This window comes from Rhodanobacter sp. B04 (assembly GCF_002001125.1).
GTDB lineage: Bacteria > Pseudomonadota > Gammaproteobacteria > Xanthomonadales > Rhodanobacteraceae > Rhodanobacter.
Genome location: NZ_MUNV01000026.1, coordinates 54768 through 167388 on the forward strand (window position 1 = coordinate 54768; position 112621 = coordinate 167388).

A 112621-nucleotide genomic window follows, 5' to 3' on the forward strand; every position below is an offset into this window, starting at 1 on the left:
GGCATCCACTGCTGGCGTGCCTACGATCAGGATCTGCCCGAGTACGCCGCGGCGATCGATGTCTACGGCGCCACGAATGGCGACGATCACCTGCATGTCCAGGAATACCGCGCGCCGGCCGATGTGCCTGCCGACATCGCGCGGCTGCGGCTGCGCGAGATCGCCCGCGTCGCCGGTGAAGTGCTCGGTGTTCCGCGCGAGCGCATCGCGATCAAGACGCGCGAGCGCGGCAAGGGTGGCTCCAAGTACGGCCAGCTCGACCAGCGCAACGAGTTCATCGAGGTGGACGAGGGCGGCCTGAAGTTCCTGGTCAACCTCACCGATTATCTCGACACGGGGCTGTTCCTCGATCACCGGCTGGTGCGCGCTAAAGTGCGCGAACTGGCGGACGGAAAGTGCTTCCTCAACCTGTTCGCCTATACCGCCACCGCCAGCGTGCACGCGGCAGCCGGCGGCGCACTGGAAACCACCAGTGTGGACCTGTCGGCCACGTACCTGGAATGGGCCTCGCGCAATCTTGCATTGAACGGCTTCAGCGGTTCGAGCCACCGGCTGATGCAGTTCGATGCACTGGAATTCCTGCAGCGCGACCGCGGCCATTACGGGCTGATCTTTGTCGATCCACCGACGTTCTCCAACTCCAAGCGCGCCGACGATTTCGACGTGCAACGCGACCACGTGAAGCTGCTCGATGCCTGCAACGAGCGGCTGACCCGCGATGGCGTGATCGTGTTCTCCAACAACTTCCGCCGCTTCAAGCTCGATCGCGCGGGACTGGAGCAGCGCTTCGAGATCGAGGACTGGACCGTGCCCAGCATCCCGTTTGATTTTGCCCGTCGCGCCGATATCCACGGCTGCTGGCTGCTGCGCCGGCGCAAACCTGACGCCGGGATTAATCCGTGGGAGACGGCCCGGATCAAAAAGTAAACGCTTCAGTCCACATTAAGCACGCCAGGCCGAGCATAGGCACCGTATCAACGGAGAAGTGTCATGACCAAACGTTTCAGTGGTGCAGGCAAGATGTTGGCCTTGGGCCTTGCTGTTGCGGCGACCGTGGCGATGCCACTGAGTGCGTCCGCGCGTGGTTGGGGCGGTCATGGCTACGGCTACCGTGGGGGTTATCACGGCTACTACCATGGCGGCGGTTACTGGAGTGGCGGTCGCTGGATTGCCGGTGCGCTTGTTACCGGCGCCGTAGTCGGGCTGGTGGCCAATGCCTTGGCTCCGCCCCCGGTGTATTACAGCCAGCCGACGGTGGTCTACGCGCAGCCGAACGTGGTTTACGCGCAGCCGCAGGTGGTCTACACCCAGCCGGGTGTGGTCTACAGCAATACCCCGCCGCCGACGCGCTACATCCGCGACGACGGTTACAGCAACTGATCGGACTGATCAGGCCATTGGCATCAAGAAGCCCGGCATCCAGCCGGGCTTCTTGTTTTCGGCGTGATGATTTCCCTTCCGCCCGCCATGGAATTGCCATCGGGGTATCACGGGAATTGAACGGTAGGCAGGGCATGCTGTCGCGCATGTTTCGGCTCGACCCATCCATCATCATCCTTGCAGCGGCATCCTCATGGATGGCTGGGCCGGGGTGTCCGTAGTGGCAAGTCGGCCCCTGATCGTCCTGGAGTCGATGGCCGCCCGATTCCGGCAGGTGCGCCAGCAGACGCTGGCGTTGTGCGCCGGGCTCAGTGCCGAAGACCTGCTAGTGCAGTCGATGCCGGACGCCAGTCCTGGCAAGTGGCATCTGGCGCATACCAGCTGGTTCTTCGAGCAGTTCGTGCTCGGGCGTGATGCCGCTTATCGGCCGCGCGATACGGCGTGGCATTACCTGTTCAATTCCTACTATCAGTCGATCGGGCCCATGCATGCACGGCCGCAGCGCGGCCTGCTGTCACGCCCCACGCTGGATGAAGTGCACGACTACCGGCGCCATATCGACGATGCGGTAGGCGAACTGCTTGAGCGTAACGGGGACGCCGAGTTGGCGACGCTGGTCGAGCTTGGCCTGCAACATGAACAGCAGCATCAGGAATTGCTGCTCACCGACATCAAGCATGCGTTCTGGAGCAATCCGCTGCGGCCGTCATACCGATCGGTAGCGCTCACACCTCGGTCGGCTGCGACAGTGTCGCTGCGCTTTCTCGATGGCCGCGAGGGCATTGTCGACATCGGTCATCGCGGCGAAGGGTTTGCGTTCGACAACGAGACCCCGCGCCATCACACGCTGCTGCAGCCGCATGCGCTGGCCAACCGGCTGGTGACCAATGCCGAATACCTGGCGTTCGTGCGTGAGGGCGGTTATCGCGAACCAGGCCTGTGGCTGGCCGACGGCTGGTCCATGGTGCAGCGCGAGGGCTGGGAGCGTCCGCTCTACTGGCAGCCCGATCTGGACAGCGAGTTCACCCTTGCCGGCGTGCGTGCGCTGGATCCCCACGAGCCGGTATGCCACCTGAGCTATTTCGAGGCCGAGGCGTTTGCACGCTGGGCGGGTGCCCGATTGCCGACCGAGGCCGAATGGGAGTCGGCCGCGCAGGGCATCGCCATCAACGGCAACCTGCAGGACGAACAGCGCTTCCATCCATGTGCGGCAACGGCTGGCGAAGGCCTGTTGCAGCTGTACGGCGATGTGTGGGAATGGACCGCCTCGCCATACGTCAGCTATCCGGGCTTTCGCCCGCTGCCCGGTTCGCTGGGCGAATACAACGGCAAGTTCATGTGCGGCCAGTGGGTGTTGCGTGGCGGTTCCTGCGTCACCCCGCGCGATCACCTTCGCGCCAGTTACCGCAATTTCTTTCCACCCCAAGCCCGCTGGCAGTTTGCCGGGCTGCGACTGGGACAGGACCGATGAGCAGTGTGCAACCCTGTGGCGTCAGCGACGACGAACGTCGCCCGCCGACAAACGATTTGCTGGAAATCGCGCAGCGCGGACTCGCGCTCAAACCCAAGCGGTTGCCATCGTGGCTGTTTTACGACGAGCGCGGCTCGGCCCTGTTCGAGCGGATCTGCGAGCAGCCGGAGTACTATCTCTGCCGCTGCGAAATTGCCTTGATGGCGGAGCATGCACAGAGCGTTGCCGATACTCTCGGCAGCGAAGTGCGGCTGGTCGAATACGGCAGCGGCAACGCACACAAGACCAGCATGTTGCTGCAGCATCTGCAGTCGCCCGTGGCTTATGTGCCGGTGGAGATTTCGCCGGAGCCGTTGCGGCAAAGTGTGGAGCGGCTGGCGGTGGAATTTGCGTCGCTGCCGCTGCAGCCGCTGTGCGCCGATTTCAGCAAGCCGCTGCGCCTGCCGATCCCGCCGCGTGCGCCACGTCGCACGGTACTGTATTTCCCTGGCTCGACCATCGGCAATTTCGAGAACCGCGAGGCGGCGACGCTGCTGCGCAAGATGCGCAACGAGATGGGCGATGCCGGCGGCATCCTGATCGGCGTGGACCTGAAGAAAGACCCTGCGGTGATCGAGGCAGCCTACAACGATCGCGCCCGTGTCACCGCAGCATTCACCCTCAACATGCTGACGCGGTTGAACCGCGAGATCGGCAGCAATTTCGAGCTGTCGGGATTTGCCCACCGTGCGCACTACAACCCGATGGCCGGGCGCATCGAGACGTATATCGTCAGTCGCCGCGAGCAACAGGTAAAAGTCGGGCGGGTGAACGTGCCGTTCCACGAAGACGAGGCCATGCAGGTCGAATACAGCTGCAAGTATTCGCTGGCCGATTTTGCCGCGCTGGCTGCCCGTGCCGGACTGGCCGTGCAGCAGGTGTGGACCGATCCGGAGAAGATGTTCAGCCTGCAATATCTGGTGCGCGCCGGCACCCGCATCCATTGAATCCCTGCGCCGGCTGATCGGAGGCGCAAGCCGGGGCGTAGATGGCACGCCCCGGCAGGATGAACTACTTCACGCCGTACAGCGCCCGCACATCGCTGGTCAGTGCGGCCTGGCTGTCCTGGCGGCTATAGAACATGTGGCCGCCGGCGTACTCCTTGACCTGCACGCGGGTCGGGTCGCCCATCGCCGGCATTTGGTCGACGATCAGCACCGAGGCCATGAACGGACAGGACAGATCGTCCCAGCCGTGCGCGATCAGCACGCGCAGTCCCGGATCGTTGGCGACCGCTTCGCGCAACTGCGACACCGATCCCTGGTTGGCGTCGTCGTCCTCATGCCACAGCTTGTTAACCTCGTAGCTCAGCGCGTTGTAGCGGCCATCGTATTTCCAGCCCACCATCTGCGTGACGAAGTTGACCATCGCGCTGGTGGTCGGCGCGATGATGCCGTTGAGGATCGGATCGCCGGTGCGCTGGTGCGGCGCGTACGGGAACGGGTCCCAGGCGGTGACGTTGGAATCGTAGCGGCTGCCCAGCTTGCCTTCGGCGCGGTACACCTCGCGCAGATAGGCCTGGGTTTCCAGTCGCCCGCCGGAACGTTTCACGAACAGCGGATCGAGTCCGGTCATTGCCGTCACCTTGCTTACCACGCGGTCGGTGGCCTGCGGATCGGCGCGGCCACGCATCAGGTCGCTGGCATATTCGCCGCGGGTGTATTCGATGATCGGTGCCATCGCCTCGGCGGTGAGTTTGTGTTCGCGTTCGAGATGGGCGGCGGCGATCGACGGCAGGGTGAGCATCCACGGCAGCGGCGAGACGTTTTCGTCGTTCGATGCAGCCGGGTCGAGATACGGCGACAGCAGTACCACGCCGTTCATCGCCACGCCGAGCTGGGTCTGCAGGTAGTCGGTGATGCGCGGGCCGCGGAAGCCGCCGTAGCTCTCGCCGACCAGGTACTTGCGAGAGGTCATGCGGGCGTTCTTCACCAGCCAGTCGTAGACGATGCGCGAGAGGTACTTGATGTCGCTGTCGGTGCTGTAGAACTGCTTGGTGGCTTCCTTGTCGTCCACCAGCGCGCGGCTGAAGCCGGTGCCGACCGGATCGATGAACACCAGGTCGGTGAAGCCGAGCCAGGTGCCGGGATTGTCGTGCAGCGTCGCCGGGTCGGACGGGTTGTCGCCCTCGACGCCGAAGTTCACTTTCTTCGGGCCGATCGCGCCGAGGTTCAGATACACCGATGAGGCGCCCGGGCCACCATTGAGCGCGAACGTCACCGGCCGGTCCTTGCCGGCCATGGTGTAGGCGGTGAACACCACCTCGCCGGTGATGTCGCCTTTTTCGTCGCGTACCGGCAGCGAACCCACCGTGACGGTGTACTTCAGCGTCTTGCCGTCCACGCTAGTGGACTGGGTCACGTGTGCATCGGCCGGAAACGGTGGCAGATGGAAACCGTTGCTGCTGGCGGCATCTTGCGTCGCTGCTGGCTTGTGGGTATCTGCAGCCGGCACCGATGTCGTGAATCCAGCGGTGATCAGGGCCACCAGCAGGGCGGTTTGCAAGGACTTGCGCACGGATCGTTCCTCATCGGGGAAAGATCCAAGCCTAACCGCCTGCGGCGCGGTCGGACTGTGCACAAAGGCATGGGTCGTGACAGTTCAGGCCTGTGCAAGCGCCGCCTGGACGAACTGCTGCAACTGCGCTGCGCTGAGCGCGCCGGATTGCCGCGCGACTTCACGGCGTTGCCGGAACAGGATCAGCGTGGGGATGCTGCGGATATGGAAGCGCTGCGCCAGCTGCGGCTGCGCCTCGGTATCGAGCTTGGCCAACCGCAGACGCGGCTCCAGCTGGCCCGCGGCCTGCACGAACACCGGCGCAAAGCCGACACACGGCCCGCACCAGGGCGCCCAGAAATCCACCAGCACCGGCAGGTCGCCACGGCCGGCGACCGCGTCGAAATTCGCGGCGGTCAGCTCCACGGGATGCCCGTCGAACAGCGCCTTCTTGCAGCGGCCACAAGCCGGCTGCTCGCCCAGGCGTTCGGCTGGCACACGGTTGAGTGCGCCGCAGTGCGGGCAGGGAATGCTCAAGGACGTACTCATGGCAGACTCCGGCAAGGGCGGCGCACCGCGCCATGCGTGGCTAGATGGCGGCGCCGGGCCGCAAACCCAAGCTGGCCGCAGAGGGGACGCCGTTGAACATGCAAAAACATTGCCCTGGTGCCAGGTCATCCTTGCCGCGTCCCTTGCTGCATGGCGCGATTGCACTCGGCATGTGCTGGACCTTGCCGAACACCATGCTCGGTATGCTCGCAGCTTGCGTCGGCTTCAGGTTCGGCGCACGCGCATGCGCTGGCGGCGGCGCCGCGAACTGGCTCTGGTGATACGCGGCTGGCCGTGGGGAGGAGGCGCGCTCACGCTTGGCAACGTGATCGCGCACACCGGTGAGCGGCTGGATGCGACATGCCTCACGTACGCGCAGCGTGTCGGTCGCGGTGCCGAACTGCCCGTGTCACCGGCTGACCATGAGCGCGCGCACGTGTATCAATACCTGCTGCTGGGCCCGTTGTTACTGTCCTTGTACTAATGCTGCGTGGCGGCATCCGGGCGCGCAATCCTTTCGAGCATGCGGCGGATCGCTACGCGCAAACCGGCTGCGGCTGGTGGCCGTGGGCAGGCCGCGATTGATCCGGTGGTGTGGATCCTGCCAGGCCATGCTGGGGTTCCAGTTGCAAGGACGCCGCGGCCTGGCCGCGGCGTCTTGCGAGGACAACGCCTCAGTGGCCGTTGTTGTTCTTGTCGTCAGATGCTGGTCGGGCCTGCGGCTTGGGTCGATTGCCCTGGCCTTGCGCTGGACGATTGCCGGGGCTGTTGCCCTGGCTGGGCGGTGGTCGGTTAGCTTGCTGGCCATCCGGCGGCGGACGATTCCCTTGTGCGGGAGGCGGACGATTCCCTTGCCCTGGCGTGGGACGGCTGCCTTGACCCGGTGAGGGACGATTGCCCTGGCTCGGTGGCGGCCGATTGCCCTGGCCCGGCGATGGGCGGTTGCCATGGCCTGGATTGCCGATGCCGGGGCGCGGCGGCGGCCTGTTTCCGTTGCCCGGCTGCGGGCGCGGTGGCGGGCGATGGATGGGCCGTGGCGGTGGCCGGCTGATGATCGGCCGGCGGTACCAGTCATTGCGCTGGCGATAGAACGGGCGGTTGCTGTAGTAGTTGCCCCAGTAGCTGGCGATCACGAAGCTGATGATCGGAATGCCGATGTTCGCGCCGTACTCCTGCACCACCACCGGCTGGTTTTGATACTGGTACTGGATGAACGTGCCGGCGACCCAGCCGCGTGCGCCCATGGTGATCACGTCGCACCATTCCCAGCCGGTAGTGCAGCCCTGGATATCGACCGGGGTGCCGGCAGGAATCGTGAGGATGAGCGGATATGCCGAGTCGGGTCCGGCGCGCAGGTTGACGTTGCCAGTGACGAAGCCATCGGCGGCACGGCCCAGGGTGGGTACAGCCAGTGCAAGTGAAGAAACAACCAACCATGCAAGACGTTTCATCGTTGACATCTCCTGAGTTGCTGTCCGCTAAAGAGCATCCCCAACATGCGTGGTGTCGCGATGTATGCCTGTCCACTCTGGTCCTGTTGGGGTTGCCGCGCAAGCCCGGCTGGCAACAGCGCGCCGCCACGGATCACCGCCCAGCCTGTGCAGGCTTGCCGGCCTGTACGGTGCCAGCACCCCGACGGCAGGAGCACGCCGGAACCGATCATGCTGCCGACCGTCGCCGCAATCAGCCGCCGCAGCCCAAGCCGGGCGTGTGTCGGGACTCATGCGTGTTCGCGATAGGCGCGGCGCAGCAGTTCGTGGAAGTGGTGCACCGCGTTCTCGCGCAGCGGATTGAGCCGGCCGGCCTCATAGGAGCCGGAGGCGAGGCCGCGCTGCACGTCCTCGCAGATCGTCACGTCCTCGTCCTGCACCTCGTCGCTGAAGGCGATGTCCCTGGCGCGGCGCGCCAGCGCTTCGGGCGTGATCGCCGGCGCGTAGTAGAAGTCGAACTCGACGCGGCAGCGGTCCACGCCCAGCGGCAGCACGCGGTTGGTCTGCAAGCGGCCGGGCAGGATGTTGAGCATCGCGTTCGGATACAGGAAGTAGTACAACGCCTCGCCGCTGCCGTAGAGGTCGTCGCCGCTCTCCAGCGGGCTGAACTGGAACGAATACCACGCGGCCGTCTCGGTGATGTAGCTGCGGTAGTCGAGCACGCTGTTGAGGCCTGGGTGGATGTGCGGCACGTGGTAACCCTCCAGGTAGTTGTCCACGTAGACCTTCCAGTTGCACGCCACCTCCCAGCTGGCGCGATGATGGAATTCGAAGCCGGCCAGCGAGCGCTCCGGCCCCAGTCGTGCATCGATGCCGGCGACAAAATCCCCGAAAGGCGGCGCCTCGCCCGTGGCGACGAACACCAGCCCTTGCCACACCTGCACGCGCACCTCGGGCAGGCGGATCTCGGCCGGGTTGAAGTCGGGCGTGCGGCCCATCTCCGGGGCTCCGCGCAGCACGCCGTCGAGTCCGTAGGTCCAGCCGTGGTAACGACAGCGCAGTGCAGTCGCGCCACGGCCGTCGCAGCTGGCAATCGGTCCGGCACGATGCCGGCACACGTTGTGGAACGCACGGATCGTGGATTCGTCGCTGCGCACGATCAGCAGGGGCAGGCCGGCGATCGCGGTCACCACATGGTCGCCGACGCCGCTCAGCTGCGACTGGTGGCACACCAGCTGCCAGCTCTGCGCAAACACTGCGGCGCCATCCAGCAGCGGCATGCGTGGGTCGATGTAATAGCGCGCCGGCAGCGCCAGCGCGTGATCGAGCGGCTGCGGGGCGAGCACGTCGGGCGAAAACAGCTCGGTCATGGCAATACCTGACAGTGGCGATGCCGGAGTATTGACCGCGGAACGATCCGCGGGAAGAGGCCGCGGCAAGAGGGAGGCTAGTGCACGCCGACCAGTTCGATATCGAATACCAGCGACGCGTTGGGTGGCACCGCATTGCCGACGCGGCGGCCACCGTAGCCGAATTTCGGCGGGATCAGCAGGGTGCGCTTGCCGCCCACGCGCATGCCCTTGATGCCCTTGTCCCAGCCGGGAATGACCTTGCCTTCCCCGAGGGTGAAGCTGATGGTCTGGGCGCGGTCGTACGAGCTGTCGACTTTCGCGCCGTGGTGGTCTTTCGCGTTCTCGTCATACAGCCAGCCGATGTAGTTGAGTTCGACTACGGCACCGTTGCGCGCGACCGCGCCCGTGCCGACCTGGCGATCGATGACGTCGAGCCGGGAGAGATCCGTGGCGGCACAGACGGATGGAGCGATCGCAGCGACTGCAAGCAGCAGTGCGGCAGTCAGCAGCGACGGTCGGTACATTTGGAAATACCGGGTGCAGGGCGGGCGACCAGTGTAACCGGCCAACGGGGCGATCCTTGGTTCGCCCCGCTGGCCGTCATGGCGTGATCTGAAGATCAGTGGTTGTCGTGATCGTCTTTGTGCTCTGGCGGCTTGGGCCTTTCATTGCTGGGCCGTGCCGGCTGGCCATGATTGGGGGCTGGTTGATGGTTGCCGTACTGCGGCGGGCGCCCTTCCTGCAACGGTTGTACGGCATGCGCGGGGCCGACCGGCCCCAGATGGCCAGGTTGCGACGGCCGATATGTCGGATCGGGGTGGTAACCGGGGCCAGGTTCGCCGCGCACCGGCCCATGGTAACGGTACGGGTCACGGACCGGCGGAGGTGGCGGGCGGATGTCGATGCGGCGGCGATACCAGTCATCGCGATCACGATAGAACGGCCGGCCGCGATAATAATTGTCCCAATACGCACCGATCACGAAGCTGACGATAGGTATGCCGATCTGCGCACCGTATTCGGGCAGCAGCACGGGCTGGTCCTGGTATTGGTAACCGATGAAATTGCCGGCTACCCAGCCACGGTTGTTGTCCTCGGCGATCACATCGCACCATTCCCAGCCATTGGTGCAGCCTTGCACGCTGACGCCGGTGCCGGCCGGGAGCTGGTCGATCAGCGGGTAGCTCGGGTCGGGGCCGGCACGCATGTTGACGTTGCCGGTGACATAGGCGTCCTGTGCGAGCGCAGGGAGAGCCAGTACGAGCGACGCCAGGGACAGTGATGCAAGGGCAAAACGGGTCAGGCGTTTCATGCGGACGATCTCCAGCGGGTGGAAGACGCCTGCAGTATATGCGCGTGCCGGCTTGGCGATATCAACAGCGATGTTCAGGCAGGTCATCTGCCATACATCGCCGGTATATCGCCGGTACAGCTCAGCTGGTCGTCCGCGCCACGAAGCGCAGTGCCACCGAATTCATGCAGTAACGCAGGCCGGTCGGCTGCGGGCCGTCGTCGAACACGTGGCCGAGGTGGCTGTCGCAGCCGGCACAGCTGATCGCCGTGCGATCCATGCCGAAGCTGTTGTCGCTGTGCTGCAGCACATTGCGAGCCGCGATCGGCTGCCAGAAGCTCGGCCAGCCGGTACCGGAGTCGAATTCGGTCGCCGCGTCGTAGAGCGCGGTGGCGCAGGCCGCGCAGCGGAACAGGCCGATACCGGGTTTTTCGTGCGGACCGCTGAAGGCCATTTCGGTGCCGTCGCGGCGCATCACGTCGAACGCCGGCGGCGACAGCCGCTGCCGCCATTGCGCATCGCTCAGCACCAGCTTGGGCACCTGGCGCGGGCCAAGGTCGCGGCCGTTGTCGGCAAAGATCTCCAGCAGCACGTTGCCGGGCTTGCCGACCGGCGCGCTGTCGGCCGCGAACAGGCGCGGGATGACCAGGCCACCGCCGGCCACCAGCAGCGCACCGCCGGTGAGCGCCGCGCGCAGGAAGCGGCGGCGATCCATGGCGAGGGTTTCATCTAGACGTGACATGGCAACCTCCGTGGAGATAGCTGTGGATGAAAGGATCAGCCGAAGGTGAAGGCGTATGCCTGCACACCGGGATCGAGGAAGGTGATCTGGAACAGCCGCTCGCCGCTGCCGTTGGCCTGTCGCACCAGCTGGTACAGGCGCTGCGCGCTGACCGTGCCGTTGCCGTCGGCATCGGTATCCATGCCGTGGTCGGTGCCAGGTGCCTTGCCGTCGATGGTGACGCGGAAGCGGACCGGCTTGCCGTCGCTGGCGGGGCCGAGCACCAGGTGCAGGTCGCGGCCGCGGAAACGGTAGACGATGGCGCCACCGGCCTGATCCAGCTGGGCGCTTTCGCCGTGTACGTTCCAGTGGCCATCCAGCGCCCATTGATCCGCGGCGAGCGAGCCGGGCGCGCGGTAGTTCGCGCTGTCGTCATGTGTCACCTTGCCGCCGACGAAGTTCTGCGCACGGGCATAGCCGACATAGGTTTCCGGCGAGCGGGCAGGGTCGTTCGATGCGGCCGCTTCGACGCCGTGATGGTCGTCGCTGACATAGCCGCCGGGCAGATCCTTCTGGCCGGCCGCGGTCAGCAGCTGGCGGATCACGTCCTCGCTTTCCCGGTAGCCACCCTCGCCGAAGTGGTGATGGCGGATCTGACCCTGTGCATCGATGAAGTAATGCGCCGGCCAGTATTCGTTGTGGAAGCCCTGCCAGATCGCGTAGTCGTTATCCAGCGCGACCGGGTAATCGACACCCAAATCCCTGACCGCCTTGGTCACGTTGGCCGGATCCTTCTCGAACGCGAACTCCGGCGCATGCACGCCGATCACCACCAGGCCGTGATCCTTGTACTTGTCGGCCCAGCCGCGCACATACGGCAGCGAGCGGATGCAGTTGATGCAGGAGTAGGTCCAGAAGTCGACCAGCACCACCTTGCCGCGCAGCGATTCGGTGGTCAGCGGCGGGCTGTTGAGCCATTGCGTGGCGCCGGCCAGCGACGGCATGTCGCCTTCCACCGGCAGCGGCGCGCCGGCTTTCAGCACGGGTTCGGGCGCCGGTGCCGGGCGCACCGCGTTGATCAGCTTCTGCTCGATGCCGCCGGTGCTGGCCAGCGAGACGCGGGTGAGCAGGCCGGTATCGAGTCCCAGCGCGATGCAGGCCACGCCGGCGAGCACCAGTACACCGAGCACGCGGCGCACCCATTCGCCCGCGCCGAGCGAGCGCTTCATCAGCGCGAATACCTTGCCGCCGATCAGCAGTGCCAGGCCCAGCGAGGTCGCCGCGCCACCCGCATAAGTCAGCAGCAGCAAGGTGGTCTGCACGCTGGCACCGTTCAGCGCGGCACCAGTCAGCAGCAGGCCGAGGATCGGTCCGGCACACGGTGCCCACAGCAAGCCGGTGGCCACGCCCAGGCCGGCGGCACCCCAGATCGAGTCGCCATCGCTGGCGGAGCGCTGCGATAACCGGTTGCCGAGCGCCACGAACGGGCGGCTGATCCATTCCGCCAGATGGGTCGACAGCAAGGTCAGGCCGAGGAAGGCCAGAACGACCATTGCCACGTAGCGGCCGTACTGGTTCGCATGCACCGCCCAGCCGCCGCCGAGGGCAGCCAGCGTGGCTACCGCCGAGAACGTGATCGCCATGCCCAGCAACATCGGCAACCCGTTGCGCATGAACGGGCGGTCGGAGCGGGCGAACACGAACGGCAGCACCGGCAGGATGCACGGGCTGAGGATGGTCAGTACGCCGCCGAGGTAGGCGAGGATCAACACGAGCATGGAAGCGTCATCCGTGGGAGGTTGTCTGGTTATTCGCCGGCAGTCTCGCAGCGGTTACCTGCAGGTACGAGGTAACGCCGGCCATAGATGCAGCGAAGACCTGATAGACGTTCCATCGTAGGCTGAGCATGTCGCAAACCTTGACCGCCACCGGCTTCATGGGTCTAGATAGTGGACTTTTCCGTGGGATGAGTCTCGTCCGGCCCGTGCCAGTCGAATCCGCCGCCGCCAGCACCAGCGAAACGCCCGACCAGCGTCGGGCGGCGTGGATGGCTGCCGCGCAGTCGGGCGATCGGCGTGCCTACGAGAAGCTCTTGGCCGATTCGGTGGCGTTGATCCGTGCGGCGGCACGGCGCCAGGGCGTGGCGCCGGATCATCTGGATGACGTGGTGCAGGAAACCCTGATCACCGTGCACCGTGCGCGTCATACTTACGATCCGACCCGTTCGTACGATGCATGGCTCACCGCGATCGCCAACCGTCGTGCGATCGATGCGCTGCGCAGCCGCGGTCGCCGCGACAGTCGCGAGTTGCACGACGAATTCGCGCTCGACAGCCACCCCGACATCGACGATGCCAGTGCGGCCACCGAAAGCCAGCAGCGTGCGCAGCGCCTGCGCGCGGCAATCGCCGAACTGCCGCCGGGCCAGCGCGAGGCGGTGGAGCAACTGGGCCTGCACGAACGCTCGTTGAGCGAGGCGGCCGAACTCACCGGGCGCAACACCGGTGCGTTGAAAGTGAACCTGCATCGCGCACTGAAGGCGCTGCGCGAACGTTTCCATGGAGAGTCCTGAAACCATGTCCGACCCGCGACCCTATGAGGCACTGATCGACCGCCTTGGTACCGAACTGGTGCCGGTGCGTCGTTTGTTGCCGCCATGGCTGCGCACCGCAGGTTGGATGCTGGTGGTGGCGGCGATCGCGGTCGTGCTGCTGATGCATTACGGCGCGGAGCCGATGTTGCGGCGCTGGGCCGGCACGCCGGATCTCCGCTGGGCCGGCGTGGGTGCGGTGATCACCGCGATCACCGCGGCGTGGGCCGCGTTTGCGCTGGGCGTGCCGGGACGGCGCGCGTCCTGGGCATGGCTGCCGTTGCCGGGCGCCTTGCTGTGGATCGGCGCCAGCGGCCTGGGTTGCCTGCGCACGTGGATCGCTCCGGGCACCCAGGTCGCCAGCATGCATCAGTCGGCCGATTGCCTGGTCTTCATCATCGGCTTCTCGATCCCGCTGTCCGCGCTGCTGATCGTGCTGCTGCGTCGTGCCTGCCCGTTGCGGCCGATACTTGCCGCGGTGCTGATCGGGCTGGCCAGCGCGGCGGCTTCGGCGAGCCTGCTGGAAATCTGCCATGCCTACGATGCTGCCGCCACCGACCTGCTGACGCATGCGCTGGCGGTAGCCGTGGTGGTGGCTGTCAATGCCGCGATGGGCGGGCGGCTGCTGTCGAGAGCTTGATGTTCGAGGGCTGACGGCTTAATCGCGGAAGTTGTCGAACTGCAGCGGCAGCTCGACCTCTGCCTTGCGCAATACCGCCATCGCATCCTGCAGGTCATCGCGCTTCTTGCCGCTGACGCGCAGCTTGTCGCCGTTGATCTGCGCCTCGACCTTGAGCTTGGCGGCCTTCAACGAGGCCACCAGCTTCTTCGCGACCGGCTGCTTGATGCCCTGCTTCACGGTGATCTTCTGCCGCGAGCCGCCCAGGTTGGTTTCCGGGTCGCCGACGTCGAGCGCGCGGATGTCGATCTTTCGCGCCACCAGCCGGGCGCGCAGGATGTCCAGCATCTGCTGCAGTTGGAATTCGCTGGGCGCGCTCTGGGTGATCACGAATTCATCCAGCACGTACTTCGCATCCACGCCCTTGAAGTCGAAGCGCGTGGTCAGCTCGCGGTTGGCCTGGTCGAGCGCGTTGGTCAGCTCGTGCTTGTCGACTTCGGAGATCACGTCAAAGGAGGGCATGGCGGCGGCTCGCTGGAAACAGGCGCAAAGTGTAAGCGATGCGACTGGGCGATAATGCGCGAATTCCCTCTTCGTCATCCCGGCGCAGGCCGGAATCCGGTGCAACATTGGCGGCAAGGGCCGCGGATCCCGGCTTGCGCAGGGATGACGAGCAAATGCAACGCGGCGCAACCATGGTGAATTCTTGAAAACGGATGTGCTGATCATCGGCGCCGGTGCCGCGGGACTGATGTGCGCGATTGCCGCCGGTCAGCGCGGTCGTCATGTACTGGTAGTCGATCACGCCAACAAGGTCGGCAAGAAGATCCTGATGTCCGGCGGTGGCCGCTGCAATTTCACCAATACCGGCGCGACCCCGGCGAACTATCTCTCGGCGAACCCGCATTTCGCCAAGTCGGCGCTGGCGCGCTACACCCCGGCCGATTTCATCGGGCTGGTCGAGAAACACCGCATCGCCTACCACGAGAAGGAGCTCGGCCAGCTGTTCTGCGACGACTCGTCCAAGCAGATCGTGCGCATGCTGCTGGACGAATGCGCCGCCGCCGGCGTCACGGTGGAGGCGAGCTGCGGCGTGCAGCGGGTGCGCAAGACGCCGCAAGGTTTCAGCGTGCTCACCGCGCGTGGCGAGGTGCATGCCGAATCGCTGGTGGTGGCCAGCGGCGGCCTGTCGATTCCCAGCATGGGCGCCAGCGGTTTCGGTTACGAACTGGCCCGCCAGTTCGGCCATGCCGTGCTGCCCACCCGCGCCGGGCTGGTGCCGCTGACCTTGAGTGGCAAGCATCAGGAGCATTACCAGGATCTGGCCGGGGTGGCGCTGCCTGCAGTGGAAGCGAAGGTCGGCAGGCAAGGTTTTCGCGCCGGCCTGCTGTTCACCCATCGCGGGATCAGCGGTCCGGCGATCCTGCAGATTTCCTCGTACTGGAAACCCGCCGACGATCTGCGCATCGACCTGTTGCCGGACATGGAGGCCGGCCCGCACCTGCTTGAGCAGCGCACGGCCCGGCCATTGGCGGAACTGAAAACCGTACTCGGCGAGGTGCTGCCGAAACGGCTGGCGCAGCGGCTGTGCGAGCAATGGTTCGAAAGCCGGCCGATGCGCCAGTACCGCGAAGCCGAGCTGGCGCAGATCGGCGCGCAGCTCAATGCGTGGCCGATCACCGCCAGCGGCACCGAAGGCTATCGCACCGCCGAGGTGACGCTGGGCGGCGTCGACACCGACGGCCTGTCCTCCAGCACGATGCAGTCGAAACGGGTGCCGGGGCTGTATTTCATCGGCGAGGTGGTCGACGTCACCGGCTGGCTTGGCGGCTACAACTTCCAGTGGGCGTGGGCCTCGGGACAGGCGGCGGGCGAGGTGGCTTGAGGTGGATCTTCGACTCGCGATGCGCAGAAAATTTCGCGCGGGCTGAATGTGGCGCATGTTCCACTATATGCCGGATCAGCATGAGGAAACCTGCATGAAAGTCGGATTTATCGGGCTCGGCGCGATGGGCAGCGCGATGGCCGGCAACCTGCTGGCTGCCGGGCACACGCTGACGGTATGGAATCGTTCCGAGGCTGCGGCCGAAGCCCTTGCCTCGCTCGGCGCCAAGGTGGTGCGCACCGCCGATCGCGCCGCGCAGGGCGAGGTGCTGTGCAGCATGCTGGCGAACGATCAGGCCGTGCGCGAAGTGTTTCTCGACGGCGGCCTGCTCGATGCGATGGATCACGGCATGGTGCATGTGAATCACGCCACCATCTCGGTGGCACTGGCGAAACAGCTGGCCGAGGAACATGCGGAGCGCGGGCTGGCGTATGTCGCGGCGCCGGTGTTTGGACGTCCTGACATGGCGGCCGCGGCGAAGCTGAATATTCTCGTTGCCGGCCGATCCGCGGCGATCGAACGCGTGCGGCCGCTGCTGGAGGCAATGGGCAGCAAGCTGTGGCCGCTGGGCGATGCGCCGGAGCGCGCGAACGTGGCGAAGATCGCCGGCAACTTCATGCTGGCCGCGGCGATCGAGAGCATGGCCGAAGCGACTGCGCTGACCCGGGCGCATGGCGTCAGTGCGGCGGATTTCCTCGATGTGATGACAAATACCTTGTTCGCCGCACCGGCCTATCAGGGCTACGGCAAGCTGATCGCCGAGCAGCGCTTCAAGCCGGCCGGCTTCAAGCTGCCGCTGGGTCTCAAGGATGTCGAGTTGGCGCTGGGCGCAGGTTCGGCAGCGCGCGTGCCGCTGCCGTTTGCAGGTGTGCTGCGTGACAGCCTGCTGGAAGCGCTGGCCATGGGTGATGCAGAGCTGGACTGGTCGGCGCTGGCGCTGGTCGCCGCCCGCCGCGCCCATCTGGATGAACGCGGCTAGGTTTCCATTGGGTCATCCGGCCAGACGCGGGTCCCAGTCCAGTGTGCCATCGACTACGGTATGGCTGTGCCCGCCCACCCAGATCGAGCTGCCAACGATCTGCACGACCAAGCGTGCATCATGGCCGATCTCGCGCCCCTGGCTGACGCGGTAACCGCGGGCCAGCGTGCCCTGCGGCTCGGCATGGGCGAGGTAGGCGGCGATCAGGCCGTTGGCGGCGCCGGAGGCCGGATCCTCGACGATGCCGACGCCTGCCGGGAATGCCCGCACGACCAGCTGATATGCGCCACCTGCGCTGCGCGCGAACGCACACAGGCCCATGCTGTCGCTGGCTTGTGCCAGCGCGCCAATCGCGGCGTGATCAGGCTGCCAGGCGCGCAGGCTGGTTTCATCTGCAACCTCGGCCAGCCACCAGCGCCGACCGCCGTCGACCAGTGCCGGCGGCAGCGCGCCGGGTTCGATGCCGGCCAGTGCCGACGGCAGTAAGGGATGCGCCTCGCGGCCGGTATCCAGCACGCGTTCACCGGGCGACTGCAACAGCAGTTCGCGGCTGGCGCCATGGCCTTCCACCCGGATCGGCAGCACGCCGGCGCCGCATTCCTGCCACAGCAGGCCATCGCGTGGTTCGGCCATGCCGCACTGGAGCGCGGCGTGCGCGCTGCCGATGCTGGGATGGCCGGCAAACGGGATTTCCTTGTGCGGCGTGAAGATGCGCACGCGGTAGCTGGCTTTCGGAGCGGTCGGCGGCAGCACGAAGGTGGTCTCGACCAGTGCCGTCCAGCGCGCGAAACGCTGCATCTCCGCCACGGTCCAGTTGTCCGCGCCGAGCACCACGCCAAGATGGTTGCCGCCGCCGAGCGTGGCGGCGAAGACGTCCAGGTGCAGGTAACGAAGCAAGGTCATGATTCCGTGCCGCGACAAGAGGTCGCGTAAAACCGCGAATGATAGCCGTGCATCACCGGTCCGTGCAGTGATCTTTCGGAATATCCGCGCGGAAACGAGGCATGAGCGCTCACCCATGCCAGGCGCGGCACCGGCGGAAAGTCGACAAGAACCGGCCAGGACGCCAAGATGCGCGTTTTGCGACCGACAGCGGAACCGTTCATGCCGATCACCCTGCTCATCATTGCCATCACCTGCATCGTCTCGTTCATGGCGTTCAAGAACAGCCGGCTGATGGACGACCTGATCCTGTGGCCGCCGGCGATCAGCCGCCAGCGCGAATACCACCGGCTGGTGACCTACGGGCTGGTGCATGCGGATTTCAACCACCTGCTGTTCAACATGATCACGCTGTTTTTCTTCGGTCGGCAGATGGAAGGGCTGTTCACCGCGCGACTGGGCATGCTCGGTTTCGCGCTGTTCTATATCGGTGGCCTGGTGGTATCGATCCTGCCGACCTACCTGAAGAATCGAGGCAATCCGGGCTACCGCAGCCTGGGGGCATCCGGCGCGGTGTCGGCGGTGCTGTTTGCCTACATTCTGCTGGCACCATGGTCGCGGATCATCGTGTTGGTGATACCGATGCCGGCGATCGTCTATGCCGTGCTGTACACCGGCTATTCGATCTACATGGATCGACGCGGGCAGGGCAACACCAATCACAGTGCGCACCTGTGGGGCGCGGTTTATGGTGTGGCCGTCACCCTGCTGGTCGATCCGCGGGTGCTGCCCCATTTCCTCGATGCGCTGCAGCGCCCGAGCTTCTGATCCGATTGGAAGGAGCCCGCCGGCTTTGACGTTTCGGCATGGTGCTCACCCAGCCGGTTGCATCCGTGCGATGGCACATGGCTGGCGGATGAATGCCGATCGAAACGGTGCGGAAACTTAGCACGCGTTCAAGCGTTGCGGCGCATGATGAGGCTGTCACTCCAGCAGGAGACAGGTCATGAAACGCCTCTTTGCGAGCCTTGCGCTGGTCGTCGCGGCGGCGACCCTGTCGGGCTGCTATTACGATCCGGGTTATGTACGCAGTACCGGCTATGGCGGCGCCTACTACAGCCAGGTGGCGCCGGTTTACGGTGGCGGTTATTACGCAGCGCCAGGCTACTACGACTATTACGGCTACTACGGTTGCTGCTACGCGCCGGGTGTGGGGATCTGGTACGGCGGCGGCCCTTATTACCGTGGTGGTTACGGTTATCGCGGTTACCGCGGGCCGGGCGGTCACTGGCAGGGTGCACACGGCAGTGTCCAGCATGGGCATGTCGGCGGGTACAACCATCACCACTAGGCAAGCCTGACGCTTCAGGCACAATCGCGGCATGCCCCCAACCCGATGCATGTCAGGACCGATTCGCTTTTCAAGGCTCATCACCGTCGTGGCGATGGGCCTTGTGCTTTGTGCCTGCAGCAGCCTGCGCTACTACGCACAGGCTGCACATGGCCAGGGCGAGCTGGTGGTCCATCGACGTGCGGTCAGTGCCGTGGTGGCCGATCCGGCCACCGATGCGCGACTCGCCGCGCGCCTGCGCCTGGCGCAGCAGGCACGCCGGTTCGCCTCGCGGCATCTGGGGCTGCCGGACAACCGCAGCTACACCAGTTATGTCGAGCTGCATCGGCCATACGTGGTGTGGAACGTGTTTGCCACGCCGCGCTTCTCGGTGGAGGCGTTGCCGCAGTGTTTTCCGGTCAGCGGCTGCGTCGCCTATCGCGGCTGGTTCAAGGAGGCTGCCGCCAAGGCCGATGCGGCGCAGCTGAAGGCGCGTGGCGACGATGTCTGGATAGGTGGCGTGCCGGCGTATTCCACGCTTGGCTGGTTTGCCGATCCTATCCTCAGCAGCATGTTGAGTTGGGATGACGACGAACTCGACAGCACGATCTTCCACGAACTGGCGCATCAGCTGATCTATGTGAAGGACGATACGGCGTTCAACGAGTCCTTCGCCACCTTCGTGCAGAACCAGGGCCTGCGCGAATGGCGACAGTCACGCGGCCTGCCGCCGCAGGACGGTCGTGCCCAGGCGATGGATGACGGGTTCACCCGGCTCGTGCTGGATCTGCGTGAGCGCCTGAAGGCCTTGTATGCCAGCGGCGTGGGCGAAACAGCGATGTCCGTGGGCAAGCAACGCGAGATCGAGGCGTTCCGCAAGCGCTACGCGCGATGGCGCGACCGCGACTGGCCGGGCGAGCATGGTTACGATGCCTGGGTCGCTGCGCCAATCAACAATGCGCGGCTGCTGCCGTTCGGCCTGTATGACCAGTGGACGCCTGCATTTGGGGTGCTGTTCCGGCGTGCCGGCAAGCAGTGGCCCGCGTTTTACGCGAACGTGCGCAAATTGGCGGGTCTGCCGCAGGCACGGCGCGAGCAAGAGCTGCAGTTACTGCTGCACGACGCGCCGTGAGCGGCGTGGTCAACCGTCACTCACGGCGCTGGCGGGGCCGCGGAGTTGCGTGGACGCCGCACTCCAGCCCCCAGTGTTCCTATCAGCAACAGGGTGAGCACGATCTCGGCCAGGGCCAGCCAGCGTTCGCTGGACGAGCTCCAGCCTTCGGCGATGCCGTGGCAGAAATAGAACAGGCTGAGGATGCCGATCCACAGCAGGGCGCGGCGCGGATTGCGGATCGCCAGCAATGGCAGCAGCAGCGGAATCACGGTGATCGCCAGCACCAGCCATGTCGGCATGGTCTGCGCGGGGAACAGCCACGCATGCCAGATCAGTTGCAGCAGGACCAGTGCGGCCCAGCCGAGCAGGCCCAGCCGTTGTTCCGTCGGCAGGGCGATGCGAGTGCTCATGCGCCGTCCGCCAGCTTGCGCGCGGTGTCGGCGAGTCGGCGGCCGAGGGCGCGCGCCAGTTCGCGTTCGTGCTCGCTGATCGGGTTGTCGCCCTTGGCGCCGGCGACGTGGCTGGCACCGTACGGCGTGCCGCCACTCTGCGTGGCGGTCAGTGCCGGCTCGGTATAGGGCACGCCGAGCAGCAGCATGCCGTGATGCAGCAGCGGCAGCGCCATCGTCAGCAGGGTGGACTCCTGGCCGCCATGCATGGTGCTGGTCGACGTGAACAGCGCTGCCGGTTTGCCGACCAGCGCACCGCTGGCCCATTCGGCACCGGTGGAATCGAGAAAATATTTCAGTGGCGCGGCCATGTTGCCGAAGCGGGTAGGGCTGCCCATGGCCAGGCCGACGCAGTCGAGCAGGTCCTGCTTTTGCACATACGGCGCACCGTCCTCGGGCTCCGGCGGTTGCGCCACTTCGGTCACCGGCGCCACCGGCGGCACCTGGCGCAAACGGGCACGCATGCCGTGGATTTCCTCGATGCCGCGGGCGATCAATCGCGCCATCTGGGCGGTGTGGCCGCTGCGGCTGTAGTACAGAACGAGGATGTCCATGCATTTGGGACGTTCAGTGGCGATGCGCTAGTGTAACGAGTGATGCCGCCGATGTTGCCGTCGCGCCTGTGGCGGGGTGGCAATCCACGAAGGGATATCCATGGCCTTGCGTTACGACCGCGACCGCACCTCGAGTTTCAGCCGCTTCCTCTGGCAGCGCTTCGTCGACGACAAGTGTTTCGAGACGGCCGGAGCGTTGTCCTACACCACACTGGTGTCGCTGGTGCCGTTGATGGTGGCGGCGCTGGCGATGTTCTCGGTGTTTCCGGTGTTCGCGGAGGCACGCGATACCTTGCTCGATTTCGTGTTCCGCAATTTCGTGCCGGCCGCCGGCCATCATGTGCAGGAGGCGTTGCAGGTGTTCGCCAGCAATGCCAGCGGGCTGACCGGCATCAGTATCCTGGTGATGCTGTTCAGCGCGATCTCGATGATGGTCAGCATCGAGGACCGGTTGAACCGGATCTGGCGGGTGCAGCGGCCACGCGGATGGGTCTCGCGCCTGCTGCTGTACTGGGCGGCGCTGACGCTGGGGCCGATCCTGGTGGTCGGCGGCCTCGCGGTGAGTTCGTACATCACGGCGTTGCCCCTGCTGCAGGGCACGGCCGTGCAGCTCGGGCTGGGTGGCCGGCTGCTGCGCGCGCTGCCGTTCGTGGTCACCTTCATCACGCTGTGGCTGTTGTACGTGGTGGTGCCGAATCGGCACGTGGCGAAACGCGATGCGACGATCGGCGCGTTGCTCGGCGCGCTGTTGTTCGAGTTTGCGCGATGGGGTTTCCGCTGGTTCGTGCACGGCGCGCATACCTACCAGCAGATCTATGGTGCGCTGGCGGCGCTGCCGATCTTCCTGCTGTGGATCTATCTGTCCTGGATCATCGTGATCCTTGGTGCGTCGATTGCCGCGTCGATCTCATCCTTCGAATACCAGGCACCGGACAAAAGCCTGCCGGAAGGGTCGGAGTTCCTCGGCCTGATGGTGGTGCTGCGGCACTTCATCGAGGCGCAGCGCGCGGGTAACTGTGTGGATCCGGCGGCTGTGCGACTGCGCGAGCCGTATCTGCGCAGTGGATTGATTGCCGCCTATTTCGACGATCTGCGACGCGCCGAGTTGATCCGGCAGGGCGAGACGGGCGGCTGGCTGCTCTGTCGCAGTCTCGACAGTACCGACCTGCTGCGGATCTACAGCCATACCGGTTATCGTCTGCCGTTGAGGCCCGCCGAGGAAGCGGCACAGCTTGGCCTGGAATTGCCTGCCGAACTGATCGGCGTGCTCGCCAGGGTGGCCGTGGCGCTGGACATCCAGTTGGGTACGCGGCTGCACCAGGTGTTCCCGGCGCCGGCATCCATCGAATCCGAGGAAACTGCATGACACTGTTCAAATCGTTTGCTGTGTTGGCCTTCGCATGCGGGTGCATCGCGCCCGCGCATGCGGCAATGCCGGCGCAGCCCACGCTCAAGGTCACTACGCTGGACGGCAAGACCTTCGATCTTGCGGCACAGCGCGGCAAATGGGTGATCGTCAATTTCTGGGCGACCTGGTGTGTGCCATGCATCAAGGAAATGCCGGATATTTCGCGGTTCGTCGCCACGCACAAGAACGTCGTCGCGATCGGGCTGGCTTACGACGACAGCGATCCGGCCGACATCAAGGCCTTCGTCGCCAAGCATCCGGTGGTATATCCGATCGCCCAGGTTACGCTGGACAAACCCTTGAAGGATTTCGACGAGCCGCGTGGTTTGCCGACCACGTACCTGATCAGCCCGGACGGGAAGGTGGCCAAGCCGTTCGTCGGCCCGGTCACCGCCGCTTCGCTGGGTGCGGCCATCGACGGCAAGTGATGCCGGCGGCGAAATTCATCGTCAGTGGGCGGGTGCAGGGCGTGTTCTATCGTGCCAGTACCCGTGATCAGGCATTGCGTCTGGGGCTGACCGGTCACGCGAAGAACCTGCCGGATGGTCGGGTCGAAGTGCTGGCCAGCGGTACGGCGGAAGCGCTCGATGCGCTGGAGCGATGGCTGCGCCAGGGACCGCCGGCAGCGAAGGTGGATGCGGTCAGCCGGGCAGAGATGCCCGCGCAGGAGCTGCGCGGATTTCATACGGGCTGAGGCTCAGAACGTATCGGGTACCCACACGGCCTTGTCGGTAACGTGCTCGCGTTTCGGCTTGCCCTTCAGCGCGGGCAGTTTCACGTCGGCGATCGGTGCGTCATGCCATGGCACTTGTTGCAGCAGGTGCCGGATCAGGTTGATGCGGCCACGTTTCTGATCGTTGAAGTCGACCACGAACCAGGGAGCGTTGGTCGTGTGCGTGCGTTCGATCATGGTGTCGCGCAGTTTGCCCATTGCGGCATATTTCCTGCGTGCGGCCAGATCCACCGGTGAAAGTTTCCAGCGCTTGAGCGGGTCGTTGGCGCGCTCGGCCAGGCGCGGCTCCTGCTCGGCCTGATCCACCGCCAGCCAGTACTTGAGCAGGATGATGCCATCGTCGGTCAACAGCTTTTCGAAGGTCGGCGTCGCTTTGAGAAATGCCGAGTACTGCGCCTTGCTGCAGAAGCCCATGGCCGGCTCCACCACGGCGCGGTTGTACCAGCTGCGGTCGAACAGCACCAATTCGCCGGCGCTGGGCAGATGCTCGACGTAACGCTGGAAATACCACTGCGTCGATTCACGCTCGTTCGGCTTGGGCAGTGCGACGATGCGGTAGCCGCGGTTATCCATGCTCTCGGTGATGCGTTTGATCACGCCGCCCTTGCCGGCGGCGTCGCGGCCTTCGAGAATCACCAGGAGGCGCTTGCCGCTCACGTGCAATTCGTGCTGCAGACGGATCAGATTGTGCTGCAGCTTTTCCAGCTCTTTGCTGTAATGCCCGGCGTGCTCACCCATTGCGGCACCTGATGGTTTTTAGTGGATATCAATATCGGCAGCCGGGCGGCCGATCCGTCGCCTGGCGACCATCGCCTGCACCGCACGTCGGAAATCGGAACTGTAGCCGGCCATGTCGAACAGGCTGCCGCCGATCCGTTGCTGCTCCAGATGATGCCGTAACAACTGCAAGGCTTGGTGATTGCCGCCCAGGCTGACCGCCAGGGCCACGAAAGCGGCCTCATCCTCAGTCACCAGTTCGGGCAGACCCGCATGCTGGAGCAGGCTGGCGGCCACCCGGCCGGCAAACGTTTCGCCGGCACAGGTCAGTACCGGACAACCTGCCCACAGTGCATCGGAAGCCGTGGTATGGGCGTTGTAGGGCAGGGTGTCGAGAAACAGATCGACATGCTGGTAGCGGGACAGGTATTCGGCATGCGGCAGTTTGGGCATGAAGATCAGGCGTTCCGCCGCGATGCCGGCCAGCAGGGCCTGGTCGCGCAGCCGATGGTTGGCATCTTCAGGTCCGCTCAGCAGCCACAGTACGCTGTCCCGGGTTTGCGCGAGGATATCCATGAAGCGGGTGAAGGACGCTGGATTGATCTTGTAACTCGCATTGAAGCAGGCGAACACGATGCCTCGTGCAGGCAGGCCGCAGTCTTCGCGCCCCGGCGCCGGCGCGATGGCCCGGCTGGTGTCGCTGGGTTGAAAACAGCGCGGCAGCCGCACCAGCTTTTCACTGATGGTGGCGCGCAGATGATCGGGCTGTACGACTGCATCCGCCAGCATGTAGTCCAGCCAGGGTGCGCCGGAGCTGCCCGGGTAGCCCAGCCAGTTGACCTGCAACGGGGCCGGACGCAGGGCAAACAACTTGGCATTGGAGCCTTCGCAATAAACACTCAGGTCGATCAAGACCTCGATGCTGTCGGCCTGGATGCGCTGCGCCTGTGCCGCAAGGTGCATATCGGCGATGTCGTGCACGTGGCAGACGGCTTCAAGGCGTTGGCGGATCGCGCCGCCGTCACTGGGAGCAGTGGCGTAGAGGTGAATCTCCAGGTCGCTGGATTTGAGCGCTTCGAGCATCGCCACGATGAGCAACCCGGTTGCGTGTTCGCCGAATCCATTGGAGACGAAGCCAATCCGGATCGGGGTGTCGGCGGCGGGCATCGGATGAATGAAGGCCAGTTGCCGGCGCAACGGTGCCATTTGGGTTTCGATGGTGGCCGCAAATGTCTCGGCGCAATGGCGCTGTTCCTCGGCCGAGGCGTCCTCGGCGAGAAAGCTGAAGGGAGTGACGCCGCGCATGCCGCCGGCAACCGCCACCCGCAAGCGTGCGCTCAACAGGTCAAGCTCACTCCACTGGCAGAGCCGGCGCAGTGTGTAGATGCGCTGGCTGAGTGCGGCGCCATGGTTGCCATTCAGCTGTAGCGCGCGCGCATAGGCTGCCTGGGCGTCGTCCAGCCGGCCCAGGTCATCCAGCATGAGTGCGGCATGGTAAGGATGCTCGCTCTCTGCCGGCTCCAGTTGTTCGGCGCGCAAGAAAGCTTGTGCCGCTTCGGCGGCCTGGCCGCGCAAGCGATGGGCCTGGCCCAGCATGGCATGGGCGCTGCCCATGCGTGGTGCAATCTGCAGTGCCTCACTGGCGTGGACGGAGCATTGCTCGGGATGACCAAGTTCCAGTTCGGCTGCTGCCAGGTTGACCCTCAGGCCTGGATGAGCCGGCATGCCGTGGGTCGCCATCGCATAGGACTCGCGTGCCTGCGCATAACGCGCCGCAGCCATCAGCGCATTGCCGAGAATCAGCAGGATCGTCGGATTGCCGGGCGCCTTGCGCAGTGCGGCGCGCATGCGTTCGATCGCGTCATCGGCACGGTTGTCGGCAATTTCCACGCTGGCCAGGTTGCATTGCACGGGCAGGCTGTCGGGGCTGAGCTGCTCGGCCTGCTGCAACAGTCGCAACGCATCCTCGCGACGATCAAGCTGCAGCGCGGCAATCGCATGGAGACGCAGCAGTTCGGCGGAGTCCGGAAAGCGTGGCAGCGCCTCTTCGGCCAGCTGCGCCGCTTCGGCGCAGGCGGCGGTTTCGATCAGCTGGGCCAGACGCTCCAACAGGGCATCGAGTTCGGGGGATTGGAAAGCATTCATCCGACAACGCTAACGTATGCCTGCATCGTCGCCAAGCGCGATCTTCAACCGGACGTCAGCGTTCTCAATTCATCGGCCTGATGTTCGCGGGTGAGCGTGTCGATCAATTCGCGCAGGTCGCCCTGCATGACTTCGGGCAGGCGATACAGGGTGAGATTGATGCGGTGGTCGGTGATCCGGCCCTGCGGATAGTTGTAGGTACGGATGCGCTGGCTGCGGTCGCCCGAGCCTACCTGCAGGCGGCGCGATTCGGCCTGTGCGGCGCTCTGTTTGCCCTGCGCCTCATCGAGTAGGCGCGCTTTGAGCAGGCTCATCGCGCGGGCACGATTCTTGTGCTGGCTGCGTTCTTCCTGGCACTCCACTACGGTGCCGGTGGGCAGGTGGGTGATGCGGATCGCCGAGTCGGTCTTGTTGACGTGCTGGCCGCCGGCGCCCGATGCGCGGAAGGTGTCGGTTTTCAGGTCGGCCGGGTTGATCTCGATCTCGTCGATCTCGTCCAGTTCCGGCAGGATCGCCACAGTGGCGGCCGAAGTGTGGATGCGTCCCTGCGATTCGGTTTCCGGCACACGCTGAACGCGGTGGGTGCCGGATTCGAATTTCAGTTGCGAGTAGGCGCCCTTGCCCTCGACACGGGCGACGATTTCCTTGTAGCCGCCGTGTTCGCCGGCGTGCTCGCTGAGCACCTCGACGTGCCAGCGCCGGTTTTCGGCGTAGCGCAGGTACATGCGGAAAAGGTCGCCGGCGAATATCGCCGCCTCGTCGCCGCCGGTGCCGGCGCGCACTTCCAGGTAGAGGTTCGCCTCGTCGCGCGGATCCTTCGGCAACAGCAGCAATTGCAGTTCGCCATCGAGATCGAGCAGGCGCCGCTCCAGCCGGGAAATGTCGTCGGCCGCCATCTCGCGCAGTTCGGGATCGTCCAGCATCGCGCGCGTCTCGGCCAGTTCGCGTTCGGCCTGGTCATGCTCGCGCAATGAGCCGGCGATCGGTTCGAGCTGGGCATACTCCTGCGACAGCTCGCGGAAGCGGGTGTTGTCGGCGAGCACGTCCGGCTGCGACAGCAGCAGGCCGATTTCCTCGTGGCGCTCGGCGAGTGCTTCGAGCTTGCGGCGGATCGATGGGGTCATGGCTGAGGAGTGAGTGAAGAGAAGTGAGAAAAGAGTAAAGGCGGCGGAGGTGCTTGCTCCAATTGCTCGCTACTCTTCACTCACTTCTTGATCCCGTCCGTACAGTCGCTCCGCCGCCTGCAGCAGGTCCAGGTCGCCGCTCAGTGCCGCCTCGCGCAGGCGCGCGCTGGGGTGGTGCAGCAGCTTGTTGGTCAGCGTGTTGGCGAGAAAGGCCAGCGCCTCGTCGGCCGGCTTGCCGCGCGCGAGCATGGCGCGGGCCTTGTCCAGCACTTCGTCGCGGTAGACCTCCGCATGCTGGCGCATGTCCAGTGCGGGATTGCGCAGCGTGAGCGCGCGACGCCAGGCCATGTAGCGATCCACCTGCAGGTCGATGATCGCCTCGGCCTCCTGGGCGGCGGCCTCGCGCGAGCGGCGGTTGTCGTCGATCACCTGGCGCAGGTCATCGATCCCGTACAGGTACACATCGGGCAAATCGCCGACCGTCGCTTCGATATCGCGCGGCACCGCAATGTCGACCATGAACATCGGTTTGCGCCGGCGTGTCGCCATCGCCTGTTCGACCATGCCGCGGGTCACCACCGGCTGCCGTGCGGCGGTGGAGGAGATCACGATGTCGGCCTCGGCCAGGTGCTGTGGCAGGTCGGCCAGGGCGATCGCGTAGCCGCCGTAGCGGCCGGCCAGTTCCTGCGCGGTTTCCAGCGTGCGGTTGGCGACGATCAGCCGGCGTGCCTGTTTCTCGGCGAGATGGCGCGCGGCCAGCTCGATGGTCTCGCCGGCGCCGATCAGCAGCACGCAGGCCTGCTGCAGGTCGGTGAATACCTGTTCGGCCAGCCGTACCGCGGTGTACGCGACCGATACGGTGTGCGCGCCGATGCGGGTGTCGGTGCGTACGCGCTTGGCCACCGCAAACGTGTGCTGCAGCAGGCGGTCCAGCGGCGCTTTCAGGGCCTGCGCCTCGCGTGCCTGCTGGTAGGCGTCCTTGACCTGGCCGAGGATCTGCGGTTCGCCGAGGACCATCGAGTCCAGTCCGGTGGCGACGCGGAACATGTGGCGCACGGCGTCCTGCTCGTCGTGCCGGTACAGGAACTCGCCCAGCTTGCCGGGGGTCAGATGATGATGGCGGCTGAGCCATGCCTGCGGGATGTCCTCGGCACCGGTGCTCACCCCGACGTACAGCTCGGTGCGGTTGCAGGTGGAAAGGATCATCGCCTCCTCCACACCAGGCTCGCGGGTCAGTTCGAGCAGCGCCTCGCCGGCGGCGTCCGCATCGAACGCCACCTGCTCGCGCAGGCTGACCGGCGCGGTGAGGTGATTGAGCCCGAGGGCGATCAGCGGCATGGTGTGAGGAACATCCCGGCGGCAGGTGTCGGCGGCGTAGGCTAAGCTTGATCAGGCGCCCGATGTGATGGTCGGTACCGCCGAAACAGACGAATTGACGGAGAGTAGTGTGCGGAGCAGGGCGGCCAAGTTCAAGCAACTGCGGCATTTTACGGCAGCGATGGCGCTGGCGCTCAGCCTTGTGGCGTGTGCCAGCGGGCCTTCGCGGCAGGCGCAGTCCGCAGTCTCGGTTCAGCCGTTGTCGCGACTGGTGGTGACCACGCCTGATGCCGACCACGACGTGCTGGCGCAGCTGCTGGCCGGCGAGATGGCGCTGGGTCGCACGGACCTGAAGGCGGCATCCGGCTATTACGACAAGGCGATGGCACTCAGCAACGATCCGCAGGTGGCCGAACGCGCGGCCCGGCTGGCGATCGCCGTGCATGACAGCGGTGCCGCCCAGCGTGCGCTGGATCGCTGGCAGGCGTTGGGTGCGAAACCGGTGGCGATGGCCGAGGCGCGCGCCGAACTGGCGCTGGATCGCGGCGATGGCGACGAGGCGCGTCGCCAGCTGGAGTTGTTGATCGGCAGCGGCGACAAGGATGCATGGCGCCAGTTTGGCCGCGTGCTGGTGGGCGCCCGCGACCAGGCCCAGGCGGCCCGGCTGCTGGAGGCACTGGCGACCCCACAGCGGCTGCCCGCCGATCCGCAGGCGTGGCTGGCGATGAGCGAGCTGGGCGACAAGTTCGGCCGGCATGCGTATGCCGTGCAGATCGCCGAGGCCGCCATGCAGCGCTTCAAGAACGTCGAGACCTACGTCTGGGCGGCACAGATGAAGTTCCGGGACGGCGATCGCGCCGGCGCGCGGACGCTGCTGCACAAGGCGCTCGACAAGGCGCCGCAGAATGTCCAGCTGCGCGTGGCCTACGCCAGCATGCTGAGTCAGGATGGCGATTATGCCGGCGCGGCCAAGGTGCTTGAGCATGGCACGCAGAACGGCGACACCTATTCCCTGCGTGCGGCGCTGGCCGCGCGAAACAACGACGACAAGACGCTGGCGGCGCTGTACCAGCAACTGCAGCAGGCGCCGGAGGATGTGCGCGAGCAGAGCGCCTACCTGCTTGGCCAGCTCGCCGAGATGCAGCATCGCGATGCCGAGGCGCTGACCTGGTATGGCCAGGTCGGTGACAACGATACGCATGCGTTCGACGCGGATCTGCGCAGCGCGCTGATCCTGCATGCGCAGGGCAAGGTGGCCGAGGCGCACCAGCTGCTCGATCAGCTGCAGGCGGATTACCTCGATCAGCCCGAACAGTTGCAACAGGCTTATCAGGTCGATGCCGAACTGTATCTGCGCGAACTGAAATATGCGCAGGCCGAACAGGCATTCAGCCGTGCACTGCAGGTGGCGCCGGACGATCCGGCCTTGCTCTACAGCCGCGGCCTGGCCTATGCCGAGGCAGGCCAGATCGATCAGGCGGTGCAGGATTTCCAGCATCTGCTGAAGCTCAAGCCGGGCGATGTCGATGCCAGCAACGCGTTGGGCTATACCCTCGCCGATGCCGACCGTGACCTGCCCGAGGCAGAGAAGCTGTTGCAGGCGGCGCGCAAGGCCAAGCCGGACGATCCGGCGATCGCCGACTCCTGGGGCTGGCTGCAATACCGGCTGGGTCACCTGGACCTGGCAGCGCAGACCCTGCGAGGTGCATGGCTGGCGCACAAGGACGCCGATGTGGGCGTGCATCTGGGCGAGGTGCTGTGGAAACAGGGCCGTCGACAGGATGCACAGCAGATCTTCGACGAGGTGCGCAAGCTCGATCCGCGCAGCGCCAGCCTGCAGGAAACCCTGAAGCGACTGCATCCATGAAACGAAGCCTACGGATTCTCGCGGCCATCCTGCCGCTGTTGCTTGCTGCCTGCGTGCCGGCCGTGCGCGTCAAGGGCGATGCCGGCCTGCTCGCCGCGCAGGCCTCACGCGAACAGGCGCTGGCGCATGCCGATCACTGGACGCTGGAAGGCCGGCTCGGTGTTTCCGATGGCAAATCGGGTGGCAGCGGCAGTTTCAGCTGGACGCAAAACGGCGACCAGTATGAGTTCGTGCTGCGTGGACCGGCGATCTCCGGCATGAATTTCCGTCTCAGCGGCGGTCTGGATGGCGCCCTGCTCGAAGGGCTGGACGGCGGCCCGTTGCACGGACCGGATGCCGAGCTCCTGATGCACAAGGCACTGGGCTGGGAAGTGCCGTTGCGCGACCTGCGCGCATGGGTGCTCGGCCTGCGTGCCGACAGCGGGGAGGCCGAACTGAGCTTCGGCAGCAACCGGCTGCCTTCGCTGCTGCAGCAGGACGGCTGGAGCGTCGACTACCGCAAGTGGGACGAGTCGCGTCAGCCGCCACTGCCGGTCGTGGTGTTCGCCGGGAAGTCGCCCTACAAGGTGCGGCTTTCGATCGAGTCGTGGCATTTCAACTGATCCCGCGCATGACGTTTTCCATTGAACGCGCCAACCCGGCCCAGGCCGATGCGCTGTGCGCGATCGAGCGCGCGGCGGTGCAGATGTTCCGCGGCCATCCGGCGTGGGCATCCTATGCGGCCGTGTCGATCCCGCCGGAGCTGCTGCAGCGGGCGATCGGTTGCGGGCTGGTCTGGGTGGCGCTGGATGCGGCGGCGGTACCGGTCGGCTTCGTCTGGCTGGATACCGATCTCGGCAGCGGCGGCATCGGCATCGCCGAACTCGACGTGCTGCCGCAGCATGGCCGGCGCGGCATCGGTGCGGCTCTGCTGGAGCATGCCTGCGAATGGGCGCGCGCGGCGGGTTACCGCCGCGTCGATCTGGGCACCCTGGCCGACGTGCCGTGGAATGCGCCGTTCTACGCGCAACATGGTTTTGCGGTGGTCGACAAGAACGAGCCGATGTTTGCCTTTGCACGCCAGCGTGATCGGGAGAATGGCTTTCCCGACCATCTGCGGGTGTTCATGAGCCGTCCGCTGTTGCCGCTGTCGCGGGGCGAATGGAGGGTGTGGCCGGCGCCGGCGAAGCTTAACCTGTTCCTGCGCATCACCGGGCGGCGGCCGGACGGCTACCACGAGCTGCAGACCGTATTCCGCCTGCTCGACTGGGGCGACGAGATCCGTCTGCGCGTGCGCGACGACGGCGCGATCAGGCGCACGCGCGAGGTGCCTGGTGTGCCGGAGGCGACCGACCTGGTGGTCCGGGCGGCGCGGCTGCTGCAGGCGCATGCGGGCGTCGCAGCCGGCGCCGAGATCGAGGTGGAGAAGCGCATCCCGATGGGCGGTGGCCTGGGCGGCGGCAGCTCCGACGCGGCGACCGTGCTGGTGGCATTGAACTGGCTGTGGCGGCTGGATCTGGACGTGGACGTGCTGGCCGAACTCGGTCGCCAGCTGGGCGCCGACGTGCCGGTGTTCGTGCGCGGTCGTTCGGCCTGGGCCGAAGGCATCGGCGAGAAACTCACCCCGATCAGCCTGCCGCGGCGCCATTACGTGGTGCTTGACCCGCACGAGGCGGTGCCGACCGCAGCGCTTTTTCAAGCCGCTGAATTGACACGAAATGCCCCGCGGGCGACAATTTCATCCTTTGCTTCCGGCGAAACGAAGGAAAATGCCTTCGCGCCAGTGGTGCGCGCGCGGCATCCGCGGGTCGCTGCGGCGCTGGACTGGCTGGGCCGGTTCGGTGAGGCGCGGCTTTCCGGCAGTGGCGGCTGTGTGTTTCTGGAGGCGAAATCATTCGATCGGGTCGTGGCGGTAGCCGCACAGTGCCCGACGGCATTCACGGCTTGGATGGCCTCAGGTGTCGAGGTTTCACCCTTGCAGGATGCGTTGTCGCGTCATCGCGGCATGAACTGAACAATGCGACAAGCCGACGTCTGCCAAGGGGCATGGCGGCGGTCGACGGGTACAGATACGAGCGAACACAAATTCTGGGGCGTCGCCAAGCTGGTTAAGGCACGGGATTTTGATTCCCGCATTCGCAGGTTCGAATCCTGCCGCCCCAGCCACTCATGTTGGTCGTTGGTTTCGAGGAAACAACCGTGGACACGTCCACCCCGATGATGCTGTTTACCGGTAACGCCCATCGTGCCCTGGCCGAGGACGTCGCCCACCGCCTGGGCGTGCCGCTCGGCAAGGCGCTGGTCGGCAAGTTCAGCGATGGCGAGGTACAGATCGAGATCGAGGAGAACGTCCGCCGCCAGGAAGTGTTCGTCATTCAGCCGACGGGCGCGCCGAGCGCGGAAAACCTGTTCGAGCTGATGACTCTGGTCGATGCGCTCAAGCGTGCCTCGGCCGCCAGTGTCACCGCGGTGATGCCGTATTTCGGCTATGCCCGCCAGGATCGCCGCCCGCGTTCCGCGCGCGTGCCGATCACGGCGAAGATGGTGGCCAAGCTGATCGGCACGGTGGGCGTGGATCGGGTGTTGACGGTCGACCTGCACGCCGACCAGATCCAGGGTTTCTTCGACATTCCGGTGGACAACGTCTATGCCTCGCCGATCCTGTTGGCGGACATCTGGCGCAACCACAGCATGGACGACCTGATCGTGGTCAGTCCGGACGTCGGCGGTGTGGTTCGCGCGCGCGCCATCGCCAAGCGGCTGGACGATGCCGATCTGGCGATCATCGACAAGCGCCGGCCAAGGGCGAACGTGTCCACCGTGATGAACATCATCGGTGACGTCGACGGCAAGACCTGCGTGATGGTCGACGACATCGTCGATACCGCCGGCACGCTGTGCGCGGCGGCTGCGGCGCTGAAGGAGCGCGGCGCCCGCAAGGTGGTCGCCTACTGCGTGCATCCGGTGCTGTCCGGCGCGGCGATCAGCAATATCGAGGGCTCCCAGCTCGACCAGCTGGTGGTCACCAACACCTTGCCGTTGCGCGCCGAGGCGCAGGCATGCAGCAAGATCCGCCAGCTCTCGGTCGCCGAACTGCTGGCAGAAACCATTCGCCGCATCGCCTTTGGCGAGTCGGTGAGTTCGTTGTACGTGGATTAATCGTCACGGCGACCTGGTCGCCATGACACACCGACTTTTCTGGTCGCGGAAAAGTCAAACGGCCGCCGCGAGGCGGTTCATCTACCCAAGGCAGTACTGAAATGATCAAGACTCATGAAATCAAGGCACAGAGCCGCAAGGACGAGGGGAAAGGTGCGAGCCGCCGCCTGCGTCACGCGAGCTTCGTGCCGGCCGTCGTCTACGGCGCCGGTCAGGCTCCGCAGAGCATCCAGATCGAGCACAACACCATCCTGCTCGCCGCCAAGCACGAGTGGTTCTTCTCCTCGGTGCTCGACCTGAACGTCGACGGCAACGTGCAGAAGGTGCTGGTGCGCGACTGGCAGAAGCACCCGTTCAAGCAGCTGATGATGCACATGGACTTCCTGCGCGTGAACGAGAACGAGGCGATCCGCGTCAGCGTGCCGCTGCACTTCCTCAACCAGGAGAAGTCGGCCGCCGGCAAGACCTCGGGCGTGGTGATCTCGCACAACCTCACCGAAGTGGAAATCTCCTGCCTGCCGAAGAACCTGCCGGAGTTCATCGAGCTCGACCTGGCCGACCTGAAGCCGGGCGACATCGTGCACCTGTCGCAGCTGAAGCTGCCGGCCGGCGTCGAAGTTCCCGCCCTGCACCTGGGCGTGAGCCACGATATCGCGGTGGTCACGGCCAACACCGTGCAGGAAGAGGTCGAGGAAGCTCCGGCCGACGCCGCTGCGGCTCCGGCCGCTGCACCGGCCAAGAAGGACGACAAGAAGTAAGCCGCGTCGCCCCGCGCTCCATCGGAGCGTGGGGCGTCACTGCTGCCTGTCTGCATGGCTGGTTTGCGACTCATCGTCGGACTGGGCAACCCCGGTGCCGAATACCTCCGAACCCGGCACAACGCCGGGTTCTGGCTTGTGGACGCCTTGGCGGCCGGGCAGGGCGAGCGTTTCAGCTTCGACGGCAAGCTGCACGGCGAGGCCTGCCGGGTGCGCCTCGGCGGCGAGCCGGTCTGGCTGCTGAAGCCGGCCACCTTCATGAACAAGAGCGGCATCGCCATGGTTTCGGCGCTGCGCTATTACAAGATCGAGCCCGAGCAGTGCCTGGTCGCGCACGACGACCTGGATTTGCCGGCCGGCACCGTGCGCATGAAGTTCGACGGTGGCCACGGTGGCCAGAACGGCCTGCGCGACATCATGGCGCATCTCGGTCACGGCAAATTCCATCGGCTGCGCGTGGGCATCGGTCATCCAGGCCATCGCGACCAGGTCACGCCGTGGGTGCTGGGCCGGCCGTCGGCGCAGGACGAGAATGCGATCACCGACGGCATCGCGCGTGCGCTGGACGTGCTGCCGCTGGCGGTGGATGGCCAGTTCGACAAGGCGATGCAGCAGTTGCACACACCCGAAGATCTCAAACGCAAGTAACACCTCAACTACAGCGGCAGACGTCAGTCGCAAGCCTGTCCAACGATCGGTTTGCGTCTGGCGTTTCCCCACCGGAAAACCCCCATGGGCATCAAATGCGGCATCGTCGGCCTGCCTAACGTCGGCAAGTCCACCCTCTTCAACGCGCTGACCAAGGCGGGCATCGCTGCGGCCAACTTCCCGTTCTGCACCATCGAGCCGAACGTCGGCGTGGTGCCGGTGCCCGATCCGCGCCTGAACGCGCTGTCCGGCATCGTCAATCCGCAGAAGGTGATCCCGACCGCCGTCGAGTTCGTCGACATCGCCGGGCTGGTCGCCGGTGCATCGAAGGGCGAGGGTCTGGGCAACAAGTTCCTGGCGCACATCCGCGAGGTGGACGCGATTGCCCATGTGGTGCGCTGCTTCGAGGGCGATGTGATCCACGTCGCCGGCAAGGTCGATCCGATCGCCGACATCGAGACCATCGATACCGAGCTGGCGCTGGCCGACCTGGAGTCGGTGGACAAGGCGCTGAACCGCGCCGAGCGCGCGGCCAAGGCGAACGACAAGGAAGCGCTGGCGCGGAAGCCGGTGTTGCAGAAGCTCTCGGCCGGCCTCAATGAAGGCCGGTCGGCGCGCAGCCTGGGCCTGGACGAAGAGGAGAAGGCGCTGGTGCGCGACCTGTTCCTGCTCACCCTGAAGCCGCTGATGTATATCGCCAACGTCACCGACGATGGCTTCGAAAACAATCCCCTGCTCGATGCCCTACGCGCCCGCGCCGCCATCGAAGGCGCCGAAGTGGTACCGGTTTGCGCGGCCATCGAGGAAGAGATGGCGCAGCTGGACGATGCCGACCGCGACGAATTCCTGAAGGACATGGGGCTGGACGAGCCTGGCCTGAACCGGGTGATCCGCGCCGGCTACCGGCTGCTCGACCTGCAGACCTACTTCACTGCAGGCGTGAAGGAAGTGCGCGCCTGGACGATCAAGCGCGGCTTCACCGCGCCGCAGGCCGCGGGCGTGATCCATACCGACTTCGAGCGCGGCTTCATCCGCGCCGAGACGATGAGCTACGACGACTTCATCCAGTACAAGGGCGAGGCTGGCGCCGCTGCGGCCGGGCGGCTGCGCAAGGAAGGCAAGGATTACATCGTCAAGGACGGCGACGTGCTGCACTTCCTGTTCAACGTCTGAGTTTCCTGCACGGCACATATGGGCTCGATCGAGCTGGATGGATCGAGTCGTGCATGCGTTTCGCCGCTGCAATGGGCAGTACATCGCACGGCGCGGGGCCACGCGATGTGATGCGAGAACGTCACTGGCCTGCGCTGCCGCCAAAACGATAGCTGGCTTCAATGAAGTAGGCGCGGCCGATCGGGTTGAACCAGCTCCTGGAGTAATACGGGTAGCTGGTCCAGGTGCTGTCCGGTGCCGGCTTCTTGTCGAACAGGTTGTCCACCACGAAGGTCAACGTGGCGCGCGGTGTGAAGCGGTAGTTGAATGACGCGTTGTACACGAAGGTGGGGCCGAGCCGCTGCGTGCCGTCGTAATTGGGCAGGCCGCCCAGGCGTGAGCCATGCACGGTGGTGGTGAACCTGCCCAGCGTCCAGGCCACCGAGTAGCCAGCCTTGCTGCGCGGGATCACATAGTCGTACAGGTCGGTGAGCTCGTTTACCGTGGGGTCGCCCTTGAACAGCTGCACCTTGTGGGTGGCGACATAGGTGAGGCCGAGGTTGAAATCGAACGTGCCCGCGTGCTGCGTTTCAAGCAGGTAGTGCGTGTTGAAGTCCACGCCGGAAGTGCGGTCGACCGCGGCATTGATCGGCAGCACGAGTACCGATGTGATGCCTTCCGGATTGCTGGGGGCGCTGGCGGAATTGCGTACAACCTGACTTAACACTTGCTGGCATAGCCCGGAGTTGATGTCGACCGGCACGCCGGCGGCCGTCTGTCCCAGCCGGCAGTCGGCCTCCTCGCGCAGGATGGTGTCGCTGCTCTGGTACTCCACTTCGTTGTTCAATTTGATGATGTAGTAGTCCGCGCTGATGTCCAGGTTGCGGACCGGCGAGTAGACGAAGCCATAGGTGAACGACTTGCTGGTTTCGTCCTTCAGCGTGGTGCTGCCATGGCTGCGGCCGTTGAATCCCACGTCACCATTGCTGCAATCATCGTAGTAGTCGGGGCCGGACCCGGGTTCGTCGCGGCGGCACAGGTAGTAGTCGGTGCCGTCCGAACTCGAGCCGCTGAGTCCGGCATACAGGTAGGAAAGATCGGGGGCGCGGAAGCCGGTACCGGCCGAGCCGCGCAACAGCAGGCTGTCGAACGGACGATATTCGACGCCCAGCGAATAGGTGAACTTGCCCGCGGTGGTCGGGCCGTACTCGTAGCGGTCGTAGCGGCCCGCGGCGGTGAGGGTCAGCGTCGACAGCACTGGCGCACTGAATTCCACGCCCATGCCGGCATGATTGCGCGAGCCCACCGCGCCGGTGTTGTGCAGGCCGAAGTAGGTGCCGTCCAGCGACAACGGATCGGGTTTCAGTCCGTAATACTGGTTGCCGTATTCGGCGACACCGGCGAAGCCGGCCGAGCCGCCCGGCAGGTCGAACAGGTCGGTATTCGTCATCGTCAGGCTGAAATTTTCTGCGCGGCTTTTGTCGTGATCGATCGAGTCCTGGGTGATCGAACGGAACTCGGCGACGGTGAGCGGGGTGTACAACCGGCTGATCGGCGCGTTGTAGATGTCATAGCCGCTGTCCGGGTCGATGCCCAGCGACGGGCCCAGGTACAGCGCCTGCGCCTTGGCCGAGATCAATGCCGGTTCCTTGCTCTCCAGTTCGTTCTGCGAATGTCCGAACAGCGCCTCGTAGGTCCAGCTGGTATCGGGGATGCTGCCCTTGATGCCGGTATTCAGCGACAACGTGTTGTTGATGTTCCTGATCAGGCCGGGGCCAAAGCCGCCGTTCTCCTCGATGGTGAAATACTTGCGCTGCCATTGCTCGACCTGGCCGGTGGCCTGGTTGTAGAACGGGATCGGCGTGGAATCGCCATTGAGCTGGTAGCTGTTCTGCCATTGCAGCGGCGTGTTGTAGCTGTCCTGGTGCGAAGTGGCCGCCTGCACATCGAGGAAGGCCTCCATGTTGTCGGTCAGGCGGTAGCTGGCGGTGCCATAGAAATTGACCGCCTTGCGTCCGTTCTCCATGGTGCCGTAGCCCACATCCTTGTAACTGCCGCAGTAGTAACCGTAATTCCGGCGATAGGCGTAGACGATCGAGCCGTGGTCAAGCGCGGACAATGCGTCGCAGGTGGCCTTGCCCGGATCGATGTAGTCGCCGTCCTCGTCGATACGCGTGAAGACCGGGCTGGCGGAAATCCGGGAAGGATCTCCGGGAGCATCCAGGCGCGAATCGGTGAAACTGCGCTGGTAGCCCCACAGTGGCTGCTGATGGACGAACTCCACGCCGAAGACCGAGTCGAACTTGCCGCTGGAAAAACCGCTGGAGATCTGCAGGCGCTGCGAACTGCCGCCGCCGTGCTGCGTATCGCCCACGCGGAAATCCACGGTGGTGCCATCGGCCTTCTTCTTCAGGATGAAGTTGATCACGCCGGATATGGCGTCCGAACCGTAGATCGCCGAAGCGCTGCCGCTGAGGATTTCCACGCGATCGATCAGCGAGGTGGGCAGGTTCGAGATATCCGTGAAATTGCTGTTGCCGCCGTACGATTGCGGGTAGTCGGCAATGCGCCGCCCATTCACCAGCACCAGCGTGTGGTTCGGGCCCAGCCCACGCAGGTCGACCGCCTGCGCGCCCGGCGAGAAGCCATTGGTGTTCTGGTTGTTGTCCAGCGCGCCGAGATTCTGGGTCAGCGAGGTCATCATGTCCGCGACGGTGGCGAAACCGTTGTTGGTGATGTCCCGCGCGGTGATGGTGGTGACTGGCGCTGGCCCCTCGATCTGGGCGCGAGGGATGCGTGAGCCGGTGACCTGGACCGCTTCGAGCTTGGTGGCGGTCTGCGGGTCGGCTGCGGCGGCAGCTGAAGGGTGGGTGGGGGTCGATCGCGGTGGCGGGGTATGCGGGTCGTTTGTCTTGAGGATCACCACGGCTCCGGAAGGATCGCGATGAACGGTGAAGCCCGTGCCGTCCAGCAGGCGTTTCAGTGCATCGTCCGTCGACAGCGCGCCATTCACGCCTTGCGTATGCAGTCCCTTGAGCTGGTCCGCCTGATAGATGAATTGTGCGCCGGACTGCGCGGCCAGGCTGTCGAGCGCGGCGACCAGATCGCCTGGCGGAATCCGGATCTGTCTGACGGTGTCGGCTTGTGCGTAAGCCGCGACGGATGCCGAGCAGGCCAGGGCCAGCAGCGTGGTGCGGAACGGACGGATCATGGTCACCCTCTCCCCAGGGTGGCGCGCCTGATGGCGCCATCGATTAGCGTGACGTATGGATGTCGCAAATCCCGCATGCCATGTTTGCGTCGGGCATCCCCGGGCACGCCGGGTCCGGATGGTGCATTGCTTCTTGCGGGTGGTTGGCTCGGGTGAGAATTCGCGACGCGGCGTTACCGGCGCTTCAGGACGATGGTCTTGTCACTGCGCACGGCTTGCACCGGGAAGCCCAGTTCGAGCAACCGCACGAAGCTGTCGGCATTGGACCAGCGGAAATTTCCGCCCACGCGAATGGCGCCGACCGAGGCGTCGCCGATGACGATCTTGCGGGTGTTGTAACGGTTGAATTCCGCGGCGGCGGCGGCCAGCGGCGTGTCGTGGAAGGAAATGAAGCCATTACGCCAGTTCAGGAGCTCTTCGGCCTGCTGCATCGAGCCGGATTGCACCACGACCCCGGTGTCGCTTGCCAATGCGATGCTGCCGGCTGGAAGCAGGGTGGTTGGCTGGCGATGTCCATCCGGCCCGTTGTCCGACTCCAGCCGCACCACGCCCTGGGTCACGATCACGCGCAGGTCCGCCGCATCGCGGCGCACGTCATAACGCGTGCCGACGGCAATCGCGCGGCGCTCGCCGGCGCTGACCACGAACGGCCGGTCGGGATCCTTGGCCACCTTGAAGAACGCCTCGCCCTGCTGCAGATCGATGCGGCGCTCGCCACGGGAAAGCGTGACAAGCATGCGGCTGTCACTGCTCAGGGTCACGACGGAACCATCGGCCAGCGGCACATCCTGCAGGCCGCCAACGGCTGTGCGATAAAGCGCCTGATCCACCGCCGAGTAACGTCGCCAACCCAGGGCGAGTGACACGATCATCACCAGGGCGACGGCACCGACGGCATAGCGAAGCAGGCGACGGCGGTTCTCCTTCGGTGGGCCGCTCATGAACCTTGCCGGGTTACTGCCAGTCGGCGCGTCGTGTTGCGACCGATCGAGCTGTGCCTCAACCGTACCGTGCACTTCACGCGGGCCGTGAGACGGAAGCACGCCCCAGGTTCCGCGCGCAGGCACCACGCCGGCCGGCACGCCTGCACCCAAGGCCTTCAGGCGGTCGCTCTGCCGCCAGGCTGCATCGAGGCGCAGAAAAGCCACGCGATGGGCAACCGAGGCAGCCAGCCATGCATCCAGCTGGCTCTGGTCGTGCGCGGACCACGCGCCCGCGTCGCGCTTGGCCAGCCACGCGGAGGCAGTGAGTTCAATCTGCCTGCTGCTGGTCATGAGCGCCTCCATGTTCGATGCCGGCTGCAGCGTGACGTGGCGCGTGCTGCGCTTGGCCGCCGCCAAAAAAATAGTCGGCGATCAAGCGCATGCCCTTGGCGAGCTGTTTTTCCACGGTCTTCTCACCGATGCCCATGCGCATCGCCACTTCCTTTTGCGGCAGCTCCTCGACCCGGCGCAGCCAGACCGCCTCGCGACATCGGTCGGGCAGGCTGTCGAACGCTTCGGTCAGGCGCTTCAGTTCCTGGCGGGCGCTCAACCGGCGTTCCGGCGATATCTCATCTATCAGGACGTTCAGCGCATCCAGATCACCCACGGCATCGATCGAGACGACCCGCCCGCGGCGCAGACGATCGGTCATCAGGTGGCGAGCGGTGGTGAACATGAAGGACTTCGGCATCGCCGGCCGTGCTTTCGCCGCGGCCTCGTAGACGCGTATGTAGATTTCCTGGCGCAGGTCATGGATCTCGTCGCGGCGATACCAGCTGCGCAGCAGATAGCGCATCAGCGCGCTCTCGTGCACCAGGATTTCGCGTATGAACCAGTTGTCGAGAGTGTCTTCCACGACGGCGACAGTAACGCCAATCCGTCAGCGAAAGACAGCTGCGCGGCGCAGATGAGCCCGTGGCAGCGAATGTGCGCGACGGCGTGGGGGATCTGGCGTGTCCGTTCGTCCCGACCCAGATGAACTCCATGCAGTGACGTGCTGCGTGCACCCGAAAAATCACCATGCATCCCTTCGACGGAATATCGACTGATGATTTCGCTCAGCTATTTATCCGGTTCAGTTCGCGCCAGCTTTTCAGCCCTGCTGGCGTTGTGCCTGGTACTGGTCTGCATGGATGCCAGCGCGGCCTCGAAGAACCCGGCCGCCACGCGCAACGGTTACGAGTACTACCAGATCGGCGACCTGAACGCGCCAAGGCCTGGCCATACCGAGGCGGCTCTGATGCTGATGGGCGGCGGCAAGTGGCCGAACAAGGCCTTCGCCTGGTTTGCGGCCAAGGGCGGTCACGGCCACGTCGTGATACTGCGTGCCTCCGGCGCCGATGAGATGCAGAAAGAGCTTTACACCGATATCGGCGGGGTGGCGTCGGTGCAGACGCTGGTGTTCCACAGTCGTGCGGCGGCCAGCGATCCGCAGGTGCTGGACATCGTGCGGCATGCCGACGGCATCTTCATTGCCGGCGGTGACCAGTCCAACTACGTGCGGTTCTGGAAAGGCACGCCGCTGAACGTCGCCCTGAATCAGCATGTTGCACATGGGAAGCCGATCGGCGGCACCAGCGCCGGCCTGGCCATCCTCGGTGGTTACGCCTATGGCGCGCTCGATGGCGGCAGCATGGAGTCGCAGGATGCGCTGCGCCATCCGCTCGGCAAGGGCATGACCCTGGTCGATGATTTCATGCACCTGCCCTATCTGCAGCAGGTGATAACCGATACCCACTTCAATGCGCGCGGGCGGCTCGGACGGCTGATCGGCTTCGTCGCCAAGCTGCGGTACGAGGGGCATTCCGGCGTTGTCGGTCTCGGAGTGGATCAGGACGCGGCGCTCTGCGTCGACGGCAACGGCATCGGTCGCTTGTTCACGATCAACAACGGCTTTGCGTGGCTGGTGCGACCGGACGGCAAGCCGGTACGGATCGAGGGCGGCAAACCGCTGGACTATCCCGGTACGCGGGTGACCGGTATCGGCACGCAGAGCACGATCGACCTGCGCGACCTGAGCGTGCACCGGCCGGTATTCGAGGCGCTCGCCGATGCACGTGACGGTGAATTGAACGTGCATGGCGAACATGCACCGGTGCTGGTGATCCACGGCGGCGCCGGCGTGGAGCGTGCTGGGATGACGCCGCAGATCGAGGCGAAGGCGCGCGCCGCGCTGGAGCTGGCGCTGCGCAACGGCTATGCGCAGCTGAAGTCGGGCAAGTCGGCCGTGGATGCGGTGACTGCCGCGATCACCGTGCTGGAGGATGATCCGTTGTTCAATGCCGGCAAGGGCGCGGTGTTCACGCATGACGGGAAAAACGAGCTCGATGCCTCAATCATGGACGGCTCGACGCTGGCGGCAGGCGCAGTGGCGGGAGTGCATCAGGTCAGGAATCCGATCCTGCTGGCGCGTGCGGTGATGGAGCACTCGCCGCACGTGATGATGGTCGGCAACGGCGCGGAAACCTTCGCCACGGAGCAGGGATTCAAGCTGGTCGATCCGTCGTATTTCCGCACCGACCGGCGTTGGCAGGAGTTGCAGCACGCGCTGAAGGACGATGCGGCCGGCGTGCCGCTGACCGAACGGCTGCTGGCGCTCAAGCACTTCGGCACCGTCGGCGCGCTCGCCCGCGACAGCCAGGGCCGACTTGCTGCCGGCACCTCGACCGGCGGCATGACCGACAAGCGATACGGTCGCGTGGGCGATTCGCCGATCGTCGGCGCGGGTAACTACGCCAACGTTGCTTGCGCGGTATCCGGCACGGGCTGGGGCGAGTACTACATCCGCGTTTCGGCCGCGCGCGAGATCTGCCTGCGCATGACCGAGTTGAACGAATCCGCCGAGCAGGCCGGCAAGGCGGTGATCAACGAAGAGATACCGCAGATGGGTGGCGATGGCGGCGCGATTATTTTGGGCGCCGACGGCAGCGTGTCGATGCCGTTCAACACCGAGGGCATGTACCGCGGCTGGATCGGTGCCGACGGCGTCCCGCATGTGGCGATCTACGGCAGTGATCCGCTGGTGTTGCCTTCGGCGTCACGCTGACGGCTGAAGCTGCGCTGCTCACGCGTCGCTGTCGCCCTCGATGATCCGGCGCTGCATGCGATCCAGGTAGGCGTCGAGTTCCTGCGTACTGGTGAAAACCTCGTTCACCGGAACCGCCTTGACGATCTCGAACACCTTGCGCACCTGCGGCTGCGGGTTCAGCAGCAAGGTGTATCCGCCGCGGGCACGCATGCGCTTGCGGATCTGGGCGAAACTGCGCAGCCCGGCACTGCTGACGTATTCGAGTCCGGCCAGGTCGATCACCACGGTGCCGCCATCGTCGAGTTGCCGAAGGAGGGCCAGCATAGCCTCGTCGAGTTCGCCGAAGGTCATCGCGTCAAGACGACCGCCAACTTGCACGATGACACGATCGGGTGCCGGGAATTCACTGTGCAGACTGAGCGTCATGATGAAGTTCCGTCCTGGTTCGGGTGAATGAATCGGAGCAGCAGATGATTGCCATGGGCATGCCGTGTATAGCGCATTTCGCTGGTCATGGTGCGTGCGAGGTGAATGCCGAGACCGCCGATCTGCTCGCGGTCGGCAAGGTCGCCGGGGAGGCTTGGATCGGGCGGGTGCATGGGATCGAAGGCAATGCCGTCATCGATCAACTCGACCATGACGGCATCCGGTCCGGGATGCAGCAGGACGCGGATCTGGCCAGAACGACCGTCGGGATAGCCGTACTCGACCGTGTTGACCAGGAGTTCTTCCAGCACGAGGCGTACGTCGCTACGCAACGAGGGCGCCACGCCGGCTTCCTGCAGCAGGTGCTCGCAGCGATCCAGTCCGACGAATACATCCTCCAGCTGGCCGGCGATGCATACCTCGGTGTGCGATTGCGCGGCACCATGCCAGGCCAGTGCCAGCAGGGTGATGTCATCGGCCTGCACGGCATCGGCCACGAAGCGATCGACATCACCCAGCAGCCGTTCGATATAGCCCGCGGTGGAGGCGGTCGCGGGCATCTGTGCAAGGCATTCCACGGTGCGTTCGATGCCATACATATGCTGATGATCGTCGCTCGCCTCGGTAATGCCATCGGTATACATCAGCAGGGTCTCGCCCTGGTGCAGACGCAGGTGGTGTTCCGGATAGTCTGAATCCTCATACAGCCCGAGCACGGCGCCCGTGGCGAAATTCAGCAGCTTCGGTGTGCCTTGGCCACACAGAATGGGTGGTTCATGCCCGGCGCTGGCCAGCACCAGGTTGCCGCTATTCGTGTCGAGCAAACCGCACAACAGGGTGACGAACATGCAGCTGTCGTTGCCTCGGCAAAGTTCGAGATTGAGCAGCCGCAGGAGATTCTGCGGAGTCTGTGCGCGAGGCGCCAGCGCCTTGGCCAGGGTGATGGTCTGTGCCATGAACAAGGCGGCCGGAATGCCCTTGTCGGAGACGTCGCCGACCATCACGAAGAAGCGTTCAGGATCGAGCATGAAATAGCTGTAGAGGTCGCCGCCGACCGCCCGTGCCGGGCGCAGCGCCGCATGCAGTTCGAAGTGTGCGCAGACGGCGTCGAGGTAGTGCTCGCTCGGCAGCAGGCCGATCTGGATCTGGTGAGCGATTTCAAGTTCACTGGCCAGCCGCTGCTTTTCCCGTGCGACCCGCGCGAGGTCCTGCAGATGCAGCGCGAGTTCGTGGCGCATCTGATCGAACGACAGGGTAAGACGTCCCACTTCGTCATGGCGACTGGTTGGCGGCAGTTCGAAATCCAGTTCGCCGCGGGCGACATGCTCGGCTCGGTCGGCCAGCACGCCCAGCGGCGCCATCGTGCGGCGGATGGTCAACAACGTGATCAGGGCCACGCCAAGCAGGGCGAGCATGCCAAGCAGCAGACCCCACAGGAAGATCCGCCGCACGCCGGCATAGATCCGGATCTCCGGCACCACCAGGCCGAGTCGCCAATGGGTGCCTTCGATCGGCGCGGAATAGACCCACACGGCACCATGCACCTGCGGGTTCTGTGCGACCGGCAGGCGCACGGACTCGGCCTGGTCGCTGGCCACCGCGTTGAGCAGCTCCGGCGTGCCGCGCTTGCCCACCAGTACGGGATTGTCGTGCGCCAGGTAGTCGCCATCGCTGTCGATCACGAAGACATAGGCGCCTTCCGGCTTGTCCAGATGTCCCAGGACCTGATGCAACCAATCGAGCGTGACATCGGCATTGATGATGCCGATGGGGTGTCCTGCACGGCTGATGGCGACCGAATAGTTGATCAGCTGCCGCTGCCGTGACAGTGACAGGAACGGGCGCTGCCAGCAGCCAGCCGAACAACTCAGTCCGCCCAGGAACCAGTTGCTGTTCCAGTAAGGCCTGGCATCACTGGACAGGTCCCGACTGGCCAACGCGCCATGGTCCAGGCGGCTCACGAAGGGCGAGTAGGGGCGGGCGTCGACCGGGTCCGATGACGGTTTGAAGGCGGCAGCCAGTCCGTCGATGTCGCGATTGGCCTGCAAGGTGTCGCGCAACAGCGGTTCGGCACTGTCCTGCCGCGTGGCGATGATGGTCGCGAGCATCTGCGTCGAAATGGCGACGCGGTCGATTCGCGCCTGGATCTCACTGCCGGCGCTGGCGGCCAGGGCGGCGGCTTCGTGATGGGTGAGCTGCAGGATCTGCGCGCGGGTGAGGCTGAGCAGCAAAGTGCCGATGGCAGCTAACACCAGGGTCGAGCCGGCGAGAACCCATAGCGCCATTCGCGATGCGATGCTTCGCAAGACCATGCGGTGCCCCCCCCCGTCCTGTTCTGCATCTAGCCATGAAGCGATGTCGGCTGCAAGGCGGTGTGTGGCAACTGGGGTATGGCTGCCAGGGATGGCCTGAATGGGCCTTTGCCTGTCATTCCAGCGAACCCCGAACTGGGGGCAAGAGCTGGAAACCAGCGTATTCAGCGACCTGCAACGGCCCTGGATCCCAGCTCTTGCCCCCAGTTCGGGGTTCACTGGGGTGACGAATTATTCAGACCATCCCTAGTCGGGGCATAATCATGCTCCCGGATCTTGCCCCCAGACAGCAGACTGATGCCAGGACAACAGCACGAAGTGACGTTCCGTTTTCTCGCCGAACCCACCGATGTCAATTTCGGCGGCAAGGTGCACGGCGGCATGGTGATGAAATGGATCGACCAGGCCGGCTATGCCTGCGCCGTGGGCTGGAGCGGGGCGTATTGCGTTACCGCCTCGGTCAGCGGGATCCAGTTTGTCGCACCGATCCTGATCGGCGACATGGTCACGGTACGGGCCCGGCTGATCCATACCGGAACCTCCAGCATGCATTTCGCCGTGGATGTGCTGGCACGGGATCTGCGCAAGGGCGAGCACCGGCTGGCGACCAGCTGCGTGATGGTGTTCGTGGCGTTGGACCGCCCGGACGGTAAGCCGACCCCGGTGCCGCACTGGGAGCCGCACGACGACAGCGAGCGCCAGTTGCAGGCGCAGGCGAAGCAGCTGCTGGAGCTGTCCAAGGGAATGGAGAAGCTGGTCGATCTGCGTGCCGCATCCGTGGGTTGAGCGGGGTCGGATTTTTGTCGGGAATTCACTTCGACAAGCGGATTTGGCCTCACAAGGTGTTGACAGTTTGAGGCTCGATCCACACAATACGCGTTCTTTGTTGGAGGGATACCCAAGCGGCCAACGGGGGCAGACTGTAAATCTGCTGGCTTACGCCTTCGGTGGTTCGAATCCACCTCCCTCCACCAGCAAGAGTTCCGCGCAGGGCGGGAGTAGTTCAATGGTAGAACATCAGTTTTCCAAACTGATTACGCGGGTTCGATTCCCGCCTTCCGCTCCATTGGCTCTCGCGTTGCGTTCAGTGCTCATGTAGCTCAGTCGGTAGAGCACTTCCTTGGTAAGGAAGAGGTCACAGGTTCGATTCCTGTTATGAGCACCATTCATTCGGCCATTACGGTCAGCCCCGCAAGGGCAGGTTCCTTCCAACTCATTGACTCCATCGGGGTTTAGCGCGCATGGCAAAGGGTAAATTCGAACGCACCAAGCCGCACGTCAACGTCGGCACGATTGGTCACGTGGATCACGGCAAGACGACGCTGACGGCAGCGCTGACGAAGGTCGGTGCGGAGCGTTTTGGTGGCGAGTTCAAGGATTACAGCGCGATCGACGCGGCGCCGGAAGAGAAGGCGCGCGGCATCACGATCTCGACCGCCCACGTGGAATACGAGTCGCCGGTGCGCCATTACGCGCACGTGGACTGCCCGGGCCATGCCGACTATGTGAAGAACATGATCACGGGTGCGGCGCAGATGGACGGCGCGATCCTGGTGTGCTCGGCCGCGGACGGCCCGATGCCGCAGACGCGCGAGCACATCCTGCTGAGCCGTCAGGTGGGCGTGCCGTACATCGTGGTGTACCTGAACAAGGCGGACCTGGTGGACGACGCCGAGCTGCTCGAGCTGGTCGAGATGGAAGTGCGCGAGCTGCTGTCCAAGTACGACTTCCCGGGCGACGACACCCCGATGATCCACGGTTCGGCCCGCCTGGCGCTGGAAGGCGACCAGAGCGAGATCGGCGTGCCGTCGATCATCAAGCTGGTCGATGCGCTGGACAGCTACATCCCGGAGCCGGTGCGCACGATCGACAAGCCGTTCCTGATGCCGGTGGAAGACGTGTTCTCGATCTCGGGCCGCGGCACCGTGGTGACCGGTCGTATCGAGCGCGGCATCATCAAGGTCGGCGACGAAATCGAAGTGGTCGGCATCCGCGACACGCAGAAGACCACGGTCACCGGCGTGGAAATGTTCCGCAAGCTGCTGGACCAGGGTCAGGCGGGCGACAACGCCGGTCTGCTGCTGCGCGGCCTGAAGCGTGACGACGTGGAGCGTGGGCAGGTGCTGGCCAAGCCGGGCACGATCACCCCGCATACCGACTTCGAGGCTGAGGTGTATGTGCTGTCGAAGGACGAGGGTGGCCGTCATACGCCGTTCTTCAAGGGTTACCGTCCGCAGTTCTACTTCCGCACGACGGACGTGACGGGTGCCTGCACGCTGCCGGAAGGCGTGGAGATGGTGATGCCGGGCGACAACGTGAAGATGGTGGTGAGCCTGATCCACCCGATCGCGATGGACGAAGGCCTGCGTTTCGCCATTCGCGAAGGCGGCCGTACCGTCGGCGCCGGTGTCGTGGCCAAGGTCATCAAGTAAGATAGGGCGTCGCGCTTCGGTGCGAGGTTCAAAGCTCACGGGGCGAGCGGACTCAAGGCCGCTCGCCATCGTGTTTAAAGTTCAAGCCATGTACGCCAGTAGCTCAATTGGCAGAGCAGCGGTCTCCAAAACCGCAGGTTGGGGGTTCAAGTCCCTCCTGGCGTGCCACTTCCCCGAGGATCGAGACGGGTGACGATGGCAAGGCCGACCGCGAGGTTCGGCGTGCTGCTGGCATCCGATCACTAGTGCATGAATACCAAGGCAGAACAGCCCAAGGGCACGAACGCCGCCGACATCGGCAAGCTGGTACTGGCGGGGCTGGTGCTGATTGCCGGTATCGTCGCCTATTCCTGGTTCGGGCGGGACGGCAGCATTTCCTCGTCGGTGCGCCTGCTCGGCGTGCTGGCTGCGCTGGTGATCGCCCTGGCGATTGCGGCGTTCACCGCATTGGGGCGTCGCGTCCGGAACTTCATCGGCGAGTCGCAGTTCGAAATGCGCAAGGTGGTCTGGCCGACGCGCGACGAGACGATCAAGACGACCGGCATCATCATCGTGGTGGTGATCGTGCTGTCATTGCTGCTCGGCCTGATTGACCTGATCCTGAAGTCGGTCATTCTCGACTGGCTGCTGAAATTGGGTGCCTGAGGTGAGCATGAGCAAGCGCTGGTATGTGGTGCACGCCTATTCGGGTTTCGAGAATCAGGTGAAGCGTTCCCTCGACGAGCGTATCAAGCGCGCCGGGATGGAAGAGAAGTTCGGTGAAGTGCTGGTGCCGACCGAGGAAGTGATCGAGATGCGTGGCGGCCAGAAGCGCCGCAGCGATCGCAAGTTCTTCCCGGGTTACGTGCTGGTGCAGATCGAGACGAATACCGAGGGCAAGTCGCCGCGGATCGACGACGAGTGCTGGCATCTGATCAAGGAAACCCCGAAGGTGATGGGTTTCATCGGTGGCACCGCCGATCGTCCGCTGCCGATCAAGGACAGCGAGGCCGACGCCATCCTCAGTCGCGTGCGCGAAGGTGTCGAGAAGCCCAAGCCCAAGGTGCTGTTCGAGCCGGGCGAGATGGTGCGCGTCACCGAAGGCCCGTTCAACGATTTCAACGGCGTGGTCGAGGAAGTCAACTACGAGAAGAGCCGCCTGCGCGTCGCCGTGCTGATCTTCGGTCGTTCGACCCCGGTCGAGTTGGAATTCGGTCAGGTCGAGAAGGCCTGATCCGGACTGCTTCGCCATCTTGGCACGGGGCTTGCTGAAAGCCTGACCAATCTCTATACTGCGCGGTTCACGCTGGATCTTTTTCGATCCGGCGTGCCCGTGTTTCAGGATCCGCATGAGGCGGATCCGTTCCTTCCATCCACGGACCGGTGCACAGCGAGGAGCCGCAAGGCGCCTGGACTCGCGAGGAAAATCCAATGGCAAAGAAAGTTACTGGTTACATCAAGCTGCAGGTCAAGGCCGGTCAGGCCAACCCGTCGCCGCCGGTGGGCCCCGCCCTCGGTCAGCGCGGCCTGAACATCATGGAATTCTGCAAGGCGTTCAATGCCGCCACGCAGAAGATGGAGCCGGGTCTGCCGATTCCGGTGATCATCACCGCGTACTCCGATCGCAGCTTCACCTTCATCACCAAGACCCCGCCCGCCACGATCCTGCTGAAGAAGATCACCGGCGTGGCCAAGGGTTCGCCGAAGCCGAATACCGACAAGGTCGGCAAGGTCACCCGCGCTCAGCTTGAGAATGTGGCCAAGCAGAAAGAGCCGGATCTGACGGCGGCGGATCTGGACGCGGCGGTGCGCACCATTGCGGGTAGCGCGCGCAGCATGGGCCTGGTAGTGGAGGGTTAAGACATGGCAAAGCTCACGAAGCGTATGAAGTCGGCTCAGGCCGCAGTGCAGCCGGGCAAGTTCTATGGCCTGGAAGAGGCGCTGAAGATCGTCAAGGACAACGCCACGGCGAAGTTCGCCGAGTCGGTGGACGTGGCCGTGCGCCTTGGCATCGACGCGAAGAAGTCCGACCAGGGTGTGCGTGGTTCCTCGCTGCTGCCGCACGGTACCGGCAAGACTGTCAAGGTCGCCGTGTTCTGCCCGCCGGGCGAGAAGGCCGAGGCCGCCAAGGCCGCCGGTGCCGACGCGGTCGGCATGGACGACCTGGCCGAGCGCATGCAGGCCGGTGATCTCGACTTCGGTCGCGTGATCGCCACGCCGGACGCGATGCGCGTGGTCGGCAAGCTCGGCCAGCTGCTTGGCCCGCGCGGCCTGATGCCGAACCCGAAGGACGGCTCGGTCACCGCCGACGTCGCCACCGCGGTGAAGAATGCCAAGGCCGGCCAGGTGAAGTTCCGCAACGACAAGGCGGGCATCATCCACGCCACCATCGGCAAGGCCAGCTTCGAGGCGTCCCAGCTCGCGGACAACCTCAACACGCTGATCGCCGACCTGCTGAAGGCCAAGCCGTCCACGGCGAAGGGTCAGTTCCTGCAGAAGGTTGCCCTGTCCAGCACGATGGGCGTCGGCGTTGCCGTCGATACCTCGTCGCTGAACACCGCAGCCAAGTAAGACTCAAGTCCCGCAGCGGCGGTTTCGCCGATGCGGGCAAGTTTTTGAAGGCAGCCCCGGCCGCGCAGGCCGGAGCAGCCGTCAAAGACCGCAGGCGCGATCAGCGCGCGATGACGACGGGCAGGACGCTCGCACTGGCATGGAATCGCCGTCGTCGCCAGCGGGACCGCTTAATCGGGTTACTTGTGAATCCGGCCTGCGCAGATGGTGCTGCCCGATCTGGAATTGTTCGATCTGTTCTGGAAAGGCCAACACCCGGGGCACCTCGTGTCCTCGACGTCAAGGAGGGCGTCGCCCAGGACCGCAAGCGGCAGGAGCCGTAAGCGGAGTTCATTTGGAGGAGTGCAATGGCTCTAAATCTGTCTCAGAAGCATGAAGTAGTCGCCGAACTGGCAGAAGTTGCCGCGAAGGCTCACTCCTTGATTGCTGTCGAGTACGCGGGCACCACGGTCGAGCAGATGACCGCGATGCGCAAGAAGGCCCGTGAAACCAATGTGTACTTGCGAGTCGTCAAGAACACGCTGGCGTCGCGCGCCGTGGCCGGTACCGAGTTCGAGGTCGTCAAGGACGCCCTGGTCGGTCCGCTGCTGTACGCATTCTCGATGGAAGAGCCCGGCGCTGCCGGGCGTCTGATCAAGGAATTCGCCAAGGGCAACGACAAGCTGAAGGCGAAAATCGTCTCGGTGGAAGGCAAGTTGCTGCCGGCTGCGCACGTCGACGTGCTGGCCTCGCTGCCGACCCGCGAACAGGCGCTGGCCATGCTGGCCCGTCTGCTGGCCGAACCGGCATCGATGTTTGCCCGCGCCGTCAAGGCCGTGGCCGACAAGCAGGGTGGTGGCGAAGTCGCCGCCGAAGCCCCGGCCGAAGTCGAGCCCGCCTAAGTTCGCCGTCTACTTACTAAATCGAATCAACCCCAGAGGTAAATCAAATGTCCCTGTCCAACGAACAAATCGTTGAAGCCGTAGCCGCCAAGTCGCTGATGGAAGTGATGGATCTGGTCAAGGCCATCGAAGAGAAGTTTGGCGTGTCCGCCGCCGCTCCGGTCGCCGTCGCTGGTCCGGCGGCGGCGGCCCCGGTTGCCGAAGCGCAGACCGAGTTCGACGTGATCCTGAAGAACGCCGGCGCCAAGAAGGTCGACGTGATCAAGGCTGTCCGCGCCATCACCGGCCTGGGCCTGAAGGAAGCCAAGGACCTCACCGAGGCCGGCGGCGTCCTGAAGGAAGCCGTGTCGAAGGAAGACGCCGACAAGTTCAAGAAGGAACTCGAAGCTGCCGGCGCCACGGTCGAACTGAAGTAATTGGCGCCTTGCGCGTCGTCAGTTTGATCTAGCGTCAAGCAAGCCTGGGGGCGTGAGCCCCCGGGCTTTGCCTGCTTAGGCGTGAAAGAGTTGAGTGGCGAGGGGAATGGAGAATGCGGAATCGCCAGACGATTCCACATTCTCGATTCCCAGATCCACGGATTTGTGAACACCTGATTTTTCATTCAGCCGGTGTGTGCACCACCGGCGTCACTGCGAACCGAGGCGCTACCGATCATGGCCTACTCGTTTACCGAGAAGAAACGCATCCGCAAGGATTTTGGCAAGCGCCCGCCTGTACTGGGCGTGCCGAACCTGCTGACCATCCAGACTGATTCCTACCGGGAGTTTCTGCAGGAGCATGTCGCGCCCAAACAGCGCGGCGAAAAGGGTTTGCATGCGGCACTGAAGTCGGTATTCCCGATCACCAGCTATTCGGGCAATGCCGCACTCGAATATGTCGACTACCGTCTCGGCGAGCCGGCGTTCGACGAACGCGAATGCCGCAACCGCGGCATGACCTACGGTGCGCCGCTGCGCACCACGGTGCGCCTGGTCATCTATGACAAGGACAGCCCGGCCTCGAAGAAGGTGGTCAAGTACATCAAGGAGCAGGAGGTCTACATGGGCGAGATTCCGCTCATGACCGACACCGGCACCTTCATCATCAACGGCACCGAGCGCGTGATCGTCTCGCAGCTGCATCGTTCGCCGGGCGTGTTCTTCGACCACGACCGCGGCAAGACGCACAGCTCGGGCAAGCTGCTGTTCTCCGCCCGCGTGATTCCTTACCGTGGTTCGTGGCTCGACTTCGAGTTCGATCCGAAGGACGCGCTGTTCACCCGCATCGACCGTCGCCGCAAGCTGCCGGTGACCGTGCTGCTGCGCGCGCTCGGCTACAACAACGAGGAGATGCTGGGCATCTTCTTCGAACACAACGTGTTCCACCTGGGCAAGAAGGGTGGCACCACGCTGGAGCTCGTCGCCGAGCGTCTGCGCGGCGAAACGCTGAGCTTCGACCTGGCGATCGGCGGGAAGGTGCTGGTGGAAGCCGGCAAGCGCATCACCGCGCGTCACGTGCGGCAGCTGGCGGCCGAGAACATCACCGCGCTGGAAGTGCCGGACGACTACCCGGTCGGCCGCATCCTCGCCATCGACATCGTCGACAGCAAGACCGGTGAGTTGCTGGCTTCGGCCAATGACGAGATCACCGCCGAGCAGCTGGAGAATTTCCGCAAGGCCGGTATCGAGACCGTGCCGACGCTGTACGTCAACGACCTCGATCGCGGCGCCTACATCTCGCACACCCTGCGCATCGACAACACCAAGACGCCGCTGGAGGCGCTGGTGGAAATCTATCGCATGATGCGTCCGGGCGAGCCGCCGACCAAGGACGCTGCGCAGAACCTGTTCTTCAACCTGTTCTTCACCTTCGACCGCTACGACCTGTCGGCCGTGGGCCGGATGAAGTTCAATCGCCGCGTCGGCCGCAAGGACATCCTTGGCCCGGGCGTGCTGTACGACCACAAGTACTTCAGCGAGCGCAAGGAAGAGGAATCGCAGCGGCTGGTCAAGGAGCAGGGCGAGACGTCCGACATCCTCGACGTGCTGAAGGTGCTGATCGACATCAAGAACGGTCATGGCACCGTCGACGACATCGATCACCTCGGCAACCGTCGCGTGCGTTCGGTCGGCGAAATGGCCGAGAACACCTTCCGCATCGGTCTGGTGCGCGTCGAGCGTGCCGTGCGCGAGCGCCTGTCGCTGGCCGAGGCCGATGGCCTGACCCCGCAGGACCTGATCAATGCCAAGCCGGTGGCGGCGGCGGTGAAGGAGTTCTTCGGCTCCTCCCAGCTGTCCCAGTTCATGGATCAGAACAACCCGCTGTCGGAAGTCACCCACAAGCGCCGTGTTTCGGCTCTTGGGCCGGGCGGCCTGACCCGCGAACGCGCCGGCTTCGAAGTGCGCGACGTGCATCCGACCCATTACGGCCGCGTCTGCACCATCGAAACGCCGGAAGGCCCGAACATCGGCCTGATCAACTCGCTCGCCGTGTACGCGCGCACCAACACCTACGGCTTCCTGGAGACGCCGTACCGCAAGGTCGCGCACGGCAAGGTGACCGACAAGGTCGATTACCTGTCGGCGATCGAGGAAGGCGACCATGTGATCGCGCAGGCGAACTCACCGCTCGACAAGCACGGCGGCTTCATCGAGGACTTCGTGTCCTGCCGTTTCCGTGGCGAGTCCGAGCTGCGTCCGTCCAGCGAAGTCGACTACATGGATGTCTCGCCGATGCAGACCGTGTCGGTCGCCGCGGCGCTGGTGCCGTTCCTCGAGCACGACGATGCGAACCGCGCCCTGATGGGTGCGAACATGCAGCGCCAGGCCGTGCCGACCCTGCGTTCGCAGACTCCGCTGGTGGGTACCGGCATCGAGCGCGCGGTGGCGCGTGACTCCGGCGTCATCGTCTCCGCCAAGCGCGGCGGCGTGATCGACCAGGTCGATGCTGCGCGCATCGTGGTGCGCGTGAACGAGGAAGAGGTCGGCGACAACGACGCCGGCGTCGACATCTATACCCTGACCAAGTACACCCGTTCCAACCAGAACACCAACCTCAACCAGCGTCCGCTGGTGAACGTCGGTGACGTGGTGGCGAAGGGCGACACGCTGGCCGACGGTTCGTCGACCGATCTGGGCGAGCTCGCGCTTGGCCAGAACATGCTGATCGCGTTCATGCCGTGGAACGGCTACAACTTCGAAGACTCGATCCTGCTGTCCGAGCGCGTCGTGCAGGAAGACCGCTACACCTCGATCCACATCGAGGAGCTGTCCTGCATCGCGCGCGACACCAAGCTGGGCGCCGAGGAAATCACCGCCGACATCCCGAACGTGGGCGAGCAGGCGCTCGCGCGCCTAGACGAGTCGGGCATCGTCTACATCGGTGCCGAGGTGAAGGCCGGCGACATCATGGTCGGCAAGGTCACGCCGAAGGGCGAGAGCCAGCTCACGCCGGAAGAGAAGCTGCTGCGTGCGATCTTCGGCGAGAAGGCGTCCGACGTGAAGGACAGCTCGTTGCGCGTGCCGCCGGGCATGGACGGCACCGTCATCGACGTGCAGGTGTTCACCCGCGACGGCATCGAGAAGGACAAGCGTGCCAAGCAGATCGAGGAAACCGAGGTCAAGCGGATCCGCAAGGATCTGGACGACCAGTTCCGCATCCTCGAAGGCGCGATCTACAGCCGCATGCGCACCCAGCTGCTCGGCAAGTCCGCGATGAGCGGCCCGGGCGGCCTGAAGCGTGGCACCGAGATCACCGATGCCTACCTCGACGGCCTGAAGAAGGACGACTGGTTCAAGATCAACGTCAAGGACGAGGAAGTCACCGAGTTCCTCGAGCGCGCGGCCGATCAGGTCAAGCGCCACAAGGAGGAGTTCGACAAGCGCTTCAAGGAGAAGCAGGGCAAGATCACCCAGGGCGACGATCTGGCACCGGGCGTGCTGAAGATGGTCAAGGTGTTCCTGGCCGTGAAGCGCCGCATCCAGCCGGGCGACAAGATGGCCGGCCGTCACGGCAACAAGGGCGTGGTGTCCAACGTGGTACCGGTGGAAGACATGCCGTACTCCGCCGATGGCGTGCCGGTCGATATCGTGCTGAACCCGCTGGGCGTGCCTTCGCGCATGAACATCGGCCAGATTCTGGAAGTCCATCTGGGCTGGGCCGCCAAGGGCCTGGGCAAGAAGATCCAGAAGATGCTCGAAGCGCAGGAGAAGGTCGCCAAGATCCGCGAGTTCCTCGACCAGATCTACAACACCCATGTGGCCGGTGCCGTGCAGCATGTGGATCTCAAGTCGCTTACCGACAAGGAGATCTTCACGCTCGCCACCAACCTGCAGGAAGGCGTGCCGATGGCGACGCCGGTGTTCGATGGTGCCGAGGAAACCGAGATCAAGGCGATGCTGAAGCTGGCGGATCTGCCCGAGTCCGGTCAGACCACGCTGTTCGACGGCCGCACCGGCGAAGCGTTCGATCGCCCGGTCACCGTCGGCTACATGCATTACCTCAAGCTCAACCATCTGGTCGACGACAAGATGCATGCGCGTTCCACCGGCCCCTACTCGCTGGTCACCCAGCAGCCGCTGGGCGGCAAGGCGCAGTTCGGCGGCCAGCGGTTCGGCGAGATGGAAGTGTGGGCGCTGGAAGCCTACGGCGCGGCCTACACCCTGCAGGAAATGCTGACGGTGAAGTCCGATGACGTGCTGGGCCGCAACCAGATGTACAAGAACATCGTCGACGGTAACCACGAGATGTCCGCAGGCATGCCGGAATCCTTCAACGTGCTGGTGAAGGAAATCCGCTCGCTTGCCATCGACATCGACCTGGAAGAGATCAAGTGACCCGCGCAGTCACAGGAGCCTAAGCAATGAAAGATCTGCTCAACCTGTTCAATCAGCAGCGCGCGACGCCGGATTTCGACGCGATCAAGATCGCGCTGGCCTCGCCGGAGCTGATCCGCTCGTGGTCGTACGGCGAAGTGAAGAAGCCGGAAACCATCAACTACCGCACCTTCAAGCCGGAGCGTGACGGGCTGTTCTGCGCCGCGATCTTTGGACCGGTGAAGGACTACGAGTGCCTGTGCGGCAAGTACAAGCGCATGAAGCATCGCGGGGTGGTCTGCGAGAAGTGCGGCACGGAAGTGACGCTGGCCAAGGTGCGTCGCGAGCGCATGGGCCACATCGAGCTGGCCAGCCCGACCGCGCATATCTGGTTCCTCAAGTCGCTGCCCTCGCGCATCGGCCTGATGCTGGACATGACCCTGCGTGACATCGAGCGCATCCTGTACTTCGAAGCCTTCGTGGTGATCGATCCAGGCATGACCGCGCTCGAGCGCGGGCAGCTGCTCAGCGAGGACCAGTACCTGGAAGCGACCGAAGAGCACGGTGACGAGTTCGATGCCCGCATGGGCGCCGAGGCCGTCTACGAGCTGCTGAAGTCGCTCGACCTGCCGGGCGAAGTGATCCGCCTGAAGGAGGAGATCACCTCGACCAACTCCGAGACCAAGCTCAAGCGCCTCACCAAGCGCGTCAAGCTGATCGAGGCGTTCCTGGAATCCGGCAACAAGCCGGAGTGGATGGTGCTGACCGTTCTTCCCGTGCTGCCGCCGGACCTGCGTCCGCTGGTGCCGCTGGATGGTGGCCGTTTCGCCACCTCCGACCTGAACGATCTGTACCGGCGCGTGATCAACCGCAACAACCGCCTGAAGCGTCTGCTCGAGCTCAATGCGCCCGACATCATCGTGCGCAACGAGAAGCGCATGCTGCAGGAATCGGTCGATGCGCTGCTCGACAACGGTCGTCGTGGTCGTGCCATCACCGGCACCAACAAGCGCGCGCTGAAGTCGCTCGCCGACATGATCAAGGGCAAGCAGGGCCGCTTCCGCCAGAACCTGCTCGGCAAGCGCGTGGATTACTCCGGTCGTTCGGTGATCGTGGTCGGTCCGACCCTGCGCCTGCACCAGTGCGGTCTGCCGAAGAAGATGGCGCTGGAGCTGTTCAAGCCGTTCATCTTCGCCAAGCTGCAGGCGCGTGGCGAAGCCACCACCATCAAGGCGGCGAAGAAGCTGGTCGAGCGCGAGGAAGGCCAGGTGTGGGACATCCTCGAAGAGGTGATCCGCGAGCATCCGGTGCTGCTGAACCGTGCCCCGACCCTGCATCGTCTCGGCATCCAGGCGTTCGAGCCGAAGCTGATCGAAGGCAAGGCGATCCAGCTGCATCCGCTCGTCTGTACGGCGTTCAACGCCGACTTCGACGGCGATCAGATGGCCGTCCACGTGCCGCTGTCGATCGAGGCGCAGCTGGAAGCGCGCACGCTGATGATGTCTTCCAACAACATCCTCAGCCCGGCCAACGGCGAGCCGATCATCGTGCCGACCCAGGACGTGGTGCTGGGCCTGTATTACATGACCCGCGAGCTGATCAACGTCAAGGGTTCCGGCATGGTGTTCTCCGGCATCGCCGAAGCGCGTCGTGCCTACGACAATCGTGCGGTCGAACTGCATGCCAAGGTCAAGGTGCGCCTGAAGCTGGTGCACGTGGCCGAGGACGGCACCCGCACGCACGAGACCAAGATCGTCGACACCACGGTCGGCCGCGCCCTGCTGGCGGAAATCCTGCCGGAAGGCCTGCCGTTCGAGCTGGCCAACACCGAGCTGACCAAGAAGGCGATCTCGCGCCTGATCAACTCCAGCTACCGTTTGCTGGGCTTGAAGGAAACGGTGATCTTCGCCGACAAGCTGATGTACACCGGTTACCGTTTCGCCACGCGTGCCGGCATCTCGATCGGTATCGACGACATGCTGATTCCGGCCGAGAAGAAGCCCATCCTCGAGGAAGCCGAGAAGGAAGTCGTCGAGATCCAGCAGCAATACCAGTCGGGCCTGGTCACTGCCGGCGAACGCTACAACAAGGTGGTCGACATCTGGTCGCGTACCAGCGAGCTGGTGGCGAAAGCCATGATCGACGGCATCGGCACCGAGAAGGTGATGGATGCCGACGGCAAGATGGTCAACCAGAAGTCGATGAACTCGCTGTACATCATGGCCGACTCCGGCGCCCGTGGTTCCGTGGCGCAGATTCGTCAGCTGGCCGGCATGCGCGGCCTGATGGCACGTCCGGACGGCTCGATCATCGAGACGCCCATCAAGGCCAACTTCCGCGAAGGCCTGAACGTGCTGCAGTACTTCAACTCCACCCACGGTGCTCGTAAGGGCCTGGCGGATACGGCGTTGAAGACCGCGAACTCGGGTTACCTGACCCGCCGCCTGGTCGACGTGGCGCAGGACGTGGTCATCACCATGGACGACTGCGGTACCGAGGAAGGCGTGATCATGCAGCCGATCGTCGAAGGCGGCGATGTGGTCGAGCCGTTGCGCGAGCGCGTGCTGGGCCGCGTGGTGGTCGAGGACGTCTATGCCCCTGGCGACGACGACCAGCCGATCGTCACCCGCGATACGTTGCTCAACGAGGCCCTGGTCGAGAAGCTCGACAAGGCCGGCGTGCAGATACTCAAGGTGCGTTCGCCGATCACCTGCGTCGCCGAACACGGCGTGTGCAAGCTCTGCTACGGCCGCGATCTGGCCCGCGGCCACCTGGTCAACATGGGCGAGGCCGTGGGCGTGGTCGCCGCGCAGTCGATCGGTGAGCCGGGTACCCAGCTGACCATGCGTACGTTCCACATCGGCGGTGCGGCTTCGCGTGCGGCGGCCGTGGACAACGTGACGGTGAAGACCACCGGTTCGCTGAAGTTCAACAACCTGAAGTCGGTGCAGCACAAGCAAGGCCATCTGGTGGCGGTGTCGCGTTCGGGCGAAGTCAGCGTGATCGATACCAACGGTCGCGAGCGCGAGCGCTACAAGGTGCCGTACGGCGCCAACATCTCGGTCAAGGACGGTGCGCCGGTCAAGCCGGGTCAGACCGTCGCCAGCTGGGATCCGCATACCCATCCGATCGTCACCGAAGTGGCCGGCGTGGTGCGCTTCATCGACTTCCTCGATGGCGTCACCGTGCAGAGCCAGACCGACGAACTGACCGGCCTGGAGTCGGCGGTGGTCACCGATCCGAAGCGTCGCGGTACGCAGGCGAAGGACCTGCGCCCGATCGTGCGCCTGGAGGACAGCAAGGGGCGCGAGCTCAAGCTGCCGGGTACCGACATCGCCGCGCAGTACTTCCTGCCGGCCGGTGCGATCGTGTCGATCCAGAATGGCGCCGAAGTGGGCGTGGGCGACGTGGTGGCCCGTATCCCGCAGGAAACCTCGAAGACCCGCGACATCACCGGCGGTTTGCCGCGCGTGGCCGACCTGTTCGAGGCGCGCAAGCCGAAGGAGCCGGCGATCCTTGCCGAGCGCTCCGGCATCATCAGCTTCGGCAAGGACACCAAGGGCAAGCAGCGTCTGATCATCAAGGACGTCGACGGCAACGAGCACGAGGAGCTGATTCCGAAGTGGCGTCAGGTCATCGTGTTCGAAGGCGAGCACGTGGAGAAGGGCGAAACCGTCGTCGACGGCGAGCCGAGTCCGCATGACATCCTGCGCCTGCTGGGCGTTGAGCCGCTGGCTTCGTACCTGGTCAAGGAAATTCAGGACGTCTACCGCCTGCAGGGCGTGAAGATCAACGACAAGCACATCGAGTCGATCATTCGCCAGATGCTGCGCAAGGTCGAGATCGTCGAGCCGGGCGAAAGTCACTACCTGCGTGGTGAGCAGGTCGAGCGCGTGCGGATCAACCGCGAGAACGATCGTGCGGTGGCCAAGGGCGAGCGTCCGGCGGAGTACCAGTCGGTGCTGCTGGGCATCACCAAGGCGTCGCTGGCCACCGAGTCGTTCATCTCGGCGGCTTCGTTCCAGGAAACCACCCGCGTCCTCACCGAAGCGGCGGTTCGTGGCACGCGCGATGGCTTGCGTGGCCTGAAGGAAAATGTTATTGTCGGCCGTCTAATTCCGGCAGGCACGGGTTTGGCGTACCACGCATCGCGTCGTCGCCAGGGTGGTTTGACCGCCTCGGAGCTGGAGACTCTTTCCAGCGCCGCGCCCGCAGTCTCGTTTGCCGAGGCGTCGGCCGGTAGTGATAACGGTGTCGAGTAAGCCTGTTCAAGGCTTCACTCGCTGACATACGAAATGAGGTGCATGGACGCACCTCGTGTTCGGGCCCAGGACGGCAGAGCGTCAGCTTGCCTATGGCAGGCTGCTCATGTTAAATTCCCGCTTCTTGGCAGACCGAGCTTATTCGGGCTGCCTTTATGTTTTCAGGAACAGCTTCGCATGACGACAGTCAACCAATTGGTGCGCAAATCCCGCAGCCCGAAGACGTACAAGAGTGCGTCGCCGGCCTTGCAGAGCAGTCCGCAGCGTCGCGGTGTCTGCACGCGCGTATACACGACCACCCCGAAGAAGCCGAACTCGGCGTTGCGCAAGGTTGCCAAGGTGCGCCTGACCAACGGCTACGAGATCATCAGCTACATCGGTGGTGAAGGCCACAACCTGCAGGAGCACTCGGTGGTGCTGATCCGCGGCGGTCGCGTCAAGGATCTGCCCGGTGTGCGTTACCACACGGTGCGCGGCAGCCTCGACTGCGCTGGCGTCACCAAGCGTCGTCAATCGCGCTCGAAGTACGGCGCCAAGCGCCCGAAGAAGTAAAGGACTCGAAACATGTCGCGTAAAGGTTCACATCCCGCCCGTCTGGTTCTGCCCGATCCCAAGCATGGCAGCCAGCTGATTGCCCGTTTCATCAACATGGTGATGAAGAGCGGCAAGAAATCCGTCGCCGAGAGCATCGTCTACGGTGCATTGCAGCACATCGGTGAAAAGAATGCCGAGCCGGTGGCTCTGGTCGAAAAGGCGCTCAACAACATCGCTCCGGCGGTCGAGGTGAAGTCGCGCCGTGTCGGTGGCGCCACCTACCAGGTGCCGGTCGAAGTGCGTCCGGGTCGCCGCATGGCGCTGGCGATGCGCTGGGTCATCGATGCCGCCCGCAAGCGTGGCGAGACCTCGATGCCGCGCAAGCTGGCTGCCGAGTTGCTTGAGGCTTCGGAAAGCCGCGGCGGTGCTGCGAAGAAGCGCGAAGAGACGCATCGCATGGCAGAAGCCAACAAGGCCTTCTCGCACTATCGCTGGTAAGCATCGTCCGCAACGGGCGGTTTGAATCTCAGATTCCCCTCGTTGCGAGCAACAAACTTTTTAGAGGTTATCCACGTGGCACGCACCACTCCTATCGAGCGCTACCGCAACTTCGGCATCATGGCCCACATCGATGCCGGCAAGACCACGACCACGGAGCGCATCCTGTTCTACACCGGTGTCAGTCACAAGATTGGCGAGGTGCACGACGGCGCGGCCACGATGGACTGGATGGAGCAGGAGCAGGAGCGCGGCATCACCATTACGTCGGCGGCAACGACGGCGTTCTGGAAAGGCATGGACGGCTCGATGGAGCAGCATCGCTTCAACATCATCGACACCCCGGGACACGTCGACTTCACGATCGAAGTCGAGCGTTCGCTGCGCGTGCTCGATGGTGCGGTGTTCGTGTTGTGTGCGGTCGGTGGCGTGCAGCCGCAATCCGAGACGGTGTGGCGTCAGGCCAACAAGTACAAGGTGCCGCGTCTGGCCTTCGTCAACAAGATGGATCGCACCGGCGCCAACTTCGACAAGGTCGTCGCCCAGCTGAAGGCGCGCCTCGGCGCGCATCCGGTGCCGATGCAGGTGCCGATCGGTGCCGAGGAAGGCTTCGAGGGCGTGGTCGATCTGCTCAAGATGAAGGCGATCATCTGGGACATGGAGTCCCAGGGCATGAAGTTCGAATACCGGGATATTCCGGCGGACCTGGCCGACAAGGCTGCCGAAGCGCATGCCTTCATGGTGGAGTCCGCCGCCGAAGCCACCGAAGACTTGATGAACAAGTACCTCGAAGAGGGTGACCTCAGCGAGGCCGAGATCATCGCCGGTCTCCGCCTGCGTACGCTTGCCAACGAAGTCATTCCGACCTTCTGCGGTACGGCATTCAAGAACAAGGGCGTTCAGGCGATGCTCGACGCGGTGGTGCAGTTGCTGCCGTCGCCGTCCGATCGCCCGCCGGTCGCGGGTATCGACGAAGACGACAACGAAGCCACGCGCAAGGCCGACGACGCGGCGCCGTTCTCCGCGCTCGCGTTCAAGATCATGACCGATCCGTTCGTCGGTTCGCTGACGTTCTTCCGCGTCTACTCGGGCACGCTGAATTCCGGCGACGCCGTCTACAACCCGGTCAAGAGCAAGAAAGAGCGCATCGGCCGCATCCTGCAGATGCACGCGAACGAGCGTCAGGAACTGAAGGAGGTCCGCGCCGGCGACATCGCCGCCGCGGTCGGCCTGAAGGACGTGACCACCGGTGACACGCTGTGCGCGCAGGATCACATCATCACCCTGGAGCGCATGACGTTCCCGGAGCCGGTGATCTCGATGGCGGTCGAACCGAAGACCAAGTCGGACCAGGAAAAGATGGGTATCGCCCTCGGCCGTCTGGCCGCGGAAGATCCCTCGTTCCGCGTACGCACGGACGAAGAATCGGGCCAGACCATCATCTCGGGCATGGGCGAGCTGCACCTGGACATCCTGGTGGATCGCATGCGCCGCGAGTTCAACGTCGAGGCCAATGTCGGCAAGCCGCAGGTGGCTTACCGCGAGACGATCCGTTCGTCGGACGTCAAGTCGGATTACAAGCACGCCAAGCAGTCCGGTGGCAAGGGTCAGTACGGTCACGTCGTGATCGAGCTGTCGCCGATGACCGAGGCCGATCGTGCGGATCCGAACGTGAAGGACGACTTCCTTTTCATCAACGACATCACCGGTGGCGTGATTCCGAAGGAATTCATCCCGTCGGTCGAAAAGGGTCTGCGCGAGACCATCACCAGCGGCCCGCTGGCCGGGTTCCCGGTCGTGGGCGTGAAGGTGAAGCTCGTGTTCGGCTCCTACCACGACGTCGACTCGTCCGAAATGGCGTTCAAGCTCGCCGCATCGATGGCATTCAAGCAGGGCTTCGCAAAGGCCTCGCCGGTACTGCTCGAGCCGATCATGAAGGTCGAGGTGGTGACGCCGGAAGACTACGTCGGCGACGTGATGGGCGACATGAGCCGCCGTCGTGGATTGCTTCAGGGCCAGGACGACACGCCGTCGGGCAAGACCATCGATGCGATGGTGCCGCTGGGTGAAATGTTCGGCTACGCGACGACGATCCGCTCGCTGACCCAGGGTCGCGCCACGTTCACGATGGAATTCGATCACTACGCCGAAGCGCCGAACAATGTCGCCGAGCAGGTCATGAAGAAGGCCTGATAAGGCCGACTTTCCAACATATACCGTTCTTTTCTAGAGGTTCAGAGTCATGGCAAAGGGTAAATTCGAACGCACCAAGCCGCACGTCAACGTCGGCACGATTGGTCACGTGGATCACGGCAAGACGACGCTGACGGCAGCGCTGACGAAGGTCGGTGCGGAGCGTTTTGGTGGCGAGTTCAAGGATTACAGCGCGATCGACGCGGCGCCGGAAGAGAAGGCGCGCGGCATCACGATCTCGACCGCCCACGTGGAATACGAGTCGCCGGTGCGCCATTACGCGCACGTGGACTGCCCGGGCCATGCCGACTATGTGAAGAACATGATCACGGGTGCGGCGCAGATGGACGGCGCGATCCTGGTGTGCTCGGCCGCGGACGGCCCGATGCCGCAGACGCGCGAGCACATCCTGCTGAGCCGTCAGGTGGGCGTGCCGTACATCGTGGTGTACCTGAACAAGGCGGACCTGGTGGACGACGCCGAGCTGCTCGAGCTGGTCGAGATGGAAGTGCGCGAGCTGCTGTCCAAGTACGACTTCCCGGGCGACGACACCCCGATGATCCACGGTTCGGCCCGCCTGGCGCTGGAAGGCGACCAGAGCGAGATCGGCGTGCCGTCGATCATCAAGCTGGTCGATGCGCTGGACAGCTACATCCCGGAGCCGGTGCGCACGATCGACAAGCCGTTCCTGATGCCGGTGGAAGACGTGTTCTCGATCTCGGGCCGCGGCACCGTGGTGACCGGTCGTATCGAGCGCGGCATCATCAAGGTCGGCGACGAAATCGAAGTGGTCGGCATCCGCGACACGCAGAAGACCACGGTCACCGGCGTGGAAATGTTCCGCAAGCTGCTGGACCAGGGTCAGGCGGGCGACAACGCCGGTCTGCTGCTGCGCGGCCTGAAGCGTGACGACGTGGAGCGTGGGCAGGTGCTGGCCAAGCCGGGCACGATCACCCCGCATACCGACTTCGAGGCTGAGGTGTATGTGCTGTCGAAGGACGAGGGTGGCCGTCATACGCCGTTCTTCAAGGGTTACCGTCCGCAGTTCTACTTCCGCACGACGGACGTGACGGGTGCCTGCACGCTGCCGGAAGGCGTGGAGATGGTGATGCCGGGCGACAACGTGAAGATGGTGGTGAGCCTGATCCACCCGATCGCGATGGACGAAGGCCTGCGTTTCGCCATTCGCGAAGGCGGCCGTACCGTCGGCGCCGGTGTCGTGGCCAAGGTCATCAAGTAAGCGGTAATGTGGAAGCCGCCCGTGCAACGGGCGGTTTCCTGCAAGGCTTGTTCTGCGGTTGCAGATAGGCTATAGTTGCCAAGTTAACTCACCGGGCAATCATCATATTGACCGGTTTACCGCGAAATGAGGTGCAGGAAGCGCTTCGAATTCGCCTACAAGGATGTTGCGGGAAGTCTTGATCGTGGAAGATGTTTTCTGTCGATCGAATGATTTCCGCGTCATGTTTTCTGTCTGAGCAGGCCGAGTTGCGGTCTGCTCAGCGTTTTTGGGTCTTCCGGGCGGGCATTTGCCTGGCGGACTTGTTGTAGATCACAAGCAGTTCAATGGGTTGTGCGGGGTGGTGAGAAGCCACTCCGATTCACAGTTTGTTCTTTAGACAACAGGACACGGTTATGGCGAACCAGAAGATTCGCATTCGGCTCAAGGCGTTCGATCATCGTTTGATCGACCGTTCGGCCAGTGAGATCGTCGAGACGGCCAAGCGCACTGGCGCAACGGTACTCGGCCCGATTCCGCTCCCGACTAAGATCGAGCGCTACACCATTCTGACGTCGCCGCACGTCGACAAGGATGCACGCGACCAGTACGAAACCCGTACGCACAAGCGTGTACTCGACATCGTCGACCCGAACGACAAAACCGTGGACGCGCTCATGAAGCTTGATCTCGCCGCTGGCGTAGACGTTCAGATCAAGCTCGGTTGAGCGACAGACAGGATACGAAGATGAGTATCGGATTGGTTGGCCGCAAATGCGGCATGAGCCGACTCTTCACTGAAGATGGCCGCTCGATTCCGGTGACGCTGATTGAAGCGACGCCGAACCGCGTGACCCAGTTGAAGACGGACGACAACGATGGCTACAGCGCCGTCCAGGTTTCTGCGGGCAGCAAGCGTGCGAACCTGCTGACGCAGCCGCTGAAAGGTCACTACGCGAAGGCCAAGGTTGAGCCGGGTCGTGGCTTGTGGGAATTCCGCGTGTCTGCCGACGATCTCGGCAAGTACACCGTGGGCAGCGAGATCAAGGCAGACGACGTGTTCACCGTCGGCCAGATCGTCGACGTTGCCGGCGTGTCGAAAGGCAAGGGCTTCCAGGGCACGATCAAGCGCTGGAACTTCAAGATGGGTGATGCCACCCACGGTAACTCGCTGTCGCATCGCGCGCCGGGCTCCATCGGCCAGCGTCAGACCCCGGGCCGCGTGTTTCCGGGCAAGAAGATGTCCGGCCACATGGGTGCGGTCAACCGCACGCAGCAGGGTCTGGAAGTGGTCAAGGTCGACGCCGAGCGTCATCTGATCGCGGTGAAGGGTGCGGTGCCGGGTGCAACCGGTGGCGACGTCATCATCCGCCCGACGACGAAGAGCTGAGGAGAGACGCCATGGAACTCAATGTTATTGGCGCCAAGTCACTCAACGTGTCGGACGATGTGTTCGGCGGTGAGTACAAGAAGGCCCTGGTTCACCAGGTCGTCATCGCCTACCAGGCGGGCGGCCGTGCCGGCACCCAGTCGCAGCTGTCGCGCGGCGAGATGTCCGGTACCACCAAGAAATTCAAGAAGCAGAAGGGCGGCGGCGCCCGTCACGGTGATTACCGTGCACCGATCTTCGTCGGTGGTGGCCGCACCTTCGCGGCGAAGCCGCGCAGCTACGAGCAGAAGGTCAACCGCAAGGCTTACCGCGTCGCGATCCGCTCGATCTTTTCCGAGCTGATCCGTCAGGGTCGCCTGAAGGTCGTCGAGAGTTTTGGCGTCGAGACGCCGAAGACCTCCGCGATGGTCGCCAAGCTGGCCGAGCTGGAAGTGTCCGGTCGCGTGTTGCTGGTGTCGGAAGATGCGAACGAGGCGGTGTTCCTGGCTGCGCGCAACATTCCGTATATCCATGTGCTGGATGTGATGGGCCTGAATCCGGTCAGCCTGGTCGGCTCCGACCATGTGGTGGTCACGGTTGACGCGGTGAAGAAGATCGAGGAGTGGCTGGCATGAACAACGAACGCATTCTCGATACGCTGCGCGCGCCGCACATCTCCGAGAAATCGGCGCGTCTGGCCGAGCACAACCAGTACGTATTCGTCGTTGCCCCCGCGGCAACCAAGGCCGATGTCCGCGCTGCCGTGGAAAAGCTGTTCGACGTCAAGGTCGAGCAAGTGAACCTCGTCAACACCAAGGGCAAGGTCAAGTCCTTCCGTTTCCGCGCTGGCAGCCGCCAGGGCAAGCGCAAGGCCTACGTGCGTCTTGCCGATGGTCAGACCATCGACGTGTCCGCCAAGGCCTGAGCCAGGAGTTTTGTGAGATGGCATTAATCAACCACAAGCCGACCTCGCCGGGCCGTCGTGACGCGGTAAGCGTCCGTACGGAAGGCCTGTACAAGGGCGCGCCGTACGCGGCGTTGACCGAGTCGCAGTCCAAGACTGGCGGTCGCAATCATCATGGTCGCATCACGGTGCGTCACCGTGGCGGCGGTCACAAGCAGCAGTACCGCATCATCGATTTCAAGCGCGACAAGGAAGGCATCGCCGCCCGCGTCGAGCGCATCGAGTACGATCCGAACCGCACCGCGCACATCGCGTTGCTGTGCTACGCCGATGGCGAGCGTCGCTACATCATCGCGCCGAAGGGCGTGCAGGTGGACGATCGTCTGGTGTCGGGTCGTGATGCGCCGATCAAGGCCGGCAACTGCCTGCAACTGCGCAACATTCCGATGGGCAGCACGATCCACTGCATCGAATTGCGTCCGGGCAAGGGTGCGCAGATCGCCCGCAGCGCCGGTGCCTCGGTGCAGCTGGTGGCTCGCGAATCCGGTTACGCCACGTTGCGTCTGCGCTCCGGCGAGATGCGTCGCGTCTCGGTCGACTGCCGCGCCACCATTGGCGAAGTCGGCAACGGCGAGCACAGCCTGAAGAAGCTCGGCAAGGCTGGCGCGAAGCGCTGGCTGGGTATCCGCCCGACCGTTCGCGGTGTGGTGATGAACCCGGTCGACCATCCGCACGGTGGTGGTGAAGGCAAGACTTCAGGTGGTCGTCATCCGGTCAGCCCGTGGGGCACGCCGGCCAAGGGCTACAAGACCCGTAACAACAAGCGCACGCAGCAGTTCATCGTGCGTCGTCGTACGAAGTAACAGGAAACCGACATGCCTCGCTCTCTGAAGAAAGGTCCGTTCGTCGACCTTCACCTCGTCAAGAAGGTGGAAGCTGCGGTTTCCGCCAACAACAAGCGTCCGATCAAGACCTGGTCGCGTCGTTCGATGATCCTGCCGGAAATGGTTGGCTTGACCATCGCTATTCACAACGGCCGTCAGCACGTACCCGTACTGATCAACGAGAACATGGTCGGGCACAAGCTCGGCGAGTTCGCGGTGACCCGTACGTTCAAGGGCCATGTCGGCGACAAGAAGGGTAAGTGATGAGCACTGAAGCCAAAGCGATCCTGCGTGGCGCCCGCATCTCGGCGCAAAAGGCACGCCTGGTGGCTGATCTGGTCCGCGGGCTTCCCGTGGGCCGGGCCAGCGACGTGCTCACCTACACCAACAAGAAGGCTGCGGTCCTTGTTCGCAAGGTGCTGCTGTCGGCCGTCGCCAACGCCGAGAACAATCTCGGTGCTGACGTCGACGAGCTGAAAGTGGCCAGCATCTTCGTTGATGAAGGTCCGGCGATGAAACGCATGCACGCCCGCGCCAAAGGCCGCGGTTCGCGCATTCTCAAGCGCACCAGCCACATCACTGTGGTTGTTGGTAACTGACCGAGGATATAGACGATGGGTCATAAAGTTCATCCCACCGGTATCCGCCTCGGCATTGCCAAGGACTGGAACTCGAAGTGGTTCGCCAACAAGGGCGATTACGCCAAGTATCTCGTGGCCGACATCAAGGTCCGCGACATGCTGAAGAAGAAGCTGGCCGCCGCCGGCATCTCGAAGATCCAGATCGAGCGTCCGGCCAAGACCGCGCGCGTGACGATCCACACCGCCCGTCCGGGCGTGGTGATCGGCAAGAAGGGCGAGGATATCGAGAAGCTGCGCAAGGAAGTCAGCGACATGATGGGCGTCCCGACGCACATCAACGTCAACGAAGTGCGCAAGCCCGAGCTGGACGCCCAGCTGGTGGCCGAGTCGATCGCGCAGCAGCTCGAGCGCCGCATCATGTTCCGTCGCGCGATGAAGCGCTCGGTCGGCAACGCGATGCGCCTCGGCGCCCTGGGTATCAAGATCAACGTGTCCGGTCGTCTGAACGGTGCCGAGATCGCCCGTTCCGAGTGGAGCCGCGAGGGTCGCGTGCCGCTGCATACGCTGCGCGCCGACATCGACTACGGCACCGCCGAGGCGAAGACCACCTACGGCATCATCGGCATCAAGGTGTGGGTCTACAAGGGCGAGGTCTTTGACCTGAGCCAGGTGGGCCAGGAGTCGAAGGACGAGCCGTCCTCGCAGCCGCGCCGCGAAGGTGGCGAAGGTCGTCGTAATGATTCGCGTCGCGAGGCCGGTGACGGCCGCCGCGAGCGGTCTGCGAAGTAAGGAGAGTTGCCATGTTGCAACCCAAGCGAACCAAGTACCGCAAGCAGTTCAAGGGCCGTAACGACGGTCTGGCGCAGTGTTCCAACCTCGTCAGCTTTGGCGAGTACGGCCTGAAGGCAACGACCCACGGTGCGCTCACCGCGCGCCAGATCGAAGCCGCCCGTCGTTGCATCACCCGTTTCGTGAAGCGTGGCGGCAAGCTGTGGATCCGCGTGTTCCCGGACAAGCCGATCACCAAGAAGCCGATCGAAGTGCGAATGGGCGCGGGCAAGGGCAGTGTCGAGTTCTGGGTCGCCCCGATCCAGCCCGGCCGTATGCTCTATGAAATCGAGGGCATCGACGAGGCAACGGCACGCGAGGCATTCCGCCTGGCCGCCGCCAAGCTCTCGGTGCAGACACAGTTTGTTACCCGGGCGGTGATGTGATGGCCACCAAAGATATCAATAACCAGTCGGCCGAAGAGCTGAACCAGCATCTGCTGGATCTGCGTAAAGAGCAGTTCAATCTGCGCATGCAGAAAGGCTCCGGCCAGCTCACTCAGCCGCACCAGCTTCGCCGCGTTCGGCGTGACATCGCCCGCACGAAGTTTGTGCTCGGCGGCAAGAAGTAAGGGACGGCTGACATGAGCGACAACCAGATTCAAGCAGAAAAGCAGACGCGTACCCTCGAAGGTCGCGTTACCAGCAACAAGATGGACAAGACGGTCACCGTGCTGATCGAGCGCCAGGTTCAGCACTGGCTGCTCGGCAAGATCATCCGCCGTTCGACCAAGCTGCATGCGCAGGACGACCTCGGTGCGAACGAGGGTGACCTCGTGCGTATCGCCGAGTGCCGTCCGTTGTCCAAGACCAAACATCACCGCGTGGTTGAAATCATCACGCGCGCCAAAGTCTAAGGGAGGGTGCAGCCATGATCCAGATGCAAAGCACGCTTTCCGCAGCGGACAACAGCGGCGCGAAGGAACTGATGTGCATCAAGGTGCTCGGCGGCTCCAAGCGCCGTTATGCCGCGATCGGTGACGTGATCAAGGTCACCGTGAAGGATGCGATTCCCCGCGGCAAGGTAAAGAAGGGCGAGGTGTACAACGCCGTGGTGGTTCGTACCGCCAAGGGTGTGCGCCGTCCCGATGGTTCGCTGATCCGTTTCGACGGCAATGCAGCGGTCCTCCTCAACAACAAGCTCGAGCCGATCGGCACCCGTATTTTCGGGCCGGTTACCCGCGAGCTGCGCAGCGAGAAGTTCATGAAGATCGTCTCGCTTGCTCCCGAAGTGCTCTGAGCGGAGTCAAGACATGAACCGTATCCGCAAAGGTGATCAGGTCCTCGTGATCACCGGCAAAAACAAGGGTCAGCGCGGCGATGTGCTGCGTGTTGCAGACGATCGCGTGTTCGTCTCCAACGTGAATCTGGTCAAGCGCCACACTAAGCCGAATCCGCAGGCCAACCAGGCCGGCGGCATCGTCGAGCGTGAGGCCTCGATCCATCTCTCCAATGTGCAGCTGTTCAACCCCGCCACGAACAAGGGTGAACGCGTCGGCACCAAAACGCTCGAAGATGGGCGCAAGGTCCGCGTGTTCCGTTCGACTGGCGAGGTCGTGGACGCGTAAGGAACACGATCATGACGCGCCTTGAAAGTTTTTATAAAGACCAGGTAGTGGCCAAGCTCACCGAGCAGTTCGGCTACCAGAATGTGATGCAGGTTCCCCGCATCACCAAGATCACGCTGAACATGGGCGTGGGCGAAGCGGCGGGCAACAAGAAAGTGCTCGAGAACGCCGTGGCCGACATGGCCAAGATCTCCGGCCAGAAGCCGATCACGACCAAGGCGCGCGTTTCCGTGGCCTCGTTCAAGATCCGCGACGGCTGGCCGATCGGCTGCAAGGTCACCTTGCGCCGTGCGCAGATGTGGGAATTCCTGGACCGCCTGATCAACATCTCGTTGCCCCGCGTCCGCGATTTCCGCGGTGTGTCGGCACGCGCCTTCGACGGTCGTGGCAACTACAACTTCGGCATCAAGGAACAGATCATCTTCCCTGAGATCGATTTCGATCAGGTCGATGCGCTGCGTGGCATGGATATCTCCATTACCACTACCGCGAAGACCGACGACGAGGCGAAGGCCTTGTTGACTGCATTCAGCTTCCCGTTCCGCAACTGATAGACGCGAGAGATACCCATGGCAAAGACCTCGATGGTCAACCGCGATATCAAGCGGACCAAGCTCGTCCAGAAGTTCGCCGCCAAGCGCGCCGGCCTGAAGGCGATCGTGCTGAGCCCCAGCTCTTCCTACGAGGAGAAGATGGAGGCCCAGTCCAAGTTGCAGAAACTGCCGCGCGATGCCAGCCCGTCACGCCAGCGCACCCGTTGCGCCCTGACTGGTCGTCCGCGTGCGGTTTACGCCAAGTTCGGTCTTGGCCGCAACAAGCTGCGTGAAGCGACCATGCGCGGCGACGTGCCTGGTCTGCGCAAGGCCAGCTGGTAATACCCGACACGGACCGGTTCGCGGAGTCGAGGCTTCGCGACCGGTTCACCCGGCTGCACGTTTGCGCAGCCGCTGATGCGACTACCGCATCGAGATTCGCTAAATTCTGGAAATGCTGATATAGTCGGCGGTCTGCGCAAAGCAGGCCGACGTTTTGTCGGCTCACAATTTGATTGATTTCCGGTTTTATCGGATATCGGTGCACTCTGAAGGATGTTTTCATGAGCATGACTGATCCCATCGCCGATCTGTTCACGCGCGTCCGCAATGCCCAGTCGATGGGCAAGCCGGTCGTTCGTATGCCGTCGTCGAAACTGAAGGTGGCGATCGCCAACCTTCTCAAGAACGAGGGCTACATCCTCGACGCCAAGACTTCCACCGAGGAAGGCAAGCCGGTGCTCGAGATCAAGCTCAAGTATTTCGAAGGCCAGCCGGCCATTGAGACCATTTCCCGTGTCAGCCGCTCCGGCCTGCGTGTTTACCGCGGCAAGGACGAGCTGCCGAAGGTCCTCGGCGGCCTGGGTATCTCGATCATCTCGACTTCCGCTGGTCTGTTGACCGATGCGCAGGCCCGTGCCAAGGGTCTGGGCGGCGAAGTCATCGGCCAAGTGGCATAAGGAGTCATTCAATGTCACGTGTAGCCAAGAAACCGATTTCCCTGCCGAAGGGCGTGGAGCTGACCGTCGCCGCTGACGCGATCTCCGTGAAGGGCCCGAAGGGCACGCTGTCCGTGCATCACCTGCCGGGCGTCACCGTCGCCGTGGACAATGGCGTTGCCACCATCAGCCTCGCTGAAGGCACCGACGACAAGTTCGGCGGTACCGCTCGCGCGCTGCTGGCCAACATGGTCACCGGTGTTTCCACCGGTTACGAGCGCAAGCTCGAGCTGGTCGGCGTGGGTTACCGCGTCGCCATGCAGGGCAAGTCGCTGAACCTGAGCCTGGGCTTCTCGCACCCGGTGGTGTTCGAGGCGCCGGAAGGCATCAGCATCGAAACCCCGACGCAGACCGAGGTCCTGATCAAGGGCACCGACAAGCAGATCGTGGGTCAGGTGGCAGCCAAGATTCGCGGCTTCCGTCCGCCGGAGCCTTACAAGGGCAAGGGTGTTCGCTATGCCGGTGAGAAGATCACGCTGAAGGAAGCCAAGAAGGCGTAATGCGGGTCCCTCCGCGAAAGACTGGCCGTCCATGGCCAGACTCTTCAAAAGAGCTCCTGATACAAGCCGATCCGCTTTCGAGGAATTAACGATGAACAAGAACGAAAATCGCCTGCGTCGCGCCAAGTCCACGCGTAGCCATATCCGCAAGCTGGCCGTGGCCCGCCTGTCGGTGCATCGCACGGGTCAGCACATCTATGCGCAGGTATTCGATGCTTCCGGCGTGAACGTGGTGGCTGCGGCCTCCACCGTGCAGAAGTCGGTTGCCGAAGGCCTGAAGGGCACCAAGAACCTGACCGCTGCTGCGGCCGTGGGCAAGGCTGTCGCCGAGCGCGCTATGGCAGCGGGTATCGAGTCGGTGGCGTTTGATCGCTCCGGCTTCCGCTTCCATGGTCGCATCAAGGCGCTGGCCGATGCCGCGCGTGAAGCGGGTCTCAAGTTCTAAAAGCGCTACCTGGAGATCAGGCAGGTCCTGATCCCCGTTGCTTCACCTACAACTCCAAGCGGCTCAGTCGCAAGCAAAAGTCCTGGCCTTGCCGGGCACATGGAAAAGAACATGTCTTCTAACGATCGCGAAAATTCGGACGGCTTGCTCGAGAAGCTTATCGCCGTCAACCGCGTGGCCAAGACCGTCAAGGGTGGCCGCCAGATGAGCTTCACCGCACTGACCGTGGTCGGTGACGGCGAGGGCAAGGTCGGCTTCGGTTATGGCAAGGCGCGTGAAGTGCCGGTCGCCATCTCCAAGGCGATGGAGCGTGCCCGCCGCCAGATGGTGAACATCGAGCTGAACAACGGCACCCTGTGGTACGCCATCAAGGCCAACCACGGCGCCGCCCGCGTCTACATGCAGCCGGCTTCCGAAGGTACCGGCGTGATCGCCGGTGGCGCCATGCGCGCCGTGCTGGAAGTGGTCGGCGTGAAGAACGTGCTGGCCAAGGCCGTCGGTTCGCGCAACCCGATCAACCTGGTGCGCGCCACCATCAAGGGTCTGCAGGCCGTTGCCTCGCCCAAGAAGATCGCCGCCAAGCGTGGCAAGACCCTGGATGAGGTGCTCGGCAATGGCTAAGTCTCAACAAACCGCCGACAAGACCGTGCGCGTGCGCCTGGTCAAGGGCCTGCGCGGCGTGCAGGCACGTCATCGCCTGAGCGTGAAAGCGCTGGGTCTGGGCAAGATCAACGACGTCCGTGAACTGAAGGACAGCCCGCAGGTGCGTGGCCTGATCAACACGGTCTATTACCTGGTCCGGGTCGAGGAGTAAGCATCATGCGTTTGAATGACATTCAGCCGGCCGCCGGCTCGCACAAGACGCGCCTGCGCGTCGGTCGCGGCATCGGTTCGGGTATGGGCAAGACCGCCGGTCGTGGCCACAAGGGTCAGCATGCCCGCGCCGGTGGTACCCACAAGTACGGTTTCGAAGGTGGCCAGATGCCGCTGCAGCGCCGGTTGCCGAAGGTCGGTTTCCGTTCGCTGAAGAAGGCCGAGAGCCAGGAAGTGTTCCTGTATCAGCTGGCCAACCTCAAGACTGACGTGATCGACGTCGTCGCGTTGCATCAGGCGGGCCTGATCAGCAGCCGCGCGAAGAAGGTCAAGGTGGTTCTGAAGGGTGAAATCGGTCGCGCGGTGAAGTTGTCGGGTCTGCTGGCTACCGCCGGCGCCAAGGCAGCCATCGAGGCTGCCGGCGGCAGCGTGGAGTAATCGACGGTGGCTGCAGCCAAGGGCAATGCACTCGGCAAGCTCGGCAAGCTGACAGAACTCCGTCAGCGCATCTTCTTCGTGATCGGTGCGTTGATGGTGTTCCGCCTCGGCTCCTTCATTCCGGTCCCGGGCGTGAATCCGGAAGCGATGACCAACCTGGTCAACGGCAACGGCCTGATGGACATGTTCAACATGTTCTCGGGTGGTGCGCTGGCTCGTTTCTCGGTGTTCGCACTCGGCGTGGTGCCGTACATCTCGGCGTCGATCGTGTTCCAGATGATGGGCTCGGTGCTTCCCGGGCTGCAGGGCCTGCGCAAGGAGGGCGAGGCCGGCAAGCGCAAGATGACGATGTATACGCGCTATGCCACGGTGGGCCTGGCAGCGTTCCAGTCGTTCGGTATCGCGATGGCGTTGCAGGGGCAGGTCGCGGCCGGTGGCGCGCCGGTGGTCTACACGCCGGGCTTCGGCTTCATCATGTCATCGGTGGTCGGTTTGACGGCCGGCACGATGTTCCTGATGTGGCTGGGCGAGCAGATGACGGAGCGTGGCATCGGCAACGGCATTTCGTTGTTGATCTTCGCGGGCATCGTCGCCGGTCTGCCGGGCGCTGTGGTGCATACGCTCGGAATGAATGCGAGTGGCGAGCTGAACACATTGCCGCTGTTGTTGGTTGTCGGCACGGTGCTGCTAACCACGGCCTTCGTGGTCTTCATGGAGCGCGCCCAACGGCGTATCACAGTGAACTATGCACGGCGTTCGGGTGGGCAAAAGGCCTACATGAACCAGAGCTCGAGCCTGCCGCTGAAGATCAACATGGCTGGCGTGATCCCGCCGATCTTCGCTTCGAGCCTGCTGATGTTTCCGGCCACCGCGATCAGCTGGTTCAGCACCGGTCAGCAGTCGCGTTGGTTGCAGGATTTGACGCAGTCGCTGAGTCCGGGCAATCCGCTGTATGACATCGTGTTTTCAGTGCTGGTGATCGGCTTCGCGTTCTTCTACACGGCGATCGTGTTCAACGCCGACGAGACGGCCGACAACCTCAAACGGTCGGGTGCGCTGATTCCGGGCATTCGTCCGGGTCGTGCCACGGCCGGCTACATCGATTCGGTGATGACTCGCCTGACCGGTGTGGGCGCGTTGTATCTGGTGCTGGTGTGCCTGGTGCCATCGTTCATGCAGCAGGCCTGGCATGTGCCGTTCTATTTCGGTGGCACGTCGCTGCTGATCGTGGTGGTGGTGGTGATGGATTTCACGGCTCAGGTGCAGGCGCATCTGGTCAGTCACCAGTACGAGAGTCTGCTCAAGAAGGCCAATCTGCGCCGCAGCTGAGGCTGTCAACGGATCGGTCATAGTGGGGAAGTGGCGGCACCGCGGTGTCGCAGGGCTTTCCAGTCAGGGTAATTCAGGTTAGAATTGCGCGTTTACCGCGCACGAAACGCATCGGAGAAAGTACATCATGGCGCGCATCGCGGGTGTCAATTTGCCGGTCCAGAAGCATGTCTGGGTTGGTCTGCAGAGCATTTACGGTATCGGCCGCAGCCGAGCCAAGAAGGTCTGCGTGGATGCTGGCGTGGTTCCCACCACCCAGATCAAGTCCCTCAGTGAAGGCGAGGTGGAGAAGATCCGCCACGAAATCGCCAAGTACACCGTCGAAGGCGATCTGCGCCGTGAGGTGGGTATGGCCATCAAACGCTTGATGGACCTTGGTTGCTACCGTGGCCTGCGCCACCGTCGCGGCCTGCCGGTGCGCGGCCAGCGCACGCGTACCAACGCACGTACCCGCAAGGGTCCCCGTCGCGCGATCAAGAAGTAACGGATTCCGAATATGGCTAAGCCGGTCAAGACCAAGAAGAAGATCAAGCGCGTTGTCACGGATGCCGTGGCCCACGTGCAGGCCTCCTTCAACAACACCATCGTCACCATCACCGATCGCCAGGGCAATGCCTTGTCGTGGGCTACTGCCGGCGGCGCCGGTTTCCGTGGCTCGCGCAAGTCGACCCCGTTCGCTGCCCAGGTTGCCGCCGAAAAGGCTGGCCGCGCGGCTGGCGACTACGGCGTGAAGACCGTGGAAGTGCGCATCAAGGGCCCAGGCCCGGGCCGCGAGTCGGCGGTGCGTTCACTGAATGCGTTGGGCTACAAGGTGCTCAACATCATCGACGTCACGCCGATTCCGCACAACGGCTGCCGTCCCCCCAAGAAGCGTCGAGTCTAAGGAGCATACCCATGGCCCGTTATCGTGGAGCTACCTGCAAACTCGCCCGTCGTGAGGGTGCAGATCTCAGCCTGAAGAGCCCGGCGCGCGCGCTGGACTCCAAGTGCAAGCTGGAAAACAAGCCCGGCCAGCACGGCGCGAACAAGCGCATGCGCATGTCCGACTATGCCGTGCAGCTGCGTGAGAAGCAGAAGGTCAAGCGCATCTACGGCGTGCTTGAGCGTCAGTTCAGCAACTACTACACCAAGGCGTCGACCCTCAAGGGCAACACCGGTGAGAACCTGCTGCGCCTGCTCGAAAGCCGTCTGGACAACGTCGTCTATCGCATGGGTTTCGCGGTGACCCGCGCCCAGGCTCGCCAGCTGGTTGCCCACAAGGCGATCCTGGTGAACGGCAAGAAGGTGAACATTCCTTCGTACCAGGTCCGTCCGGGCGATGCGATCGCATTGACCGAGAAGGCACGCTCCCAGTTGCGCGTGCAGGAAGCGGCGACCGTGTTCGACACCATGGACCTGCGTCCGATCTGGGTCGAAGTCGACGCCAAGAAATTTGAAGGCACGTTCAAGTCGGTGCCGGATCGCGGTGATTTGCCGTCCGACATCAATGAAGCATTGATCGTCGAGCTTTACTCGAAGTAATTACCGGAGCTCTGCATGGCAGTTTCGTCAACTAGTGTGTTGCGGCCTCGTGGCCTCAGCGTCGAACAGCTCGGAGCCAACCGCGCCAAGGTGGTGGTCGAGCCGCTCGAGCGTGGCTTCGGTCACACCCTGGGCAACGCGCTGCGTCGCGTACTGCTCTCCTCGATCCCTGGCAGTGCCATCGTCGAGGTTGAAATCGATGGCGTGCTGCACGAATACACCACCCTGGAAGGCCTGCAGGAGGACGTCATCGAAGTCCTGCTCAACCTCAAGGACGTGGCGATCCGTCAGCATACGGGTGATGAAGTCACCCTGACCTTGTCCAAGAAGGGCAAGGGCGTGGTCACGGCCGGCGACATCGTCGTCGACCACTCGGTGGAAATCATCAACCCCGAGCACGTGATCTGCCACCTGACCAAGGACATCGCGCTCAACATGCGCCTGAAGGTGCGTCGCGGCGTCGGCTATCAGCCGGCCAGCACGCGCCAGCATCCGGATGACGAGGCGCGCCCGATCGGTCGCCTGCAGCTGGATGCGTCGTTCGCGCCGGTGTTGCGCGTGGCTTACGAAGTGGACGCCGCTCGTGTCGAGCAGCGCACCAACCTCGACAAGCTGGTGCTGGACATCGAGACGAACGGCACGATCGGTGCCGAAGACGCGGTCCGCAAGGCCGCCGAGATCATCAACGACCAGCTGTCGGTGTTCGGCGACTTCTCGCGTCGCGAGAGCGCCACCGACAAGGCGGAGAAGAGCGGTTTCGATCCGCTGTTGCTGCGTCCGATCGACGATCTGGAGCTCACCGTGCGTTCGGCCAACTGCCTGAAGGCCGAGAGCATCTACTACATCGGCGATCTGGTACAGAAGACCGAAGTCGAGCTGCTGAAGACGCCGAACCTGGGCAAGAAGTCGCTGACGGAAATCAAGGATGTGCTGGGCGGGCGTGGTCTCGCACTCGGCATGAAGCTTGAGAACTGGCCGCCACCGGGCCTTTCGCACGGCATGCAGCTGGGTTGATGGGTTGTTTTGCGATCGCACATGATCGCATGTGATACCGGCGTTCTGGCGAGTTTGGGCTTGGCCCTCTCGCCAGGTGCCAGAAGCGGCCGTTCATGGCCGCACTTCTCATAAGAGCCCGTTCTTACAGGGCTCATAATAGCGGGCAACCGCGGAAAATCGGACCTGAGTGCCGGTTTTTCATAACAACAGATAGAGAGTCATTGCCATGCGCCACCAAAAATCCGGTCGCAAGCTCAACCGCACCAGCAGCCACCGCGAAGCGATGTTCAAGAACATGGCCTCGTCGCTGATCAAGCATGAGCTGATCCGTACCACCCTGCCCAAGGCGAAGGAACTTCGCCGCGTGGCCGAGCCGTTGATCACGCTGGCCAAGACCGACGGCGTTGCCAATCGCCGCCTGGCCTTCTCGCGCCTGCGCGACAAGGAAGCGGTCGGCAAGCTGTTCGTCGAGCTGGGGCCGCGTTACAGCGAGCGTCCCGGCGGCTACCTGCGCATCCTCAAGTGCGGCTTCCGTCCCGGCGACAATGCGCCGATGGCGTATGTCGAGCTGGTCGGTCGTCCGCAGGTCGAGGCAGTCGACGCCGAATAAGCCGTTCGGGGAAGCCCGTACGCGCAGGTATTCAGACGTCCATACACAAGAGCCCGGCCGGGAAACCTGCCGGGTTTTTGCTTTGTGCGCATATGACGGCGGCAAATTTCTCATGGAAGCTCGCAACCCTGCTGACAGAGCCGCAACGAACAGGTAATGTCGTTGTTCCGCAACGCAGCAAAGTGCCATGAATCCATTCCGCTGGTCGTACCGTGTCAGTTTTCTCGCTGGTTTCCTGATCTGTGCCGGCCTGCTCGGCTTTGCATTGTTCGCCGAATATCACTGGGGCATGTTTCCGTGCCCGCTGTGCATCTTCCAACGCGTGGGCTTCCTCGTGATGGCCTTGTTCTTCCTGCTTGGCGCCTTGCATGCGCCACGCGGCGGCGGGCGCTGGGTATATACCGGTGGCGCACTGCTCGGGGCGATCTTCGGTATCGCTGTGGCTGGCCGTCACCTGTGGATCCAGTCGTTGCCGGCCGACCAGGTTCCATCCTGCGGACCGCCGCTGGATTACCTGTTCAGCGCGTTTCCGTTCGCCAAGGTGTTGCAGCTGGTATTCACCGGCTCCGGCGAATGCGCCAAGGTCGAACCGATCCTCGGCCTGCCGATGCCAGCCTGGACCCTGCTCTGGTTCATCGTGCTGGCCGTGCTGGCAATCGTGGCCACGACGCGCCGCAAGACCTCCCAGAAATGAATGCTTTCACCGTGACCAGGGCCTTACCCATGAATGCCGGTTTGTCCAGCGCCACCGTGCCCACTCAGTGGGCTCCCGATTCCTGGCAGCAGCACGAGGCGTTGCAGCAGCCGCAGTATGACGATGCGGCCGAGCTGGCTGCGGCCAGTGCGCAGTTGGCCCGGCTGCCGCCGCTGGTGACTTCGTGGGAAGTGCTGGCGTTGAAGCAGTCGCTGGCCGAAGCACAGGAAGGCAAGCGTTTCCTGCTGCAGGGCGGCGATTGTGCGGAGAGCTTCGCCGATTGCACCAGCCCGATCATTTCCAACCGGCTGAAAGTGCTGCTGCAGATGAGCCTGGTGCTGGTGCACGGGCTGAAGAAGCCGGTGTTGCGCGTGGGCCGCTTTGCCGGCCAGTACGCCAAGCCGCGCTCGACCGACAGCGAGACCCGCGATGGGCAGACGCTGCCCAGTTTTCGCGGCGACGTGGTCAACGGCCCCGAGTTCACCGCACAGGCTCGTCGGCCCGATCCGCAGCGGCTTATCCAGGCGCATGCGCACTCGGCGCTGACCATGAACTTCGTGCGCGCGCTGATCGACGGCGGCTTCGCCGACCTGCATCACCCGGAATACTGGGACCTGGCCTGGGTCGAGCATTCGCCGCTGGCTGCCGAATACCGCCAGATGGTCGCCGGCATCGGCGATTCGCTGCGCTTCATGGAGACGCTGGCCGGACCGATCGCCGGGTTCTCCAAGGTGGATTTCTTCACCTCGCACGAGGCGCTGCTGCTGCATTACGAACAGGCGTTGACCCGGCAGGTGCCGCGCCATCCCGGCTTCTTCAACCTGTCCACGCATTTCCCGTGGATCGGCATGCGCACGGCCGCGCTGGATGGCGCGCACGTGGAGTATTTCCGCGGCATCCGCAATCCGATCGCGGTGAAAGTTGGACCGTCGGTAACGCCGGCGCAGCTGCTGCCGCTGATCGATGCACTGAACCCGCAGGACGAGCCGGGCCGGTTGACCCTGATCCATCGCATGGGCAACGCCAAGATCGCCAGCGCACTGCCGCCATTGCTTGATGCGGTAAAGCGAGAGGGGCGCCGCGTGCTATGGGTGGCCGATCCGATGCACGGCAATACCGAGAGCACCTCGAACGGCTACAAGACCCGCCGCTTCGACAATATCCGCGGCGAACTTGACCAGGCATTCGACATTCACGCCGCGGCCGGTACGCGATTGGGTGGCGTGCACCTGGAGCTGACCGGCGAAGACGTCACCGAGTGCATGGGCGGCGCGCGCGATCTGTCCGAGACGGATCTCGATCGTGCCTACAAGTCGATGGTCGACCCGCGCCTCAACTACGAGCAGTCGCTGGAGCTGGCGATGCTGATCGTGCGCAAGTCGGGCGGGATGGCCTGACGGTGCATGGCGTGAAGGCGGGGCCGTCACGTGTCTAATGCGTGGCGTGATCCTGCCGTTCCCTGGCAAGGCGCGCTTCGAGTTTGACACCTGCAGCGGCGGCATAAGCCTGACAGGCATGCGGGTCGATCAGCGGATTGGGCTGCCGCCCACGATCGCGTGCCGTCACTTTTTCCATGAAGCCGATGGCGTCGGGATGCGGAACCATCAGGATGTCGCAGGGCAACGCGGCGATCGTCGTCAGGGAGCGACGGAAATCCTCCACGCGATGCGCGTGCGTGGCGTCGTCGCTGAAATGGAAACCGTCCGAACTGATGGCGCTGAGACTGTCGGCGTAGACCATGTCCAGGCAGCGCCCGCCTGCGCATGAGCGCCATGTCCACGAAGTGCTGCCGGGCGTGTGTCCAGGCGTGTAGTGCGCGGTCAGCTCGATGTTGCCCACGCGCACCGTGCCTCCGTCGGGCACCACGTCGACGTGGGCGACGGGCGGGTAGCGTAGTGCTTCGCCGAATTGCGGATCTTCCGGATCGTTGCCGCCAGCCATCAGGGCGCGCGCGCCCGCTGCACTGGCCCGCACATGTGCGCCGCTGGCAGCAGCCAGTTCGGCGATGGCACCGGCATGATCGGAATGCGCATGCGAGTTCAGTATCACGCGTACATCCTCGATGCGGAATCCGAGGGCGCGGATATTGGCTTCGATCAGCGGCGCATTACGCTGCAATGTGCCGTCGATCAGGATATCGCCCTGTGGCGAGGTGATCAGGATCGCGCTGAGACCCTCGGTGCCGACGTAGTACGTGTTGCCGTAGACCTGGAATGGCTTGTGCGGCTGGTGCCAGCTGGGTTCTTCGGCATGGGCCGACAACGCGGCGATGGCGGCCACGCCGATAAACAGATGGCAGGCGAATCGCTTCATGTGGCTATCCATACGAATGGTCCGTGAATCGAAGGGAAGGTGGCGGTCGTGACGACGTCTGCTGTCTTTCACGCCAGCGACTGCCATAGCCTGCCCTGCCGACCGGGCCGAACAGGGCGGCCAGCCGGTTGCCCATGTGGCCGAGTTGGGGAAATTTACGGGCTGCCGGCAAGTTGCGGCTTGCCATCCACCGTGTCGAGAAACTGCGGTGGCTGCCAGGCATGGCGATGCTGCTCGAAGCCGTAGCCGATCGAGATCAGCGTGGGCTCGCTCCACTTCGCGCCGAACAACACGATGCCGACCGGCAGGCCATGCGCCCAGCCGGCAGGTATGGTGATCGACGGATAACCGGCGACGGCGGCGGGTTGCGAGGCGCCGCCGATGTTCGGGTCGCCGCTGACGATATGGTCGCCTAGCACCAGGTCGGTGACGAAGGCCGGACCCCATGACGGCGCCAGCAAGGCGTCGAGATGATCCTTCGCCAGGGCGGCGTCGATGCCCTCCGGGCCGGCCAGCTGTTTCGTCTTGGCCTGTGCATCGAGATAAGCACGGTCGGTGAGTGGACCCCTGGCCTGGGCCTGCTCGAACAACTGCTGGCCGAACCATGGCATCTCGCGCGTCGCCTCGCGCTGATTGAACGCGATCAGGTCGGCCAGCGTATGCACCTTCAGTCCGGTCCGCGTGGCCAGGTAGGCGTTGAGGTCGTGCTTGAGGTCGTACTGCAGGACCGTCGACTCCGGTGCGTTCAGTTCGCTCAGATGCGGCAGCGTGACCGGGTCGACGATGGTCGCACCCTGTGCCTTCATCGTGGCGATCGCTTGTTCCAGCACGCGATCCGCATTTGGTTCATTGCCGGCCAGCTGGCGCACCACGCCGATGCGCTTGCCCTTCAAGCCATCGGGATCGAGGAAGCGGGTGTAGTCGGTGGCATGCCTGTCCGCCTCGGCGGTGGCGGGGTCGCGTGGATCGCTGCCGGCGATCACGCCGAGCAGGGTGGCCGCATCGGCCACGCTGCGCGCCAACGGACCGGCGGTATCCTGGTTGTGGCTGAGCGGCACGATGCCGCTGCGGCTGACCAATCCCAAGGTGGGCTTGATCCCGACGATGCCATTCATCGAGGCGGGGCAGATGATCGAGCCGTCGGTCTCGGTGCCGATCGCCACGGTGACGAGTCCAGCCGCCACCGCTGCCGCCGAGCCTGAACTCGATCCGCAGGGGTTGCGATCGAGCGCATACGGATTGCGCGTCTGGCCGCCGACGCCACTCCAGCCGCTGCTGGCGTGATCGGAACGCATGTCCGCCCATTCGCTGAGGTTGGTCTTGCCGAGGATCACTGCACCGGCCTTGCGCAGGCGCGCCACCAGTGCGGCATCGCGTGGCGCCGGTGCATCGGTGAGCGCGAGTGAGCCGGCGGTGGTGAGCATGCGGTCGCCGGTGTCGATGTTGTCCTTCAGCAGTACCGGGATGCCATGCAACGGGCCATGCGCCTTGCGGTGCCTCGCATCGATCACGCCGGCGAGTTTCATGGCATCCGGGTTCGTCTCCAGTACCGCCCGCAGCGTGGGGCCCGACCGGTCGATCTGCTGGATGCGTGCGATGAACTGCTGCGTCAGCTGCCGGCTGTCGAGCATGCCGGCGTCCATGCGTTGCTGCAGTTGCGCGATCGACGCCCAGGCCGCAGCGGGCGGTGTTTCATCGGTGGCGATGGCCGGCGTGGCAAGCAGCACGGCGAGGAGCGCAGCGAGAGAGACGGATGAGCGGTTCACGAGATCCCCCGATTCGACGAATGCGGCATGTTGTCGCGACAGCCCAGCTTAGCCGCATGACGGATGAATCGCCGCTGCCGGCCACGCCTATACTCCGGGCATGAACACGAACACCAAGTTGCGCCCTGCCACGCCCATCGTTGCCGTTGCGCTGCTTGCAGCCGCCATGCTGATTGCTGCAGCGGCTCGTGCAGCCGACGCGCCGAAGATTCCCGATACCCTGCAGCAACGCATCGCCGCCTGCACCACCTGCCATGGCGTGCATGGCGAAGGCACGCCCGGCAGCGGCTATTTTCCACGCCTGGCAGGCAAGCCAGCCGCCTACCTGGCGCGGCAGATGCAGGATTTCCAGAACGGCCTGCGCAAGTACGCGCCGATGGAATACACCGTGCGCCAGCTGAGCCCGGCATACATGCAGGAGATTGCCGAATACTTTGCGGCGCAGCAGGTGCCGTACAGCCGCTCGCCGCTGCCGCCGGTTTCTGCGGCAACCTTGCAGCGTGGCGAGCAACTGGTCAGCAAGGGCGATCCCGCGAGCAGGATTCCCGCCTGCGCCAGTTGCCACGGCAACCAGCTGACCGGGGTGCAACCGTCCACGCCGGGGCTGGTCGGTCTGCCGTATGACTACCTCAGCGCGCAGCTGGGTTCCTGGCGCACGCATACCCGCGGCACGGTGGCGCCGGACTGCATGGCGGTGATCGCCAACCGGCTGAGTGATTCGGACATCACCGCGGTGGCGGCAGCGCTGGCCAGCCGCCAGCTGCCCGCGGACACGCATGCGCAGGCTGCCGGTTCGGTGACGCCGCCCTTGCCGTGCGGGGTCCTGGGCGCGACGGGAGACGGTACATGAAGTGGTTGCGTCGGCTGTTGCTGTTGATCGCGATACTGGTCTTGCTGCTGGTGGGTTGGCTGTTTTTCGGTGGCGGTCATCAACCGACATCGCCGGCGATGAGCAAGGTGACTGCCGCCACGCTGCACGATCCCGCCTTGATCGCGCGCGGCGGATACCTGGTCAAGGTTGGCGATTGCGCCGGCTGCCATACCGCGCAGGGCGGCGCCGCGTTTGCCGGAGGCCGCTTGCTGGCGACGCCATTCGGCAATATCCCGGTGCCCAACATCACGCCGGATCGCGACACCGGTCTGGGCGACTGGAGCTTCGAGGATTTCTGGCAGGCGTTGCATGCCGGCAAGGGCCGTCACGGCGAACTGCTGTATCCGGCGTTCTCCTACACCTCGTATACCAAGGTGACGCACGACGATGCGCTGGCGATGTTCGCTTACCTGCAGTCGCTGCCGGCCGTGCATCAGACGTCCAGGCCGTTGATGCTGGATTTTCCCTACAGCGTGCGCAACAGCGTGGCCGCATGGCGTGCGTTGTATTTCAAGGAAGGCGTGTTCCAGCCTGATCCGCAACAGACGGCACAGTGGAATCGCGGCGCCTATCTGGTGCAGGGCCTGGGCCACTGCAACGAATGCCATGCGGCGCGCGACTCGCTCGGCGGTACGCCGCAGGACATGCATCTGACCGGTGGCCAGATTCCGTTGCAGAACTGGTATGCGCCGGACCTGAGCACGCGGCGGAACGGCGGCCTGCATGGCTGGAGCGAGCAGGATATCGTCGACTTGCTGAAAACCGGCCAGTCGGCCAAGGGTACAGCGTTCGGCCCGATGGCCGACGTGGTGGCAGGCAGCACCCAGCACATGAGCGACGACGACCTGCGCGCGGTGGCGACCTATCTCGGCTCGTTGCCGGCACGACCTCCGGCAGCGGAGGAGCCGTCGCCATTCAATGCGAATTCGCTCGTGCAGCAGGGCGAGAAAATCTACACGCAGCATTGCGCGGATTGTCACGGCAAGGATGGTAACGGCGTCGCCGGCATCTACCCGCCGCTCGACGGCAATTCCTCGGTCACCGAGCCGAGCGGCATCAACGCGACCCGCGCAGTCCTGCTGGGTGGTTTTGCACCGCTGACGGCAGCCAATCCACGGCCGTATTCGATGCCGCCGTTCGCGCAGCAGCTGAGCGACGCCGAAGTGGCGGCGGTGGTCAGCTATATCCGTGGCTCATGGACGAACAAGGCAGCGGTGGTGCCGGAGCGTGATGTCAGCAAGGATCGGCAGACGCCGATCGATTGAGGGCTGCACGAACGTTGATGCATTCTCGGGTGGATTCCAGCGATCAAGGCTTGCTGACGTAGTTTGACAGTGCTTTCCACGGCGACAGATCCCAGTGACCGCGCGCCTGCCCGGAAGGTGACGGCAATACAAACAAGCGCGTGCTGCCGATGCTCTCATCCTGCAGTCCATAGCGGACGCTACGGCCCAGCAGCGCGCGTGCCGCATTCTTGCTGGTGAACGCGAGCAGGCGTGGCGCATGGTGTTCGATCTTGGCGATCAGGGCGGGTACATCGAAAGCATCGCGCGGCAGTTCGTTGTCGTTGCCGGCATGGCGTTTGGCCAGGTCGGTAAGCCCGATGCCGTAATCGTGCAGCAGGGGAAATTCAGCGGGCGACAGCTGGCGTGGCGTCAGCCCGGCTTGGTGCAACGCGCGCCAGAATTGGTTGCCGGGATGCGCGTAATAGGCGCGTTCGGCGGCCGAGCGCTTGCCCGCGGCGGTGCCGCAGAACACCAGCCTCAGGCCTGGTCGCAGCACATCGGGCAGGATGTGGCTTTCAGCCAGCTTTGCCATGGTCGTCGAGCCGGCTGTTGTCGAGCAGGAAGTCGGTGAACTGGAAACGTCCGTCACGCAGCACCGATTCGCCGCGACGCAGCTTGAGCGGCTGGCGGAACAGCGGGCCGGCGTAGCTCAAGGTGTGGAACTCGCCGCGTTCGCCGCAGGGATCGACACCCGCCGGGAGCGAGTCGAGCAGGGCGGCATCGTAGTCGCGGCCGCAGTAACCGGCATCGAGCTGCTGGGTGTCGACGCAGCACAGCATGGCGCGATGGCCTTCGCTGACGAAGCGTCGCGACAGCGTGGCGGTGTCCTCGCCCCACAACGGAAACACCGCGCGCCAGTTGTCGCGGCCGAGCTGGCGCACGCGGTATTCGCGCACGTCTTCCAGGAACAGGTCGCCGAAGGCGCAATGGCGGATGCCGGGCCAGCGCATGCGCGCCTCGACCAGCCCTTGGGCGTGGGCCTGTTCGTAGGCTTCGTTGCTGCCGGGCCAGTCCAGCATGACTTCAAGCAACGGCTGCCCCAGCGCGGCGGCCTGTGCCAGCAGCACCTCGCGCTGCACGCCGTGCATCGCCACGCGCTGGTAGTTGCGGTTGACCGTGGTGAGCAGGCCGACCACCTGCCATTGCGGATCGGCGAGCAGGCGCTGCAGCGCCAGCAGGCAGTCCTTGCCACCGCTCCAGGCCAGCAGTATCGGCGTGGTCATGCTTCTCTCCAGGGTTGTCCGGTCGACCGGGGCTTGCCATCGGAGTTGGCGCCCCCGGTGATGTCACCGTCGCACAAAGTCGTTGCCAGCGGCAATTTCGTGCGCGCCGGACGCCTATTTTGAGGGATCGGACGCAGGAATGCGGTTTCCCGGCCAAGGTTCATCGACAGCCTGTGGCTGCAGCCGCTATAAAGATGACTTGTCCGGGGGAGTATGCGGTGAGCGAAGAAATACTGATCAACGTGACCCCACGCGAGACACGGGTCGGGGTGGTCGAGAACGGCATGTTGCAGGAGGTTCACGTCGAGCGGGCCTCCAAGCGGGGCTATGTCGGCAATGTATACAAGGGCCGGGTGCAGCGGGTGATGCCCGGCATGCAGGCGGTGTTCGTGGAGATCGGACTGGAGCGTGCGGCGTTCCTGCATGCCTCGGATATCGTGCGGCCGGCGCCGTCCGCCGATGGCGCCGAGCCGAATGGCAACGGCAACGGTCATACCCCTTCGATCAGCGAACTGGTGCACGAGGGCCAGGAGATCGTGGTGCAGGTGGTGAAGGATCCGATCAGCACCAAGGGCGCGCGGTTGTCGGCGCACCTGTCGATTCCCTCGCGTTATCTGGTGCTGCTGCCGTACGCCCGCACGCTGGGCATTTCAGCCCGGATCGAGGACGAAGCCGAGCGCCAGCGGTTGCGCGAAGTGCTGACCCCGCTGATCGGCGAAACCCCGCTGGGCTACATCGTGCGCACCAATGCCGAAGGGCAGAGCGCCGAATCGCTGGCCTTCGACGTGGCCTACCTGACCAAGGTGTGGCGGGTGGTGCAGGAAAACATCGCCAAGGCCAAGGTGGGCGAGCGCGTCTACGAGGAGCTGTCGCTGCCGCTGCGCAGCCTGCGCGACATGCTCAACGACGACATCGAGAAGGTGCGGGTCGATTCGCACGCGACCTACGAGAAAGTGGTGAAGTTCGTGCACAAGTTCATGCCGAGCCTGGACGACCGCATCGAACACTACGACGGCGAGCGGCCGATCTTCGACCTGTACGGGGTCGAGGACGAGATGCAGCGCGCGCTGAAGAAGGAGGTGCCGCTGAAATCCGGCGGCTACCTGATCGTCGACCAGACCGAGGCGATGACCACGATCGACGTCAACACCGGTGCCTATCTCGGCTCGCGCAACCTGGAGGAGACCGTCTACCGCACCAACCTGGAGGCGGCGCAGGCAGCGGCGCGCCAGCTGCGGCTGCGCAACCTGGGCGGCATCATCATCATCGACTTCATCGACATGAACGATGAGGAGCACAGGCGCCAAGTGCTGCGCATGCTGTCCAAGGGCCTGGCGCGCGACCACGCCAAGACCACGGTGTACCCGATGTCGGCGCTGGGCCTGGTCGAGATGACCCGCAAGCGCACCACCGAGAGCCTGGCGCGGCAGCTGTGCGAGCCATGCCCGGCCTGCAACGGCCGCGGCGTGCTGAAGACCGCCGAAACGGTGACCTACGAGATCTTCCGCGAGATCACCCGCGCGGTGCGCCAGTTCAATGCCCAGCAGCTGCTGGTGATGGCCAACCCGCTGGTGGTGAACCGCATCCTGGAGGAAGAGTCCACCGCGGTGGCCGAACTGGAAGAGTTCATCTCCAAAAGCATACGCTTTCAAGCTGAAGAGCATTATTCGCAGGAACAGTTTGATGTCGTCTTGCTGTAAACACGGTCCGGATTGCCACGCGTGAACAAGCGGTGGCGGCAGCGGCTTCATCTTTGCGCGCGTGCGCTGGGCTGGGTGGCCGGCGTCAGCGTGATCCTGCTCGCCGTGCTGATGGCCCTGGCGCAACTGCTGTTGCCGCTGCTGGCGCGACATCCGGCGTGGGTGGCCGCGCAGCTCAGCCAGCGCGTGCAGCGCCCCGTCAGTTTCATCTCGATGGAAGGGCGCTGGACGCCGTCCGGCCCGCTGTTCGTGATGCACAACGTGACGGTAGGCATGGCGCCGGGTGAGCAAGGCACCGTGCTGCAGCTGCCGGAGTCCGAGCTGAAGCTGGATTTCGGTAGCTGGCTGCTGCCGACGCGACACCTGCTCAACCTGCATGTGCGTGGCATGCAACTGGATCTGGCACGTGACGCCGATGGCTGGCACGTCAACGGCATCGGCGTCGCCGGCGGCGCCAACAAGCAGCCGTTCTCGCCGGGCCGGCTTTCACTGGACCTGTGGCTGGAGGATCTGCGGGTCGATGTCACCGATGCCATCCGTGGCAGGCACTACACGTTGCTGGCGCCGCAATTGCGACTGAGCCGGCAGGGCAGCCAGATCCGTTTCGGCGGACTGTTGCAGCGCGGCGGCGTGAACACGGCGCTGCGCACGGCGGGGCGTTTTCGCGAGGACGGCAGCAGCGGACAGGTCTGGCTTGGCGCCGACGATGTCGAGCTGAAGCCGCTGCTGGACGGCATCGATATGGACGGCTATACGGCCGATCAGGGACATGGTCGATTGTCGGCGTGGCTGGACTGGCGCAAGGGCAGCGTGGCCAACAGCTTGATCCGCTTCGACCTGGATGCCTTGGCGGTGACCTCCCCAGCGGGCGCCACGGCCAGTGTGCCGGCCCTGCATGGGCTGGCTGGCCTGCGTCAGACCGACGATGGCTACGACATACGCTGGGCTGGCGACGATGGCGGCGCGCTGGCACTCCGCCTGGATCGTCCTGACACCCCGCAGGTTAGCGTCGGTGTCGCTGCGCGGGAGCTGCAGCTGGCCCCGCTGCTGCCCTGGCTGGCGCTGGCGCCGGATCTGCCGCCGGGCTTGGCGCAGTGGCTGGGCAGCGGGCAACCTCACGGCGACCTGAGCCGGGTTGCACTGCAGTGGGACCGCGCCGGCGGCCTGCGCGCGCTGGACGTGACTTTTCAGGGTCTGGGTATCGACCCGGTCGGCAAGCTGCCGGGCTTGAACGATCTGCATGGCGAATTCCGCGGCGATGCCGAGGCGATCTCGCTGGAGTTGCCGGCCCAGCCTGCCACGTTGCAGTTCTCCCATCTGTTCCGCCAGCCGTTCGTGTTGTCGAAGCTGGCCGGCACGCTGGCATTCTGGCGGCAGGACGACGGTTGGCACATCGGTGCCGATGCCCTCGATTTCGTCGGTACCGGTTACGCCGGACAGGCTCGCGGCGAGGCGATCCTGCCGGCACAGGGCGGCGCGCCATTCCTGGACATCTACGCCTCGGTGGATCATGCCGACGTGCCGGCCGCCAAGCTGTTCTGGCCGGTCAGCGTGATGCCGCCGCAGACGGTCGCCTGGCTGGATCGGGCTTTGGTGTCCGGTCACGTCGACCAGGCCCAGGTGCTGGTGCGCGGAGATCTGGCTGACTGGCCGTTCCATCACAACGAAGGCCGTTTCGAGGCGCGCGCGCAGATCAGCGACCTCACGTTCAACTACGGCGATGCGTGGCCGCGCGCGGAAAACGTGAGCGCCGTGGCCAATTTCATCAACAGCGGCATGCTGATTGAGGCTGGCGGCGGCCAGTCGCTGGGCGTGAAGGTGGACAAGGCGGTGGCGTTGATTCCGGATTTCGGTGACGGCCTGCTCGACCTCAACGTGCAGGGCAGCGGCAGTGGCGCCAGTCTGATGAACTTCGTGCGCAAGAGTCCGATCGCCAGCCAGCAGTCCGATACGCTGGCCAAGTTGAACGTGGGCGGCAGCGGCACGTTCGACTTCCATCTGAGCCTGCCGCTGAAGAAGGTCGAGGACGCCCGGCTCAGCGGCACCGCCCAGCTGAAGGACGCCGATCTGAGCGCAGCGGAGTGGAACCTCAAGCTGGACAAGCTCAACGGGCCCTTGCGCTTCGATCTGCATGGCATGCAGGCCGGCCCGCTGGTCGCCAGCTATCACGGCCAGCCATCCAAGTTGCAGCTGGCAGTAGCAGGTGCCAACGGCGATCCCGCCACCGTGCTGTCGGCGCAACTGCAAGGCAGCTACATGGTTGCGGAGCTGGTGCAGGACTATCCGTCACTGGCCTGGCTGGGACAGTTGGCTCACGGACGCAGCGATTTCACGATCGGCTACGTGCTTGCAAAGATTCCCGGCCACGATGCGCTCAGCCAGACCCTCAGCGTCGATTCGCCGCTGCTCGGCACCGCGCTAGACCTGCCGGCGCCGCTGCACAAGTCGGCGGAGGCCGGCATGCCGTTGCACCTGACACTGGGCCTGCCGGTCAGCGGCAGCGATGTGCAGGTGGCGTTGGGTCAGGTGATGCGCGAGCGCTTGCGCCTGCCCGCCGATCCGAAGCAGCCGGTGGCGGGCACGCTGGCGTTTGGCGACCAGATGCCGGATGCGCTGCCGCTGAAAGGTCTGCGCATCCGCGGCCATGCGAGCCAGCTCGATGTCACCGGCTGGGTGCAACTGGCGGCGGGCGGCAGTGGCGGCAACGGCCCGGGTCTGGAAAGCATCGACGTCAGCACCGACCAGGCTGAATGGTTCGATCATCCGCTCGGCGCGATGACGATCCAGGTGAAGCCGCAAAGCGATGCACTGAGCGCCGACATCAGCGGTGTCGCGATGGCCGGCAATTTCAGCGTGCCCACGCAGGAACTGGACAAGCGTGGCGTCACGGTGCGCCTGCAGCGGTTGTACTGGCCGAAGAGTCCGACTGCGGAGACGTCGCCGGCGGCAGCGACGGGCGCCGGCGCGATGCCGGCAGTCGATCCGGCCAATACCGGCGTCAATCCGGCCACCTTGCCGTCGTTTCACATGTGGGTGGGCGATCTGCGCCTGGGCGACGCCAAGCTCGGCGAGGCGCGCCTGGAAACCTGGCCCACCGCGAATGGCCTGCACATCGAGCAGCTGCGTGCGCTGTCCAGCCGGGTGCAGATCAACGCCAGCGGCGACTGGAATGGCAGTGCCAGCAACAGCCATACGCATATGAAGATCAGTTTCGCAGCCGAGGATCTCGGCGAGATGCTCGGAGCCCTGGGTTACGACGGGCTGGTGAATGGCGGCAAGACGCATGACGAACTCGATGCCAGCTGGCCCGGGGCGCCCAGCGCGTTGTCGCTGGCTACCATGGACGGCACGCTCAGCATCCACGTCAACGACGGCCGCATCCCCGAGGCATCATCGCCTGGGGTGGGGCGTTTGCTGGGCCTGGTTTCGCTGGCCGAGCTGCCGCGCCGGCTCAGCCTGGATTTCGGCGATGTGTTCGGCAAGGGACTGGCGTTCGATTCGATTGTCGGCGACTTCCATCTGGCCGATGGCAATGCCACCACCAGCAACCTCGCGATCGACGGGCCGGCGGCCAATGTCCGGGTCAGCGGCCGTACCGGCCTGCGGACCAAGGATTACGACCAGCAGATGATCGTGGTGCCGCACATCGGCAACAGCCTGCCGCTGGTGGGTGCCGTGGTTGGTGGTCCGATCGGCGCGGCGGCGGGGTTCGCCGTGCAGGGGCTGCTCGGCAGGGGCCTGAACCAGGCGGCCAGTGCGCGCTACAAGATCACCGGAAGCTGGGACAAGCCGGTGATGACCCTGGTCGAGAAGCATGGTGTCACCCCGCCTGCAGCCGTGCTGCCTGGCAGCCTGCCGGCGTCGTCGGGTAGCGTCGCGCCGGCGCCGGCAAGCTCGATCGGGCACTGATTCCGGCGGCTCAGGCCGGCGGTTCCGCTGCCGTGTCGTGCCGGCGGAACGGAAACAGCTGCTGTTTCACGAAGCCGTCGGGCATGTAGTCGCCGACCACGCCATAGCGTTCGGGGAACTTGTTCTTCGACTTCACGGCGGTGCCGAACAGATAGTCGAGAAAAGCGTAGTGCGCCGCGTAGTTCCGGTCGATCGCCTCGTCGTCGGAGGCGTGGTGCCAGTGGTGGAAGTCCGGCGTCACCAGCACATACTTCAGCGGCCCCCACGGCAGGTGCACGTTGGCGTGGTTGAACACCGCCTGGAAACCGACGATCAGGATGTAGCCGTTCATCGCCGCCTCGCTGAAACCGAGGATGTACAGCGGCGCCAGCACGCAGACGCGGGTGAAGATCAGCTCCAGCATGTGCTGGCGCGAGCCGGCCAGCCAGTCCATCGTCTTCACGCTGTGATGGACCGAGTGGAAGCGCCACAGGAACGGCACCTCGTGATACGCGCGATGCGTCCAGTACTGCGCCATGTCCGCCACCAGCACGCACAGCAGCAGCTGCGGCAGGAACGGAATGTGCTGCACGGTCTGCTGGAAGTTGCTGCTGACCAGCCAGCCGAACAGGTGATGCAGCAGGAAATTTACCGTCAGTAGCGCGAGGCCGACGATGAAGTGGTTAACCGCGAAATGCTTCAGGTCGGTCTGCCATTCCTTGCGGAAGATCGCCTGGCCCTTGTACAGCGGAAACAGTTTCTCGATCACCACGAAGATCAGGGTCGAGCCGAGCAGGTCGAGGATGAACCAGTCCAGCCCGATATACGGCGTGTGATCGGGGAAGTTGCCCACCGGCACGCGCGAGCCGCCCAGCGCGACCGCGGCGAACACCAGCACGAACGCCACGATATTGATGTTGCGCTGACGGTTGAGCACCAGATTGCCCAGCGAGATGCCGCCGGCGACCAGCAGGCCGACCAGCAGCACCTGGCGCAGCACGTCCACCGAATACTTGTGGCGCAGGTCCGGCGTGGTCAGGTATTGCGGAAAGTGGAAGGCGAGTACCGCCAGCAGGCACAGGAAGCCCAGCGACAGTGCGATCGTGCTGCTGATCCAGCCCTGGCCCGGCTTCATCTCGCCATCGTCGTGCAGTAGCGCGCGGGTTTCCGCGACTGGCGCCTTCACCACGTGGTTGATGATCTTGCGGGCGCCCCCATGCCTGGAATGCTCACTCATCCTGCGATTTCCCCCTTCGACGCCGGCCGGCGCCGGTTTGCATGGTAGCCCAGACATCCCGTTCACCGCTTTAAAGCGGTCCAGGGCAACCCCATGTGGGATAGTTCCTGATCGACCGCAGAAAGCGAGCACCATGGATTCCCTGATCGCGCTAGCCCAGAGCAAGTTGCTTACCCCCGGCGGCCTCGCCACCGGCGACCTCGACCGCGTGTTCACCCAGCTGATGGGCCCGGCGATCGACGCCGCCGACCTGTACTTCCAGCATTCGCGCAGCGAGTCGTGGCTGCTGGAGGAGGGCATCGTCAAGGATGGCAGCCACTCGATCGAGCAGGGCGTGGGCGTGCGCGCGATCAGCGGCGAGAAGACCGGCTTCGCCTATTCCGACGAGATCGTGCTGCCGCAGCTGCTGGAAGCCTCGAAAGCGGCGCGGGCGATCGCGCACGACGGCCGCGGCGCCGGCAAGCCGCTGGCGCTGAACGGCGCACGCCAGCTGTACCCGGCGATCGACCCGGTCGAGAGCCTGCCCAATCCCGAAAAAATCGCCTTGCTGCGTGAAGTCGATGCGTATGCACGTTCGCGCGATCCGCGCATCAGGCAGGTCATCGTCAGCGTTGCCGCCACCATGGACACGATCCTGATCGCCGCCTCCGATGGCACGCTGGCGGCCGACGTGCGTCCGTTGGTGCGGCTCAACGTGCAGGTGATCGCCGAACAGAACGGTCGCCGCGAGCAGGGCAGCGCCGGCGGTGGCGGCCGTTACGGCTATGCCGAGCTGATGGCGAACGGCCGCGCACTGGCGTTCGCCGACGAGGCGGTGCGCCAGGCGTTGGTGAATCTCGACGCGATCGACGCGCCGGCCGGTCAGATGACCGTGGTGCTCGGCCCCGGCTGGCCCGGGGTGCTGTTGCACGAGGCGATCGGCCATGGCCTGGAAGGCGACTTCAACCGCAAGGGCAGCTCCGCCTTCTCCGGCCGCATCGGCCAGCGTGTGGCCGCGAAGGGCGTCACCATCGTCGACGACGGCACGCTGCCGGGGCGTCGCGGTTCGCTCAGCATCGACGACGAAGGCACGCCGACCGAGTGCACCACGCTGATCGAGGACGGCATTCTCAAGGGCTACATGCAGGACAAGCTCAACGCGCGCCTGATGGGCATGGCGCCTACCGGCAACGGCCGCCGCGAATCGTTCACCACGTTGCCGATGCCGCGCATGACCAACACCTACATGCTCGGCGGTACGCACGATCCTGCCGAGATCATCCGCTCGGTGAAGAAGGGCCTGTACGCGCCGAACTTCGGCGGTGGCCAGGTCGACATCACCAACGGCAAGTTCGTGTTCTCCGCCAGCGAGGCGTACCTGATCGAGGACGGCAGGATCACTGCTCCGGTGAAGGGCGCCACCCTGATCGGCAGCGGCCCGGAGGTACTCAACCGCGTCTCGATGATCGGCAACGACATGAAGCTCGATGACGGCGTCGGTGTGTGCGGCAAGGATGGACAGAGTGTGCCGGTCGGTGTCGGTCAGCCGACGTTGAAGATTGATGCGATGACGGTGGGTGGAACGGCTTCGTAAGTCTGGGTATTTGCACCAAACTCGAACCCTCGTCATTCCGGTGAAGGCCCGCACCAGACCTCCAAGTCGTCATTCCGGCGAAGGCCGGAGGAGTTTTTCAACAGCGAAGCTGGTCATCGCCTCTGCCTTTCCTGCACTTAGGCATCAGAGCAAAGAGCTTTCGTCTGCCTGTGGCAGCCGAGTCACTTTTTTCTTGCGTGGCCAAGAGAAAAGCAACCACTGCGCCGCAGGAGCGGCGCGAACGGCGAAGCCGGCCCGAAGGGCGGAAGGCAGGATGCCCGGAGTAAAGGAGAAGGCCACCCCGCTTGGCGCTTGCCGCCCATTCATGGGCGGCAAGTCCGTGAGCCGGGGCCGGGCTTTTCGACAGGGCATCCTGCCCTGACGAACAGGAATCGACATCCATGTCGATTCCCCCTTCGGTGCCTGTCGTCCCCGACTCACCGCCGCACAGGGGGGCCGGGTAGAGCAGCGTGCCATCCTGGCCCGTACCCGGTGCGCAACCGCTGCGCGCTTGCGAGAGCGGAACAGCCTGCGAAGCCAAGCTTTTCGATTTGACGTGTGAGTTGGTATGTCTACAAACGGCCATGAAGAGACGGTCAGCGACCTAGGTGTGCCTGTCGCAAAGCCGCCGTTCGCAAGGGATGAAACAGGTCGCCCAGCGATCGTCGGGCAGGCGCTGTCGGACCTGCCGTGAAGCGGACATTCTGATTAGTGCAGCCATCGCTCCGGTGTTGGCGAATCCCACCGGGCGCGGAAGAGACATGCGCTGCCATAGGTCTTCGCATGGCAGAACGCTGCGCTTTCTCTACTTGGGGATCTGTCGAATGGCCTCGTACGCAGCAGGCACGTTGACCGTGTTGTGCGCCCAGTCGAACAAGCTGTATTCGCCGTAGTGCGACATGCCGGCCGCCTCGAGCGTAGCCTCGACCGATTCACCCGCTGCGATCGCGGCGCTGACCGCGGTATCAAGCTCGCGCAGATACCGAATCGGAAAGTCGATATCCGCCGGTCGCATGGGGCGGCCGTGTCCCGGAATGATCGTCGCGTCTTCGGGGAGGAAATCGCGAACCTTCGTCAACGTCTCGATGGTGTCCCGGTGACGTCCTTCAAGAAGCCACGGGAGCGCCGGAGAGGGAGCCTGGATCATGTTGCCCACCCACAGAACCTTCGCGTCCGGCGTCCAGATCACCAGGTCACCTGGCGTCTGCGCAAATCCAAAGTGACGAATCTCGACCGTTCGACCACCAAGATCGACACTGATGAAGTCCGAGACAGTGATATCGGCGCTGCGAGACTGCACCCGCTCAATGCCATTGCCTTTGCCCATGAGGCCGAGCGTGAAGCGGCGATCGTCTTCAAAGTTCTCGTCCAGGTAGCGCTTGGTCGCGGGATGATGGATCACCACAGTGCTTTCCGGAAACACGTAGTTCCCGTACGCATGGTCGCCGTGATAGCTGGTATTGACGAGGAAGCGAATCGGCTTCGAGGTCTGCTGGCGGACCAGCCCGATGAGCTGGGAAGCAAGATCGCCGTTCAACATGGCCTCGACAACCAAAACGCTTCGTTCGCCGATGACAAAGCCCCCCGTCGTAGCGACGTGGTCCTTGGCGAATACGTCGTCAGGCATCACCGCAAACACGCCCGGTGCCATCTCTTTCGAGGTCAGGTTTACCGACGCTGCGTCCCAGGGAGGTGTCGCCTCGTGCTCGTCATGGTTTTGGGTCATGGCAATTACTCCAGTTTTAGCGTGTGAATTTTGGTAAGTCCGCCGACCACGACCGACCAGTGCCCGGGTCTGCCGGGTTGCAACCGCCTTCTGCCGGGAATACCCGGTCGTGGTTGAAATGCCGCTCGTGGCCGGTTCCTGAGTCCTGCGAGGACGTCAACTGTTCAGCGGGGGCGCGGCAGGGAAGTCCACCGGGACCAACGTGGTGGAGTGCAGGAAGTTGGTGGTCATCTTGTCGCCGATGGCGACGATCGCATCGACGAGATTGGCTTCTGTCCAGCCGACTGCAAAGAAGGCCTGCACCAGAGCCTGGTCGGCATGTCCACGCTCCAGCGCGATGTTGCGCACAAGCCTGGCCAGTGCATCCAGGCGCGGATCGAAGGACACGCCGCCGCCGCGGATCTCCAGAATCTGCTCGGGCGTATAGCCGAGCATGCTGCCCACCGCCGTATGCGCCGCCAAGCAATAGGCGCAGTCGTTGACCTGGCTGACCACGAGGTTGATGACCTCGCGCGCCTTCGGGCTCAGCGAACTCTTGGAGTTATTCAGCATCAGGTAGGTTGCCAGCGCGGTTTCGGAATGCGCGAAGGTGGCGAACAGGTTCGGGACGAAGCCGAACTTCTTCTTCATACTGTCGAAGATGGCCTGGTTGGCCGGCGAGACGTGGTCGTAGGTGGGCACGGTTATGGTGTTCATGAGGGGCTCCAGTGGCAGTGATGACTCAGTGGGGTGAACTGTGATTGCAGAACCAGATCGCCGGTAGACCAGGATTTGGCCTAACATTCAGTCCAACGTGGCATCAATAAGGGCAGCTTGTGGATCGCATGTCGGCCATGCACACCTTCGTGCGCGTCGTGGAGACGGGCAGCTTCTCGGCCGTGGCGCGGGAGCAGTCCAGCACCCAGAGTGCGGTGAGCAAGCAGGTGGCGGCGCTTGAACGGCATCTGGGCGTGAAGCTGCTGACGCGAACGACGCGCATGCTCTCGCTCACCGACGATGGCGAACGCTATTTCGAAGACGCCCGACGGCTGGTCGCCGAGGTAATGGAGGCCGAGAGCCAGTTGCGCCGGGGCGAGCAGCAGCTCACCGGATGGCTCCGAGTGGCCGCTTCGGTCGGATTCGGCACGCGCGTGCTGCGACCGCACGTGCTTTCGTTTCTCACCGCCCACCCCGGTGTGAAAATAGATTTCAGACTCAACGACGGCTTCATCGACTTGGTCGAGCACGGCATCGACGTCGCCGTACGCATCGGCAACCTCGCCGATAGCACGCTGGTCGCGCGGCGCATCGGCACTACCCGGCTGGCCGTGGTCGCGAGTCGTTCATTCGTCGCCGCCATGACGGCGGAGCGGCCGACACCGCAGATCCCGGCCGACTTGAAACGCCACCCGTGCATCGTCTACACGGAAATGCGCACCCGAAATGTGTGGGACTTCAGAACGGCCGACGGGTCAACGGCGTCCGTGCGCGTCGAGGGCTCCTTGCAGACGAATTCAGAGGAGATTTTGCGGGCGGCGGTCATCGACGGTTTGGGCATTGCCTACGTGCCCACCTGGCTCTTTCAGGATCTGATCGCCAGTGGAGATGTACAGATCCTACTTCCGGGCTGGGAGCCCAGTTCGTTACCGATCAACCTGGTGAGCCCACCCGAACGCCGTCGCGCCGCCAAGGTACGTGCGTTCTCCGACCATCTATCGGCAGCACTCGCGGACTCCCCTGCGTGCCGTTGAGGCCAAGAGGTGTCAGGGACAATTTGGACCTATCGGCCAGGAGCAGCCTCTCAAAAATGCACTCGAGCTGACCCGAGTTTTGGAGTCACTTTTCTCTTGCGTGGCCAAGAGAAAAGTAACCTCGCCCTCCGGAGGAGGGTGAAAGCTCTTCGCTCTGATACCTAAGTGCAGGAAAGGCAGAAGCGATGACCAGCTTCGCTGTTGAAAAACTCCTCCGGTCTTCGCCGGAATGACGACTCTGGGAGGACCTGTATACGCGCGTCGCGCAAGGTGTCGCAGAGCACTCAGCCTTCGGCCGAATCGCCTTTCTGCGCCAGATCCTTCAACAACTGAAAAATCTCCCGATACGCCCGCGGCGGCTTGTTCGGGATTTCCTTTTCCAGGCGCGCCTGCCGCACCAGCGACCGCAGATGCTGCCGATCGACCTGCGGATGCTCGGCGATCAATTCCGACAACGCACCTTCGTCCTCGGCGATCAAGCGATCGCGCATCGCTTCGAGGCGATGCATCGCGGCGGTTTCCTGACGCTGCTTCTCGCGATTCTCGCCGAGTTCGGCACGCACCGACGCGAAGTCTTCCTCGCCATAGCGGCGCATGACCTTGGCAAGGAACGCCATCTGGCGCTTGCGCGCGATATGCGCGGTGATGCGCCGGGTGACGTCGATTTCGCGGCGCACGTCTTCCGGCAGGTCGAGCTTGGCCAGCCGGCTCGGCTGCAGATCGACCAGTTGCTGCGCAAGCACCAGCACGGCGAGTGCCTCGCGGCGCTGCTGGGTACGGCTGGGGCCGTACTCCTGGTCGTCGAGTTCGGTCTGGTTGCGGCTGCGGCTTGGGCTCACGATTTCAATTCCGGAAGGTGGTGCGTGGGTCAGGCGTGGGTGTCGGCGTCGGCTGCAGGCTCGGCCTGCTCCAGCGCGAAACGGGCGATCGGCTCGCCATCCAGCTCGATGGTTTCGCTGAACATCGCGGCAGGGCGTACCCACAGGCCATGATCGCCATACAGCGCCTGGTAGACCACCAGTGGCTCCATCGTCTCGCTGTGATGGGCGGTGCCCAGCACGCGGTAGCGCTGGCCCTTGTAGTGGCGATAGATGCCGGCGGTCAGTTGCATGGCGTTCTCCGCAGCTCTTTGCATTTCGTTGCCGCGGCCCCCATTTGGAGGTGCAGCGGTCGCGAACCGCTTATTCTACCCGTCTAACCCCCAGGAAAGCCCAACGTGAGCGAAGTTGTCATCAGCCCGGATCGCAGCCACACGGATCGAAGTGAGGCCGAACTCGACCGGCTGGCCGAACTCGCCGAGGACGTGATCCGTCGCGCCCGCGCCGCCGGCGCAAGCCAGGCGGAGGTGGCAGCCAGCATCGACACCGGCCTCAGCGTGAATGTGCGCCTGGGCGAGGTGGAGACGGTCGAGCATACCCGCGACCGCGGCTTCGGGCTCACCGTGTACTTCGGACAGCGCAAGGGTTCGGCCAGCACCGCCGACCTGCATCCGGATTCGATTCAGGCCACGCTGGACCAGGCTTGCGCGATCGCGCGCTATACCGAGGCCGATCCGGCGGCGGGACTGGCCGATGCTGCACGCATGGCAAGGTCCTTTCCCGATCTCGACCTGTGGCATCCGTGGGATATCGATACCGCGCGGGCGATCGAGCTGGGCATCGAGATCGAGGATGCGGGACGCGCGCACGCCGGCATCAGCAACTCCGACGGCGCCAGCGTACAGGCCGGGCAGGGCGTGTCGGTCTATGCGAATTCGCACGGCTTCGTCGGGCGCGAGCGCGGCACGCGGCATTCGCTGTCGCTGGCCTTGATCGCCGGCGACGAGGACGGCATGCAGCGCGACTACTGGTACGACAGCGTGCGCGCGGCCGGCGATTTCATCAGCGCGCAGGCGCTGGGCGACAAGGCGGCCGAACGCACGCTGGCGCGCATGGGCGCGCGCAGCCTGTCGACGCGGCAGTGCCCGGTGCTGTTTGTGCCGGAGCTGGCCCGCGGACTGATCGGCCACCTGCTGGGCGCGGTCAGCGGCGGGGCGCTGTATCGGCGGGCCAGCTTCCTGCTCGACCACGTCGGCAAGCCGGTGATGCCGGCATGGCTCAACATCCACGAGCGGCCGCATCTGCAGCGCGGCCAGGGCTCCGGCAACTTCGATGCCGAAGGCGTGGCCACCCGCGACAGCACCCTGGTCGAGGGCGGCGTGCTGGCGCGCTACGTGCTGGGCAGCTATTCGGCGCGCAAGCTGGGGCTGGAGTCGACCGGCAATGCCGGCGGCATTCACAACCTGATCGTCGAAGCGGGCAGTGCCGACCATGCGCAGGACGACTTCGCCGGCATGCTGCGCCGGATGGGCACCGGTTTGCTGGTGACCGAGGTGATGGGCCAGGGCGTGTCCACCATCACCGGCGATTATTCGCGCGGCGCGGCGGGTTTCTGGGTCGAGAATGGCGTGATTGCCTATCCGGTCGAGGAGATCACGATTGCCGCCAACCTGCGCGAGATGTTCGCCGGCATCGTGGCGGTGGGCACGGACGTCGATCCGCGTTCGCACCTGCTGACCGGCTCGATCCTGCTGGAGCGGATGACGGTGGCCGGCGAATAGCCTGCCGCAAGCTTCCGCCCCCTGCCGCAAGTTCACTCGGAAAAACGCGCAAGGCTTGCTAGCATCCACACCACCGGCGCTGGGCCGGCCGGCTGTCAATAGAGAAGCTGTCGACGTTGAGGAGATACGCATGAGCGTTCCGCCCGAGTCCGTCATTCCGCCTGCGCCGGGCGATCCTTCGCTGGCTGGCGTGCCCTCGACCGAAGAACGTCAGTGGGCGATGTTCGCGCACCTTTCCTCGCTGCTCGGGGCCATTCTCACCGGCGCCTTCGGCGGCGGCTGGGGCTGCTTCATCGGCCCGCTGATCATCTGGCTGGTAAAGAAGGACACCATGCCGTTCGTCGACGATCAGGGCAAGGAGGCGCTGAACTTCAACATCACGGTGGCGATCGCGTTCCTGATCCTGCTGCTGTTGTCGGTCATGACGTTAGGCATCGGCCTGATCATCGCGATTCCGCTGTGGGTGATCATCGGCCTTGCGTGGCTGGTGCTGACCATCATCGCGGCGATCAAGGCCAACGAAGGCGTGCGTTACCGCTATCCGTTCACGCTACGCCTGATCAAGTAACCGCGACCTGGTGGCGACGCGAAAGCCGCCATCCGGCGGCTTTCGCACTTGTGCGTCTGGGCGGTCAGTAGGCGCGATGCGCGGCGTAATGCGCCAGTTCCTGCAGCAACACGCCTTGTTCGCCCAAGGGCTCGATGGCGCCTAGTGCGGCAGCGGTCAGCTCGGCCAGTCGGGCACGCGAGGCGTCGAGGCCGATGATCGAGGGGAAGGTGGGCTTGTCGGCGGCGGCGTCCTTGCCGGCGGTCTTGCCGATCACCGCCGATTCGCCTTCCACGTCGAGGATGTCGTCGCGTACCTGGAACGCCAGGCCAAGCGCATCGGCGTAGCGATCCAGCGCCTGCAGCGTGCCGGTGTCGGCATGGGCGACCAGCGCGCCGAGTTGTACCGAGGCGCGGATCAGCGCACCGGTCTTGCAGGCATGCATGTGCTCCAGCTCGGCCAGCGTCAGCTTGCGGCCGACTGCGGCCAGGTCCAGTGCCTGGCCTCCGGCCATGCCTTCGGCGCCGCAGGCGCGGCCAAGCGCGTGCAGCATGCCGATGGCGGTGGCTGCATCGATGCGGCCCGTCGTGTCGTTGGCCAGGATCTCGAAGGCCAGCGCCTGCAGCGCATCCCCGGCGAGGATCGCCATCGCTTCGCCGTATACGATATGGCAGGTCGGCCGGCCGCGACGCATGGCGTCGTCGTCCATCGCCGGCAGGTCGTCGTGCACCAGCGAGTAGGCGTGGATCAGCTCCACTGCGCATGCGGCGGCATCCAGCGACACGCCATTTTCGCCCAGTGCATGCGCCGCGGCGTACACCAGCAGCGGGCGCAGCCGCTTGCCGCCGCCGAGTACGGCATAGCGCATGGCGTGGTGCAGCTCGGCGGGGGATTGTGCGGCCGGCGGCAGGCGGCGATCCAGCGCCTGTTCGGCGCGGACGATCAGCGCCTGCAGGGCGGGGCCAAGCTCAGAGTTCGGGTTCAAACGGTTCGGCGTTTTCGGGAGCATCGGGGTCAAGCAGCAGGCGGACGCGCAACTCGGCCTGTTGCAGCGATTGCTGGCAATGACGATACAGGCCGATGCCGCGCTCGAACGAGGTGAGTGATTCGTCCAGGCTCATCTCGCCGCCTTCCATCCGCGCGACCAGTTGCTCCAGCTCGTCGAGGGAGTGTTCGAAGTCGGCGGCAGGCGGGGTCTTGCTGGAAGCGGGAGCGGTCTTGGCCATGGCCCGCAACGCTAACGCAGCAGCCGCACGGAATCAATCGGCGCAAGGTCGCAGCAGGGTTGCCGGGGTGACCTGGATCAACGCGCCGGCAGCCAGTGCGGGGCGCCGCCGGTCTGCTGGAAGATCGCGGCGCCATGGCTGGTGATCCAGCGATCGGCCACCGCAACCAGCTCGTCGCCGGCATACAGCAGCGGACAGGTGTTGCGCTGCCAGGGCGGCAACTGCCTTTGCTGGAACAGGTGGCGCAGCTCGCGGGTGTGCACGTCGCCGGCCGGCTTGATGCGCTCGCCGCCCTGGCGCAGCCGCACGGTCAGCGGCCCGGCCAGACGAGCGCCGGCTTCGGTCAGCGACAGCCGGCCGCCGTCTGGCAGGAGCAGCAGCTCGCCGTGCCAGGAGGCCTGCCAGTCGAAGGGAACAGTTCGTGCTGGCGGGAGGGCCCACAGCCGGCCTTTCCAGATATGCAGTTCGGCGCCCGCCCAGCGGATGCATGGCAACTGGCCGGCACGTGCGCTGCACTGGCGCTCGATCTGCCGACGCTGTGCGGTGGTCGGTGCGGGCAGGTTGCGTGCATGCAGCCAGTGGTCGAGCAGTGGTTCGCGCAATGCGGAATCCAGCGCCAGCCAGCCGGCGGCATCCAGGCTGCCGGTGGCAGGATCGTGCAGCGCACCGAACGCCGTCAGCCATTGTGCCCGCAAGGCGTCGGCGGCGGCATGGCAGAGTGCCGCGCTATGCAGGATCGAATCTGCCGCTTGCGGCCAGTGCCGCAGCAGCTGCGGCAGGACCTCGTGGCGCAGGTGGTTGCGTGCGAGCCGGGTGTCGGCATTGGAGGGATCATCGATGCTCTCCAGCGCGTGTACTTCAACGTAATCGCGCAGTTGTTGTCGCGACAGGTCCAGCAAGGGCCGCCACAGCTGGCCAGGGCCGAACGGGCGCAAGGCACGCATGCCACCCAGCCCGTCGGGGCCGGCGCCGCGCAGCAGCTTGAGCAGGACCGTCTCGACCTGGTCGTCGCGGTGATGGCCGAGCAGCAGCCATTCGCGATCGTGCAGATGCGCGGCGAGTGCGCCGTAACGCGCGCGCCGCGCAGCCGCTTCCAGGCCGTCGCCGTTGCCGGTGTCGACCTGCACCCGAAGAACCTCGCACGGCAGCCCGAGCGAGGCGCAGAAACGTCGGCAACGTCCGGCCCATGCGGCACTGTCGGCGTGCAGGCCGTGATCGACATGCAAGGCGCGCAGGCCACGCGCACGTGCGGCGGGGAGCTGCGCCAGCGCGTGCAGCAGCGCGGTGGAATCGGGGCCGCCGCTGAAGGCCACGCACAGCGTTGCCGCTGGCAAGCGCGCCAAGGCAGCCAACAGGTGCTGGTGCAGCGGGTCGCTCACTTCGAATTGCTCATTTCTTTGCGACGCGTGGGCGCACGTAGATGTGTTTGCCGTTGCCGATCTGGCGTTCCTCGGTATCGAACAGGCCGACGCCCTTGATCAGTCCGCTCAGCTTGGCGAAGCCGTAGTTGCGCGAGTCGAAATCGGGCGACTGCTTGTTGATGATGCTGCCGATTGCACCGAGGCCGGCCCAGCCGGTGTCATCCGACGCCGCCTCGATGGCATGGCGCAGCATGTTCATCAGATGACTGTCACCGCGCAGCTCCTTGGCCGAACGTTGCTTCGGCGCGGCTTCGGCCTCGGTGGCGGTCGAGGCAGCAAGCACCTCGGTGTAGATGAACTTGTCGCAGGCGGTGCGGAACGGCTCGGGGGTCTTCTTCTCGCCGAAGCCATAGACGATGCGCCCGGACTCGCGGATGCGCGAGGCCAGCCGGGTGAAGTCGCTGTCGCTGGAGACGATGCAGAAGCCGTCGAAGCGTTCGGCGTAGAGCAGGTCCATCGCGTCGATGATCATTGCCGAGTCGGTGGCGTTCTTGCCCACGGTGTAGCGGAACTGCTGGATCGGCTGGATCGAGTGGCGCAGCAGCACTTCCTTCCAGCCGTTGAGGTCGGGCTTGGTCCAGTCGCCGTAGATGCGCTTGACGTGGGCGGTGCCGTATTTGGCGATCTCCGCGAGCAGACCCTCGACGATCGCCGGGCGCGCGTTGTCGGCGTCGATCAGGACGGCGAGCTTGGTGGTGTCGTGAGCCATGACAGATCCCGGCAGCATGTGGGTGATGCCGATGGTAACGCCAAGCACGCGGCTGTCGCCGCGTGGGTCGTGTCGCCGGCTATCCCTGGTAGGCGCCGTAGCTGCGCAGGCGCTTGTAGCGCTGTTCGAGCAGGTCGGGCAACGGTATCGCCTCCAGTTCGTCGAGCTGTTTCAGCAGCACGGCTTTCAGGCGCACGGCCATCGAGCGCGGGTTGCGGTGCGCGCCGCCGAGCGGCTCGCGCACCAGCTTGTCGATCAGGCCCAGTTCCAGCAGGCGCGGCGCGGTCATGCCCAAGGCCTCGGCGGCGTCCTTCACCTTGTCCGCGCTCTTCCACAGGATCGAGGCGCAGCCTTCCGGCGAGATCACCGAATAGGTCGAGTACTGCAGCATCAGGGTGCGGTCGCCGACGCCGATCGCCAGCGCGCCGCCGGAGCCGCCCTCGCCGATCACGGTGCACACGATCGGCACCTTCAGCTCGGCCATTTCCAGCAGGTTGCGGGCGATCGCCTCGCTCTGGCCGCGCTCCTCGGCACCGACGCCGGGGTAGGCTCCAGGCGTGTCGATCAGGGTCAGCAGCGGCAGGCCGAAGCGCTCGGCCATCTTCATCAGGCGCAGCGCCTTGCGGTAACCCTCCGGGCGCGGCATGCCGAAGTTGCGGCGCACCTTGTCCTTGGTGTTGCGGCCCTTCTGGTGGCCGATGATCATTACCGGCCGGCCGTTGATGCGGCCGAGGCCGCCGACGATGGCGGCGTCATCCGCGTACATGCGGTCGCCGGCCAGCTCGTGGAATTCCTCGCAGATCACGCCGATGTAGTCGAGCGTGTACGGCCGCGCCGGGTGGCGCGACAGCTGGGTGGTCTGCCAGGAGTTGAGATTGCGGAAGATCTCGTTCGTCTTGAGCTTCAGCTTCTCGCGCAGCCGGCCGACTTCCTCGTCAATATTGAACGCCTGGCCATGGCTGGCATGGCGAAGCTCTTCGATCTTCGCGTCCAGTTCGGCGATCGGTTGTTCGAAATCGAGGAAGTTTGGGTTCATTCGTTGCAATTCATGGCACAGAAGCGGCTCAGTATACCGTCCCGCAGGAAAAGACGAGAACGCCGCCGTATGGCTGTGACGGGTTTGACATCTGCCTGCCGCAGATGGGCCGATTGCGCTATCGTCCGCCCCATCCAGCACTGCTTCCGCCAGGTCCGACATGCCGATCAAACCGCCCATCGACAACGCCAAGCTCGACCGCATCGTGGCCGAGGCCCGGCGCAACGCCGAGCAGCGCGAGCTGGGCTACCGCGAGCGCGCGCTGAAGATGTATCCGTGGGTGTGCGGTCGCTGCGCGCGCGAGTTCACCCGCGCGAACCTGCAGGAACTGACCGTGCACCATCGCAACCACGACCACGATTTCAACCCGCCGGACGGCAGCAACTGGGAGTTGTTGTGCGTGTATTGCCATGACAACGAACACTCGCGGCATATCGACCATGTGCGTGGTGGCGTGATGGAAGTCGAGGATGCGCCGCCGGCTACCGGCAACCCGTTCGCGGATCTGAAGGCGATGCTGGAACGAGGCAGGAAGTGAGGTTCGCGGTGGCCTCCGCTTGATCGGCAGGAGCGCACCCTGTGCGCGATTGCTCTCCCGCGGAACCGTAAAAGCATCGCGTACGCGCTGCGCTCCTGCACGCAATCGTGACGGTTCAATCCGGCTGCTTTACGATGCGCAACCGTGCCGCCTGTACACCCGGCAGTGCACGCACGGCGCGCAACAATTCCGGGATGGCCTCGACGCGCCAGTTCTCGCCCAATTCGAGGTCGGCCTGGGCGCCGTGGTTGCGATAGCCATGCAGGGTCACACTGGCGCGGCCACCGCGATAACCGGCCAGCGCATGCCGCAGCTGTTCGACGAAGCCGGGGCCGATGCCGTTCAATTTCAGCTGCAGCAGCCGGGCGTGCTTGCGGCAGGCATCGGCGAGCGAGATGGCGCTGCGCGCGCGCAGCTGGAAGCCGCCGCCTGAGAAATCGTCGATGCGCAGGCCGCCCTCGACGATCAGCATCTGGTCGCGGGTGAGCAGGGGCGCGATCTGCTGGTACAACTCGCCGAAGAAGCTCACCTCGATGAGGCCGCTGCCGTCTTCCAGCCGCACGAAGGCATCGCTGTCGCCGCGCTTGCGCACGGCGGTGACCATGCCGGCGACGGTCCACGGCGTGTCCGGTCCGCGACGGAAGCGGTTGTTGTCGCCGTCGTCGTTCTTGCGTGGTTTCGGCGGCTGGTAGCGGTCGGCAATCTCGCCGAGCGGGCAAGTGGAGAGCTGCGCCAGTTCGTCCTTCCACGGGTCGGTGGGATGGCCGGACAGGTAATGGCCGAGCGTGTCGCGCTCCCCTTGCAGCTTCTGCTCCAGCGGCCATTCGGGTGCCGTCGGCAGGTCGATGTGGACTACCGGCGTGGTCGCGCCCATCGCGGCACCGAACATGTCGTTCTGGCCCGACTGCTTGTCGCGCAGATGCTGCTCGGCGGCCTTGATCGCATCGGGCAGCTGCAGCATCAGGCTGGCGCGGGTGGGCGCCAGCGCGTCCAGCGCGCCGGACAGGATCAGCGCCTCCAGTACGCGGCGGTTGAGCTTGGTCGGGTCGACGCGACGGCAGAAATTGGCCAGGTCGGCATACGCGCCGTGCACACGCTCGGCGACGATCGCCTCGCAGGCGCCCTGACCGACGCCCTTGATCGCGCCCAAGCCGTACTGGATGGTCTTCGGTTCGATCGCGACGAACATGTAGTCGGACGCATTCACGTCCGGCGGTTGCACCACGATGCCGAGCGCGCGCGATTCGTCGAGGAAGGTCACCACCTTGTCGGTGTTGTCCATGTCGGACGAGATCGTCGCGGCCATGAACTCGGCCGGATAATGCGCCTTCAGCCATGCGGTCTGGTACGACACCAGCGCGTAGGCGGCGGCGTGCGACTTGTTGAAGCCGTAGCCGGCGAATTTTTCCATCAGGTCGAAGATGGTGTCGGCCTTGTCGCCGGCCAGGCCGTCCTTCGCCGCGCCCTCGCGGAACTTGGCACGCTCCTTCGCCATCTTCTCGACGTCTTTCTTGCCCATCGCGCGGCGCAGCAGATCGGCGCCGCCGAGCGAGTAGCCGCCGACGATCTGCGCCATCTGCATCACCTGCTCCTGGTAGACCATGATGCCGTAGGTCTCTTGCAGGATCGGCTCGACGCGCGGGTCGGGATATTCCACCTGCTCGCGGCCGTGCTTGCGCGCGACGAAGCTGGGGATCAGGTCCATCGGGCCGGGGCGGTACAGCGCCACCAGCGCGATGATGTCCTCGAAGCGGTCGGGCTTGGCGTCCTTCAGCATGCGCTGCATGCCGGAGGATTCGAGCTGGAACACCGCGACGGTCTGCGCCTTTTTCAGCAATTCGTACGGCGCCGGGTCGTCCAGTGGCAACGCGGCGATATCCAGCGGTTCTTCGCCGGCCTTCGCGCGGCGGCGATTGATCGCCTTCACCGCCCAGTCGATGATGGTCAGCGTGCGCAGGCCGAGGAAGTCGAACTTGACCAGGCCGACCGCCTCGACGTCGTCCTTGTCGTACTGGGTCACCACGCCAGCGCCGCCCGCTTCGCAATACAGCGGTGCGAAGTCGGTCAGCGGGGTCGGTGCGATCACCACGCCGCCGGCATGTTTGCCGGCGTTGCGGGTGAGGTTTTCCAGGCTCAAGGCCAGGTCGATCAGGGCGCGGGCGTCCTCGTCCTGCTCATACGCATCGCAGAATTCCTTGACGACGCGGTCGGTCTCTTTCTTCGACTTTTCGGAGCGGCCGAGCGCATCGGACAAGGTGAGGTCGAGCGGCCGCGGCGGCACCATCTTGGCCAGTCGGTCGACCTGGCCGTACGGCATGCTGAGCACGCGACCGGAGTCGCGCAGCACGGCCTTGGCCGCCATCGAGCCGTAGGTGATGATCTGGCTGACGCGATCGCGGCCGTACTTGCGCGACACGTAGTCGATCACCTCGTCGCGGCGATCCATGCAGAAGTCGATGTCGAAGTCGGGCATCGACACGCGTTCGGGATTGAGGAAGCGCTCGAACAGCAGGTTGAACTGCAGCGGATCCAGGTCGGTGATCTTCAGCGCCCAGGCGACCAGCGAGCCGGCACCGGAACCACGGCCCGGCCCGACCGGAATGCCGTTGTCCTTGCCCCAGCGGATGAAGTCCGACACGATCAGGAAGTAGCCGGGGAAGCCCATCTTGATGATGACGTCCAGCTCGCGTTCCAGCCGCGCCTCGTAGTCGGCCAGCGTGTGGCCGGCGGCGAGCGGCGCCAGCGCGAGGCGCTCCTGCAGGCCTTGCCGCGACAGTTCGCGGATGTGGCTGTCGAGGTTGTAACCCGCGGGTACCGGAAAATCGGGCAGGTAGTACTTGCCGAACTCCAGTTCCACATTGCAGCGTTTGGCCAGTTCGACCGTGTTTTCCAGCGCCTCGGGGAGGTCGGCGAACAGCGCGGCCATCTCCTCGGGCGTCTTCAGGTATTGCTGGTCGCTGTAGTCGCGCGGGCGTTTCGGATCCGCCAGCACGCGGCCCTGGTTGATGCATACGCGTGCTTCATGCGCGCTGAAATCGTCCTGCTTCAGGAAACGCACGTCGTTGCTGGCCAGCACCGGCAGGCCGAGTTCGGCAGCCAGTGCCAGCGCCGCGGTGTTCCAGTTTTCCTCGCCATCGCGACCGCAGCGGGTCAACTCCAGATACAGCCGTTCGGGGAACAGCCGCGCCAGCGGCCGCAGCTTTACCAGCGCCGCCTCGACACCCTGGTTCAGCGCGATGCGACCGACCTCGCTCTCGCGCCCGAGCAGGGCGATCAGGCCGTGACTGGCGTCGGCGCTCAGCCAGCCGGCGTCGACCAGCGCACGGCCGCCGTGTTGCCCTTCCTGCCAGGCACGCGAGACCAGTCGCGACAGGTTGAGATAGCCTTCGCGGTTCTGGCACAGCACGGTGAGTCGCCACGGGCGCGGGTCGTCCGGTGCGGAAACCGACAGGTCGCAACCGCCGATCGGCTTGATCCCGGCCGCGCTGCAGGCCTTGTAGAACTTCACCAGCGCGAACATGTTGCATTCGTCGGTGAGCGCCACCGCCGGGATACCGTCGCGCACGCAGGCGGCGACCAGCGCCTTGATGCGGATGGTCGAGTCGACCAGCGAATATTCGCTGTGCAGGTGCAGGTGGGTATAGCGGGCGGTCATGCAGTTTTGCGGGGTGAGTCCACGCAGGCTAGCTGGCGCTCTGTCCGGCGGCAAGATTGACTTCCGCGCGGTTTGCATGACGCGGCGCGGCGACCGAAGGAAGCCTCCTTTCGGGAGCAGCCGGAATCAGGTCACCGGATGGCGCTGCCGGTCAGGGACTGCGGGTGATTCCGGCCACAGCGGAAGGTGGCGGTTCGACGAGCAATTCGTTGATCTCGGCCACCAGGCTGTCCAGCATGTCTTCGCCATAGCCGACATGGACATGCGCCACGCTGCCGTCACGATGCAGCATCACCATCACGGGGATGCCCTTGTCGGAGCCGTAGGGCTTGCCGATCGAGCCGTCACGATCCCAGGTGATCAACAGCCCGGGCAAGCGCTTCTTGAGCAGACGGGCGCTGTGCGCGAACGTGTCGTGGTCTTCCTTGGAGTCGACGGCCACGACTTGCAGCGGAAGGCCGCGTTGGCTGGCTACCGATTGCAGCCCTGCCAGCACCGGTATTTCCTTCATGCAGTAGCCGCACCAGGTTGCCCAGAAACTGATCACCACGACCTTGCCGTGCAGCGAGGATACAGTCACTGCCGGCCCGCCCAGCGTCGCGCCCAGCGCATCCGGTGGCGTGTCGCCAGGTCGCATTTTCGCCTCGGCGGCAAAACACAGCATCAGTCCGAGCAATGCAAAAGCGATCCTGCGCATGTCATCCATCCCTTGGTTGTTGCTGCCAGCGTAGCAACGGATGCGAAGGGGTGGAAGCAATGTCGGGCCTTCATCCATTCAGCAGGTGGCGCTGCAGGCCAGTTTCGGCGAATGCATGCTGTTTGTCAGCGGATATGGAAGCGCTCGTCGTCGTCGTACTCCACGTAGTGGTCGAGACGGTGAACCTCCAATGGACGCAGGTTGTAGTCGGCGTGCGACATGCTGTCGTCGTCGACAGTGGCTGATGCAGGCGGAGTCGTTGACGGTGTTGGGATGAAGGTTGGTGTCGGTGGCATGGCTGGGCGAGTGTCTGGAAGCATCATGGCAGTGCTCCTGCGGTCTGTGTGGCGCTGAGACAGTTGAGCCGCGTGCCTGGGCAGGACAGGCCGTATGGCTGGCGCATCCATGCA

Annotated in this window: 111 protein-coding genes, 5 tRNA genes and 2 pseudogenes (1 of these 118 running past the window's edge); 81 read left to right on the forward strand and 37 right to left on the reverse strand. The window is 64.5% G+C overall.

Annotated elements, in window-relative coordinates; translation table 11 throughout:
• The 4 genes from rlmKL to egtD all read left to right on the forward strand — a co-directional run.
• Positions 1 to 927, forward strand: the end of a protein-coding gene (gene rlmKL, locus B0E46_RS14855; protein WP_077556548.1) for a bifunctional 23S rRNA (guanine(2069)-N(7))-methyltransferase RlmK/23S rRNA (guanine(2445)-N(2))-methyltransferase RlmL. Its footprint begins 1260 nt before the window's first position; the window shows 927 of its 2187 coding nt (coding positions 1261-2187); its start codon lies beyond the left edge, outside the window; the stop codon is at positions 925 to 927.
• A gap of 63 nt (positions 928 to 990) precedes the next feature.
• Complete coding sequence (locus B0E46_RS14860) at positions 991 to 1380, forward strand: hypothetical protein (protein WP_077556549.1); 390 nt, start codon at positions 991 to 993, stop codon at positions 1378 to 1380.
• Positions 1381 to 1633: 253 nt separating this feature from the next.
• Entirely contained in the window at positions 1634 to 2851 is a 1218-nt protein-coding gene (gene egtB, locus B0E46_RS14865; protein WP_077556918.1) for an ergothioneine biosynthesis protein EgtB, read from the forward strand.
• Positions 2848 to 3837, forward strand: coding sequence for an L-histidine N(alpha)-methyltransferase (egtD, locus tag B0E46_RS14870; RefSeq protein ID WP_077556550.1), 990 nt, complete (start codon positions 2848 to 2850; stop codon positions 3835 to 3837). The genes egtB and egtD overlap by 4 nt, the downstream gene beginning before the upstream one ends.
• A gap of 64 nt (positions 3838 to 3901) precedes the next feature.
• On the opposite strand, the gene B0E46_RS14875 is transcribed toward egtD, so the two are convergent.
• Positions 3902 to 5407, reverse strand: a complete 1506-nt coding sequence (locus B0E46_RS14875; RefSeq protein ID WP_077556551.1) for a peptidase S10 — start codon at positions 5405 to 5407, stop codon at positions 3902 to 3904.
• Positions 5408 to 5491: 84 nt separating this feature from the next.
• A complete protein-coding gene (gene trxC / locus B0E46_RS14880) occupies positions 5492 to 5935 on the reverse strand; it encodes a thioredoxin TrxC (protein WP_077556552.1) in 444 nt (147 codons plus the stop codon).
• A gap of 170 nt (positions 5936 to 6105) precedes the next feature.
• Between trxC and B0E46_RS14885 the strand changes: the two are divergent.
• A pseudogene (locus B0E46_RS14885) lies at positions 6106 to 6520 on the forward strand (hypothetical protein).
• A gap of 89 nt (positions 6521 to 6609) precedes the next feature.
• On the opposite strand, the gene B0E46_RS14890 reads toward B0E46_RS14885, so the two are convergent.
• The 6 genes from B0E46_RS14890 to B0E46_RS14915 form a co-directional block, all read right to left on the reverse strand.
• Positions 6610 to 7386, reverse strand: a complete 777-nt coding sequence (locus B0E46_RS14890; RefSeq protein ID WP_168171225.1) for an SH3 domain-containing protein — start codon at positions 7384 to 7386, stop codon at positions 6610 to 6612.
• A gap of 269 nt (positions 7387 to 7655) precedes the next feature.
• Positions 7656 to 8735, reverse strand: a complete 1080-nt coding sequence (locus B0E46_RS14895; RefSeq protein ID WP_077556554.1) for an SRPBCC family protein — start codon at positions 8733 to 8735, stop codon at positions 7656 to 7658.
• 77 nt (positions 8736 to 8812) lie between these two features.
• On the reverse strand, positions 8813 to 9241 hold the full coding sequence (locus B0E46_RS14900; protein ID WP_077556555.1) for an FKBP-type peptidyl-prolyl cis-trans isomerase: 429 nt from the start codon (positions 9239 to 9241) through the stop codon (positions 8813 to 8815).
• 95 nt (positions 9242 to 9336) lie between these two features.
• Entirely contained in the window at positions 9337 to 10029 is a 693-nt protein-coding gene (locus B0E46_RS14905) for an SH3 domain-containing protein (RefSeq protein ID WP_168171226.1), read from the reverse strand.
• Between the two features lie 121 nt (positions 10030 to 10150).
• The gene (msrB, locus tag B0E46_RS14910; RefSeq protein ID WP_077556557.1) at positions 10151 to 10750 is read right to left on the reverse strand and encodes a peptide-methionine (R)-S-oxide reductase MsrB; all 600 of its coding nucleotides are present in this window, start codon (positions 10748 to 10750) and stop codon (positions 10151 to 10153) included.
• 35 nt (positions 10751 to 10785) lie between these two features.
• Complete coding sequence (locus tag B0E46_RS14915; RefSeq protein ID WP_077556558.1) at positions 10786 to 12507, reverse strand: cytochrome c biogenesis protein DipZ; 1722 nt, start codon at positions 12505 to 12507, stop codon at positions 10786 to 10788.
• Positions 12508 to 12713: 206 nt separating this feature from the next.
• On the opposite strand from B0E46_RS14915, the gene B0E46_RS14920 reads away from it, so the two are divergent.
• Complete coding sequence (locus B0E46_RS14920; protein WP_254425178.1) at positions 12714 to 13301, forward strand: sigma-70 family RNA polymerase sigma factor; 588 nt, start codon at positions 12714 to 12716, stop codon at positions 13299 to 13301.
• Positions 13302 to 13305: 4 nt separating this feature from the next.
• A complete protein-coding gene (locus B0E46_RS14925) occupies positions 13306 to 13959 on the forward strand; it encodes an NrsF family protein (RefSeq protein WP_077556560.1) in 654 nt (217 codons plus the stop codon).
• 18 nt (positions 13960 to 13977) lie between these two features.
• On the opposite strand, the gene B0E46_RS14930 is transcribed toward B0E46_RS14925, so the two are convergent.
• Positions 13978 to 14460 carry a YajQ family cyclic di-GMP-binding protein gene (locus tag B0E46_RS14930; protein WP_077556561.1) on the reverse strand — a complete coding sequence of 161 codons (483 nt, stop codon included), beginning with the start codon at positions 14458 to 14460 and terminating at the stop codon, positions 13978 to 13980.
• A 184-nt stretch (positions 14461 to 14644) separates the two neighbouring features.
• Between B0E46_RS14930 and B0E46_RS14935 the strand changes: the two genes are divergently transcribed.
• Together B0E46_RS14935 and B0E46_RS14940 are read left to right on the forward strand one after the other, a co-directional pair.
• The gene (locus tag B0E46_RS14935) at positions 14645 to 15823 is read left to right on the forward strand and encodes an NAD(P)/FAD-dependent oxidoreductase (protein WP_077556562.1); all 1179 of its coding nucleotides are present in this window, start codon (positions 14645 to 14647) and stop codon (positions 15821 to 15823) included.
• A gap of 67 nt (positions 15824 to 15890) precedes the next feature.
• Positions 15891 to 16802 carry an NAD(P)-dependent oxidoreductase gene (locus B0E46_RS14940; protein ID WP_256364045.1) on the forward strand — a complete coding sequence of 304 codons (912 nt, stop codon included), beginning with the start codon at positions 15891 to 15893 and terminating at the stop codon, positions 16800 to 16802.
• 12 nt (positions 16803 to 16814) lie between these two features.
• Here the strand turns inward: B0E46_RS14940 and B0E46_RS14945 are convergent, their stop codons facing one another.
• On the reverse strand, positions 16815 to 17705 hold the full coding sequence (locus tag B0E46_RS14945; protein WP_077556563.1) for a PhzF family phenazine biosynthesis protein: 891 nt from the start codon (positions 17703 to 17705) through the stop codon (positions 16815 to 16817).
• A 201-nt stretch (positions 17706 to 17906) separates the two neighbouring features.
• On the opposite strand from B0E46_RS14945, the gene B0E46_RS14950 reads away from it, so the two are divergent.
• From B0E46_RS14950 to B0E46_RS14960, 3 genes are all read left to right on the forward strand, one after another.
• Positions 17907 to 18512: a rhomboid family intramembrane serine protease gene (locus B0E46_RS14950; protein ID WP_077556564.1), complete on the forward strand. Its 606-nt coding sequence runs from the start codon at positions 17907 to 17909 to the stop codon at positions 18510 to 18512.
• A 178-nt stretch (positions 18513 to 18690) separates the two neighbouring features.
• Positions 18691 to 19035 (forward strand): hypothetical protein, encoded by a 345-nt coding sequence (locus B0E46_RS14955; RefSeq protein WP_077556565.1) that lies wholly within the window; start codon positions 18691 to 18693, stop codon positions 19033 to 19035.
• A gap of 94 nt (positions 19036 to 19129) precedes the next feature.
• Entirely contained in the window at positions 19130 to 20146 is a 1017-nt protein-coding gene (locus B0E46_RS14960; protein WP_077556566.1) for an aminopeptidase, read from the forward strand.
• A gap of 20 nt (positions 20147 to 20166) precedes the next feature.
• On the opposite strand, the gene B0E46_RS14965 is transcribed toward B0E46_RS14960, so the two are convergent.
• Together B0E46_RS14965 and wrbA are read right to left on the reverse strand one after the other, a co-directional pair.
• On the reverse strand, positions 20167 to 20538 hold the full coding sequence (locus tag B0E46_RS14965; RefSeq protein WP_077556567.1) for a DUF2069 domain-containing protein: 372 nt from the start codon (positions 20536 to 20538) through the stop codon (positions 20167 to 20169).
• The gene (gene wrbA, locus B0E46_RS14970) at positions 20535 to 21131 is read right to left on the reverse strand and encodes an NAD(P)H:quinone oxidoreductase (RefSeq protein WP_077556568.1); all 597 of its coding nucleotides are present in this window, start codon (positions 21129 to 21131) and stop codon (positions 20535 to 20537) included. The genes B0E46_RS14965 and wrbA overlap by 4 nt, the downstream gene beginning before the upstream one ends.
• A 100-nt stretch (positions 21132 to 21231) precedes the next feature.
• Between wrbA and B0E46_RS14975 the strand changes: the two genes are divergently transcribed.
• The 3 genes from B0E46_RS14975 to B0E46_RS14985 are packed head-to-tail and all read left to right on the forward strand — an operon-like array spanning position 21232 to position 23233.
• Complete coding sequence (locus B0E46_RS14975) at positions 21232 to 22497, forward strand: YihY family inner membrane protein (protein WP_077556569.1); 1266 nt, start codon at positions 21232 to 21234, stop codon at positions 22495 to 22497.
• The gene (locus B0E46_RS14980) at positions 22494 to 22967 is read left to right on the forward strand and encodes a TlpA disulfide reductase family protein (protein WP_077556570.1); all 474 of its coding nucleotides are present in this window, start codon (positions 22494 to 22496) and stop codon (positions 22965 to 22967) included. The genes B0E46_RS14975 and B0E46_RS14980 overlap by 4 nt, the downstream gene beginning before the upstream one ends.
• On the forward strand, positions 22967 to 23233 hold the full coding sequence (locus B0E46_RS14985; protein WP_077556571.1) for an acylphosphatase: 267 nt from the start codon (positions 22967 to 22969) through the stop codon (positions 23231 to 23233). Before B0E46_RS14980 ends, B0E46_RS14985 begins: the two co-directional genes overlap by 1 nt.
• A 3-nt stretch (positions 23234 to 23236) precedes the next feature.
• Here the strand turns inward: B0E46_RS14985 and ppk2 are convergent, their stop codons facing one another.
• The 4 genes from ppk2 to hemA form a co-directional block, all read right to left on the reverse strand.
• A complete protein-coding gene (ppk2, locus tag B0E46_RS14990) occupies positions 23237 to 24010 on the reverse strand; it encodes a polyphosphate kinase 2 (RefSeq protein WP_077556572.1) in 774 nt (257 codons plus the stop codon).
• An 18-nt stretch (positions 24011 to 24028) separates the two neighbouring features.
• The gene (locus tag B0E46_RS14995; RefSeq protein ID WP_077556573.1) at positions 24029 to 26134 is read right to left on the reverse strand and encodes a glycosyltransferase family 41 protein; all 2106 of its coding nucleotides are present in this window, start codon (positions 26132 to 26134) and stop codon (positions 24029 to 24031) included.
• A gap of 44 nt (positions 26135 to 26178) precedes the next feature.
• Complete coding sequence (gene prfA, locus B0E46_RS15000) at positions 26179 to 27258, reverse strand: peptide chain release factor 1 (RefSeq protein WP_077556574.1); 1080 nt, start codon at positions 27256 to 27258, stop codon at positions 26179 to 26181.
• Between the two features lie 69 nt (positions 27259 to 27327).
• The gene (gene hemA, locus B0E46_RS15005; RefSeq protein ID WP_077556575.1) at positions 27328 to 28596 is read right to left on the reverse strand and encodes a glutamyl-tRNA reductase; all 1269 of its coding nucleotides are present in this window, start codon (positions 28594 to 28596) and stop codon (positions 27328 to 27330) included.
• A 160-nt stretch (positions 28597 to 28756) separates the two neighbouring features.
• On the opposite strand from hemA, the gene B0E46_RS15010 reads away from it, so the two are divergent.
• The 8 genes from B0E46_RS15010 (at position 28757) to ychF (ending at position 36159) form a co-directional block, all read left to right on the forward strand.
• Positions 28757 to 30442 carry a tetratricopeptide repeat protein gene (locus B0E46_RS15010; RefSeq protein WP_077556920.1) on the forward strand — a complete coding sequence of 562 codons (1686 nt, stop codon included), beginning with the start codon at positions 28757 to 28759 and terminating at the stop codon, positions 30440 to 30442.
• The gene (lolB, locus tag B0E46_RS15015) at positions 30439 to 31044 is read left to right on the forward strand and encodes a lipoprotein insertase outer membrane protein LolB (RefSeq protein WP_077556576.1); all 606 of its coding nucleotides are present in this window, start codon (positions 30439 to 30441) and stop codon (positions 31042 to 31044) included. Before B0E46_RS15010 ends, lolB begins: the two co-directional genes overlap by 4 nt.
• A gap of 8 nt (positions 31045 to 31052) precedes the next feature.
• Positions 31053 to 32435 carry a 4-(cytidine 5'-diphospho)-2-C-methyl-D-erythritol kinase gene (gene ispE, locus B0E46_RS15020; protein WP_077556577.1) on the forward strand — a complete coding sequence of 461 codons (1383 nt, stop codon included), beginning with the start codon at positions 31053 to 31055 and terminating at the stop codon, positions 32433 to 32435.
• Between the two features lie 75 nt (positions 32436 to 32510).
• Positions 32511 to 32587: transfer RNA gene (locus B0E46_RS15025), tRNA-Gln, on the forward strand.
• Positions 32588 to 32590: 3 nt separating this feature from the next.
• On the forward strand, positions 32591 to 33580 hold the full coding sequence (locus tag B0E46_RS15030) for a ribose-phosphate diphosphokinase (RefSeq protein ID WP_305775363.1): 990 nt from the start codon (positions 32591 to 32593) through the stop codon (positions 33578 to 33580).
• Between the two features lie 101 nt (positions 33581 to 33681).
• Positions 33682 to 34338: a 50S ribosomal protein L25/general stress protein Ctc gene (locus B0E46_RS15035; protein WP_077556578.1), complete on the forward strand. Its 657-nt coding sequence runs from the start codon at positions 33682 to 33684 to the stop codon at positions 34336 to 34338.
• A 54-nt stretch (positions 34339 to 34392) separates the two neighbouring features.
• On the forward strand, positions 34393 to 34986 hold the full coding sequence (gene pth / locus B0E46_RS15040; protein WP_077556579.1) for an aminoacyl-tRNA hydrolase: 594 nt from the start codon (positions 34393 to 34395) through the stop codon (positions 34984 to 34986).
• Positions 34987 to 35070: 84 nt separating this feature from the next.
• Entirely contained in the window at positions 35071 to 36159 is a 1089-nt protein-coding gene (gene ychF / locus B0E46_RS15045) for a redox-regulated ATPase YchF (RefSeq protein ID WP_077556580.1), read from the forward strand.
• A gap of 121 nt (positions 36160 to 36280) precedes the next feature.
• On the opposite strand, the gene B0E46_RS15050 is transcribed toward ychF, so the two are convergent.
• The 3 genes from B0E46_RS15050 to B0E46_RS15060 form a co-directional block, all read right to left on the reverse strand.
• Positions 36281 to 39349, reverse strand: coding sequence for a TonB-dependent receptor (locus B0E46_RS15050; RefSeq protein WP_077556581.1), 3069 nt, complete (start codon positions 39347 to 39349; stop codon positions 36281 to 36283).
• A 173-nt stretch (positions 39350 to 39522) separates the two neighbouring features.
• A complete protein-coding gene (locus tag B0E46_RS15055) occupies positions 39523 to 40623 on the reverse strand; it encodes a FecR domain-containing protein (RefSeq protein WP_077556922.1) in 1101 nt (366 codons plus the stop codon).
• Positions 40601 to 41188, reverse strand: a complete 588-nt coding sequence (locus tag B0E46_RS15060; RefSeq protein ID WP_139350571.1) for an RNA polymerase sigma factor — start codon at positions 41186 to 41188, stop codon at positions 40601 to 40603. The genes B0E46_RS15055 and B0E46_RS15060 overlap by 23 nt, the downstream gene beginning before the upstream one ends.
• Positions 41189 to 41677: 489 nt before the next feature.
• On the opposite strand from B0E46_RS15060, the pseudogene B0E46_RS18010 reads away from it, so the two are divergent.
• Positions 41678 to 41923, forward strand: a pseudogene (locus B0E46_RS18010) (Type 1 glutamine amidotransferase-like domain-containing protein); the annotation flags it as partial.
• A gap of 477 nt (positions 41924 to 42400) precedes the next feature.
• Positions 42401 to 43378: an isoaspartyl peptidase/L-asparaginase gene (locus tag B0E46_RS18015; RefSeq protein ID WP_254425195.1), complete on the forward strand. Its 978-nt coding sequence runs from the start codon at positions 42401 to 42403 to the stop codon at positions 43376 to 43378.
• Between the two features lie 18 nt (positions 43379 to 43396).
• Here the strand turns inward: B0E46_RS18015 and B0E46_RS15070 are convergent, their stop codons facing one another.
• Positions 43397 to 43786 carry an STAS domain-containing protein gene (locus B0E46_RS15070; RefSeq protein WP_077556583.1) on the reverse strand — a complete coding sequence of 130 codons (390 nt, stop codon included), beginning with the start codon at positions 43784 to 43786 and terminating at the stop codon, positions 43397 to 43399.
• On the reverse strand, positions 43783 to 46071 hold the full coding sequence (locus tag B0E46_RS15075) for a SpoIIE family protein phosphatase (protein ID WP_254425179.1): 2289 nt from the start codon (positions 46069 to 46071) through the stop codon (positions 43783 to 43785). The genes B0E46_RS15070 and B0E46_RS15075 overlap by 4 nt, the downstream gene beginning before the upstream one ends.
• A 324-nt stretch (positions 46072 to 46395) precedes the next feature.
• Between B0E46_RS15075 and B0E46_RS15080 the strand changes: the two genes are divergently transcribed.
• The 47 genes from B0E46_RS15080 (at position 46396) to B0E46_RS15310 (ending at position 81867) form a co-directional block, all read left to right on the forward strand.
• Positions 46396 to 46884: an acyl-CoA thioesterase gene (locus B0E46_RS15080; protein WP_077556585.1), complete on the forward strand. Its 489-nt coding sequence runs from the start codon at positions 46396 to 46398 to the stop codon at positions 46882 to 46884.
• A gap of 102 nt (positions 46885 to 46986) precedes the next feature.
• Positions 46987 to 47072: transfer RNA gene (locus B0E46_RS15085), tRNA-Tyr, on the forward strand.
• An 18-nt stretch (positions 47073 to 47090) separates the two neighbouring features.
• A tRNA-Gly gene (locus tag B0E46_RS15090) sits at positions 47091 to 47164 on the forward strand.
• Between the two features lie 23 nt (positions 47165 to 47187).
• A tRNA-Thr gene (locus B0E46_RS15095) sits at positions 47188 to 47263 on the forward strand.
• Positions 47264 to 47339: 76 nt separating this feature from the next.
• Positions 47340 to 48530: an elongation factor Tu gene (gene tuf, locus B0E46_RS15100; RefSeq protein ID WP_077556586.1), complete on the forward strand. Its 1191-nt coding sequence runs from the start codon at positions 47340 to 47342 to the stop codon at positions 48528 to 48530.
• A gap of 92 nt (positions 48531 to 48622) precedes the next feature.
• Positions 48623 to 48698: transfer RNA gene (locus B0E46_RS15105), tRNA-Trp, on the forward strand.
• Positions 48699 to 48779: 81 nt separating this feature from the next.
• Positions 48780 to 49175, forward strand: a complete 396-nt coding sequence (gene secE / locus B0E46_RS15110) for a preprotein translocase subunit SecE (RefSeq protein WP_077556587.1) — start codon at positions 48780 to 48782, stop codon at positions 49173 to 49175.
• Positions 49176 to 49182: 7 nt separating this feature from the next.
• Positions 49183 to 49743, forward strand: coding sequence for a transcription termination/antitermination protein NusG (nusG, locus tag B0E46_RS15115; protein WP_077556924.1), 561 nt, complete (start codon positions 49183 to 49185; stop codon positions 49741 to 49743).
• A 197-nt stretch (positions 49744 to 49940) separates the two neighbouring features.
• On the forward strand, positions 49941 to 50369 hold the full coding sequence (rplK, locus tag B0E46_RS15120; protein ID WP_077445274.1) for a 50S ribosomal protein L11: 429 nt from the start codon (positions 49941 to 49943) through the stop codon (positions 50367 to 50369).
• A gap of 3 nt (positions 50370 to 50372) precedes the next feature.
• Positions 50373 to 51080: a 50S ribosomal protein L1 gene (rplA, locus tag B0E46_RS15125; RefSeq protein ID WP_077556588.1), complete on the forward strand. Its 708-nt coding sequence runs from the start codon at positions 50373 to 50375 to the stop codon at positions 51078 to 51080.
• Positions 51081 to 51427: 347 nt separating this feature from the next.
• Entirely contained in the window at positions 51428 to 51961 is a 534-nt protein-coding gene (gene rplJ, locus B0E46_RS15130; protein ID WP_077556589.1) for a 50S ribosomal protein L10, read from the forward strand.
• 47 nt (positions 51962 to 52008) lie between these two features.
• Positions 52009 to 52377, forward strand: coding sequence for a 50S ribosomal protein L7/L12 (gene rplL / locus B0E46_RS15135; RefSeq protein ID WP_077556590.1), 369 nt, complete (start codon positions 52009 to 52011; stop codon positions 52375 to 52377).
• A gap of 234 nt (positions 52378 to 52611) precedes the next feature.
• Positions 52612 to 56775: a DNA-directed RNA polymerase subunit beta gene (gene rpoB / locus B0E46_RS15140; protein ID WP_174567096.1), complete on the forward strand. Its 4164-nt coding sequence runs from the start codon at positions 52612 to 52614 to the stop codon at positions 56773 to 56775.
• A gap of 26 nt (positions 56776 to 56801) precedes the next feature.
• Positions 56802 to 61016, forward strand: a complete 4215-nt coding sequence (rpoC, locus tag B0E46_RS15145) for a DNA-directed RNA polymerase subunit beta' (protein ID WP_077556591.1) — start codon at positions 56802 to 56804, stop codon at positions 61014 to 61016.
• A gap of 177 nt (positions 61017 to 61193) precedes the next feature.
• Positions 61194 to 61568, forward strand: coding sequence for a 30S ribosomal protein S12 (rpsL, locus tag B0E46_RS15150; protein ID WP_077442331.1), 375 nt, complete (start codon positions 61194 to 61196; stop codon positions 61566 to 61568).
• Between the two features lie 12 nt (positions 61569 to 61580).
• Entirely contained in the window at positions 61581 to 62048 is a 468-nt protein-coding gene (rpsG, locus tag B0E46_RS15155; RefSeq protein ID WP_007514548.1) for a 30S ribosomal protein S7, read from the forward strand.
• A 75-nt stretch (positions 62049 to 62123) separates the two neighbouring features.
• Positions 62124 to 64241: an elongation factor G gene (gene fusA / locus B0E46_RS15160; protein ID WP_077556592.1), complete on the forward strand. Its 2118-nt coding sequence runs from the start codon at positions 62124 to 62126 to the stop codon at positions 64239 to 64241.
• Positions 64242 to 64290: 49 nt separating this feature from the next.
• A complete protein-coding gene (gene tuf, locus B0E46_RS15165; protein WP_077556586.1) occupies positions 64291 to 65481 on the forward strand; it encodes an elongation factor Tu in 1191 nt (396 codons plus the stop codon).
• 395 nt (positions 65482 to 65876) lie between these two features.
• Positions 65877 to 66188, forward strand: a complete 312-nt coding sequence (rpsJ, locus tag B0E46_RS15170) for a 30S ribosomal protein S10 (RefSeq protein WP_008209947.1) — start codon at positions 65877 to 65879, stop codon at positions 66186 to 66188.
• 20 nt (positions 66189 to 66208) lie between these two features.
• The gene (gene rplC, locus B0E46_RS15175; protein WP_077442333.1) at positions 66209 to 66850 is read left to right on the forward strand and encodes a 50S ribosomal protein L3; all 642 of its coding nucleotides are present in this window, start codon (positions 66209 to 66211) and stop codon (positions 66848 to 66850) included.
• Between the two features lie 11 nt (positions 66851 to 66861).
• The gene (gene rplD, locus B0E46_RS15180; protein ID WP_077556593.1) at positions 66862 to 67464 is read left to right on the forward strand and encodes a 50S ribosomal protein L4; all 603 of its coding nucleotides are present in this window, start codon (positions 66862 to 66864) and stop codon (positions 67462 to 67464) included.
• Positions 67461 to 67754 carry a 50S ribosomal protein L23 gene (rplW, locus tag B0E46_RS15185; RefSeq protein ID WP_007082176.1) on the forward strand — a complete coding sequence of 98 codons (294 nt, stop codon included), beginning with the start codon at positions 67461 to 67463 and terminating at the stop codon, positions 67752 to 67754. The genes rplD and rplW overlap by 4 nt, the downstream gene beginning before the upstream one ends.
• A gap of 17 nt (positions 67755 to 67771) precedes the next feature.
• Positions 67772 to 68596 (forward strand): 50S ribosomal protein L2, encoded by an 825-nt coding sequence (rplB, locus tag B0E46_RS15190; protein ID WP_077556594.1) that lies wholly within the window; start codon positions 67772 to 67774, stop codon positions 68594 to 68596.
• 12 nt (positions 68597 to 68608) lie between these two features.
• The gene (rpsS, locus tag B0E46_RS15195; RefSeq protein WP_007082178.1) at positions 68609 to 68881 is read left to right on the forward strand and encodes a 30S ribosomal protein S19; all 273 of its coding nucleotides are present in this window, start codon (positions 68609 to 68611) and stop codon (positions 68879 to 68881) included.
• Complete coding sequence (rplV, locus tag B0E46_RS15200; RefSeq protein WP_077445201.1) at positions 68881 to 69216, forward strand: 50S ribosomal protein L22; 336 nt, start codon at positions 68881 to 68883, stop codon at positions 69214 to 69216. Before rpsS ends, rplV begins: the two co-directional genes overlap by 1 nt.
• 15 nt (positions 69217 to 69231) lie before the next feature.
• A complete protein-coding gene (gene rpsC / locus B0E46_RS15205) occupies positions 69232 to 69987 on the forward strand; it encodes a 30S ribosomal protein S3 (protein ID WP_077442338.1) in 756 nt (251 codons plus the stop codon).
• Positions 69988 to 69998: 11 nt separating this feature from the next.
• Positions 69999 to 70412 (forward strand): 50S ribosomal protein L16, encoded by a 414-nt coding sequence (rplP, locus tag B0E46_RS15210; RefSeq protein WP_077516235.1) that lies wholly within the window; start codon positions 69999 to 70001, stop codon positions 70410 to 70412.
• Entirely contained in the window at positions 70412 to 70597 is a 186-nt protein-coding gene (gene rpmC / locus B0E46_RS15215; RefSeq protein ID WP_077445199.1) for a 50S ribosomal protein L29, read from the forward strand. The genes rplP and rpmC overlap by 1 nt, the downstream gene beginning before the upstream one ends.
• A 12-nt stretch (positions 70598 to 70609) precedes the next feature.
• On the forward strand, positions 70610 to 70882 hold the full coding sequence (rpsQ, locus tag B0E46_RS15220) for a 30S ribosomal protein S17 (protein ID WP_077556595.1): 273 nt from the start codon (positions 70610 to 70612) through the stop codon (positions 70880 to 70882).
• A gap of 14 nt (positions 70883 to 70896) precedes the next feature.
• Positions 70897 to 71265 (forward strand): 50S ribosomal protein L14, encoded by a 369-nt coding sequence (gene rplN / locus B0E46_RS15225; RefSeq protein ID WP_007513359.1) that lies wholly within the window; start codon positions 70897 to 70899, stop codon positions 71263 to 71265.
• A 13-nt stretch (positions 71266 to 71278) separates the two neighbouring features.
• Positions 71279 to 71593: a 50S ribosomal protein L24 gene (rplX, locus tag B0E46_RS15230; RefSeq protein WP_056386827.1), complete on the forward strand. Its 315-nt coding sequence runs from the start codon at positions 71279 to 71281 to the stop codon at positions 71591 to 71593.
• Between the two features lie 8 nt (positions 71594 to 71601).
• The gene (rplE, locus tag B0E46_RS15235) at positions 71602 to 72144 is read left to right on the forward strand and encodes a 50S ribosomal protein L5 (protein ID WP_174567097.1); all 543 of its coding nucleotides are present in this window, start codon (positions 71602 to 71604) and stop codon (positions 72142 to 72144) included.
• Between the two features lie 18 nt (positions 72145 to 72162).
• The gene (gene rpsN, locus B0E46_RS15240; RefSeq protein WP_077556597.1) at positions 72163 to 72468 is read left to right on the forward strand and encodes a 30S ribosomal protein S14; all 306 of its coding nucleotides are present in this window, start codon (positions 72163 to 72165) and stop codon (positions 72466 to 72468) included.
• Positions 72469 to 72689: 221 nt separating this feature from the next.
• Positions 72690 to 73085 carry a 30S ribosomal protein S8 gene (gene rpsH, locus B0E46_RS15245; protein WP_077556598.1) on the forward strand — a complete coding sequence of 132 codons (396 nt, stop codon included), beginning with the start codon at positions 72690 to 72692 and terminating at the stop codon, positions 73083 to 73085.
• An 11-nt stretch (positions 73086 to 73096) separates the two neighbouring features.
• Positions 73097 to 73624 carry a 50S ribosomal protein L6 gene (gene rplF, locus B0E46_RS15250; RefSeq protein WP_077556599.1) on the forward strand — a complete coding sequence of 176 codons (528 nt, stop codon included), beginning with the start codon at positions 73097 to 73099 and terminating at the stop codon, positions 73622 to 73624.
• Between the two features lie 91 nt (positions 73625 to 73715).
• Complete coding sequence (rplR, locus tag B0E46_RS15255; protein ID WP_077442346.1) at positions 73716 to 74069, forward strand: 50S ribosomal protein L18; 354 nt, start codon at positions 73716 to 73718, stop codon at positions 74067 to 74069.
• Between the two features lie 111 nt (positions 74070 to 74180).
• Positions 74181 to 74690, forward strand: a complete 510-nt coding sequence (gene rpsE / locus B0E46_RS15260; protein WP_077442651.1) for a 30S ribosomal protein S5 — start codon at positions 74181 to 74183, stop codon at positions 74688 to 74690.
• Positions 74683 to 74883 (forward strand): 50S ribosomal protein L30, encoded by a 201-nt coding sequence (gene rpmD / locus B0E46_RS15265; protein ID WP_068095376.1) that lies wholly within the window; start codon positions 74683 to 74685, stop codon positions 74881 to 74883. Before rpsE ends, rpmD begins: the two co-directional genes overlap by 8 nt.
• Positions 74884 to 74888: 5 nt before the next feature.
• Entirely contained in the window at positions 74889 to 75320 is a 432-nt protein-coding gene (gene rplO / locus B0E46_RS15270) for a 50S ribosomal protein L15 (protein ID WP_077556600.1), read from the forward strand.
• Between the two features lie 6 nt (positions 75321 to 75326).
• Complete coding sequence (gene secY, locus B0E46_RS15275) at positions 75327 to 76649, forward strand: preprotein translocase subunit SecY (protein WP_077556601.1); 1323 nt, start codon at positions 75327 to 75329, stop codon at positions 76647 to 76649.
• 127 nt (positions 76650 to 76776) lie between these two features.
• Complete coding sequence (gene rpsM, locus B0E46_RS15280; RefSeq protein WP_056386816.1) at positions 76777 to 77133, forward strand: 30S ribosomal protein S13; 357 nt, start codon at positions 76777 to 76779, stop codon at positions 77131 to 77133.
• 12 nt (positions 77134 to 77145) lie between these two features.
• Entirely contained in the window at positions 77146 to 77532 is a 387-nt protein-coding gene (gene rpsK / locus B0E46_RS15285) for a 30S ribosomal protein S11 (protein ID WP_007513384.1), read from the forward strand.
• A gap of 11 nt (positions 77533 to 77543) precedes the next feature.
• The gene (rpsD, locus tag B0E46_RS15290; RefSeq protein ID WP_077556602.1) at positions 77544 to 78170 is read left to right on the forward strand and encodes a 30S ribosomal protein S4; all 627 of its coding nucleotides are present in this window, start codon (positions 77544 to 77546) and stop codon (positions 78168 to 78170) included.
• A gap of 15 nt (positions 78171 to 78185) precedes the next feature.
• A complete protein-coding gene (rpoA, locus tag B0E46_RS15295; RefSeq protein ID WP_056714883.1) occupies positions 78186 to 79184 on the forward strand; it encodes a DNA-directed RNA polymerase subunit alpha in 999 nt (332 codons plus the stop codon).
• 208 nt (positions 79185 to 79392) lie between these two features.
• Complete coding sequence (rplQ, locus tag B0E46_RS15300; protein WP_077442351.1) at positions 79393 to 79776, forward strand: 50S ribosomal protein L17; 384 nt, start codon at positions 79393 to 79395, stop codon at positions 79774 to 79776.
• A 187-nt stretch (positions 79777 to 79963) separates the two neighbouring features.
• Positions 79964 to 80470, forward strand: a complete 507-nt coding sequence (locus B0E46_RS15305; RefSeq protein WP_077556603.1) for a disulfide bond formation protein B — start codon at positions 79964 to 79966, stop codon at positions 80468 to 80470.
• 29 nt (positions 80471 to 80499) lie between these two features.
• Positions 80500 to 81867, forward strand: a complete 1368-nt coding sequence (locus tag B0E46_RS15310; protein WP_077556604.1) for a 3-deoxy-7-phosphoheptulonate synthase class II — start codon at positions 80500 to 80502, stop codon at positions 81865 to 81867.
• Positions 81868 to 81901: 34 nt separating this feature from the next.
• Here B0E46_RS15310 and bla read toward each other — a convergent pair whose 3' ends face one another.
• Positions 81902 to 82783 (reverse strand): subclass B3 metallo-beta-lactamase, encoded by an 882-nt coding sequence (bla, locus tag B0E46_RS15315; protein WP_077556605.1) that lies wholly within the window; start codon positions 82781 to 82783, stop codon positions 81902 to 81904.
• Positions 82784 to 82938: 155 nt separating this feature from the next.
• Positions 82939 to 84549, reverse strand: a complete 1611-nt coding sequence (locus B0E46_RS15320) for an amidase (RefSeq protein WP_077556606.1) — start codon at positions 84547 to 84549, stop codon at positions 82939 to 82941.
• A gap of 166 nt (positions 84550 to 84715) precedes the next feature.
• On the opposite strand from B0E46_RS15320, the gene B0E46_RS15325 reads away from it, so the two are divergent.
• Both B0E46_RS15325 and B0E46_RS15330 read left to right on the forward strand, forming a co-directional pair.
• On the forward strand, positions 84716 to 85399 hold the full coding sequence (locus B0E46_RS15325; protein ID WP_254425196.1) for a c-type cytochrome: 684 nt from the start codon (positions 84716 to 84718) through the stop codon (positions 85397 to 85399).
• Positions 85396 to 86685, forward strand: coding sequence for a cytochrome c (locus tag B0E46_RS15330; RefSeq protein ID WP_077556608.1), 1290 nt, complete (start codon positions 85396 to 85398; stop codon positions 86683 to 86685). The genes B0E46_RS15325 and B0E46_RS15330 overlap by 4 nt, the downstream gene beginning before the upstream one ends.
• A gap of 43 nt (positions 86686 to 86728) precedes the next feature.
• On the opposite strand, the gene B0E46_RS15335 is transcribed toward B0E46_RS15330, so the two are convergent.
• A complete protein-coding gene (locus B0E46_RS15335; RefSeq protein ID WP_077556609.1) occupies positions 86729 to 87238 on the reverse strand; it encodes a mismatch-specific DNA-glycosylase in 510 nt (169 codons plus the stop codon).
• Positions 87222 to 87929 (reverse strand): ATP-binding protein, encoded by a 708-nt coding sequence (locus B0E46_RS15340; RefSeq protein ID WP_077556610.1) that lies wholly within the window; start codon positions 87927 to 87929, stop codon positions 87222 to 87224. The genes B0E46_RS15335 and B0E46_RS15340 overlap by 17 nt, the downstream gene beginning before the upstream one ends.
• Before the next feature lie 218 nt (positions 87930 to 88147).
• Between B0E46_RS15340 and rng the strand changes: the two genes are divergently transcribed.
• Positions 88148 to 89629: a ribonuclease G gene (gene rng, locus B0E46_RS15345; RefSeq protein WP_077556611.1), complete on the forward strand. Its 1482-nt coding sequence runs from the start codon at positions 88148 to 88150 to the stop codon at positions 89627 to 89629.
• 21 nt (positions 89630 to 89650) lie between these two features.
• A complete protein-coding gene (locus B0E46_RS15350; RefSeq protein WP_077556612.1) occupies positions 89651 to 93538 on the forward strand; it encodes a YhdP family protein in 3888 nt (1295 codons plus the stop codon).
• Between the two features lie 10 nt (positions 93539 to 93548).
• Here B0E46_RS15350 and B0E46_RS15355 read toward each other — a convergent pair whose 3' ends face one another.
• Positions 93549 to 94754 carry a sterol desaturase family protein gene (locus tag B0E46_RS15355; protein ID WP_077556613.1) on the reverse strand — a complete coding sequence of 402 codons (1206 nt, stop codon included), beginning with the start codon at positions 94752 to 94754 and terminating at the stop codon, positions 93549 to 93551.
• A 133-nt stretch (positions 94755 to 94887) separates the two neighbouring features.
• Between B0E46_RS15355 and tldD the strand changes: the two genes are divergently transcribed.
• A complete protein-coding gene (gene tldD, locus B0E46_RS15360) occupies positions 94888 to 96327 on the forward strand; it encodes a metalloprotease TldD (protein ID WP_077556614.1) in 1440 nt (479 codons plus the stop codon).
• An 805-nt stretch (positions 96328 to 97132) separates the two neighbouring features.
• Here tldD and B0E46_RS15365 read toward each other — a convergent pair.
• Together B0E46_RS15365 and B0E46_RS15370 are read right to left on the reverse strand one after the other, a co-directional pair.
• Entirely contained in the window at positions 97133 to 98053 is a 921-nt protein-coding gene (locus B0E46_RS15365) for an MBL fold metallo-hydrolase (RefSeq protein WP_077556615.1), read from the reverse strand.
• 156 nt (positions 98054 to 98209) lie between these two features.
• On the reverse strand, positions 98210 to 98749 hold the full coding sequence (locus B0E46_RS15370) for a carboxymuconolactone decarboxylase family protein (RefSeq protein ID WP_077556616.1): 540 nt from the start codon (positions 98747 to 98749) through the stop codon (positions 98210 to 98212).
• Between the two features lie 137 nt (positions 98750 to 98886).
• Here B0E46_RS15370 and B0E46_RS15375 point away from each other — a divergent pair, with 137 nt between their 5' ends.
• Positions 98887 to 99783 carry a LysR family transcriptional regulator gene (locus tag B0E46_RS15375; protein WP_217316357.1) on the forward strand — a complete coding sequence of 299 codons (897 nt, stop codon included), beginning with the start codon at positions 98887 to 98889 and terminating at the stop codon, positions 99781 to 99783.
• Positions 99784 to 100067: 284 nt separating this feature from the next.
• On the opposite strand, the gene yjgA is transcribed toward B0E46_RS15375, so the two are convergent.
• Together yjgA and B0E46_RS15385 are read right to left on the reverse strand one after the other, a co-directional pair.
• Positions 100068 to 100622, reverse strand: coding sequence for a ribosome biogenesis factor YjgA (gene yjgA, locus B0E46_RS15380; protein ID WP_077556618.1), 555 nt, complete (start codon positions 100620 to 100622; stop codon positions 100068 to 100070).
• Positions 100623 to 100651: 29 nt separating this feature from the next.
• Positions 100652 to 100894, reverse strand: a complete 243-nt coding sequence (locus tag B0E46_RS15385; protein ID WP_077556619.1) for a DUF1653 domain-containing protein — start codon at positions 100892 to 100894, stop codon at positions 100652 to 100654.
• A 105-nt stretch (positions 100895 to 100999) separates the two neighbouring features.
• Between B0E46_RS15385 and pmbA the strand changes: the two genes are divergently transcribed.
• Together pmbA and B0E46_RS15395 are read left to right on the forward strand one after the other, a co-directional pair.
• Positions 101000 to 102382: a metalloprotease PmbA gene (pmbA, locus tag B0E46_RS15390; RefSeq protein ID WP_077556620.1), complete on the forward strand. Its 1383-nt coding sequence runs from the start codon at positions 101000 to 101002 to the stop codon at positions 102380 to 102382.
• A 130-nt stretch (positions 102383 to 102512) separates the two neighbouring features.
• A complete protein-coding gene (locus B0E46_RS15395; RefSeq protein WP_077556621.1) occupies positions 102513 to 102950 on the forward strand; it encodes a DUF4870 domain-containing protein in 438 nt (145 codons plus the stop codon).
• Positions 102951 to 103014: 64 nt separating this feature from the next.
• Here the strand turns inward: B0E46_RS15395 and B0E46_RS15400 are convergent, their stop codons facing one another.
• The 5 genes from B0E46_RS15400 to B0E46_RS15420 all read right to left on the reverse strand — a co-directional run bounded on the left by B0E46_RS15400 (position 103015) and on the right by B0E46_RS15420 (position 107321).
• Complete coding sequence (locus B0E46_RS15400) at positions 103015 to 103914, reverse strand: farnesyl diphosphate synthase (RefSeq protein ID WP_077556622.1); 900 nt, start codon at positions 103912 to 103914, stop codon at positions 103015 to 103017.
• The gene (locus B0E46_RS15405) at positions 103898 to 104155 is read right to left on the reverse strand and encodes an exodeoxyribonuclease VII small subunit (RefSeq protein WP_077556623.1); all 258 of its coding nucleotides are present in this window, start codon (positions 104153 to 104155) and stop codon (positions 103898 to 103900) included. The genes B0E46_RS15400 and B0E46_RS15405 overlap by 17 nt, the downstream gene beginning before the upstream one ends.
• 77 nt (positions 104156 to 104232) lie before the next feature.
• Positions 104233 to 105534: a tRNA lysidine(34) synthetase TilS gene (gene tilS, locus B0E46_RS15410; RefSeq protein ID WP_077556624.1), complete on the reverse strand. Its 1302-nt coding sequence runs from the start codon at positions 105532 to 105534 to the stop codon at positions 104233 to 104235.
• A gap of 10 nt (positions 105535 to 105544) precedes the next feature.
• A complete protein-coding gene (locus B0E46_RS15415; protein WP_077556625.1) occupies positions 105545 to 106285 on the reverse strand; it encodes an NYN domain-containing protein in 741 nt (246 codons plus the stop codon).
• Between the two features lie 79 nt (positions 106286 to 106364).
• Positions 106365 to 107321, reverse strand: coding sequence for an acetyl-CoA carboxylase carboxyltransferase subunit alpha (locus tag B0E46_RS15420; protein ID WP_077556626.1), 957 nt, complete (start codon positions 107319 to 107321; stop codon positions 106365 to 106367).
• Positions 107322 to 107481: 160 nt separating this feature from the next.
• Between B0E46_RS15420 and B0E46_RS15425 the strand changes: the two genes are divergently transcribed.
• Positions 107482 to 107859, forward strand: a complete 378-nt coding sequence (locus B0E46_RS15425) for a YajD family HNH nuclease (protein ID WP_077556627.1) — start codon at positions 107482 to 107484, stop codon at positions 107857 to 107859.
• 115 nt (positions 107860 to 107974) lie between these two features.
• On the opposite strand, the gene dnaE is transcribed toward B0E46_RS15425, so the two are convergent.
• Entirely contained in the window at positions 107975 to 111514 is a 3540-nt protein-coding gene (dnaE, locus tag B0E46_RS15430) for a DNA polymerase III subunit alpha (RefSeq protein ID WP_077556628.1), read from the reverse strand.
• Positions 111515 to 111665: 151 nt separating this feature from the next.
• Positions 111666 to 112211: a TlpA disulfide reductase family protein gene (locus tag B0E46_RS15435; RefSeq protein ID WP_077556926.1), complete on the reverse strand. Its 546-nt coding sequence runs from the start codon at positions 112209 to 112211 to the stop codon at positions 111666 to 111668.
• Between the last annotated feature and the right edge of the window lie 410 nt (positions 112212 to 112621).

Bases quoted from the DNA above. Each gene is read 5' to 3' on its own strand.
- rplA (WP_077556588.1), top strand. From the start codon at position 50,373: ATGGCAAAGCTCACGAAGCGTATGAAGTCGGCTCAGGCCGCAGTGCAG.
- B0E46_RS15425 (WP_077556627.1), top strand. From the start codon at position 107,482: ATGCCGATCAAACCGCCCATCGACAACGCCAAGCTCGACCGCATCGTG.
- B0E46_RS15310 (WP_077556604.1), top strand. From the start codon at position 80,500: ATGAATGCCGGTTTGTCCAGCGCCACCGTGCCCACTCAGTGGGCTCCC.
- rplP (WP_077516235.1), top strand. From the start codon at position 69,999: ATGTTGCAACCCAAGCGAACCAAGTACCGCAAGCAGTTCAAGGGCCGT.
- B0E46_RS15405 (WP_077556623.1), bottom strand. From the start codon at position 104,155: ATGGCCAAGACCGCTCCCGCTTCCAGCAAGACCCCGCCTGCCGCCGAC.
- rpsD (WP_077556602.1), top strand. From the start codon at position 77,544: ATGGCCCGTTATCGTGGAGCTACCTGCAAACTCGCCCGTCGTGAGGGT.
- ispE (WP_077556577.1), top strand. From the start codon at position 31,053: ATGACGTTTTCCATTGAACGCGCCAACCCGGCCCAGGCCGATGCGCTG.
- tldD (WP_077556614.1), top strand. From the start codon at position 94,888: ATGGATTCCCTGATCGCGCTAGCCCAGAGCAAGTTGCTTACCCCCGGC.
- B0E46_RS14980 (WP_077556570.1), top strand. From the start codon at position 22,494: ATGACACTGTTCAAATCGTTTGCTGTGTTGGCCTTCGCATGCGGGTGC.
- B0E46_RS14960 (WP_077556566.1), top strand. From the start codon at position 19,130: ATGGGCCTTGTGCTTTGTGCCTGCAGCAGCCTGCGCTACTACGCACAG.
- rpsH (WP_077556598.1), top strand. From the start codon at position 72,690: ATGAGCATGACTGATCCCATCGCCGATCTGTTCACGCGCGTCCGCAAT.
- B0E46_RS15420 (WP_077556626.1), bottom strand. From the start codon at position 107,321: ATGAACCCAAACTTCCTCGATTTCGAACAACCGATCGCCGAACTGGAC.
- prfA (WP_077556574.1), bottom strand. From the start codon at position 27,258: ATGACCCCATCGATCCGCCGCAAGCTCGAAGCACTCGCCGAGCGCCAC.
- rpsL (WP_077442331.1), top strand. From the start codon at position 61,194: ATGACGACAGTCAACCAATTGGTGCGCAAATCCCGCAGCCCGAAGACG.
- B0E46_RS14950 (WP_077556564.1), top strand. From the start codon at position 17,907: ATGCCGATCACCCTGCTCATCATTGCCATCACCTGCATCGTCTCGTTC.
- B0E46_RS14925 (WP_077556560.1), top strand. From the start codon at position 13,306: ATGTCCGACCCGCGACCCTATGAGGCACTGATCGACCGCCTTGGTACC.
- rplD (WP_077556593.1), top strand. From the start codon at position 66,862: ATGGAACTCAATGTTATTGGCGCCAAGTCACTCAACGTGTCGGACGAT.
- rplJ (WP_077556589.1), top strand. From the start codon at position 51,428: ATGGCTCTAAATCTGTCTCAGAAGCATGAAGTAGTCGCCGAACTGGCA.
- B0E46_RS14985 (WP_077556571.1), top strand. From the start codon at position 22,967: ATGCCGGCGGCGAAATTCATCGTCAGTGGGCGGGTGCAGGGCGTGTTC.
- B0E46_RS15080 (WP_077556585.1), top strand. From the start codon at position 46,396: ATGCCAGGACAACAGCACGAAGTGACGTTCCGTTTTCTCGCCGAACCC.
- B0E46_RS14975 (WP_077556569.1), top strand. From the start codon at position 21,232: ATGGCCTTGCGTTACGACCGCGACCGCACCTCGAGTTTCAGCCGCTTC.
- rpsG (WP_007514548.1), top strand. From the start codon at position 61,581: ATGTCGCGTAAAGGTTCACATCCCGCCCGTCTGGTTCTGCCCGATCCC.
- B0E46_RS14995 (WP_077556573.1), bottom strand. From the start codon at position 26,134: ATGAATGCTTTCCAATCCCCCGAACTCGATGCCCTGTTGGAGCGTCTG.
- rpsE (WP_077442651.1), top strand. From the start codon at position 74,181: ATGTCTTCTAACGATCGCGAAAATTCGGACGGCTTGCTCGAGAAGCTT.
- rpsJ (WP_008209947.1), top strand. From the start codon at position 65,877: ATGGCGAACCAGAAGATTCGCATTCGGCTCAAGGCGTTCGATCATCGT.
- B0E46_RS15385 (WP_077556619.1), bottom strand. From the start codon at position 100,894: ATGCAACTGACCGCCGGCATCTATCGCCACTACAAGGGCCAGCGCTAC.
- rpsQ (WP_077556595.1), top strand. From the start codon at position 70,610: ATGAGCGACAACCAGATTCAAGCAGAAAAGCAGACGCGTACCCTCGAA.
- B0E46_RS15435 (WP_077556926.1), bottom strand. From the start codon at position 112,211: ATGCGCAGGATCGCTTTTGCATTGCTCGGACTGATGCTGTGTTTTGCC.
- ppk2 (WP_077556572.1), bottom strand. From the start codon at position 24,010: ATGGGTGAGCACGCCGGGCATTACAGCAAAGAGCTGGAAAAGCTGCAG.
- tuf (WP_077556586.1), top strand. From the start codon at position 64,291: ATGGCAAAGGGTAAATTCGAACGCACCAAGCCGCACGTCAACGTCGGC.
- B0E46_RS15395 (WP_077556621.1), top strand. From the start codon at position 102,513: ATGAGCGTTCCGCCCGAGTCCGTCATTCCGCCTGCGCCGGGCGATCCT.
- rpmD (WP_068095376.1), top strand. From the start codon at position 74,683: ATGGCTAAGTCTCAACAAACCGCCGACAAGACCGTGCGCGTGCGCCTG.
- B0E46_RS15305 (WP_077556603.1), top strand. From the start codon at position 79,964: ATGAATCCATTCCGCTGGTCGTACCGTGTCAGTTTTCTCGCTGGTTTC.
- B0E46_RS14895 (WP_077556554.1), bottom strand. From the start codon at position 8,735: ATGACCGAGCTGTTTTCGCCCGACGTGCTCGCCCCGCAGCCGCTCGAT.
- B0E46_RS15330 (WP_077556608.1), top strand. From the start codon at position 85,396: ATGAAGTGGTTGCGTCGGCTGTTGCTGTTGATCGCGATACTGGTCTTG.
- bla (WP_077556605.1), bottom strand. From the start codon at position 82,783: ATGAAGCGATTCGCCTGCCATCTGTTTATCGGCGTGGCCGCCATCGCC.
- pth (WP_077556579.1), top strand. From the start codon at position 34,393: ATGGCTGGTTTGCGACTCATCGTCGGACTGGGCAACCCCGGTGCCGAA.
- B0E46_RS14915 (WP_077556558.1), bottom strand. From the start codon at position 12,507: ATGCTCGTGTTGATCCTCGCCTACCTCGGCGGCGTACTGACCATCCTC.
- B0E46_RS15070 (WP_077556583.1), bottom strand. From the start codon at position 43,786: ATGACGCTCAGTCTGCACAGTGAATTCCCGGCACCCGATCGTGTCATC.
- rplO (WP_077556600.1), top strand. From the start codon at position 74,889: ATGCGTTTGAATGACATTCAGCCGGCCGCCGGCTCGCACAAGACGCGC.
- ychF (WP_077556580.1), top strand. From the start codon at position 35,071: ATGGGCATCAAATGCGGCATCGTCGGCCTGCCTAACGTCGGCAAGTCC.
- msrB (WP_077556557.1), bottom strand. From the start codon at position 10,750: ATGTCACGTCTAGATGAAACCCTCGCCATGGATCGCCGCCGCTTCCTG.
- rplF (WP_077556599.1), top strand. From the start codon at position 73,097: ATGTCACGTGTAGCCAAGAAACCGATTTCCCTGCCGAAGGGCGTGGAG.
- B0E46_RS14930 (WP_077556561.1), bottom strand. From the start codon at position 14,460: ATGCCCTCCTTTGACGTGATCTCCGAAGTCGACAAGCACGAGCTGACC.
- rpsN (WP_077556597.1), top strand. From the start codon at position 72,163: ATGGCAAAGACCTCGATGGTCAACCGCGATATCAAGCGGACCAAGCTC.
- rpsK (WP_007513384.1), top strand. From the start codon at position 77,146: ATGGCTAAGCCGGTCAAGACCAAGAAGAAGATCAAGCGCGTTGTCACG.
- B0E46_RS14860 (WP_077556549.1), top strand. From the start codon at position 991: ATGACCAAACGTTTCAGTGGTGCAGGCAAGATGTTGGCCTTGGGCCTT.
- rpoC (WP_077556591.1), top strand. From the start codon at position 56,802: ATGAAAGATCTGCTCAACCTGTTCAATCAGCAGCGCGCGACGCCGGAT.
- lolB (WP_077556576.1), top strand. From the start codon at position 30,439: ATGAAACGAAGCCTACGGATTCTCGCGGCCATCCTGCCGCTGTTGCTT.
- B0E46_RS14940 (WP_256364045.1), top strand. From the start codon at position 15,891: ATGCCGGATCAGCATGAGGAAACCTGCATGAAAGTCGGATTTATCGGG.
- B0E46_RS15415 (WP_077556625.1), bottom strand. From the start codon at position 106,285: ATGGCTCACGACACCACCAAGCTCGCCGTCCTGATCGACGCCGACAAC.
- B0E46_RS14900 (WP_077556555.1), bottom strand. From the start codon at position 9,241: ATGTACCGACCGTCGCTGCTGACTGCCGCACTGCTGCTTGCAGTCGCT.
- rplB (WP_077556594.1), top strand. From the start codon at position 67,772: ATGGCATTAATCAACCACAAGCCGACCTCGCCGGGCCGTCGTGACGCG.
- B0E46_RS15365 (WP_077556615.1), bottom strand. From the start codon at position 98,053: ATGACCCAAAACCATGACGAGCACGAGGCGACACCTCCCTGGGACGCA.
- rplQ (WP_077442351.1), top strand. From the start codon at position 79,393: ATGCGCCACCAAAAATCCGGTCGCAAGCTCAACCGCACCAGCAGCCAC.
- dnaE (WP_077556628.1), bottom strand. From the start codon at position 111,514: ATGACCGCCCGCTATACCCACCTGCACCTGCACAGCGAATATTCGCTG.
- rpmC (WP_077445199.1), top strand. From the start codon at position 70,412: ATGGCCACCAAAGATATCAATAACCAGTCGGCCGAAGAGCTGAACCAG.
- rplC (WP_077442333.1), top strand. From the start codon at position 66,209: ATGAGTATCGGATTGGTTGGCCGCAAATGCGGCATGAGCCGACTCTTC.
- B0E46_RS14890 (WP_168171225.1), bottom strand. From the start codon at position 7,386: ATGAAACGTCTTGCATGGTTGGTTGTTTCTTCACTTGCACTGGCTGTA.
- B0E46_RS15355 (WP_077556613.1), bottom strand. From the start codon at position 94,754: ATGAGTGAGCATTCCAGGCATGGGGGCGCCCGCAAGATCATCAACCAC.
- rplR (WP_077442346.1), top strand. From the start codon at position 73,716: ATGAACAAGAACGAAAATCGCCTGCGTCGCGCCAAGTCCACGCGTAGC.
- rpsC (WP_077442338.1), top strand. From the start codon at position 69,232: ATGGGTCATAAAGTTCATCCCACCGGTATCCGCCTCGGCATTGCCAAG.
- B0E46_RS14905 (WP_168171226.1), bottom strand. From the start codon at position 10,029: ATGAAACGCCTGACCCGTTTTGCCCTTGCATCACTGTCCCTGGCGTCG.
- egtD (WP_077556550.1), top strand. From the start codon at position 2,848: ATGAGCAGTGTGCAACCCTGTGGCGTCAGCGACGACGAACGTCGCCCG.
- rpsS (WP_007082178.1), top strand. From the start codon at position 68,609: ATGCCTCGCTCTCTGAAGAAAGGTCCGTTCGTCGACCTTCACCTCGTC.
- B0E46_RS15030 (WP_305775363.1), top strand. From the start codon at position 32,591: ATGTTGGTCGTTGGTTTCGAGGAAACAACCGTGGACACGTCCACCCCG.
- wrbA (WP_077556568.1), bottom strand. From the start codon at position 21,131: ATGGACATCCTCGTTCTGTACTACAGCCGCAGCGGCCACACCGCCCAG.
- B0E46_RS15010 (WP_077556920.1), top strand. From the start codon at position 28,757: ATGGCGCTGGCGCTCAGCCTTGTGGCGTGTGCCAGCGGGCCTTCGCGG.
- B0E46_RS15035 (WP_077556578.1), top strand. From the start codon at position 33,682: ATGATCAAGACTCATGAAATCAAGGCACAGAGCCGCAAGGACGAGGGG.
- egtB (WP_077556918.1), top strand. From the start codon at position 1,634: ATGGCCGCCCGATTCCGGCAGGTGCGCCAGCAGACGCTGGCGTTGTGC.
- B0E46_RS15075 (WP_254425179.1), bottom strand. From the start codon at position 46,071: ATGGCGCTATGGGTTCTCGCCGGCTCGACCCTGGTGTTAGCTGCCATC.
- rplL (WP_077556590.1), top strand. From the start codon at position 52,009: ATGTCCCTGTCCAACGAACAAATCGTTGAAGCCGTAGCCGCCAAGTCG.
- B0E46_RS15055 (WP_077556922.1), bottom strand. From the start codon at position 40,623: ATGACCAGCAGCAGGCAGATTGAACTCACTGCCTCCGCGTGGCTGGCC.
- B0E46_RS15375 (WP_217316357.1), top strand. From the start codon at position 98,887: ATGCACACCTTCGTGCGCGTCGTGGAGACGGGCAGCTTCTCGGCCGTG.
- hemA (WP_077556575.1), bottom strand. From the start codon at position 28,596: ATGCCGCTGATCGCCCTCGGGCTCAATCACCTCACCGCGCCGGTCAGC.
- rplX (WP_056386827.1), top strand. From the start codon at position 71,279: ATGAACCGTATCCGCAAAGGTGATCAGGTCCTCGTGATCACCGGCAAA.
- B0E46_RS15325 (WP_254425196.1), top strand. From the start codon at position 84,716: ATGCTGATTGCTGCAGCGGCTCGTGCAGCCGACGCGCCGAAGATTCCC.
- rpsM (WP_056386816.1), top strand. From the start codon at position 76,777: ATGGCGCGCATCGCGGGTGTCAATTTGCCGGTCCAGAAGCATGTCTGG.
- trxC (WP_077556552.1), bottom strand. From the start codon at position 5,935: ATGAGTACGTCCTTGAGCATTCCCTGCCCGCACTGCGGCGCACTCAAC.
- nusG (WP_077556924.1), top strand. From the start codon at position 49,183: ATGAGCAAGCGCTGGTATGTGGTGCACGCCTATTCGGGTTTCGAGAAT.
- B0E46_RS14955 (WP_077556565.1), top strand. From the start codon at position 18,691: ATGAAACGCCTCTTTGCGAGCCTTGCGCTGGTCGTCGCGGCGGCGACC.
- B0E46_RS15340 (WP_077556610.1), bottom strand. From the start codon at position 87,929: ATGACCACGCCGATACTGCTGGCCTGGAGCGGTGGCAAGGACTGCCTG.
- B0E46_RS15335 (WP_077556609.1), bottom strand. From the start codon at position 87,238: ATGGCAAAGCTGGCTGAAAGCCACATCCTGCCCGATGTGCTGCGACCA.
- tuf (WP_077556586.1), top strand. From the start codon at position 47,340: ATGGCAAAGGGTAAATTCGAACGCACCAAGCCGCACGTCAACGTCGGC.
- rplW (WP_007082176.1), top strand. From the start codon at position 67,461: ATGAACAACGAACGCATTCTCGATACGCTGCGCGCGCCGCACATCTCC.
- secE (WP_077556587.1), top strand. From the start codon at position 48,780: ATGAATACCAAGGCAGAACAGCCCAAGGGCACGAACGCCGCCGACATC.
- B0E46_RS15370 (WP_077556616.1), bottom strand. From the start codon at position 98,749: ATGAACACCATAACCGTGCCCACCTACGACCACGTCTCGCCGGCCAAC.
- rpoA (WP_056714883.1), top strand. From the start codon at position 78,186: ATGGCAGTTTCGTCAACTAGTGTGTTGCGGCCTCGTGGCCTCAGCGTC.
- rplK (WP_077445274.1), top strand. From the start codon at position 49,941: ATGGCAAAGAAAGTTACTGGTTACATCAAGCTGCAGGTCAAGGCCGGT.
- rplN (WP_007513359.1), top strand. From the start codon at position 70,897: ATGATCCAGATGCAAAGCACGCTTTCCGCAGCGGACAACAGCGGCGCG.
- B0E46_RS15050 (WP_077556581.1), bottom strand. From the start codon at position 39,349: ATGATCCGTCCGTTCCGCACCACGCTGCTGGCCCTGGCCTGCTCGGCA.
- B0E46_RS14965 (WP_077556567.1), bottom strand. From the start codon at position 20,538: ATGAGCACTCGCATCGCCCTGCCGACGGAACAACGGCTGGGCCTGCTC.
- rplV (WP_077445201.1), top strand. From the start codon at position 68,881: ATGAGCACTGAAGCCAAAGCGATCCTGCGTGGCGCCCGCATCTCGGCG.
- B0E46_RS14945 (WP_077556563.1), bottom strand. From the start codon at position 17,705: ATGACCTTGCTTCGTTACCTGCACCTGGACGTCTTCGCCGCCACGCTC.